The organism is Lysinibacillus sp. COL-1, assembly GCF_059814265.1.
Map to the genome: position 1 here is coordinate 2,590,089 of NZ_JCAWSJ010000004.1, position 115,343 is coordinate 2,705,431.

A 115,343-nucleotide genomic window follows, 5' to 3' on the forward strand; every position below is an offset into this window, starting at 1 on the left:
AGGAAGTTCACCAACTAAGGTAACATTTTTAAAACAATGAAAATGAAAAAGCTATAGTAATACCCTTGTTCTAAATCATATTGATTAACTACAACTAAAGTACTATAATTAATTTTAAAATAGAGATAATAAAAAGAAGGTGGTAAGTGTCTATGGGTCAACAGCAGAAAAATGGTAGAGTCAGAAAAGGAAGCTTAAAAAATCGTATTATTGGAATATCACTTTTACTGTTTATTTCGATTATCAGCATCAGTTCCTATTTAAATATTAAGACAGTTAAAGAAAATGTTTCAGATGCTTTATTAGAAAAGAGTATACAGCAGGTCGATGAAATTGCACGTCAAGTGGAGAATATTCTAGTTTCTAATTCTAATCCTACAGTGGAACTGCAAAATTTCGTTGAAAACAAAGTACAACAAAATGGAATTGCTTATGCAGTTGTCATTGATAAAAATGTTACGGCAATTGCCCATAGTGATAAGGAGAAAATAGGTAAAAACTATGAAGATGATTCCTACTCTGTAGATGGAGCGAAAAATGGGAAAACGATGACTAGTAGATTCTATGCGGATATTCAGAAAAGTTGGACGTTCGATATAATGGTACCGATTTATATAAATAATACGCTTTACGGATCTATGGATGTAGGTATTTTCGAGGGTGACATCACAAAAGTTACGAATGCCATTTTACTAAAGGAAATTATTACAGTTGCTGTTGGCTGTATTTTATTCATTATTTTAATGATTTTTATTTTAAATAAAATGTTCAAACCTTTACTGTTAGCAGTTGATAAATGCAATGACATGGGAAAAGGAGAATTCACTGAGTTAATCCCCCCAAAATATACAACTAGAAACGATGAAGTAGGTAAGCTTACATATGCTTTAAATGAGATGCAAAATCACTTTGTTGATTTACTTAATGAAATCAGTCTAACTTCGAATAAGGTTACTGCATCATCTGAAGAACTGCGAGATGCAACCAGTACTTCTTTAGAGTCTTCAAAGGATTTATCATCTGCTGTTGAAGACATTGCTAAGGGAGCTGTGGAACAAGCAAAAGATACCGAATACGGGACTGCAAGTATTGGAGAGCTAGGAGAATTAATTGAAAGTAATCAGGATCATTTAGAAAATCTGAATCTATTTGTCGATGAAGTAAGCCATATTAAAGATGAAAGCTTACTCATATTAAAAGAGCTTGTTGCTAAAACAGAAGAAAATAATAAGGCAGCAAAAGAAATTTATGACATCATTCTCACGACAAACGAAAGCTCTGGGAAAATTCAAAATGCAAGCCAGATGATAAGAACCATTTCGGAACAAACGAATTTATTAGCTTTAAATGCGGCTATTGAAGCATCTAGAGCTGGCGAAGCTGGAAAAGGGTTTGCAGTTGTTGCGGACGAAATACGAAAATTGGCGGAGCAATCAAATCAATTCACTAAGGAAATTGCCACTGTTATAGGAGACTTAACAGCAAAAACTGGACAAGCTGTTCAGACTATCCAAGAAGTGAATCATATTGTCAATTCTCAAGCTACAAGTGTTAATACTACGAATGGCAAGTTTGAAGATGTTGCAAACTCTATTGAAAAAATAAAAACGGTCATTGAGGAATTATATAACTTAGGCAATAATATGGGTGAAAAGAAGGACGAAGTAATAGATATTCTACAAAACTTATCTGCCATATCGGAAGAAAATGCAGCTGGTACGGAAGAAGCAGCCGCATATTTACAAAATCAAACAAACTCCATTTATGAAATTGCCAATTCCAGTGAAGAATTAGCAAAGTTAGCTAATAAAATGCAGGAAAATGTCTCAAAATTTACGATTCAAACAAACTCAACTCGATTGTAAGAACAAAGCCCAATTTCTCTATTTAATTACAGAGAAATTGGGCTTTTTAAACTAGGAATGTCTTACGTACACTATTTAGTTTTCAATGCTACTCGTCACACTAAAAACAAGAATTTTCGTTTATCTTAAAAAATAGTATTAGTGTACATTAACAGTATATGTTCCATTTTCATTATCAAATTTATAAATATATAAATAATACTTTCCTGGTTTTGCATTTAATTTTCCTTTTATAATACTTCCATCTTCCTGTCCATAGGAAGTGTAATTTTGCATATCAGACTCATGATAAAGTACCCATGTCATGCCAATTTGATTTTCATTTACGACAGAAATATCTATTTCTTTTGGAGACGTAACATCGAATTGATATATATCCGTATTATCATCATCAAGCAAGCTACCTTTTATTGGCATATTAAATGGCATTATAGTCGCTTCTTCGGGATGATTATTTGGTTCTATCTCTGTTTGCGCTCCATTCCGTACATTTACTGTATATGTCCCGTTTTCATTATCAAATTTATAAATATATAAATAATATTTTCCTGGTTTTGCATTCAATTTTCCTTTTATAATATTCCCATCTTCCTGCCCATAGGAAGTGTAATTTTGCATATCAGACTCATGATAAAGCACCCATGTCATGCCAATTTGATTTTCATTTACAACAGAAATATCTATTTCTTCTGGAGACGTAATATCGAATTGATATACATTCGTATCCTTATCAATCAAACTACCTTTTAGAGGCATATTAAATGGCATGATAGTCGCTTCTTCGGGATGATTATTCTCTGTCTGCTCCCCTCTCCGTACAGTTACAATTGTTTTAGCTTTACTTGCTACTCCCTTATCATTTTGCACTGTTAATATCACATTGTATGTTCCTTCATCTTCGTATACATGAATAGGGTTTGCCTCTTCACTTGTTTTTCCATCACCAAAATCCCAAAGATAAGAAACGATATCTCCATTGTGATCTTTTGAACCATCGCTTTTGAACTGGATTTTTTCATTTTTGATTCCAGTATATGGACCATTTATAGTTACAAAAGGCGCTTGATTTTCTCCCTCATCCGTCGCAATGCCATGGAAAACAACATCATATTCAAACTGGTTTGCCGCATTCACACGGTAGTTTACAAAATACGCTGTCGCTGTTTTATAGCCGCTCCATTCTTTTTGCGACAGTTGCTCCAATACTTGGTTCACTTGCTTACTCATCGTTTTCCAATCTTGAGATTCACCTTGTGTTTCACTACCTCTATACGTGCCTTCGAGTGTAAATGTATTAAAAAATTGAGATTTATGTTTTGTCATATTTCCATCTTTTAGGTTAGCAATATCGACAATTTCTTGCTCCACTTCGTCTAACGCTTTTGGTTGATGTTGCACTAAATAATCTTCTGATACTTGTGGTACCTCGTATTTTTCTTGATTATCAATCAATTGCTGCATATAGGCTTGGTATTCCGCATTTAGTTGTGGATCTTTACTTAAAGTGTCACGATACGCATCATAATTTTTCACATCGTTCGCTCGAATTAAATCTTGAATCCTATCAAATGTATCAAATTGGTGATTATACATATAAGACTGCAATGCAAATGAATAGTTATAAAAATCCCATGATCCATATTTTGCAAACATTGTTTGTTCAGCTGTATAGCGTTGTGATGGATCCTCCGATAATCCACTAATAATACTCTTACGTGGAACAATGTCATTTGTACGCGTTGATCCAGCGAAAAATTCTGCATTTCCTTCCTGGAACCATGTTAGTCGCTCGTTTTGGTACATATCACCTGTTCCGAATAAACCTGGAACCTCATACCTACCCTGTAAATAATGTGTATATTCATGACGGAACAACTCTTCTAAACTATAAATACTTTGCTCTGGCGTCCGTTCATATGTAAAGAACGTTCCATTCTCTTCAATATAAATACCACCATTATTTGTTTCATATCCATACAATTGACGGTTTAATCGATATTGATCTGGAGAGTTATAAATGACTACTGTTAAGACATCGTCAGCATTACCTGGTTCTAATGCTTTATCATTCCCAATTACACGATGATATTGTGCTTTTACTTCTTTTGCAGCCCAGTATAATCTTTGAATTTTGTCTTCTGTTACTTGATCTCCCGTTTTAAATACAATGGATCCATCATCAAATGTATATGTTTTCGGTAGATACTGCTCCTTTCCTTCTTCACGTACTTGCTGTAAATCTACTGTCTTTCCACTATAGTCTTTTCCACCATAATTTGTAGTAATTTGCTCTACTGCTACAAAATAAGCTTCACTTAAATATGGATACATTTGCATCGCTTGTGTAACAACTTCTAAACCTTTATTCGGATTACTATGGAAGCCTCCTAAACGCCCTGCATAATAAATGCCATTATTGATTAACCAACTATTGTTATCTGTCACATTATGTATAAGAGCAATTTTATTAACTTCATTTATGAAGCTATCAATTTTGCCATACCACATCGTCGTATTAGCTTCTTTACGAGTATCATATAAATACGACTGTAAGTCATAATCAATGCCATGTATTACATCGTATATAGCTTGTCCTTTTGACGACTCGTCTTCAAATGTAGAGAGATTTTCGTTATACTGCTTTAAAATCTTCGTAGCAAGTTGAACTGTTTCCGCATCACTAGAAGCATTACCTATTAATTTCCCATAGGCAGATACTACTTTATCTTGTTCAGCTGTACCTAGTTTAAAGTTCGGATTCTTAGCTATTTCTTTTAATGCTGGTAAACACTTATCTTGGAAACTTCTCTCGTTTAAATAACCTAGTTCGTTATTATAAAATGCTACATAAAAAGCCGAACGCAATAGCTCAACAAATGTTTCAATCCCCTTTGAATCATCTTTCGTAAAAGAACTTCCTCTTTTCCCCAATTCATTAATAATCACTTGCATGCGTTCTTCATTTTGATAGAAAGCTTTTGTTTCCTCACTGAATTGGAACAAGTCTGTTATTTGATACCACCGAATATTTCCTAGCGTATCAATTAGCTCACGATCGTTCATTTTATTAAGCTCTGCCATCGAGTACTTTTCCTGCAATTGCTTCGTATCAGCCTGTTCTATAATTGGAGCTGGATGTTGCGAAAAATCTCCAATTTCCAAACGTTCATCAAATGATAATGTTTCATCAGCCTTTGTAGAGTGTACAATTTCATCTTTCGACGTTTCTATGCCAATTGGTTTCATTTGTAATACATTATAGGGCGTTTTTTCTGCTGCTGATGCTTCTGCTTGTAACCCTCCTAACGACAGTGCCATTGTGCTAATCCCAATTAACACTTGATTGAATTTAAATTTTTTCTTCATAATAAGTCCTCCTATAGTACTACATTACTTATTTGGTAATATATTTATTATTTGGTACTATATTACCCATTTTAAAATAACATATTATGTAAAAATATCAATAGATAATGTTATATTTAGGAATTTTTTCTTTTATAATTTGAACACTAAGACACAATTAGACCATAGAACTTAGTACCTTCCATTTATATATGAGTATGGGGAAGCTAAACATTTCTTTAATAGACAAATCACCAGAAACTCATTCAACATCATATTTGGGAATCGTCTGTGGAGGAAGCCGAACATTTACGACATGAGAATGAAGGGATTAATACTTGGATGTTAGGCTGAAGAGAGGTTTTCTACTAGATAAATAAACGAAATCAATAGCAGTCTCTAGTTTTCATACTAAATTATCTTTGGGTGCTAATTGATCCATCAGTAGTGGAAATCAACAGCTTTACTTTATTTCACTGTAAAAGAAAAACTGAAGACAACATAAAGTTGTCTTCAGTCTATCAAGTTAATAGGCTATCCGCTTTGCTTCATAGGCAGCAATATGGTCTTCGTATTTAAAGGTTAAGGCGATTTCATCCCAGCCATTGAGTAACGTTTCCTTATAATACGGATCAATCGAGAATTGATACACTGTACCATCTTCACCCGTTACAGTTTGCTCTGCCAGATTTACTTCCATTGTGTACGGCTTTGCCAAACCTTTAGCCAGAATATTATCGCATTCGGCTTCTGTTAGCTTAATAGGTAAAATTCCATTTTTAAAGCAATTATTATGGAAGATATCTGCAAAGGAAGGTGCTATTACTACATTAAAACCATAATCTAAAATGGCCCATGGTGCATGCTCACGAGATGAGCCACAGCCGAAATTATCTTGTGCTACTAGAATTTTTGATGCTTTAAATTCAGGTTTATTTAATACGAAGTCTGTTACTTCATTGCCTTGCGCATCATAGCGCCAGTGATAAAATAAATACTGCCCAAAACCTGTGCGCTCAATGCGTTTTAGAAATTCCTTTGAAATAATTTGATCTGTATCGACATTTTTACGATCAAGTGGTGTGATGACACTATTGACGATATTAATTGGTTCCATTTTTACTCATCCCTTCCGTGTAAAGCAAGATTTACACAGTTTCCTTGACAAATTCACGCACATCAACAAAATGACCTGCAATCGCAGCGGCTGCTGCCATTGGTGGTGATACTAAATGTGTACGAGAACCCGCGCCCTGACGTCCTTCAAAGTTGCGGTTAGATGTAGAAGCACAGCGTTCACCAGCTGGTACGACATCATCATTCATGGCTAAACACATGGAGCAACCTGACTCCCGCCATTCAAAGCCAGCTTCCATAAAGATTTTATCCAAACCTTCTGCCTCCGCTTGCTTTTTCGTAGTATGTGACCCTGGCACAACGATCGCTGTGACCTTATCGTGCACCTTGCGTCCTTTGATGATATTAGCTGCCGCACGTAAATCACTAATTCGTGAATTTGTACAGGAGCCAATAAAGACATGCTGGATGTCAATGGATGTTAAGGATTGCCCTTCCTCTAAGCCCATATAAGCAAGCGCTTTTTGAAGTGCCGCCTTATCAGAGTCATCCTCGTAATCTGCCTGTGTAGGCACATATCCTGAAACACCCGTACCCATCGAGGGATTGGTACCCCATGTAATGATAGGTTCAATTTCTTCTGCTTGTATGATACGAACTGTATCGTACGTAGCATCCTCGTCTGAGGCAAGGCTTAGCCAATAAGCAGCTGCTTCCTCTAATTTTTCACCTTGGGGTGCATATTTGCGACCACGAATATAATCGACGGTTGTTTGGTCAGGTGAGATGAGCCCTGCTTTTGCTCCTGCCTCAATCGACATATTACAAATCGTCATACGTTCTTCCATTGATAATTTGTGGATTGCCTCTCCAGTGAACTCCACAATATGTCCTGTACCAACGCCAATGCCGAACTTCGCAATAATGGCTAAAATAATATCTTTAGCTGCTACGCCAACTTGTAGCTCCCCTTCAACACGAATTTCCATCGTCTTCGGCTTATTTTGCCATAATGTTTGCGTCGATAATACATGCTCTACCTCTGATGTACCAATCCCAAAAGCAATTGCCCCAAAGGCACCGTGAGTGGATGTATGTGAGTCACCGCAGACAATTGTTTTACCTGGCTGTGTTAGCCCTAGCTCAGGCCCGATAACATGTACAATGCCTTGGTCAGGGTGACCCATCCCTGCTAGCTCAACGCCAAATTCTTCAGCATTTTTAGCCAATGTTTCGATTTGATTGCGTGCAATGGGATCATGGATAGTCTGTAAATTTTTCGTTGGTACATTATGATCCATTGTCGCAAAGCTTAAATCAGGACGACGCACTTTACGTCCATTCAAACGTAGCCCTTCAAAAGCTTGCGGAGATGTTACTTCATGAATTAAATGAAGATCAATATATAACAGGTCCGGTTTGCCCTCTTCCTGATAAACTACATGTTTATCCCAAATCTTTTCAATTATATTTTTACCCATTGTCTTCACCTATTTCTTTAAATATATGTTGTCATAATGCTTTGTGAAACAAAGCTAGTATCAATTTCATTAATTACTTTATCTGTCCATTCATTTGTCGAAAGAATACGATTGCCGTCACGGGCTAGATCTGCTGTAAAGTAACCATCATCAAATACCGCACTAACAGCACGCTCAATTTCTGCTGCCTCTTCTGTTAAACCAAATGAATATTGTAGCATCATAGCGACAGAAAGAATGGTTGCTGCAGGGTTTGCGACTCCTTGCCCTGCAATTTCTGGTGCTGACCCATGTACTGGTTCATATAAGCCAAAATTATCGCCACGGATAGATGCTGATGGTAATACACCTAAAGAGCCAGTAATGACAGAAGCTTCATCGCTTAAAATATCACCGAACATATTTTCAGTGACTACAACATCATAGTGTCCTGGGTTTGTAATAAGTTTCATCGCCACAGAGTCTACTAGATTATGTTCTACGATCACATCTGGATAATCTTTTTTCTTAGCTTCTACGACTTCTCGCCATAAGCGACTTGTTTCAAGCACATTCGCCTTATCAACAGAGCATAATTTGCCGCCACGTAAACGTGCTAGCTCAAAGGCATTTTCAACAATACGTTCCACTTCTGCTTTTGAGTAGACCGTTGTATCAATTGCGCCATTTTCAGTACGCATACGTGGTTCCCCGAAGTATACGCCGCCTGTTAGTTCACGGACAATCATTAAATCAACGTTTTCAGCTACTTCACGTTTCAGTGGTGAAGCATCTAGTAAACTCGGGAACGCCTTTACTGGACGTAGATTTGCAAAAAGATCGAAGTGTTTGCGAATTCGCAATAACCCTTTTTCCGGGCGTAATTCAGGTGGATTCTGATCCCACTTTGGACCACCTACAGCACCTAATAAAATCGCATCACTATTTTCACACATCTCGATTGTTTCTTCTGGTAGTGGATTATTATGCTGGTCGATAGCAGCACCTCCAATTGTTGCATACCCCAAATGAAAAGTATGATTAAATCGTTTACCAATCACTTGTAATACACGTACAGCAGAAGCAACAACCTCAGGGCCAATCCCATCACCAGGAAGTACTGTAATTTTTCTCTCCATCATCAAAACACCTTTCTTTGTATAGCGCATTCGCTAATTTAGTAAAGACGCCCACCTACCATTAATTTAGGTGGGCGCATTCATTACGTCTACGCGTAATTTTTTGTGAATGGATACAATACGCCATATCATCATTGCATCCGACTTGTGAATGGTATGTCATACGATTCACTACCTTTAAAACCTATACAGGATGTGCTCCCGAAGGCCTGCTATTAAATGACGGTTAATGGCATTTAATAGCAGCTTCTAAACATCTTGAGAGGAGTTACGGCCGGTAGTCGATATATCCTCATAGTAAATTTTCAGCTGCGGTTAAGTAGATCTCAGCCAATTGTTCACCATTGTGAAGCGCAGTATCGAAAATATTAATTTTTCGCACTTGCCGCTACTTCTCGCACAACTTTTTCTTTCCCTTCGTTGATGAATGGCATCATAGCACGTAATTTCGCGCCAACTTCTTCGATTTGGTGGTTCGCACCAGCTTCCTTGAATTTTGTATATTCTGGACGACCATTTTCATTTTCTTGAATCCAACGACGTGCAAATGTGCCATCTTGGATATCTGTTAACACGTCTTTCATACGAGCCTTTACAGTTTCATCAATAATGCGTGGTCCTGCCACATAATCTCCCCACTCTGCTGTATCAGATACCGAGTAGCGCATTGTAGCCATACCACCTTCAAACATTAGGTCTACAATTAATTTAAGTTCATGTAGCGTTTCAAAGTAAGCTAGTTCTGGTTGGTAGCCAGCTTCTACTAACGTTTCGAAACCTGCTCTTACTAGCTGTGTTGCACCACCACAAAGTACTGCTTGTTCACCGAATAAATCTGTCTCTGTTTCTTCTTTGAATGTTGTTTCAAGTAAACCACCTCGCGCAGCACCAATTCCTTTCCCATAAGCAAGTGCTAAATCTTTTGCTTGCCCAGTAGCATCTTGATGGATAGCGAATAGACCTGGTACACCAGCACCTTCTTGGAATTGACGACGAACTAAATGTCCTGGTCCTTTTGGTGCTACTAAAAATACGTCAACATCTGCTGGTGGTGTAATTTGACCAAAATGGATATTGAAGCCGTGCGCAAACATCAGTGCTTTACCAGCTTGTAAATATGGTGCAATTTCTGCTTCATAAACGGCTTTTTGACGCTCATCTGGTAATAAAATTTGAATCACATCTGCTTCTTGTGCAGCCTCAGCCACAGTTTTCACGTCAATACCATCAGCTTTCGCAGCATCGAATGATCCACCTGGGCGAACCCCAACTACTACGTCAAAGCCTGATTCTTTAAGGTTTAGTGCATGTGCATGACCTTGTGAGCCGTAACCGATAATAGCGATTTTTTTTCCTTTTAATACGTCCTCGTTGATGTTTTGTTCATAGTACATTGTAGCCATAGTTTATTTCCTCCTAGAATTTGGTTTGGTTTTCATAGCTTTAGAGCAACTTGCTGTTTCAATAAAGCTATCAATTTTATATGCAAACTATTTTAAAATAGAGAGCTGTGGGTTTGAGATTTTTTGCGTTTCACGCACAGAGGCAGTGGCTCCTGTACGTGTCAGTTCTTTAATGCCATATGGTCGAATGAGTTCGATAAAGGCATCAATCTTTTCTGGGTGCCCTACTACTTGATACGTCACAACATTTTTGGCTGTATCAATAATTTGTGCACGAAATGGTTCAACAATCGAATTCATTTCCAAGCGTAGATTTGGTGGTGAAATAACCTTTACTAGCGCCAGCTCTCGCAGAACAATTGATTTGTCGGTAATATCATTGACTTTTAACACATCAATTTGCTTGGATAATTGTTTTACTAGCTGCTCGATTTTGCGTTCATCCTCAACATTGACAACAAAGGTCATCTTAGAAAAATTTGGTTGTTCAGTATGCCCTACTGTAATCGATTCAATATTGAACTGTCGCTTCATCAACAAACCTGTCAATCGGTTTAATACACCACTTTGGTTAATCACAGTTACAGTAATTACTCGTTTCAATTCTTTTTCACCCCAATCATTTCATGTAAGCCTTTGCCTGGTGCTACCATTGGGTAAACACATTCAAGCTGTTTCACTCGACAATCAATTAATACTGGCTCATCAGAAAGTAGTGCCTCACGGAAAATATTCTCCGCCTCATCGATTGTGTTAATACGATAGCCTTTAATATTATAGGCATCCGCTAATTTAACAAAATCTGGTTGGATTGGCATCAGCGACGATGAATAACGTTCTTCATAGAATGTTTGTTGCCATTGGCGCACCATTCCAAGACAACTATTATTCAAAATCACTATTTTTACTGGTAAGTTAAATTCCTGTAGAATAGATAGCTCCTGTGCCGTCATTTGGAATCCAGCATCTCCTACAATCGAAATAACTTTTTTGTCTGGCTTCGCAAACTGAGCCCCAATTGCGGCCGGGAAGCCGAAGCCCATCGTACCAAGTCCACCAGACGTTACCCATGCATGATCATTATTTAAATGGTAGTATTGTGCTGCCCACATTTGATGCTGCCCTACATCTGTCGTTACAATGGCATCACCCTCTGTAATCTTGTGCACTAATTGCAATGCCTCTTGTGGTAAGATTTCTTGCGTATTGGCATCTTTGCAATACCACAATGGGTATTCATTCGCATGATTATTTAAAAAGGCTAGCCAGTCTGCTGTATCAGGACCTTCGAAATCCTTTTTCAACAATGCCTTTAACGCCTCTTTTGCATCCGCAACAATCGGAATATCTGTCGGTACGTTTTTACCAATTTCAGCAGGGTCAATATCGATATGGATAATCGTTGCATTTGGTGCAAATGTGGCTAAATTTCCTGTTAAGCGATCATCAAAACGTGCACCGATATTGAGTAGTAAATCTGTTTTTGTGATGGCTGTATTCGCTGTAACCGTACCGTGCATTCCTGCCATTCCAAGGAATAAATCATGTTCCCCATGAATGGAGCCTAGCCCTAGCAATGTATTCGTTACGGGGATACGGTATTTTTCAGCAAAGGCCGTTAATTCCTCACGTGCGTCAGCAAAAAGAACACCTGCACCAGCTAAAATAACTGGATTTTTTGCCAAAGAAATTGCTTGGATCGCCTTTTGAATTTGTAAATAGTTTGGTTTATAGGTTGGTTGATAGCCTGGTAAATAAATTTCATCTGGTGCTTGTGGTGGATTCTCTACATCAAACAACATTTGTGAAACGTTTTTTGGAAAGTCCACAACCACTGGTCCCTTACGTCCAGTGCTTGCAATATGGAATGCTTCCTTCACAATACGTGGAATGTCATTGACATCCTGCACTTGGTAATTGTGCTTTGTGATTGGTGTCGTAATCCCCATGATATCAGCTTCTTGGAAAGCATCTGTTCCAATGACAGATGTAGCAACCTGACCTGTGAAGACAACTAATGGGATGGAATCAATCATGGCATCCGCAATACCTGTTACGAGGTTTGTTGCACCAGGTCCACTTGTGGCAATGACAACGCCTGTTTTACCTGAGACACGTGCATAGCCTTCAGCCGCGTGAATAGCCCCCTGTTCATGTCTTGTTAAAATATGGCGAATCGGATTTTTATACATCGCATCATAGATTTGTAATACGGCTCCACCTGGATAGCCAAAGATGATTTCAACACCTTGATCATGCAAAGCCTGCACTAAAACATCTGCACCGTCCTTCGCTTGATAGGTTTGTTCAGCCGTTGCTGTTGTTGCTAATTGTTCTTGTTCATTGATTGAAACATTCGCACTCATCAATTTATGCCTCCTTCATTTCTTTCAAAGTCATACATCAGTGTTCTAGATTAGTAAAGTGCCACTAGCTGGTAAGTCTACCTCTCTTCCTTTTCATTGAGAGTTTGCTCATTACGTCGTGAAAATAATAAAAAAGCCCTTTTCTCCACACGCAAAGAACTACCTTACGTAGGGATGAAAAAGACTTTCCATGGTACCACCCTTTTTTATAGCAAATAATTGCTACCTCGCGAATAAATGACTGCATTTATACACCTATGCAAAAAATTTCACATCCAATAGGGTGTCATAAAACATTTATTCATTAATAACGAGCACTTTCGACTATGCCCGGAGCTATCTAATGGTGTAAACACGTTTAATAGCCCACTCCGAGGGGATGTCGGATCTAGTTGTATCGCCGGCTTCCAGCACGACCGGCTCTCTGGTAGATACAAGGCTCTAGAACCTTTAACCTCATCAACGTTTTCATTTATCTAGTTGTTAAATTTTCATTACGCCACCAGTGGAAGCGTTCGTCACTAATTTTGAATATCTTGCTAACCAACCACGTTTGATTTTTGGCTCAAAGACTGGTAATTTTGCACGACGTTCAGCTAAAACTTCATCTGAAACTTGTACATTAATCGTACGATTTGGTAGATCAATTTCAATAATATCTCCGTTTTCTACTAAGGCGATTGGACCGCCTTCAGCAGCTTCTGGTGAAATATGACCAATTGAAATACCTCGAGATGCACCTGAGAAACGACCATCTGTAATTAATGCAACCTTTGTACCAAGACCACGACCTTGAATCGCAGATGTTGGTGCAAGCATTTCAGGCATCCCTGGGCCACCCTTAGGTCCTTCATAGCGAATGACGACTACATGGCCCTCTTTCACTATTCCATTATCAATATTTTCCTGCGCTGCTTCCTGGGAATCAAAGACGATTGCCTCTCCCTTGAATACTTTGATGGAAGGATCAACTGCACCTACTTTAATAACGGAGCCATCAGGTGCAATGTTACCAAATAACACCGATAACCCACCTACAGCACTATAGGGATTGTCTTTTGTTCGAATGACTTGATCATTCGTGATGTGATAATCTTTGACAAGCTCACCCATCGTTACACCTGCAACGGTTGGGCGATCTGGATGAATAGCTCCCGGAATGGATGTTAATTCATTAATAATGGCACTAACACCACCCGCTTTATTGATATCATCCATTGAAATATCGGATGCAGGCATAATTTTCGCTAAATAGGGTACTCGCTCTGCTACTTTATTAATATCTTCAATGTTGTAATCTATTTCTGCTTCATTGGCAATGGCTAATGTATGAAGAACAGTGTTTGTGGAGCCTCCCATTGCCATATCAAGAGCAAAAGCATCATCAATTGACTCTTTTGTAATAATGTCGCGTGGCTTAATGTCTTCCTTGACCATACGAATTAATTGTTTGGCTGCTTCTTTAATCAGCTTGTGACGCTCTTCAGAAGTGGCAACGATTGTACCATTCCCTGGTAGAGCAACACCGAGCATTTCCATTAAACAGTTCATCGAGTTGGCTGTAAACATCCCTGAGCATGAGCCACATGTTGGACATGCATTATTTTCAATATCTAACAACTCTTCAGATGACATCTTTCCTGATTTATGGGCTCCTACGCCTTCAAAAACAGAGGTTAAAGAAAGCTGCTTGCCTGAAGCAGAAGTACCAGCCTCCATTGGACCACCAGAAACAAAGATAGATGGTACGTTTGTGCGAACTGCTGCCATCAGCATCCCTGGTGTAATTTTGTCACAGTTTGGAATATAAAATACACCATCAAACCAATGTGCATTAATAACTGTCTCTGCTGAGTCTGCTATAATTTCACGACTTGGTAATGAATAACGCATACCAATATGCCCCATTGCAATACCATCATCGACACCAATTGTATTAAATTCGAATGGAATACCACCCGCTTCAATAATGGCTTCTTTCACTACATCAGCGAACGTACGTAAATGAACGTGACCTGGTATTATGTCGATATATGAGTTACAAACCCCAATAAATGGTTTGCCTAAATCTTTTGCTTTTACTTTGCCTGTTGCATATAAAAGACTTCGATGTGGCGCTCGATCTACGCCTACTTTAATCATGTCACTTCTCATTTTAAACGCCCCTCATTGCTATCCATACTATGTTCGTTGCTATAGACAAAATGTTCTGTCTTTTTAATTTTTGTTTATAGAGTAGCAGCCTACTAGATGGCTACTGCTGTAACGAACGTGTTAAATTGTTGTTATCATAGTACGAAAAAAAGGTCTCGTCAACAGTATTTTTTGAATTGTTCAAACAATTAAAAAAATCTGTCAAAATTGAAATCGTTTACATGCTGATTAAGCATCAGTTTTATCTCGCTTTGATAAAAATTTTGACATTTCGTTCAAATTTTAATTTTTCAATAATAACCAACAATGTAAGAGGCCATTGATTCCCATATTTTCGGACAAGTTGAATCATCTTATCTATAGAGATAACGCTTACAATAGAAACAATTTTTTTAAGTAGCCTGTAAAAAATACTTGATCGGGATCATATTGGTGTCGTATTTTTAAAAACTTTTCGATCTCTGGATACAGTTCGTAGACGGTTTGTGCTGTTAAATGGTGTTGTTTGCCCCAGTGAGGTCGGCCATCATATTTTTGCATCAAAGTATGAACCCATTTAAAATAAGGCTCTTCTGACATCCCTTTATACATATGAAAGGCTATAAAAGCAGACTCGCGCCCCTGTGTTGGACTTAAAAAGCCTGCTTCCCCTGCAGTTGTTCGACACTCTAATGGGAAATGAACATTAAAAATCCCTTTTTTAAAGGTTGTATGAATTTCCTCCAAGCATGCTTCAAATTGAGCGAGTGGAATGGCATATTCACTTTCTTGGAACTTCACACTACGAGGAGAAGGATAAATTTCATAGCTTATGCCCACTTTTTCACTTTTCACCACATTTGCGGCTGCTATTTTACTCATAGCACCACTTAACGCTGGTTTCCACTTACAAAGTTCTGACATTGCAAAGAAAGCACCATTTTCTACAATTTGGAGCTTTAACGTGTCTATTTTTTTATTCCATTCACTTTGATAGATGGGTGCTACAGCATTCATCCGTTTTACTTGAATCGTCTCACTACCAGGGAAATAAAACCATTCCACATGGCGATGTTGGCGAATATCCTCTGCGAATAGTGTGAGACCATTGCTCAAAGTTTCTCTTGCCCCAACATAATGCAAGCTATAAAGTGGCATGACTTTGATCGTTACTTTGACAAGGACACCAAGCATACCGAGCGATACGTGTAGTGCTTCAGATAAATCGTCCATTCCCCTCCTGTGCTCCTGATATGTGCCAGTGCCATCTACAAACCCCCATGTCATGACAGCAGACGACAGAGAACCAAGTGTAATCCCTGTACCATGTGTACCCGTTGATACTGCTCCTGCAATCGTTTGCTCCTGAATATCCCCCATATTGATTAAAGCAAAGCCGTGCTTCTCCAGCATTGGTCCAATTTCATATAGGTAGGTACCAGCCCATAATGTTGCCTCCTGCTTTTCCTCATTCACAGCGATTAATCCACGCATATTATGTAAGGAAATAGCGATATGCTCAGGCATAGCCACAGCGCTAAAAGAGTGAGCTGCCCCTGTGACCCGAATCGTTTTTCCCGCTTCACGTGCATGCTTGACAATGGTTGAAACTTCTTCAACCGATTGTGGTAAGTACATTTCACTCGGATAAGAAATAACATTCCCCGCCCAATTTGTCCACTTTTCACCATTACGCCATTTTTCTATAGAAAACATTGTCCATCCCCCCTATATGTTGTGTAAGGCCCCATATACTTGTCCTCTCGAATCCCATGGAGTACTTGAAAACGCTCACAAAGCTCCCCTGCTTTTGCATGTCTAAAATAGATCGTATCACCAATATTAATATGTTTTCCTTTGACCTTTATAGGCGTTTGTACTTCTCCTGCTCCTTCTAAGCTAAGGTATGCAAAATTGCTAGGTTCATAGAATACAGGTAAGCGATCCAATCCAATTGCTCCAGAAGCCGTATAACCACCACCATGACAAACAACAATATTTTTTTCAGGCTTTCTCGTTACACTCAAAGCAAATCCAGCTGCCTTTTCTAGCTGTAAATGTGTAAATTGATCGAACAATGCAGGTGCATAAAAAGCGGAGCCTACTGTAATTTCAGTCACTTCTTTCTGCTGATTGGTATATAACATGCTCCCTGAGCCTCCACCATTGACGAAGCGTAAGTTTGGAAAATACGCCTTGATATGGGCTATCGCTAAGCGACGAAATTGGGTTACTTGTTTTTTAGCTTGTACTTGCATTGCCTCAATCACTTTGCCTTTTAATGCATTCGCAGGACGATTGCCAACGCCTGCTATTTGAGCCTCATAGCCCATTGCACCTACAACCTCAATCGCTGACGTTTTTTGAATCTCTTGCAAAAAAGGTGTCAGCGTCTCAAGAGAATACAACGATGAACGTTTAGTCCCGAAATACAGTACTTTAAAATCATTCGAAACATTAATATCAATGCAAACCTGTACACGTACACCTATTTCTAGTCCCAGCTTCGCTAATAGTTGGATATGTTCTGGCCGATCCACCATAAAAGTAACGCTTTTCCCGTCTTTGACGAAATGTAGCAAGCGACGAATAGCTGCTTCCTCCATTACTGGATAGCCCAGTAATAAATCATCAAATTGCTGCTGTAGTAAAAAAATGGTCTCTGCCGCTGTGAATGTCATAAAGCCTACAACATTAGCAAGGTTTTTCTGAACATAACGAAGCACTTCAACAGAACGAATCGATTTTGTCGCAATACGAATTTGCTTGCCACCACAAGCCTCTTGCACAGTTCGTATATTTTTATCCAGCGCATCTAAGTCCAACCAAGCAAATGGTCTTTCCAAATCACTAAACGCTCGATCCAATCTTGTCGTCATTTAATCCCTCCTGTATATACTATGTATTTGATAATTTACAGAATAATTTTTTTATTCATGAGTCAAAATAAAAACAACCGTGCGCTTTTTATTCAATAAGTCGACACAGTTGTTTTAGAATGGGACAAACATTTCATTCACCTTTCTATTCAATTGGTTACGATGCGTATAAGAAATCGGCTGCAAGATTTAGCAGCACTAACAAATGCAGACCAGCAATCAGAAAACCTTGACGATTTAAACGTTTCATAACAGCCATATTCATATGCAACACGCTCCTTTTTTCTACATTATAATCCTTTTAAACAGAATTTTCAAACTATTAAAAGGTGAAAATTTAACCATTTTCCATTCATATAAATAAAAAATGAACAACCGTATAATTGATTGAAATTCTGCTTCAACAAAAAATGCATTTTTTCATGGATAAAAAGGTGGTTTTTGCAAATATTTAGTCAAACGGCTGATTTTGGAGCGTTCCATCTATTTTTGGTACGAATTGAATGCGTGAACATACTATAGAAGTAAGCGAAAATCGGTGTATGTACAATATAGAAGTAATTGTAGTTAATGTGGACATTTTCACAATCATTTATGCAGTTGGAGTTACGTTAGTGTGGGCATGATGAAAGAGCTGCATTCATTTGTCTACAGCCATTATGACAGCATGTAATAATTACTAAACAAAATCGCAGTGTTTAATCTACTCCATTCAGGGTATAACTAAGTAATCGCCATTATATCTTAATTTTAAGGAGATGAAAATAATGATTAGTTTCATTTGGTATTTAATCATCGGAGGAATTCTTGGATGGTTAGCTGGCGTAATTTTAGGTAAAGATGTACCTGGTGGCATCATCGGGAATATTATTGCAGGGATTGTTGGTTCTTGGATCGGTAGTATGGTTTTAGGGAACTGGGGTTGGAGAGTAAGTGATTTCTACGTGTTCCCAGCACTGATCGGTGCCGTTGTGTTGATCTTTATCGTCAGCCTTATTTTAAAAGGTATGCGTAAAGCAACTTAAATATGTAATAAAGAGCCATCCATGGTGATGGCTCTTTATTTTGCTTCATTTAGTAAAACGGTTGCTCGGAGTTCATCGTGATAATCATTATACAATTGGTAGTAATACAATACATTTTCCACATATTCCTCACTATGATTGTATTGATACACAGCTTTCTTAATATTACCTTTGGCAGCGCCGTATTTAGATAAATAATTAGCTGCACTAAATACCGCATCCTCAATATCATAGGGATCGGCTATACCATCCCCATTCGCGTCTACGCCATATCCTCCATATTTAGCAATTGTCTCTGGATTCATTAATTCAGCCTTCGTGATGTTTCCTTTTCCTAGTCCTGAACAAGTAGGATGCTGCCAGCCAACGAACGTGCACGGCATAAATTGCATATGCCCTTCTGCCCCGGCAGATGAAACCATTGATTTCACTGTAGAAAATCGCGTTTCAATTCGATGATGTGCAGCAAGCAATGTCCATGGCACACCATATTTCTCCTCCGCTGCTACATATACCGGAATGTATTTCTCTGGAATGTCCATATCGAAATGTTGTTGAATCTCCTCGATTGCCTTTTGCTGTGCAAGCTTTTCGAAAATCGGTAATGTTTGAAGTTCCTTCCACGCAAAAAATGTCAGGACATACACCGTTATCGCAACGGGAATCAATAATGCTATCATACCCAATTTTGTAGCGGGTGATAACATGGCTTTGTTGTTCTTTTTCTTTGTCATACGTCACACCTAATCTAGTATTCTTTTTCTATATTACCAAATTTTTCGTTATATGTAGTAAATCTTTTAATTTTTGTAAGATAGAAACTTCCAGTTGTAGGATGCTATTCATTTTCACTATAAAAGCAGTTGAAAGGTTTGCTAAAAATATAGTAAAATACAGATTGATTCATTATATTGGATAATAATAGGGAGGCATTTATTTTGTGGAAAGACTTTAAAGAATTTGCAATGAAAGGCAATATTGTCGATCTAGCAGTAGCAGTAGTCATCGGTGGTGCTTTCGGTAAAATTGTTACCTCCTTAGTTGAAAATATCATTATGCCATTAGTTGGTATTTTAACAGGTGGTGTTGATTTAACAAAGAGCTTTGTTTTTGGCTCTGGTGAAGCCCAAGTCAATTTAGGTGTATTTCTACAATCAATTATTGATTTTTTAATTATTGCATTTGCCATTTTTATGGCGCTCCGAATTATGACGAAGCTTACACGTAAAAAAGAAGAAGCAGTCGTTGAAGAGCCAGCTCCTGAATTAGATGCAAAAGAAGAGCTCCTCAAAGAAATTCGTGATTTACTCAAAAAAGAACAAGCCTAACATATGACACTAAAGGATCTGCCTCATTCGAATAAGGCAGATCCTTTGGTTTTGTATCCTTCTCTTTGGATGTTCTATCCGCTACTTTCCTTATTCTATCCACCAACTTTATGCGTATCCTTCTCTTTCTCTGCTCTAACCATCTCTTTCCGCGTTTTAACCGCTACTTTTCTTATTCTATCCATCAACTTTATCCGTATCCTTCTCTTTCTCTGCTCTATCCATCTCTTTCCGCGTTTTAACCGCTACTTTCCTTACTCTATCCACCAACTTTATGCGTATCCTTCTCTTTCTCTGCTCTAACCATCTCTTTCCGCGTTTTATCCGCTACTTTCCTTATTCTATCCATCAACTTTATGCGTATCCTTCTCTTTTTCTGCTCTAACCATCTCTTTCCGCGTTTTATCCACTACTTTCCTTACTCTATCCACCAGTTTTATGCGTATCCTTCTCTTCCTCTGCTCTATCCATCTCTTTCCGCGTTCTATCCGCTACTTTCCTTATTCTATCCACCAACTTTATGTATCCTCCACTTTCTCTGCTCTTTCCTGTTAACTTAACTAGGAGCACCCACACATTATTGCTCATAATTTAATAATCAATCTCCTACTATTCCTACGTGATTAACTATAAATAATCTAGCTAATTTTCAGAAAACACCCTTGTTCTTCTTTAGTATCCATGTTAAATTGGTAACAATTATTGAGAATACTAATAAATTGAAAGCGAAAATTGTCGCTTTTAATAATATTGGAGAAAAGAGTGACGTCATGACATTAAACAGAAGTATTGAAACAAAACTTGTACAACTAGGAAATTTAAGTGACCCCATAACAGGTGCTGTGAGCCCGCCGATCCATTTATCGACTGCTTATAAACATGCTGGAATTGGTGAATCTACTGGCTTTGACTATACACGTACAAAAAATCCTACACGTGCTCTTTTAGAAGAAGGGATTGCTGATTTAGAGGGTGGCGATATGGGCTTTGCCTGTAGTTCAGGGATGGCTGCTATTCAATTGGTGTTATCCTTATTTAAACCAGGCGATGAGTTAGTCGTGCCTGATGATTTATATGGCGGTACCTATAGACTATTTAACTTCTTCCAAGAAACCTATAATATCAAGCCTGTTTATTCAAAGTTTGAATCGGTTGAACAGGTGGAAGCATTAATAACTGAAAATACTCGTGCGTTATTCATTGAAACTCCAACAAATCCACTTATGCAGGAATTCGATTTACAAGTGTATGCAGAGTTAGCCCATAAGCATGGAGCCTGGTTAATTGTAGATAATACCTTCTATACACCATACTTCCAACGCCCTATCGCATTAGGGGCTGACATTGTCCTTCACTCTGCTACAAAATATATCGGTGGTCATAATGATGTTTTAGCTGGTTTAGTTGTGGCTAAAGGTAAGGAATTAGCTGAACGCATTGGCTTTATTCATAATGGCAGTGGTATGGTGCTAGGCGCTATGGATTCGTGGTTACTTATTCGCGGTTTAAAAACTTTACATCTTCGATTAAAACAGCATGATGCGAATGCAAAAGCCATTGCTGCTTATTTAGAGGAAGAAGCATTAGTGACTGATGTACTTTATACAGGAAAAGGTGGCATGCTGTCATTCCGCTTGCAAAAGCCTGAGTGGATTGACCCATTCCTTCGTAACTTAAAGTTAATTACTTTTGCTGAAAGTCTTGGCGGTGTGGAAAGCTTTATTACATATCCTGCCACACAAACACATGCAGATATGCCATATGAAGAGCGTGTTGAACGTGGCGTTTGTGATCGTTTACTTCGATTCTCTGTCGGTATTGAGGAAGCAGAAGATTTAATTGCAGACTTACAACAAGTATTCGATATCTTAAGAAAGGAGGCCTAATTTATGAAGCAACGTATTGAAACGAGCCTCATTCATGCAGGTGTTCGTGATGGCTATGGTAATAAAAAAGGGGCTGTCAATGTTCCCATGTATCTGTCCTCTACCTTCCATCAAGAAAGTATGGATGAGTTTGGAGAATATGATTATGCTCGCTCAGGCAACCCTACGAGAGATGCATTAGAAAAAGCTGTGGCAGAACTTGAAGGTGGTGTTCGCGCTCATGCCTTTTCTTCGGGCATTGCAGCGGTATCAGCAGCGTTAATGCTGTTATCCCAAGGGGACCATATCGTCATGACCGAGGATGTTTATGGTGGAACCTATCGTTTTGTGACAAAGGTGTTACCACGCTTTGGGATTTCCCATACATTTGTAGATTTCACGGATCTAGCAGCAGTAGAAGCAGCAATAACGCCAGCTACGAAGCTGCTTTATATGGAAACACCATCAAATCCGACATTAGGCATCACAGATATTCGTGGCGTGGTGGCACTAGCGAAACAACACCAATGTCTGACATTTTTAGATAATACCTTTATGACACCGTTATACCAACGTCCACTAGAACTTGGAGTTGATGTCGTCATTCATAGTGCAACTAAGTTCTTATCTGGTCATTCTGATATTATTGCTGGCTTAACAGTTACAGCAGATGACAAGCTAGGACAAGAGCTATACTTTATCCAAAATTCTTTTGGCAATATTTTAGGTGTGCAAGATTCTTTCACACTGCTACAAAATATCAAAACAACAGATGTGCGCTTTAGTCGCTCTGCTGAATCTGCACAAAAAATTGCAACATTTTTAACTACAAATCCACTGGTTGAACAAGTCTACTATCCTGGTCTTGCCTCACATCCAGGGTATGACATTCATCAACGTCAAAGTACCAGTGGTGGGGCTGTATTGTCTTTCCGTTTACCGAATTATGCAGCCGCAAAAGCATTAGTCGAAGCAATGACAATTCCTGTTTTCGCGGTCTCTCTTGGGGGTGTGGAATCAATTCTTTCTTACCCAGCAAAGATGAGTCATGCTGCTATGGAGCCTGAGGAGCGTGCAAAACGTGGCATCACAGATGGACTTTTACGATTCTCAGTGGGACTTGAGCATGTGGATGATTTAATTGCTGATTTTACACAAGCCTTAGAGATTGCGGCCAAGGCTTGATTGAACCAACCTGAAAGAGACCGTTGAAAAACCCTAACTATTTTACGAAACGCTCATTGCGTGTTTTGTTATAGTTAGGGTTTTCTATTTGTTAATAGCTAAAGTAGTCATGTCACCACATCTTTATAATCCTACGTTCAATTTTTCACCTTTCCTAACACACGGTATAAATAATCACCATGCCCCTTTGCTAGTAGCGCTTCTTGTTCAGCAGAAATCCAATAAAATGAAAAAATTAAATCCGCTTCGTTTAAGCCCGTTGGATGATGTTGCCATGAATCTTGTGTTTCATCGGATGTTAAATGATAAAAATAACGTTTCTGTAAAATACCTGATGGATGATTAAAATAGTCCTGTGCAATCAACGCCTGAACGACAAGTGTTGTTAGACCAGTCTCCTCCAACATTTCACGCTTCACAGCTTCTAAAGGTGTTTCGCCCTCTTCTACTGTACCTTTGGGCACTTGAATACCTGCACCGACTGAATTCTGTTCAAATACGAGCACTTGTAATTGTTCTTCATGCTCTCTCGTAATATAGCCAAATGCTTTTTCCACTACTCGCATGAAAGTGACCCCCCTTTTGACTAATTGAATGTTACAATAAAGATAAAAATTGGAATTTAAGGTAAAAAGTGTTGACATTTATTATACGACAGATGCTAGAAAATGACATTACATTTGTACAAGAAATTGCTAGAACAAGCTGGCACCATACATATGAAGAAATCATCCCTCGTGATATTCAAGATCGCTTTTTACAAATGGCGTATAGCAGTAACCGTTTAACACAGCGCCTCACTACTATCCTATTTTTAGTCGTAATCGTCGATGAATCGCTAGTAGGCTTTGCTAATTTCTCAAATGTTACACATGGTGAGGCAGAGCTGCTTGCCATTTACTTGCATCCTGATAGCCAGGGGAGTGGTATCGGTTCAGCTCTTTTACAGAGAGGGCTAAACATGCTCCCCAGCCTATCGTCATTATTTGTTTGTGTAGAAAAAGAAAATACAATTGGTATGCATTTTTATCAGGCAAAGGGGTTCGAAAAGCTAGTAGAATTCGATGAGTGTTTCGATGGTTATCCGCTTAAAACAGTGAAAATGGTGAAACAACATGAAAAAGGATACCGGTTGCTTTGACAACCGTTATCCCCCTTTGTTTTTAAAAGCATTGTAAGACAACCCATGTCTGATCAAAGCGGGTCTTTTGGCAATCATCCTCACGAATCCAAAAATACAATCTACCGCTATCTCCCCACATATATCCAAGCTCTTCTTCTGAATCAAGTTGAAGCAATAATCGCCAGTCTGTTGCCCCAACCTCTAATTCCCTTCGAAGGGGATCATTATAACCAGTTGAATCGCCACAATATAAGCCATTGGAGACAAGCTGACATTGCAAGTACATATCCCCTTGAATAGCATCTGGAAAACCGTCTATGCGATGAACGGCTCCATTTGCATCAGCTTCTTCCATCGATTCATATGCAAGGTCTCTCAAATTATCTGCTTCCTCTTCCGTTAGAGTTTCTTCTAAATCATCCCAAAATGGAGATTCCCAGGGCGGGAGTGTCCATTCATTTTTAAATTGCAGACTTGCACTGGCAATGTCGCCATGTTTGAGTAAGATAGCAGGTATTTCTATTCTTGTAAGGCTACTAACTGGTTCTGTGAAATAGAAAACATTGAAGCCATCATAGTCTTTCGGATCGTATCCCCATGGTTGCTCGACTGCATCATAGAAAAAGGACAATAATCCATCTGTAGGTAATAAATTGTTGGTATCGTAAGGTTTGATATCCTTTACATGTAGTTGGCAAAGGAAATACAACGGTCTCTTATCGTTCGTATATGGCCACACAAAATCTGTGGGAACATCCGGACAGCCACCTATTTTTGAATGGCCAATCGGAATTTCTTCATCAGTATTTTGCTTAGCTACCATACGTATAGAGCTTCTAGTATAAGCTGCTATTTGCTCAGCCTTATGTGCTAACCCATAGTCTTTCAACCATTTGTTCCATTTTTCTGTGTTGCTCAATGCCTTCCCCTCCTACCGTTACACACGTTTTTTATGTAAGATGTATATGCTCAGCTTGGATCACAAGTGCTGTCAAGCCTGTCGTACTACCAGATTCATGCGCCTGCCCTTGATGCCAAAGTACACCCTGTCCAGATTTTATGGTGATTTTTTACCATCTTCACCACGAACCCAGCCTTCGCCATGCATCACGATAAAAAGCTGAGGAACAGGGGCTTCATGCATACCAACTACCCCATCTGGCTCAATATAGATGAAACCGATATTCACTGGCTCTTCTGTTTTCATAATGTTCCGATAAAATGCATTGTTTGATTGATATTGATGAATTTGCTTCGCTAAATCTTGTGTATATGAGATGAATTGCATTTTTCTATGTTCCTTTCATGCTAGGCTAATTCTTCCTGTGCAAATGCTAGCAGTGTACCATCTTCTGATTTGCCATAAAAAGCAAAGGCATCATAGCCAATACTTTTTATCATCTCCCAATCTGCTGTTTCTCCGTTGAGTAGCTGTACATTGCCATGTTCACCTACCTCATAGTCTTCTGCTTCTTCGTCATAGTCAATATTATAGAAAAATGATAGGACAACTTCTGTTGTGGGCAAAAGATATTTCCGTAGTGGACGATGGATACGCTGCTCCTCCGTAAATTCATCACAAAATAGCGCATTATAGCCATGTAGGGTTGCATCAAATAGCAAAATTTCCTCCGCCGTTAAAGGGTCTTTTGCAACGATTCTAGCGGTTGCTCCAGTAATGAAAGGCAATGCCTCACCTTCGATTGTTAGTAAATCTCCATAGTACCAAATTTCAAACTGTTTATTCCCTGTGCTGGAACAAAGCTGTAACTGTGATTCAACTGCCTCTAGCTGTTGGACATTTTCTACATATGACTGTAAATAAGTTGGAATAGTAATATTCATAGCTTTCCTCCCCTTTTCTTCCTTATAACGTATTATAATACATTCCGCCTTCTATTTTTATCCATAAAAAAACCCAGAATTTTTTCTGGGCTTGATGACACTTACTTTTCTAACATGATTAAAACTGACGGGCCTTTGCTTCACTTCGCAAGAGGCGATTATGGAGAGTTATCTCCGTTTCACCATTTACTTGCGATTTGGATCGCTTAATCCTTGACCAGTTGCGGTGGATTTTTTGAGATTTTGGATCTAATTGTTCGAACCTACTCATTTTTCATCCTCCTCATCATTATAGATTTCATAAGTGAAATCTTCTTTATTATGACCAGCTAGGATGAATTTATACAAACGGCCATTCATCAGAAAATAGCTCTACTTTATTGCAAAATGAATGCAGCTTTTGCTTGCTTTTTATTTTTTCTCCAATAAAACTTTGACAATTTTCTCAAGTTGTAGGTCTAAAGAGTAAGGATCTTCCATGACAAACTCATCATCGAACTCACCATACATATAAACATTGCCATTTTTAACGGCAGGTGCTCCCTGCCAAATCGGACTATTCAAAATTTCTTCTGCATCTTCTTGCGAGTTGACATAGACAAATACATGATCGCCCAAATACTGTGGCAATACCTCTAATGAGATATTTTCAAAGCCCTCTTTCATGTTTAAAGCTTGCTCTGTTGGAGGTAATTTCAACATCTGATAAATGGTGTTACTACCATAATTCCCTCCCTCAGCAGCTAACACAAATAAACCTGTAGGGCTTAATTGCACGACTGATACCGTTTCACCTTCTTTAATGATGCCATCGATTTGTTTTCGAGCATCTTCTACCCTCTGTTCATAGTCTTCTATCCATAACTCAGCTTCCTGCTCTTTTCCAAATACCTCAGCAATTCTTCTAAATTTTTCTAATGGTCCAGCCGTCGAAAGCTCTTCCCAGTAAGGAATAAAAACAGTGGAGCCGATTTTTTCGTATTGTTCAATATTTTTCTCAATCGACCCAATGATTAAATCGGGCTCTAGCATAATGAGTTTTTCAGGATTCATTGGGAAGCCACCTAAATTCTCGATTTTAGCGAGCGTTTCTTGCGGAATCCCCGCTTTCTCAATCCAACCTTCCGTTAACATGCCTTCACGTACACCAACTGGAATAATTCCTAACTTTAAAAGCTGCCCCATATATTGATCAGCTGCTACACGCTGTGGCTGAGCTGGAATTTCTACATCACCTCTAGGCGTCGAAACAATTCTTGTCTTTCCTTCTTGTACAGCCTCTTGTCCATTCGCTTGTGATTCCACTTGATTTGTCGCAGATGATGAGGCTCCATTTGTATTTGAGCATGCTGCTAGCAGCAATGATAGGCACATAAACAACGTCATAGCCTTTACTTTCATATTTTTGTACTTCGACATTTCATTTACTCCCTTTCGTTGATAATGATTTTCAATTTCACCATCAATATAACACTCGAATTGTTTTGGGAGAATAGCATATCTTCTTTTCCAAAGTGGCAATTCTTCATCTTCCAGTTGCCGCTTTTGCCTCCATGCCACTTTAAATTGTGCTGGAGATACACCCTTGTATCGTTTAAAGCTTCGGCTCAAGGAATGACCGTCAGGATAACCGACATGCTCCGCAATTTCCTGCAACGTAGCATCTGTTTGCACGAGTAATGCCGCTGCTTTATTGACACGCATTTCACCTAAATAATGAATCGGGCTTGTATGCATTTTTTCTTTAAACAGTTTTGATAAATAACCAATGCTACAGCCTAACTCTTGCGCTATGATGTCTAGTGTTAGAGGCATATGCGCATGTTCCTCTATATAGCGAACTGCCTGCGCCACCATATCTGGCTTTACGGGATGAATTCCCTGTCCATGCATTTGCCGCAATAATTCATAGATAAATTGATAGAATAATGATTTTATATGTAAATTTTTCAGCTCTTTGTCATGGGCCTGTTGCCAAACTATCTTCATCTGCTCTGCTCTGTCAAGTAATGCAAGAGGATGAGCTGGCACAAAAGCATATTGATAGTGGAAAGGATTATGATTTTCCATCAAGGCTACCATTTCTTGGCGATGAGGTAACGGAAGTATTGCCTTATAGAAAATCATAAAGTATTCAAACTCTTTCTCCGCTACAATCTCTACATCCACCCCTTTTCCTGCATGCAGGACGTGAAACGGGTGTACCAGATGTCTGTTTTTATCCAGCCAGATTTGAGCATTCCCTCTTTTTGTATAGAGAAAGGCACTGGTCGGCAATCGATAGGGACCAAAATCCTCTCCCTGCTCCATCATTGTCAATCGTACATCCATAATTTTGATGTATGCGTGATTCCATAAAAGTATATGATCACTTAATTTCATCGAGCTCAAGCACTCCTTCTAGTTTAACCAATAGCATGTCTCTAGTTTAACAGAAATCCCACTAATTGATAATAATTCTCATAGATAAAATGCATTTCCTTCAAATGTAGCCAAACAAAATGGACTTGTCATTGCATTGACCAAGTCCATTTTATATCCTTCTTATTTTTTGAAACGATTGCCTGTGTTCACATAGATCATTAAAAAGATCGTCAATGCTACGAAAAGAACAAGTCCGATACTAAAAAATAACCACTGTGTATGAAAAAGTTCATTAAGAATCCATAAAAGCACACAAAAGCAGTAGCCATACATCATTTTCCCCATAAATCTCGCCAATGCTTGCTCATCATACTGCTTTTTTTCTTCTTCTGGCATCGTATTAAATCCTGCGATTAAAAACGCTCCTTTCCCTTGGGACAGCACAATGGCAAAGGTCAGAAATAGCAGCATGATAATTCCATATACAAAGATACTCATCGTTCATCATCCTACTCTTCATTAATAAATTGCTGAATCGCTGGTAGTAATTTTTCATGTAATGGCAATGAAGGGTCTGAATAGGTTGCTAAGTTTCCTGCACGATCTGCTGGAGCCTTTTTCAATACATGGTTCATACCCTCCATATAAAGTAGCTTCGCCTCTGGTTTGCCTTTCTTTAATGCCTCGGCATCGACTTCCTTTACTTGTAAATCCGTTGTTCCTTGTACGATTAATACACGGCTTTTTACTTTCTCCAACTCGTCAGCAGGATGGTACTTTAGCAAGGAAATCAGGAAAGGCTGAACAGATGGACGGAAGAGGGCTTGCAGCTCTGGCGAAGCAGTTGTCACCTGCTTGCCTTGCTTTAAAGCTGTCAAAATATCCGTTGATTCATTGTAAAGCTTCGGTGCTAACTGACCTTTTAATTGCTCTAAGAGTACTACGTCCAATGGTCTTCCAGCACCTGCGATAGAGACGAAGGACGCTACCCCTGTTTTTTGAGCTGCTAGCAAACCAATGAGTGAGCCTTCACTATGACCAATCACGTGTACACTTGTATAAGCTTTATCCGCCATCAATGTTTGTAGGATTTGTACTGCATCATCCACGTATTGATCAAACGTCCCATCTTCTTCCTTTGTTAAGAGCGCTTGATTATCACCAAGTCCTCGCTTATCATAGCGAACCGTCGTAATGCCCTCTTGTGCTAAACCTTCCGCCAGCATTTTTAAGCTATTATTTTTACCAGCTAGAGCGGAATTACCATCTTTATCAGTTGGCCCAGAGCCTGCTATAATGAGAGCCACAGGCGATGGCGACGTGCTCGCTTTTTGTAAAGCAACAGTTAAGTCTCCCTGTTGAACAGGAATTTTTAGTTTTTCATAGGTAACGGGCTGCTCTTTATAAGCCGTTAAAATTAGGGGGAAATTCTCACCATTTTGTTGAAATGTAGCCTCTATTTGTCCATTTTTTAATATGCCGTTTATCGCAATAACAGAGCCGTTCAAATGAATAGATACTTTCACATTGTCATCTGTATACTTGACACTTTGAAATGGAAAATTAGATAAACCTTGTGCTGGAACAGATAATGTACCACTATCCTTCTGTAAATCGACGATAATTGGCAGTGCTCCATTAGGCGTTTCAATATTTCCCTCCCATTTTCCGATAAACTGTTCATTCATTGCACTTTGCCCCTTTGTCTCTTGATTGTCCGCAGTGACCTCTTTTTGCCCACAGGCACTTAAAAGTAACAATGTGCAACATAACAATAACCATTTTTTCATCCAATCTTCCTCTCTATATGAAGATCACCAATAAAATTGGCAATAAGGTAATACCGATTATGATGTAGCTCCATTTATTCGCAAAATTGACAGTCCATCCGATTCCAAATTTTTTCGGCACTAATAAGGATGGATCGTTTTTGTTACAATAAAAAATCCCCCATTTCCAGTATTGATCATCTGCCGCAGCTGTTTCATTTGTATGTACCTCATCAAAACGTTCATTGCTTTTACTGAGCTTCCAAATTAATACTAGTAAGCCACCTAATGTAACGATATTAAAGACAAGAAAAAGGGGAAAAAAGTATGGGGCTGTTTGGTCATGTAAAATAACGGTTGTATAATGTAAAACAATAAATAGAATCGTCATACTAAAATTAATCGCTGCTAAATACCAGCTACCATATTTGCGTTGAGTCAGTTCCCGATGAACTGAGGCTTCTCTAGCCTGTGCACTCAATTGAATTTTGGCACTTTTCATCCCTTGGCCCATGATGAAAAAGCTAATTTGTATCGCTAATAATATCAGTGGCATACTGATGACGGAGAGCCTAGTTTTTTCAGTCCAACCATCCGCCTCCCCTGCACCATTCCAATGCGTGGCAAAAATTGCTGGAATGGTCTCATAATTCATGTACGTAAAAACAATCAATGCCAATGTCATGATGATAGGCAAACTAAAAAATAAGGGCGATAGTGTTTCATCTTTTTGGCGGATTGTTAAGTCTGTTACATGCACCGTTTTGATGTTTGTTTCCCATTGTTCCTGTCCCTTTAAATTTTTCGTTTTAACATGGTAACTCATGTAAAGACCAGATGATAGCAGGAGCATGACATACAAAAGGATAAAGGAGATTAAAGACGTTTTCTCCTCTTGCATAGGCGACAAAGAGAATCCGATTTGACCTAGTAAAAATAAGCCTGCAATTCCTCCGATAATTTGACTATAACGCTTCTTCCAAAGCTGTAATTGAGGATGCTTGACATAAGGTTCTGGTATGGAAACACCAAAAACATTCGTTTTTCTTGTTAAATGTGGTGTCATAGTTTCCAAAATACCGACAATGATAAAGATGCCTACTATTATAAGCATACTACCCCTACTTCCATTGTTTTAAAATTCGCTGGAACAAACTTGTTATTTGTTCTTTTTCAAGCCCACGTGCAAAAGCTTCCGCCATAATTGGCTTTAAAGCATTTTCCACTTTTTCAAGCTCTGTTTCTTCCAGCTCTCGCTTTTGCCCACCAATAATGACTGCTTTCGCTTTCGGTTTTAATTCGATTAACCCTTTTTCCTCGAGTTCATGGTAGCTCTTACTCACTGTGCTTACATTGATACCTAAATCCGTAGCCATCGCACGCACTGCTGGTAATGTATCACCATTTTTCAGTTCACCTTTTGCGATGAATTCAATTAATTGATTGGCTAATTGCTTATAAAGCTGCAATTCACTATTTGGATCTAACCGTATTTGCATATCGCTCCTCCAATCTGTATTGTTAATACCCAAACAGAATCTGTTATGTATAGAGTAATACAGATTTCTCAAAATGTCAAATGAAGGTAATGATGAAGGTGACTAACTCACCTATGTGAATGTCTTATATGATGTTTTACCTTTGAAAGGGGTGGAGTCTTGGCTTGGGTGAGTGCATTTTGCCTTCCTTATGAATTTTATTACCCTAGTAGGAGCGCCTTTCTCTCTGCTGCTCACCCTCAATTAGATTGTTAACAGTGAACCACAAAAAGGACCCAGAATAATTCTGGATCCATGGACACTTATTGCTTCTATTTGATTTTTTACTAGTAGGTTTACGCTTCAACTTAATCTACAGCGAAGCAGATTAATTCTGTTTCACCTTTAGGCTTAAGTTTTAAGAAGCTTCAACCTTAACCAGTTGTGGCGGACTTTCCTGAGATTCTTGGTCTTTGGGTGTTTGACTATTACTCATTCTGCATCCTCCCCATCATATTAGATTAATAAGTGTTTCCGAACTTATTATGAACCTTTGCCTGATTTTTTATTCATGCTTCAAATTTTTTCTGCAAAGACTTGCTGTGCAATGGTTAAGGCATTTTGCACTTTTGGAAAACCGATGTAGGGCACTAATTGTAACAGAGCCTCGACAATTTCTGTCTGTGTTAAGCCTGCATGGTATCCTCGTTGGATATGGGTTTTTGTTTGCGGCGCAGCACCTTGTGTGACAACTGCTGTTATCACGACAAGTGCTCGATTTTTGGCCTCCAATCCTGGTCGTGCATAGACATCACCATAAGCAAATTCAATAATCATTTTGCGTAAATCAGGTGCCACATCGGCTAATGGATCGGATGTAATCATCTGTGTTACTTCTTCCTCAGTCATATATTGTTTGATTGTGTCAAGCCCCTTTGTAAAACGTTCATTCATTTACTGGATTCCTCCCACCATTTTCTTATACAAAAACCCCAATTCCGCGTCTCCAGAATTGGGGATTGTCCTTCACGTATGTAAGGGTCTCTTTTTCACGTCACCCTCTGGCTTAGTTGAAAAAGGATATAGGTTTTCATAGTGCCTCACTGGACAGCTTTAATGAATATCTATGCAAAAGTCACAAGGACATGCACGCAACAATTAATGTTTTACAAGACAGGCTTTTGCTTTGTCAATTTGGATCTTCACTTGTTCGAAGCCGGTTCCACCTAAGGAATGACGGCGTCGAACAGCCGCTTCTGGCGCTAACACATCATAAATATCTGCTTCAATTAGTGCACTTTCCTGCTGCATTTCTTCCAGCGGTAAATTTAATAAGTAAATCCCCTTTTGAATACATGTGAAGACAAGCTTCCCTGTCACCTCATGTGCCTCACGGAATGGCATACCTTTTGTCGCAAGATAATCTGCTAGCTCTGTTGCATTTGAAAAATCAGCATGGACAGCTTGATGCAAACGTTCTGTATTGACGGTCATTGTACGAATCATGCCTTCAAAGATTTTCAGTGAACCAAGAATGGTATGTACAGTATCGAACATGCCTTCTTTATCCTCCTGCATATCTTTGTTATACGTTAAAGGTGTGCCCTTTAACACGGTTAATAAGCCCATTAGATTCCCGTAAACGCGCCCTGTTTTCCCACGAATGAGCTCTGCCATATCAGGGTTTTTCTTTTGTGGCATAATGGAAGAACCTGTAGAGAAGGCATCATCCAATTCAATAAATTTAAATTCATCTGTAGACCAAATAATAATTTCCTCAGCAAAGCGTGATAAATGCGCCATTAACAAGGATGCATTACTTAAAAATTCCACAATAAAATCACGATCACTCACAGCGTCCATAGAGTTGGCATATACCTCACTAAAGCCAAGTAATTCTGCGGATTTTAAGCGGTCGATTGGGAAAGTCGTTCCCGCCATAGCCCCTGCCCCTAATGGCAAAATATCAATGCGCTTGATGGATTCTGTAAAGCGTTGTTTATCACGCTCTAGCATCCAAAAGTACGCCATTAAATGATGCGCAAAGGATATTGGCTGGGCACGTTGTAAATGTGTATAACCAGGCGCAATCGTTTCAATATGTTCTTGAGCCTTCTCTACTAATGTTTGTTGAAACGTCACGATTAAATCAATTGCTTCCTGCACACGCTTTTTCAAGAAAAGATGCATATCCGTCGCGACCTGATCATTACGGCTACGACCTGTATGTAGCTTGCCACCAACAGGACCAATTAAATCAATCAGCATCTTTTCTAAATTTAAGTGTATATCTTCATTGGCAACGCTAAATTCAAGCTCACCTGCGATTGCCTTTTCTTTTAATTGGGCAAGACCACCTAGTATGGCCTCTACGTCAGCTACAGGTAAAATTCCTGTTGCACCAAGCATTGTGACATGTGCAACACTACCTTCAAGGTCCTCTAGCACAAGTTGCTGATCAAAGCCAATGGATGCCCCAAATTCGTCTACCCATGCTTCTGCTGATTTTTGGAAACGTCCACCCCAAAGTTTTGTCATGTCAGCTCACCTTTTCCTTTATTTCTTATTGAAAGGTGTAGTGAAAGCATAATGCCTTCCCACACCTCGCTTGTTAAATATTATTTTTTATTAACAGATGAGTTCACTACGGTTGGTAGACCCCATAACTCGATAAAGCCTACAGCGGAAGCGTGATTGAATTGATCTTCCTTCGAGTATGTTGCTAGCTTTTCATTGTATAGTGAATTTGGTGATTTACGTCCTTCTACAATCGCATGCCCCTTGAACAGTTTCACACGTACTGTACCATTTACATATTGTTGTGATTGCGCAAGGAATGCTTCAAGTGCATCACGTAATGGCGAGAACCATAACCCATCGTAAATTAATTCAGATAATTTTTTCTCAATCACTGGCTTGAAGTGTGCTAATTCTTTTACAAGTGTTAAATCTTCAAGCTCTTTATGCGCTGTTAACAGCACTTTTGCTCCTGGGATTTCATAAACCTCACGTGATTTAATACCAACGAGACGATTTTCTACATGGTCGATACGTCCTACACCATGCGCACCTGCTACTGCGTTTAATTCTTGAATTAAATCTGCTAGCTTCATTTCTTTTCCGTTTAATGCTACTGGTTTACCAGCTATAAACTCGATCTCCACATATTCTGCTTCATTTGGTGCATTTTCAACAGAAACAGTTAAGCCGTAAGCTTCCTCTGGTGGAGATACCCATGGATCTTCCATAATTCCTGCTTCATTGGCACGTCCCCATAAATTTTGGTCAATTGAAAATGGTGAATCCAATGTTGCTGGAATTGGTACATTATGTTTCATCGCATATTCAATTTCCTCGTCACGACTCCAGCCCCATTCACGTACTGGTGCTAATACTTCTAGATCAGGATTTAATGCTTTAATAGACACTTCAAAACGAACTTGGTCATTACCTTTTCCTGTGCAACCATGTGCAACGGCATCCGCACCGACCTGGTTCGCAATCTCTACTAATTTTTTTGAGATTAGTGGGCGAGAAAGTGCTGATACTAATGGATATTTTTGTTCATACCAAGTATGGGCTTGTAATGAAATTAATGCATAATTTTCAGCAAATTCATCCTTTGCATCTACCATATAAGATTCAATAGCTCCTACTTGAAGAGCTTTATTTTTTACGAATTCAAGGTCTTTCCCTTCACCAACGTCAAGGCATACCGCGATTACATCCCAACCCTGTTCTTTTAACCATGGAATTGCTACCGAAGTATCAAGTCCGCCTGAGTAAGCTAATACAACTTTTTTATTTGCCATTAAAAATGCGCCTCCATTGCTCTATCGATATGTATTTTTATACATTCATTTAAAAGTTTATACACGAATAGTATCATGTTATAAAAATAAATACAAGTGTATTTTTATAAATTCATAGACATTTATTTTACTAGTTAAGCGAACGTCAACCAATCCATCAAATCATTGGAGAAAGTATGAATATTTACTCGAATAAGCGTTTTTTCACTAAAGGCATAAATGTATACTATATAAATGTATCAATAAAAAAGAACCCCGTAGAAAACGGGATTTTTTTTTCACGATTTAATTGATTTTGTCTTGTACAATGCATTCTTTGGATTAATGATGATCAATAACAGGGCGGCTACTGAATATAAAATGGCATTATACATCATTAAATCAACGAGATGCCCGTTCACTAAACCAATAAAAAAATTAAAGAATTGGTGAATGATGATCGGGATGATTAAATTCTGATTGATGTTATAAAATCCTGCCATAATAATACTCGTCGCTATGATGGCTATCATAAAGAAGCCACTATATTGGAGTAAATCCATGCCCATAAAGCCAGTTGTAAGCCATATCGGTAAATGCCATAGCCCCCACCAAAACCCGATGATGATAGAGGCGACTAATGCGGAATACTTCTTTTGAAGCTCCAGCAGGGCAAAACCCCTCCATCCCAATTCTTCACCTAATGGTCCTGATAAAAGATTTCTAAAAAAGTAATAGCTCAGTATAACCCAAGAAGAGATTGTAAAAATAGAATCTGTTTGATAATTATTCATAACTAGACTCAAAATAATAATAAAAATGACCACTTGAATCGTCAGCACTGAAAAAATCACCGATCCGTTCAACCTATTCTTAAATTTTTGTTTCACAAAGTGTAGGAAGCTCTGCCCAGGATATATTTTTGGAAATAATATAGCGAAGGCAAAGGTTGATGACCATGCTGATAGACAGCGTATTACATCGAAAACCCATGTTGGAAACCCTAACAGCTTGACAGCTCCTACAAGACAAAAAAGCGGCCAAAAAATGACATTGGTTAAGACAATAAAACTCGCTACAGGTCTTTTTAGCTTCTTATTTCTATTCATGTTGATCCCCCATTTCATTGCACTGAACTTCAGCATAAACCTGGGGGTTGCTCACAGGTCAATCATCTATCTCTATTGGCACATACATTTCTAAAAAAATACGTTCCAGCCCTTCTTCATACGTAACTAGCAGTAGATTGATATACACAAGCCCTAACAGCTCATAGCCCATTTCCTCGGCTACTTTTCTCATACTGGCTTCCACTTGATCGTCCGTATTTTTACCACCTGTAGACCATCTACCATCTTCAATGATTGTATAAAGACATTTTGGATAGGCTCGAATTTCCCCAGCTATTGCCTTGTCATCATCTTCAACTTTTCTGGTAATTATAAATTGTTCTTCTAGTATCCCTTCATCATTAAACCGTATTACTCTTCTTAATGATGTAAGGACCACTGCTTTTTTAAAATTATCGGTGTTTTCTTTTAGAATGTCATATTCATCATAAGCTGTATAATGATCTATTTCTCCCATTATCTCTAGTGGTTTCATTTCTTTTATACTGTATGTTCCTAAACATTGCTTAATTTTTTCGCAATCTTCCTTGACCCTTTGTAACTTTTTTAATTGTCGTTTTTTATAGGCAATCTCCTCCAACATTCCCTGCTCTTTTTCTTCTAATAATGAGCGAATGCCCTCGATACTCTTGCCTCTTCTTAATTCCTGTATTATTTTGATTTCCAAATCAATTTCTCGATAAAAATTGACCGTTGTTAGGTCATAGATATCAAAATGGGTATAGCTTCTGTAGCCATTTCCTTTATTTTGCTGAGGCTTTACCAATCCCTTTTCTTCGTAAAATTTTATCGTATCTCTAGAAATGCCTAAAAATTTAGCAACTTGTCCAATAGTGTACATTGTATTCTCCTTTTTTAGCTTCATCTTCCCTACTATATCAACAATTTCAGGTAAATATGAAAAAAACTGTCGCCATACATAGGGAGCATGGCGACAGTCTGATTATTGCTATTTTTTATTGAAAAATGATTTGCCTAGAAATTCAATGGTTGCAGGTGCGAGTGCATATAATTTACTCGATAATCCCATGATCCTTGGTAAATTTACCTCACGAACTGGACGGTCAATTGTTTGAACTGTAGCTTGTGCCACTTCTTCTGCGGATAATAAAAATCTTCCTAAGGACTCTCTGTAGCCACCTGCATCATTTGCCTTATCTAAAAATGGTGTATCAATGGGACCTGGGTGGATGGCGGTTACTTTCACATTGTATGGAGCTAACTCCATACGAAGTCCATTCGTGAAACCGACAATGGCATGCTTGGTAGCAGCATAAACACTCGCTTTCGGTGTTGCTACCTTTCCTGCCTGTGACCCAATAAAAATTAGATGACCATGCTGTTGTGCCATCATTGCAGAAGCTAATCGTTTGGCAAGGTAAATCGGTACACTTACATTCAATTCAATCATTTGAGCAATATCCCCATCCTTTAAAGCGGGGGCTACAGCAAATTTCCCTACACCTGCTGAAAGAATCGCCACATCAATGGGTGGGAGCTGTGAACAAACATCATCGAGTGTATGTAAATTGGTTAAATCAGCTTGGATAACGTGAGCTCCTAAACGTTCTAGCACCTTTAGTGCAACAGCATTACGACCCGTGGCATAAACTGTATGCCCTTGAGCTACAAGTAATTCTGTCGTTTTTAAGCCTACACCACTTGTTGCACCTGTCACGAAGATCGTCTTTTTATATTTATTCATGTGTAAACCTACTTCCTTTGAAATAAATAGATACCTGCTTCGGTCTTCGTTGATTTAATATAATCATTGGCTTCTAAATAATCTAAATGCCCTAATGTTTTGGACAAGGTTAATCCTAGCTGATGCTGGAATATGGCTGGATACAAGCGTTTTGTTACTTGTACAACCGTTAATTGATCGTCACCTAGCAACTCATTAACTTTCAATGATTGCTGATGCTGGCGCTCTAATCGTTTATCAATTAAAGAAGGAATATCCTCTAAATCGGCCCCATGCCCTGTATGCATCATTTTGATGGGTAATTGGCGTAGAATTTCGAGTGATTCATTGTATTGCAGTAAGGATTTTGGACGTCCTAATGTACGATCTAATGGTGGCTCGATTAATGGATTGGGCGTTATTTTTTCGAGTAATAAATCGCCTCCAATAACATGATGCGTTTTTTCATCCCAGAAAATAAAATGGCTTTGTGCATGACCTAATGTTTCTATTGCCTTTAATCCCGGATGACCGGGCACTTCGTCTCCATCCACCAAAATTTGTGTCAATGGGCGCTCACCCACAAGCTCTAATTCACGACGAACATGTACACTTTTTGTAATATATTCTTGTGGTACCCCATGCTCTAATAAACGCTCACTGTAAAATTGCTCGTGATAGCTTAAAAACGCTTCATCATGACGAAGCCATTTATCATTATAGGCATGCCCCAAAATTTCTGCATGTGGAAAGGCATCGACCCAACCCGCATGGTCTGGATGATGATGGGTTAACACAACCTGTTCAATATCTCGCATGTCAAAGCCAGCTGCTCGAATTCCCCATTTCAAAGCATCATAGGCTTCCATCGTTTTTGGTCCAACATCAAAAATGCTGAGTGCATCGCCCTTTACAATAAATGCATTGACATCTCCTACTTCATAGGGTGTTGGAATTTCTATTTTGACTATAGACAAAGTTGTCTCCCCCTTTTTACGAGCTAGTGAATACTGATTCATTCTATTTTACAAGTTTTTTCTGTTTTCGTCATCCTCCTGTTGACAGTTTGCTAATTCCTCACTATAATTTTGAATAATCTAATTATTTTTGTGCGTTGAAGAAGCCGAGTACGTAACTGGTGAAGGTGTTAGAGAGTGTTACATTTGCTGAGAGTAACATCACCCGCTCCCATTACCGAACCTACTTCTGAGCAGTTATGCAAACATAACCGTTTCCCTTGCGATAAGAGGGCTAAGAGTTGTGCCAATAATTGGCAAACAAAGGTGGTACCGCGGAAACGAGAGCGTTTTCGTCCTTCGAGATAAGGACGAGAGCGCTTTTTTATTTTGAACTGGAGGTTTTGTTCATGAAAAAAATAGTATTTATCGGTGCAGGCTCAATGGCAGAAGCATTGATGCAGGGCTGGATAAAGCAAAAGGTGTTTACACCACAGGAAATCTACGTCACCAATCGCTCTGACAAAGAACGTTTACATTTCTTACACGAAACATATGGAGTCCAGTGCCTGTTTGATCAAGCCATTTATCAACAGGCAGATCTTATCATTTTAGCAATGAAGCCAAAGGATGCTGTTGCAGCTATGCGCGATTTAAAACCTAAAATTACAACGCACTCTGCCGTTCTGTCGATTCTAGCCGGTATTGCTATTGAGACGATTACTAAATTTTTAGGGAGTCGTCCAATTGCACGGGTGATGCCTAACACATCTGCCACAATCGGTATGTCAGCAAGTGGGATAGCATTCAATAATGAGGTGTCGGCGGCACAGCGTATTCTTTTCCTCCAGTTATTAGAGGCTGTCGGCTCCGTTATTGAAGTCGATGAGGATCAATTACACGCAGTTACAGCCCTTTCTGGTAGTGGTCCTGCGTATATTTATTATTTAATGGAAGCCTTTGAAAGAGTAGGAACAAAAGTTGGTCTTTCTAAAGATACTGTACGATTACTAATGACTCAAACACTGGCAGGTACTGCTGAAATGCTCAAGCAATCGGTAGATGAACCGGATGTTTTGCGGAAAAAAGTAACGAGCCCTGGCGGTACGACGGAGGCTGGTATTCAGGCACTAGAGCAATATCAATTTAATGAAGCCATCGAAGCATGTATTAAAGAAGCGGAAGCTCGATCTCGTTCACTTGCAAATGGTTAATATTATGTGCAAAATAGAGTGTATCACTAGGAATTAGGGGGCTTTATTTTGAGTAAATTATTCGAACCATATGCATTACAATCCATTTCCTTAAAAAATCGCATTGTTATGGCACCTATGTGCATGTATTCAGCGCAAGACGATGGCATGGTGACACCTTTTCATTTAGTCCATTATGCGACACGAGCAGCTGGTCAAGTTGGGTTAATCATCTTGGAAGCTACTGGTGTTGTGCCAGAAGGCCGCATCTCCAATAAGGATTTAGGCATTTGGGATGATGCACATATTGAAGGATTAAGTCAACTAGTTGAAGGGATGAAGGCTTACGGCGCTAAAACAGGCATCCAGCTTGCACATGCTGGTCGCAAAGCAACGGTGGATGGCGAAATTTTTGCTCCATCAGCTATTGCCTTTAGCTCAGACTATAAAACACCAATAGAAATGACAGAAGAGGACATTCTTTATGTAATAGAAGCGTTTAAACAAGCAGCTGTTCGTGCCACAAAGGCTGGCTTTGATGTGCTCGAGATTCATGGGGCACACGGCTATTTAATTAGCGAGTTTTTATCACCTGCGACAAATAAACGTCAAGATCAATACGGTGGTTCACAGGAAAACCGTTATCGTATCCTTCGTCAAGTTATCGATGCGATTCGCAGTGTGTGGGATGGGCCATTATTGGTACGTGTATCTGCAGAAGATTACGCTGAGGATGGCACAACAATGGAAGATTTTATTGTTTTTAGTCGCTGGATGAAATCTCAAGGTGTTGATTTGGTTGATGTATCAACAGGCGGTGTTGTACCAGCAGCTATTCATGTCTTTCCAGGCTATCAAGTATCGCATGCAGAGGCCATTAAGCATGGGGCAAACATCCCTACTGGCGCAGTTGGACTTATTACAACAGCTGTTCAAGCAGAAGAAATTCTCCAAAATAATCGCGCAGATTTAATTTTCTTAGCACGCGTTTTATTACGAGACCCTTATTGGCCACTTCATGCGGCTAAAGAATTAGGCGAAGAAGTGCAACCTCCCGTACAATACGTGCGCGGTTGGTAAATTGATTTGCAGTAAAAAAACAGCTTGTTATCCCGCAAGCTGTTTTTTCATTAGAAAAGTGGGTTTTGTTTTAATTCTTCATCAATAGCCTGCACCAATGTCTCTGCGTCCTCTGCTGTCACGACTTCTCCATTAACTAGCGCAAAAATACTTTGCTCACAGATTTCACAGTGAGATGTACAACCAGATTCCTCTATCTCAATATCATCCCGTTCTACTAATTCATCATACGCATCTGCCGCACCAAGTGATAAATTAGTGATACAAAACTCCACTCTATTTTTTAGCTGCTGTGGTTCTTTCTTTTTTTTAAATAGAGAAAATACCATGTTTATTGACCTCCTACTCTTTAAAAACGATCCTACCACAATTCGACAAAGTCTATGAAAACCCTTACACTGAACAGCATCATTTCAAAATCATTTTTGACCATCTTGTGAATTATAAATAATTTCTTGTTTGCAATAAATCTAATAATCCATCTGGTACTTGTGTAGATTCCTTATAAAAGAGGTATACGGGTACACTCGGTAATGGGAAATCTTCAAAAGGAACTATATTAAACCGTCCCTCCATCCGTTCTTTTCTCACAATCATACGAGGTAAAAACGACATCCCCAACCCATCCTTTATTAGCCTTTTTACCACATAAGATTGAGAAATGGATACTTGCTTCGTTAAAATATATGTTTCTCTTAATTTACGTAATAGCTCTCCCCAAATTGTTGGATGATGATGCGTAAATAAAGTATACGTTTGAAATAACTCCTCATAATCAATATAAGTGCCTGTTTCATCATCATAGGCATCTAGGGGGATTACTAACTCTACTGGACTATCAATCAGCAGCTCTTGATGCCAATGTCGATAACGTGTTGGTAATAATGAAATACCAATATGAGCTTGATCTTGATTGACTAAATCCTCTATTTTAGCTGAATCCTCTACTAAAATTGATATCTCAAGTGAAGGATTGTCATTGATAAATTGATAGATCACATGCGGCAGAATCGTTTCAACCATTAACGGGGTCATAGCCATAATGATTTTTTCTTGAATACCTTTACTTGCTAATCGAATACGTTCAATGCTTTGTTCCCACTGATTGACCATTTGCTGTGCCTCTACTTGAAAAAGCTTTCCAGCGTCTGTTAATTGCACACGATTTTTTTCGCGCTTAAATAATTGTACATGCAGAAATTCTTCTAACTGCTGAATATGAACCGTAATACTTGGTTGAGATAAATGAAGTTGTTCCGCTGCTGTACGAAAATTACAAGTCTGGGCTGCGACGATAAAAGATTGTAACCATTTATATTCCAAAATCTCACCTCAGTGATTAAAAATATTAATTAAATTTATTAAATATATTTAATTTACTAAATTATACAATAAGATTAGACTGATGATGAACTTGATTATGTATGTAAAAAGGAGAGAATCATATGCCGCACACTATATTAAGTCGTCAATTTCAGATGTTTGCTCAACAGGAATGTCAAGGCTCAAGCCCCCTTTATGAACATTTAGCTACTAAAATTGCCAATGATGAAGATTTGTTAGACATTGCCTCCTCAATCCCACAGGATCAGCCTGCGCCCAATTTATTGTTGGCAGCAGTTCATTATTTATTAGCTACATCCAATGATCCTTTGACCAATTATTATGCATCTTTAACACCCTCCCTCATCCAATACAGGAGGTGTTCCCTATTTTTAAAGCATTCGTACTATCACATACAAATGAATTAACGACATTGTTTCAAGAAAAGCTTGTACAAACAAATGAAATTCGACGTTGTGCCTATCTCTACCCAATGATGACTGAAATCTATGCCAAACATCAACAACCATTGGCTTTCATTGAAATAGGCGCAAGTGCAGGACTTCAGCTTGGTATGGATCACTACAATTATTGCTACAATCAACAATTATCCATTATCAATACGGAAAATGATTATATGTTATTCTCGGAAAATCGTGGTGAAACACTGCCTACCTCCCTTTCCCAATCTCCTATTGTTTGTCAAAGAATAGGGATCGATTTAAACCCAATTAATCTTGGAAATAAAGTGGAAAGTCAATGGCTTCAAGCGTTAATTTGGCCTGAACATCATGAACGTAGAATATTATTCCAACAGGCCCTCCCCATCATCAATCAATTAGATATTCAGTTAATAAAAGGGGATGCGATTCAACTGATTAAAAAGCTTAGTCGAATAATTGAGCAAGAGGCGATGTTAGTGATTTATCATACACATGTCGCAAATCAAATCCCCATTGAATTACGTCATAAATTAATAGAGCAATTAAAAGAAATTAGCATGGGGAGGCCTCTTTATCATTGCTATAACAATTTATTTGATACAAAACTTCATCAAGATTTTATAGATCAAGGTACTATCATATCCATACGTACAATGCCGCGTCCAGATGGGCATGCACGATGGTTTGAATGGTCAAATAGTTAGCTTAGACGCAAAAAGAAACGCTGTGTCAGACTACTTACACAGCGTTTCATCTAATAATCTTTAAAAATCATATTCTGCATCTTTTTTTGCCCGAATTTCTGCAAAGGCATCTGCTACCATGACTGTATCCTCTGCTAACCGTGCTAGACGGAAAAGGACATCATCGTTTACAATTTCTTTGCGTAAAAAATCCTTTTCTTCTATAAATACATAGGTCGGAACGATGTGTGCTTTCATATAAGCTAGTATCGGCTTTAGTTGCTGCTCCACCATTAAATAATGCTTGGATGTACCCGCTGTCACAATGACACTGATGACTTTATCGCGGAAGGCATTGACAGGTAAAAGGTCAAAGATATTTTTTAATGTCGCTGGAATCGATGCTTGGAATGTTGGCGTCCCAATAACAATTGCATCTGCAGCCATAATGGTTTCTGTCACATATTTTGTATCGCCTTCGTAGTCGAAGTAATTACGTCCATCACTAAAAACTAGTTGATAGTCAGCAAGATCCAGTAATGTTACTTCATGCTGTGGATATTTTTCTTGTAACATCTCAACTATTTTCTGTGTTGCTGTTCTTGTTTTAGAGCCGACAATAGAACCTGCAAGCGCGACAATTTTCATGATGAGCCACTCCTTATTTTGCTGTATATTTTTTCATCGCTGGAATAATATCCTGACCGATGATTTCAATATTTTTCATAATTTTATCGAATGGTACGCCACCAAAATCGATTTGTGCCATAAAGCGTTGCATGCCATATAGCTCGTACTGATAAAGTAGTTTTTCAATAATTTGCTCTTTACTGCCAACCATTAAAGCATCACGTGTATCTGGTGCTTGAGCAAATTGTTGCTTTGGATAACCTCCGCCACGAATGGCTTGGAAACCACCATTTAAATGTGGATACATGCCTTGCAATGCCTCTTTTGTTGTATCTGCTACATAAAACAAGCTTGTTGTGGCAATAGGTAATTCATTTGGGTCAAAACCTTTGCGTTCTGCCGCTTCTCGATAGGCATCAACAGATGGTTTAAAATTGATAGCAGGTCCACCTAATGTTGTAAGCATCATCGGAATTCCCATATATCCTGCTTTAATAGCGCTGGCAGGTGGACCACCAACTGCTCGCCAAATCGGTAAGGAGCCGTTTTTGGGCTGTGGTAAAATTTGTGCATGGTGAAGTGGTGCTCGAAATTGCCCTTCCCATGTCACCAGCTCCTCGTCATTGATTTTCATAAGTAGCTCTAATTTTTCCTCAAAAATTTCTTCATAGTCCTGTAAATCAATACCTAGCAATTGGTAAGCTCCTACACGTGAACCACGTCCCGCTACAATTTCCGCTCGACCATCTGATATTAAATCAATTGTGGCAAAATCCTCATAGATACGTACTGGATCTGAAACACTTAATACAGTTGCTGAGCTAGATAATTTAATATTGGACGTTGCCTGTGCAATAGCCCCTAACACGACTGTATGTGCCTGTGTTGTAAAGTACGATTGATGACTCTCACCAATACCGAATACATCAATGCCTGCTTGTTCAGCCAATTGACTAGCCTCTACTAGCTCTTTTAGTCGTTGCTGAGCAGAAATACGTTCGCCTGTTAATGGGTTTGGAATATGATCCCCTAAAGAGTACAGCCCAAATTCCAATCCTTTTGATTGATCGATACGATATTTTTCCATCATGTTTCATCTCTCCTTATTCTAGTGGTTCTAAAATGGCTTCAATTTCTGCACGTTTCTTTTCTAAAAAGGGTGGAAGGTCTAGCTCTTTTCCAAGATCTTCGACTGCTGAATCCACAGTAAACCCTGGACCTTCTGTCGCCATTTCAAATAAAATACCGTTGCGATCTCTGAAATAAAGACTTTGGAAATAATAACGATCGACGACACCTGTACTATCCAAACCTTGTGCCTTAATTTTCGTATCCCATTCCTGTAATTCCTCGACCGTTGCTACACGTAATGCAAGATGGTGAATACTGCCTTTACCAGGTTTCTCGCTTGGCCCTTCTAATTCTTTGACGACAATTTCTCCAAGCACTTCTCCTTCTATCGATTGCAGAATCGTTTCTTTGTCCGTTTCTGCAACAACTGTATAGTGAAATAAATCTTGTAGTAAATTCACGGTTCTTTGTAAATAGCGTACAGTGATTTCAACAGTCCCCATACCTAAAATACGATGTTCCCCCGGTATATCATTGTCATCCCATGCTTGCCATTGTGCAGGCGTATCATGCCCCTGATGATTTAACAGCACCATTCGTAATCCCTCATGATCTTCAAAAAACAAAGCCTCTTTGCCTGCATAAGTAGTGATATCGCTATGTTCTACCTCTAGCTGTTGAAAGCGTTCTTTCCAATATAGTAAGCTTTCGGAGCTAGGTACAAGTAAGCCAATACGAGTAATAGCATTCGTGCCCCGCACTGTACGTCCTGCAACGGGCATTTCAAAAAATGTTAATTCTGTACCAGCTGCTCCAGTTAAGTCACCATAAAATAAGTGATACATGGATGGTGAGTCTTGATTCACCGTTTTTTTCACACGTCGTAACCCTAAAATAGTTGTATAAAAATGATTATTCTGTTTGCCATTTTTCGTTAGCATGGATATATGATGGTGTCCATTTAATTTATTCATCCTACTGTTCCTCCTTTTTCACTTGACTAAGCAAGTGATGTTGTAAAAAAAATTACACGGGCGGCAATTTTTTTTCTCGGCTATGCTTTTCAAGCTTTGTCATCACTTTATATAAAGATTTTATTTCTTCATCTGATAATACTTCTTCAAAAAATGAGGATTGGAAGTGAAGTTGACTTGGTGTTGCTGCATCAATCATTTGCTCCCCTTTTGCCGTCAATGAGATAGCTTTGGTCTTCCAATTTTGTTTACGCTCGATTAGTCCCTCTTTTTCAAGTCGGGCAAGCATGCGAGACATGCCACCTTGTGTAACTGTTACTTTCTCTGCTAATTGAGATTGAGTGATCGGTGCATACGTTTGGATTTGGATTAACACATCGAATTGTGCCGTTGTTAAATCGAAACGCTTTAAAAATTCATTCGATAACTGGTTACTTTGCGTTGTAAAGCGCATCATACGAATCCATGTTAATGTGCCTAATGTATGATTTCTCATGACTTCATCCTCCCTTTAGTTATCACTTTACCACGCAAGTGATAACATTGCAAGAACAATATCTCGAATTTGAGATATTGTTTTACAGAGGAGAGTCCCTATATGATGCCAGGTGATGTAATCGGGTATAAATTTCCCTGAAAAGCAAAAGAAATCCTACCTGTTTCTTCTGAGACGACCATCACAAGTGCATCACTTACTTCACTTAATCCTAACGCTGCACGATGTCTTGTTCCTAATTTTTTTTCACCAGTCTGACGGTCTGATAATGGCAGTACATTCGCTGCCGATTCAATTTGATTTTGATTGACGAGTACCGCTCCATCATGTAATGGATTACCTGGAAAGAAAATGGATTCTAATAAGGAATGCGTTAAATCTGCCCCAATATGAATACCAGGCTGCATCAAATTCACTAACGAATCCTGTCGTTGGATGACAATTAAACCACCATGTCTTCTCAACGACATATTTTGCACACTATGTGATAATTCCGGATACTTTTCTGTAAACGGGGAAAGATAACAATTTAAATAAAACGTCGCGGCTTTCATTTCAATTGTCATAAATCTCTCTTTAATTTTCTCAAAATTGCCAAGGAGACAATTTGCATCTGTATCCATTTCTTGCACACTTTGCTGTAAGGACATAATCACTTGGAGAAGCTCATCTTTTAATGTTTCTTTCATTGGTGAAAAATCACAATTTATTGGATTCATAAAAAGCACCTCTCTTTTCTAAAATTGTGAAGCTTCTTCTTCCATTAGTTTCTCTCGATAAACTATTTTTATGCGTCAAGGAGATGGTGGCTATTTGGCATTTGGCTTCTTCATATATAAAGACAGTAGTAGTCCCACAGCACTTAAAATCGTTGTGACAATAAACGCTGTGCGAATGCCATTTAGCATAGCATCAGCAACACCCATTTCTTGCTGTAAAGTAGTTACCGTACTCATGATGGTTACAAGTAATGCCGTTACTAATGCACCACCGATCATACGCAATGTACTATTCATCGCTGTCGCATGTGCCATCAAATGGGTAGGTAAGGCATTCATGCCAGCGGTTGTCAGCGGCATCATAATCATTGAAATCCCAAAGGAAATCATCGTAAAGAGACATGCCAGTAGCCAAAGTTTTGTATGCATTGATAATGCTAGGAAAGCACCTGAACCAATTAAGATACTGGTGAACCCTACCAGTGCTAAGCCTTTTCCACCCACTTTATCGAAAATCTTCCCTGTCACTGGGGACAATATACCCATTACAAGCGCACCTATCAATAAAACCAGCCCTGTTTCGAGTGCCGACAGCTGCCGTACATTTTGAATATAAAATGTGATAAGTATTTGTGTACCAATCATGAGGGCATAAACTAAACTCGATAAAAAAGTTGTAATAGAGAACATGGCGGATTGAAATACACGAAATTCAAGCATTGGTTTAGGCAATTGAAGCTGACGTCTAATAAATAGAAACAGCGTAATTCCTCCTACCATTAATGATGCAAGTACTGGCATTGATTGAAATCCAACAGCTCCTGCGATGCTGAAACCATATAACAGGCCACCCCAACCTAAAGAAGAATAGACGATAGAAAGAGCATCTAGCTGCCCCTCTTTTTTTGTCGTGACATTTTTCATAAAAATCGTGGCCACAGTCAAAACAATAACTGAAACGGGTAAGACAGTAAAAAACAGATGTCGCCATGTAAAATGTTCTAAAATCCAGCCTGATAATGTTGGGCCTATTGCTGGTGCAAAACCTGTTACAAGGCCAGCTAGCCCCATAATGGAACCTCGCTTTTCTTTTGGATACATCGTTAATAAAATCGTTTGCATTAAGGGCATGATCACCCCTGCTCCAGCCGCTTGAATAACTCGAGCCATAAGTAAAACCGTAAAGGTTGGGGCAAAGGCGCCTAAAAATGTACCCATACTAAATAAAGTGAGAGCCACTATTAACAGTAATCGATTGGAAAAACGACCAATCAGAAAAGCTGTAATAGGTATGAGAATACCATTCGTTAATAAATATACTGTCGTGAGCCATTGTGCTAAATTAGCATCAATCTTGAAATCGTTCATAATTGGTGGCATAGCTATGAGTAATAATGTTTGATTGAGAATAGACACAAATGCTGCAGATAGTAGAATTGCTACTATGACATTTCTTTTTTCGTTCATGAAACTTCCCCCTAAATAGTATGTTAGTTAGTGATAACTAACATTTTACTTAAAAAATATATGCAAACTATGTGAGTGAACCATTAAACACAGACTCCACTCACAAAAGTAGCAACTAAATGTTGAATAAAAATTTCTTGTTGATCTTTTAGAAAATGTTGGTCCCATAGCGCATTGGAAACAAAAAAACCAAACAGACTCGTTAAAAAAACAATGGCTTGTCCGTTTGTATCTATTTCCTTCATCTTTCCTTGTTCAATTTGAGATTGAAAATAAACGGCCAGTAAGCTTAGTAATTGTTTAGTTTGGTTATCCGAAATTGTATCCATTAACCCTGGTAGCATACTTCTATCTTGTGTAGTAATGAGAAAAATTGGTTTATTTTTTTCCATAAAGGCTAGATATGTGTTAGCAATTTGCTTTAAATCATTCTCTAAGTTTCCGGATAAATCTTGTGCAAATAAATGTTCAAAGTATGGGATATATGAGTGGCTTTGCAGGACAGCATGAAGAATTCCTAGTTTTGTTTCAAAATGACGGAAGACAGTCATTTCACTAACACCAGCAGTGGCAGCAATATCTTTTACCGAAACATTCGAATAGCCCCTTTCTGTCATTAGACTTGTTGCTGCATCAAGAATTTTATCTTTTGTGCCTTTTTTCATTGTATACGCCTCCAAAATGTTAGTTATGACTAACAAAAATATAGATGATAGAGTCCAGTTTGTCAAAAAAATGTGTTGTTACTAGAATACATTCTAATAACAACACGGATGAGCTACATATGACCTGCCCGAATTTTCTTCACAATACTAAAAGTCGTGTAGGCAGCAGCAGGTGCTAATACGATAATAAAAATAATCCAAACGGTTAAATTATTTGTTGCTTTTAGCGTTTCATAATTCGAGATGACAAAAATAATTAATCCGAATAGTAATAAATAGCTCAGCACATTTGGAAAAATAACAATTAATCGCAATAGTGCTGGCGGCATCTTTTGTTGATTCAATTAAACCACACCCCTTTTTTCAATTATACGGGAAGTGAAGGATCGATTGTACTATATTTTTCCTTTTAAACGCTATATTTACCTGCAAATCGTTGGCGTTTTTCTACTGTTGTATTTAATTGGTTGATCAATGCAGTTATGCTTTTCATATTTTCCGCTTGATGTATAGCCTTCTGAGCAAATATCTTTCTCCTTGGCTAGTAACAAACATTCCATGAGTCGAACTGAAAATAGTGATAGTAAGAACTATATATAAAAAACATCTATTAGTTGCATGTCAATCAATAGATGTTTTTTAAATTAGTTTAGATTAATTTATTATTTTGCCAAGTAAAAATGGCTTGATCGGATGTCAGTAATGTTTGGGGGAAAATTGCCTGTGCTTCTGCCAAAAATTGCGGTAAATCCTGTGGAAGAAAACGGGCACTTAAATGATTTAAAAGCAAGTAGTCTGCGCCAGCTTGCTGTGCGACTTTTGCTGCTTCCACATTGGTAGCATGACCATAGCTGGCTGCTAAAGCAGTCAGTGTCCCATCAAAGGTCGCTTCATGTACAATGATGTCAGCATCCCTTGATAATTGAATGGCCTCTTCGCAATATTTCGTATCGCCCAAAATCGTCAGTGTGAAGCCCTTTTTTGAGGGGGCAACAACGTCTTTTGCTTGAATCACATGCCCATTTTCAAGCACAACATCGTAACCATTTTTTAATTGACCAAGCAAAGGGCCTTTAGGAACACCAAGTGCCTGTGCCTTGTCGATTAATAATTCACCAGGTAAATCCTTTTGTTCAATACGATACCCATAGCATGGTACAACATGGCGCAATTCCTGTGCATAAATTGTAAAATGATTATCCTCAAAAATAATCCCTTCTTGCACTTCTATAAAATACAGTGGATACGTTAAATGGGTTTTAGATAAGGCTAATGTTTGTTCAATCCATTGCTGTAAACCTGGGGGACCAAAGATCGTTAAAGGCTCATCCCCTCCTTGAAAGGAACGAGAGCTTAAAAACCCTGGCAATCCAAAAATATGGTCGCCATGTAAATGTGTAATAAAAATTTTTGTTACTTTACGTGGCTTTAACGATGTGTGTAGGATTTGATGTTGTGTAGCCTCCCCACAGTCAAATAGCCACATTTCGCTCACTTCATCTAATAACTTGATCATCAATGCACTCGTATTTCGCTCTTTTGAAGGCATGCCTGCGCCTGTCCCTAAAAAATGTAGTTGCACATATGCCACCTCACTTCTTGTTTCTATCGTTTTATTGTACCTTAACATACCCAATAAGAAAAACCCTTGGTGAACAGATTTCTCCAAAGGTTTCTCTTTTATTTTGGTTGCCATGAGACAAGGGCTGCATGAAAGTCATGACGATAATAATAGCGTCCCTCTTTTTCTTCAATAAAAGGTGAGAGAGCTTCTTCCACATGTGCTTGCTGGACATTTGCCGTTAAAATTTTTTTACTTTGCGTTGTAACAAGCTGTTCATAGCTTTCATATTCATAGACACGTTCCAAAGGGATAATTTGACAATCCGCATAAATATTCATCTCATACAGTAGATTTAAAAATTCTATATAATCTCTACGAGGAAACTTAATTTCATAGCCATACTTTTCATATAATCGCTCATAGTGAGGCTGAATAGGACCTGTCGTCATGCCAATGATGGCACGCTTTTTCGCAAGCTGATTCATATGGGATAAGGCGGCTTTAATTTCATACATCCGATAAAAACAATTCACGCCCAAAACGATATCATGTGGCTCAATTTCATCACTTTCTAGACTTTCCCATTTCGCATGAACATATGAAACATGCTCCTGATGAGGCATACACTGTTGTAAGTAATGCAGCATGCTTTCAGAGCTATCCACACAGGTTAGCTTGTCCACTCGCTCAGCCAATGGAAACGTATAATTACCCCATCCTGGCCCAATTTCTAATACAGAATGCTGTGGCTCAATACTTTTTTGAAGCTCCTGAAAAATGCGTTGGGCATAAGGATCAGTTTGTCCTATTTTTTTACGTGCAACGGATTGAGCCCAAAATTGCTCCTCTAACTGATCATTGACCATGCGCTCCGGCATCATTCCATGCCAGTCTTTCATGCCCTCCTGCCATAATGCCTCATAATTAATGGCTAATGGTCCTTTTCTTGTCATATAGATACCTCTAAAGATAAAATTTCATATATTTTTTTCATATCCAGATTTGCTCGAACATGGTCGGCTAACATATTATAGGCGTCCTCTCTTCGTTCTGCATCACTTTTTACATCATTCGGTAAAGCCATTAACCCTTTTTTCACTCGTATTTCATTGACAAGCTGACGAGTAAAGGTGCGATTATGGAACACGCCATGAAAATACGTACCAATCACTTGCTCATCATGACTCACTGCGCCATCTTCTCGACCATCCTCTAGCAGTAGAAAAGGTGATACTTCATCACGTAAAATTTTCGTACGTCCTAGATGTATTTCATAGCCCGTCAATGTATCCTGCCCTCTTGTTCCTGTCATTTGTACCGTTTTTTTAGTGCCTACAAAAATCGTTTCCATTGGCAATAGCCCAAGACCATTTGCAGCTTCACCATTTCCCTCCACTGCTTCAGGGTCTAGTAATGTTTCACCAAGCATTTGGAAACCACCGCAAATGCCAATAATTTTTGTGCCGCGCTCACGTAAATGGGTAATAGCTTGATCGAAGCCCTGTGCTTTTAACCAAGCTAAGTCATCCATTGTACTTTTTGTTCCTGGCAGTATAAGCAAATCCGGTGTGCCTAGCTCATGGACATTGCTAATTAAACGTACACCTACTTCTGGCTCATCGAAAAAGGGATCAATATCAGTGAAGTTTGAAATACGGGGTAAACGAATCATCGCTACATCGACAGTAAATTCGCCTGGTTTTGGCTTTTTAAAGCGTAATGACGATAATGCAAGGGAATCCTCTGCTTCAATATTGATATTGACATAAGGAATCACACCAAGCACCGGGATACCTGTTTCTCTCTCCACCCATTCAAGACCATCATCTAATAATTCACGCATGCCTCTAAATTTATTGATGATTAATCCCTTAACACGGGCGCGCTCATCATCATCTAGCAACGCCAGTGTACCAACAATCGAGGCAAAGACCCCACCACGATCTATATCAGCAACAAGCACTACCGCTGCATCTGCTAAATGTGCCATTCGCATATTAGCAATATCACGATCCTTTAAGTTAATTTCAGCTGGGCTACCTGCCCCCTCTAGGACAATGACATCATATGTATTTTGTAGCGTACGGACAGATTTTTCAACGATTGGCATTGCCTCTTGCACAAAATTATTGCGATAGCTTTTGGCATCCATATTTAAAAAATGCTTACCATGGACGATGACCTCAGACATCATATCTTGCTTCGGTTTCAGCAGAATAGGATTCATATCAGTCGTCGCAATAACACGGGCTGCCTCTGCCTGCACCCCTTGTGCACGGCCGATTTCGCCACCATCCTTCGTAACAAACGAATTAAGAGCCATATTTTGCGATTTAAACGGGACAACACTTAGTCCATCATCCGAAAATATACGACAAAGTGCCGTACAAATCATACTTTTTCCAACATCGGAAGCCGTTCCTTGAATCATAATCGATTTAGCTGGCATAGTCACTTTCCTCCGTCATTATTGGTGTAACGCAGTATATTGTATTAGAGCTGTGCGGGTTTGCCTTCATTTCGGGAGTATTCTCGGAGCAAGCACGAGTATTTCTCTCCGCTCCGCGAGTATTCTTTGGGCAAGCGCGAGTATTTCCCTTCGCTCCGCGAGTATTCTTTGGGCAAGCGCGAGTATTTCCCTTCGCTCCGCGAGTATTCTTTGGGCAAGCGCGAGTATTTCCCTTCGCTCCGCGAGTATTCTTTGGGCAAGCGCGAGTATTTCCCTTCGCTCCGCGAGTATTTCTCTCCACTCCGCGCGTATATTTTTCACCCAGCAATGGTGAAGGGCTTTAAAATTCTAGCCCTTTCACCGCTGGGATGCCTTCATCATAGTAATGCTTTGTTGCATCGATGGTTGACACTAAATCAGCCATTGCCGTTAAGGCAGGGTTCGCGCTTCGACCTGTGACCACCAAATGCATCGTCGATGGACGTTGCTGGATCGCCTCTATGACTTCTGTTAGTGGAAGGACATCATCGATAGGAAACTTGGTGATAGCCAATGCATTGTTTAGTTCATCTAGCACCAATAAATCAATACTGTCGTCTTGCAGGGCGGCCTTCGTTTTTTTCCATGCTTTAGCTAAGGCAGCACGATGCTCTTCAGGTGTCTTTGTCCATGTAAAGCCGATACCCATTTGCTCCATTTCCACACCTAACTTGCGAAGGGCAATTTGCTCACCGTACGTACGCTCAGGTGATTTAATAAACTGCATATAGCGCACATTTAAGCCACGGCCAACTGCACGTAATGTGACACCTAGAGACGCCGTTGTTTTGCCCTTTCCTTCACCTGTATATACTAAAAACAAGCCTTTTCTTGCCATGTGAGTAGCCCCCTTACAGCCATGTTGTCTTTTCTGCAAATGGTGTACGCTTTTTGTCGCTTTGCTCCTGCTCTTGTGGATAGCCAATAAATATCGTACCGACTACTTTTTGAGAGGCACTTGCACCAATAAATGCATGCATACGTGAATCATGCACGAGCCCAACACCACGTGTACGCCAAACAAAACCAAGACCTAGCTCATCTGCAGTGAGCCACATGGACATAATGGCACTACATACGGCAAAAACATTATCCTCTGTCGCATCCGTATCACCTTCGACAATGTCTGCAGTAACAACAATGGCTACAGGCGTTGTTTGCACAACCTTTAAAGAGCTTTCCACTAAGTTCGGCTTTGTGGGGAAACGCTCTTGTAAATAGGCACTCGCCATTTCTTCATAACGCTTCATTGCCTCATCTTGAATAACATAAAAATGCCAAGGCTCACGCATACGGTCATTCGGAGCATAGGTGGCTGCTTGTAAAATTTGCTCAATTTTTTCTTTCTCTACTGGTTGTGTTGTGTAATTTCGAATGGCTCTACGCTTTTTTAATGCTTCGATAACGGTCATGTTGCTTCCTCCTTGTGCTCTTCTAAGAAATGATTATGAAAAGGTTAATCCCTGCTCTTCAAACCATTGAATTTTCTCACGTACATTGACTACCTCTCCCACGACAATCATCGAAGGATTATGATACCCTTCACGTTCAATAATGGCCGCTATCTCATCTAGCTGTCCTGTAATCGTGCGTTGTTGAGCAGTTGTTCCCCACTCAATGACCGCTACTGGCGTTGTGGCCTGACGTCCGTTTTCAATTAATTTGCGAGCAATGTAGGCAATATTTCCAACACTCATGTAAAATGCGACGGTATCAATACCTGTAGCCAATGCTGGCCAATTCAAAAAATCCTGTCCTTTTTCTTCACGACCATGCCCCGTCACTAGGGCAAAGCTTGTTGCGAAGTCTCTATGTGTCACTGGAATCCCTGCATAAGCAGCTGCAGCAATGCCGGCTGTAATACCAGGAACGATTTCATAGGTTATGCCATGATTTTTTAATATTTCTGCTTCCTCAGCACCACGTCCAAATACAAATGGATCGCCACCCTTCAGACGTGTCACAACTTTACCCTCTTGTGCTTTTTCAACAAGTAAGGCATTAATTTCATCTTGAATAAGGTGGTGCTTGCCTGGAAGTTTACCGCAATAAACGAGCTCTGCATCCTTTTTTGCAAAGTCGAGCAATGTGGGATTCACAAGACGGTCATAGGCAATCACATCAGCCTTTTGAATACATTCCAGACCATACACAGTGATGAGCTTCGGATCCCCAGGACCTGCACCAACGATATATACTATTCCTTCCTTCATTGCTTCGCTCCCATCAAAAGTTGTTGTAAATAGGCTTCACGTCTATCAATCTCTCCATGACGTGTCCATTCCAGAATGCTTGGCTCTAGCAATGCTTGTAATGCCGCCCGTCTTTGCGGACCTTTGTCATACTTAGCAGCAATCATTAATCGTGCTTGCTGTAAAAAGCATACATAGTCATCATAAGCATCATCGAATTGGTCTTCTAAATCTGCTTTGATCTTGCGCGCTAGACTTGGGCTTGCTCCCGATGTCGAAACAGTTAACACCAATGGGCCACGACGAACAGTAGCAGGTGTAATGAAATCACTTTCACTTTGTCTATCCGTTCGATTGATTAATTGCCAATGCTGTGCCGCCTCTTGAACAGCTTCGTTTACAGCCGTCACATTCGTTGCAGCAATAATGAGAATGGCATCATCCAAATCACGTGGTTCAAATTCCTTCTGCTTCCAAGTAATTTGCCCCGAATCGGCAAGTGGCTGTAATGTATCATGTAGGGTTGGACTGACTATGACAATATGGGCCTTTGCGGGTAATAGAGAGGCTACCTTCTGCGTTGCCACATGTCCGCCACCTACAATCACTACGGTTTTATATTCTAGATTGATATGAATAGGAAAATAATTAGTCATCATTTTTCACCTTCTTACAAGCTGTTAACCAATTGTCAACTAGCTTTGGGTTTGATACAAAATGGAAATGTGTATAACCAGCCACCAAATTCCCTTGTTTATAGCCTTCTTGCTTTTTGCCAAAACGACCAATCGTCTCGTAGGCTGGTGTGTTGTGGGTACCACTATATTTAGAATAATGGAATTCATGGCCCTTCGCTTCTTGCTCCACACCGATTAAGAAATTATCTGCTGTGCCAAAAATTTCACGATAGCCTAGTGCTGCAAGCTTTGTCTGCATAGCCACTTCCCCTGGAATCACACCTACCATTTCATAGCGTTCACCCTGACTATTTGTAATAGCCTCTGTTAAATACATAAAGCCACCACATTCCGCTAATGTTGGCAGTCCTTTGGCAATAGCGTCTTGAATGGAGTCTTTCACGACTGTATGTGAAGCCAATGTCTCTGCGAATTCTTCAGGAAAGCCACCACCAATATAGAGGCCATCTGCTTCTGATGGTACAGGCTCATTGGCAAGTGGAGAGAAAAATTGTAATGTCGCGCCTTTCGCACGTAGCAAAGCTAAGTTTTCTTCATAATAAAAATTAAATGCTGCATCCCTTGCAACCGCTATACAAATATTTTGTGAAGGCTCCTCAGCAAATAAATGACCTGATTCATGTAGGATAGGGGCTTTTGTTAAGTCAAGTAATTGATCCAAGTCAATCGTTTCTGCCATAAGGTCACCTAGTTTATCAAAAAATGAATCTAGTTCTCCCCTTTCAATGGCGGGTACTAACCCTAAATGACGACTCGGAATATCGATGCCTTGTTCACGTTTTAAATAGCCGATGACAGGAATGCCACATTCTTGTTCAATAGCCGCCTTGGCGATTTCATAATGACCGACACTGCCCACTTGGTTCGCAATAACGCCAACGATCCTCGGTTTATCTGACAAAACTTGAAAGCCTCTTACAACAGCTGCTACACTACGCGCCATACTTGCACAATTAACAATTAAAATAACAGGGCTCTCTGTCACTACACTAATATCTGCGGCAGAGCCAGCATCTGATAAAGGACTTTTGCCATCATAGAAGCCCATCACACCTTCAATAATGGACACATCCGCATCCATACTTGCGCGTGCCACAATATCACGTACTGCTTCATGGGAGAACATCCAGCTATCAATATTGCGTGATACTCTACCTGTTACAGCCGTATGATACGTTGGATCGATATAATCAGGGCCACATTTAAAGCCCTGCACTACTTTTCCTTTATTTTGTAGTGCTTTCATCAGTCCAATGGTGAAAGTAGTTTTGCCTACCCCACTACCCGTACCAGCTAGTACAAAACGATTTGTTTGCATGGACTTCCTCCTTAAAATAGGTATCTCGCAACTGAAATCGTAGCATTTCCCGATTTCTTCTTTTCTAATAGGAGTGACTTGACCTGTGCATAACGCATAGCCGCTGGTTCACTCACACCATAGGCACCTGTATATTTAAAGACTGTTTCAGAAGGGGAAGGAAATTCGATTTGATTTAATTCCGCCGGGGTATAAGTGACGAACTCCCAATCATATTTCTTGGTAATGTCTAAAAAACATTGCTCATCTTTTTTTAAATCAATCGTGCATAATGCCTTCACACTTTTTTTCGAAAGCTTTAGCTCTGCCAAGGTTTCATCAATCACTTGTTCAATTTCTTCCACAGATGTCCCACGATTACAGCCCATACCGAGCACAATAGATTTTGGTCGATAAATAACACCGTTTTCTAGAAGAATCTCTTCCTCTTGTTCTATGATTCGATCCGTTATTAATAGCGTGGCATGAGGTTTAGCCTCGATGGCTGCCTGTGTGGATGGATAGATTTTAATTTGCTCTGGCATGGCGGTATCACGCATCCACCAATCGCGCTCACCCGTTTCCTGCACAATGGCCACATGCTCCTCATTTACAACGGAAGCACTCACTGGTGTCAATTTGTCGGCACTATCCCATACCCACCCAAAACGGGCTCCAAATAAGTCAACAGGAATCGTCTTTTGCACATCAGAAGCTGTTGTAATAATTGGATTTGCACCAAGTGCCGCTGCCACCTCATGCGTTAGCTCATTGGCACCGCCAAGATGCCCTGATAATACGCTAATGACATTGTCGCCTCGATCATCAATTACGACAACGCCAGGGTCTGTCTTTTTATCCTTTAAAATGGGCGCAATCATGCGTACGACCGCACCGAGCGAAATGATTAAAATCAACCCTTTATATTGTTTAAATAGCGTTGGCAATAACAAGCGCACGGTACCTGTAAATAATTGAATATGCTTTTCTGCTTCATCGCCTTGCTCAAATTTACTCATATAATATAAATCACTCGCTGCAAAGGTTTGCTGCAGGCGACGTCCAATTTGAACACCATGCTTCGTAATGGCGACAACCGCATAAGGATTGCGTTGATCAACCTCTGGTAATACACCTTCCTGTAACTCAATCACTTGTCTTCACACCTTTTCTAAAGCCATGTGTAAAGGTTGCATCATATAACTTCGAACGATATTGATCCTTATCATGAATGTTCGGGTCTAATGCCCAACCAGCTAGAATCATTGCATGCTTACGAATACCATTTACACGCATTGCTTCATCTAATTCGATTAAAGTCGTACGCACGATCTTTTGATCTGGCCATGAAGCGCGTTGAATAACTGCTACTGGTGTATCATCAGCCCAACCAGCACTTTGTAATTCTTTAACAATTTTTTTTGTAAGTGTTGCACTAAGGAATAAAGCAATTGTACAATGATGGCTCGCCAAGTCACGCAGCTTTTCAAATTCTGGGACAGGTGTACGTCCTTCTGCACGTGTTAAAATGAGGGTTTGTGTTAAATCAGGAATTGTGAGCTCTGCACCAATTGCCGCTGCTGATGCAAAAACAGAGCTAACCCCTGGAATCACTTCATACCCAATGCCTTCCTTTTTCAATAGAGCCACTTGCTCCATGATGGCACCATACATCGCTGGATCACCTGTATGCATACGAGCTACTGTTTTCCCAGCATTAACACGCTCTACCATAACGGCCACCATTTCCTCTAAATGCATGCCAGCAGTTCGAATGACCTCTGCATCAGGTTTTGCTTTCGCAATAAGCTCTTCACTCACTAATGAATCTGTGTACATGACAACGTCCGCTGTTTGCAGCATATGTAAACCTTTAACTGTAATTAAATCTGGATCACCTGGGCCAGCGCCAACTATATAGATTTTCTTCATTATTTACGCACCACCATTAATGTTAGATATTCTAATTCCACACCATCTAATTCACGAACATCCCAAATAACTTCTTCATCAGAAGTGACCTTCGTCACGACAGATGCTTTATCTAATAAATCTAGATCACGTAGCACCTCTAGCATTAAATCGATCACCTTTGCCACTTTAATAAAGACAACGGCATCATGATTTTCAATGGCTTCACGCATTGCTTCATAATCATCATGGGCAGGAATAATGGCCACTCGGTCATCGCCATCAGCTAAAGCAATCCCTAATCGAGACGCGGAGCCATTGAACGAAGAAATCCCTGGCACCGTACGGATTTCTACATCTGGATGCATGTCCTGCATCAACTTCATCATATGAATAAACGTACTATATAGTAACGGATCTCCCTCTGTTACAAAGGCTACATCCTTACCAGCTTGTAGTTTTTCGTAGACAAGTTCTACTGATTTTGTCCATTCACGTTCAAGGACAGCCTCATCTTTGGTCATAGGGAATACAAGGCCAAGCATATCTTTTTCGTCTGGATTAATATAAACATCGACAATGCGATGGGCATAGCTTTTACTACCTCTTAGCTTTTTTGGATAGGCAATAACAGGTGATTCCTGAATCACACGAAACGCCTTGACTGTAATTAATTCTGGATCGCCAGGACCAACGCCCAAGCCGTATAATACACCTAGATTACTCATTATTTTCTTCCTTTCGATAAGCCGAAATAATATAAATTGGATTTAATGGTACAAAGCGTGTCATATCTAAAATAGGTTTGCTGCGCGCAAGCTGTGCCTGTAAAATATCAACCGCAAAGCCACAAGCCTTAAACGCTTCCACCGCTTTATATAAATTTTCAATGGTCGCTGCATTTAAGACAATGCGACCGTTTGGCTTCAAACGACTACAGCATAACTGTAGTAACTCCACCATTTCGCCACCCGTACCACCAATGAAAATGGCATTAGGATCTGGGAAGCTGTCTAATCCCTCTGGTGCTTTACTATGAATCGCTGTGATATCAACACGGAACTTTTGCTGATTTTGAAGACAGTTGTCTAAATCAGGTGCATTTTTCTCTACAGCAAATACTTGACCCTCTGACGCAAGTTTTCCTGCCTCAATCGCCATAGAACCCGTACAAGTACCAATATCCCAAATAATGCTATTCTGTTGAAGCTGCATGGCCTGTAAGCTTAAAACACGTATTTCCTTTTTCGTGATCAGTCCTTTATCTGGCTTGCGTTGTGAAAACTCTTCATCATCAATCCCAAGCGTGTAACGTTTCGGTTCCATTATTTGTTGTAAAATCACGACATTTAATGGCGAATAATGAGCGCTTTCCATTTCATCTAACGAATACCAGCCACATTTTTCGTTTTCGCCCTGTAAATTTTCTGCAACAAACGCTCGGTATTCTGTCATACCAAAATGCTTTAAATAACGAGCGAGCGCATTGGGGCTATTATCAGCATCCGTTAAAAGCGCTACTTTCTTTTTCCCATCGATACGCTGTGCCAAGCCTTTCATTGGTCGGCCATGAATACTTGTGACATAGGCATCCTGCCAGCTTTCTCCCATCTTCGCAAAGGCCAGCTGAACAGAACTCATATATGGATAAACCTCAATATCTAGCTTTTTAGCGAGATAGCCCCCAATGCCATAAAATAATGGGTCGCCAGTGGCAAGGATTACCGTATTTCTTGTTTCCTCAGATAATCTTTCAACAAGTGCTGAAAGTCCCCCTTTAATGCTGATTTTTTCACCCGTAAAGTTCGGGAAAAAATCCAGTACTCGCTCACCACCAACAAGTACCTCACAGTCTTCAATCCACTCGAGGTATTGGGGAAATAAGCTTGCTAATCCGTTATCCCCGATCCCAATCAATTTCATCGATCGATGCAATGTCATCAGCCCTTCCTAATAATTGTCCCTGCATCGAATAAATCGATGTGGAAAGTGTTAAACCACCTTTTATATGATGGATAGAGGAATAACAGCACGCCTCACATAACTGATGAAAGAATGCATCATAGCCCTTCTCCATCATGATTTCGCCTACTTGTGACGCTGTGTTTGCCTCACGTACTTGCGCTATTGTTTCTCCATCTGCTCCTGTATCCTCTGCAAGTTGTGCTAAAAAGTTAAAATCGATTGGTGCACTTTTGGAATGAACCATCATGACACCTTGTGCCACCTTAGAAAATTTCCCCATCATACCGACAAGAGAAACTTGTTTGATACCGAGTCGCTTACAATGTTTTAAAGTAAAGCCGACAAAGTCACCCATTTCAATAAAAGACTCTTCTGGTAAATCGGGGTATTGTTTCATCGCAAATTTTTCGCTGCGACCGCCTGTCGTTACCACTAAATGCTCACAACCAGCTTCTTTAGCTACACTAATGGCTTGTACAATACTTGCCATATACGCAGAACTCGAAAAAGGCACGACGGTTCCCCTTGTGCCTAAAATTGAGATGCCTCCAAGTATACCAAGTCGTCCATTTAACGTTTTTTTAGCGATTTCTTCTCCTTTAGGTACGGAAATCACTACGTTCACGCCTCGTGTAATGTGAAATTCGTCTAATACCCCTTGAACCGTGCTATGAATCATTTTACGTGGTACAGGATTAATGGCTGCCTCGCCAACAGGCACTGGTAAGCCAGGCTTTGTAACACGCCCGACCCCAATCCCTCCATCTAAATGAATTCCAGGTGTATCAGCCCAGCTCACTGTGCCAACAATAAGCGCCTGATGGGTCGCATCAGGATCATCACCAGCATCCTTAATCGTTTCACAGCTGACAGCATTTTCTTCAAATATGCATTTTTCAATTGTAAAGGTTGCATCCCGACCAATCGGTAAATGAATGGTACTCGTCTCCTGCTCTTCCTTTGTAATCAGAGCGAGCAATGCAGCCTTTGTTACCGCAGTTGCACAGGCTCCCGTTGTATAACCGTGACGCATGTCCTTGGGATCCTTTTTTGGCTTCCGCTCCATTATTTTTTCGCCTGTTCATCCGCTAATAGTGAGATGGCATTTAACGCGGCAACCGTCACTGTACTACCGCCTTTACGACCAACATTGGTAATGTACGGAATCCCTTCGAGTTTTAACAGTTCTTCTTTTGACTCGGCTGCTGACACGAAACCGACAGGCATACCGATAATTAAATCTGGTTTTGCTAAGCCTTCTTTAATTAAACGAATCAATTCTAGTAAGGCAGTTGGCGCATTACCAATTGCATAAATCCCACCTTCATGTAATTTTGTAGCCTTTTGCATGGAAATGATGGCACGAGTTGTATTTTGTTTTTTCGCTTCTACTGCGACATCTTCATCCGCTATATAACAATGTAAATCGCCACCATGCTTTTGGAAACGTTTTTTACCAGAGCCACTTTCAATCATTTGAACATCTGCAATGACATGTCGTCCGGCAAGAATGGACTTAATCCCCGCTTCAATTGCATCAGGTGTAATGATGACACTGCGACCTAGCTCAAAATCCGCCGAAGCATGGATAATACGGCGCACAATCTTCCACTCGTCCTCTGAAAAATCATGATCGCCCATTTCCTCTGCAATAATCGAGAAACTATAATCGTAAATTTTATCTGGGTCTACCGTTAATGGTTTGAAATCTGTTTTAAAATCCATGGATAATGCCTCCTAAAGTGTATGTTGTACAGCCTGTAATATTTCTTCAAATGTTGAATATTGTTGGCCATATTGAATGGTTGGTCTTGCAATAAGAATCGTTTCAATATGACAGGCAAGAGCTGCCTCAAGCTTCTCATCAACTGAGCCAACTTTACCGCTTTCTTTGGTGATCATCAAAGTTACTCCATATTGACGAAACAATGCTTCATTTAATTCCTTTGAAAACGGACCTTGAATAGCTACAATATCTCGTTGTGCCACACCAAGTGCCTCACATTTTTCCATATTGTCCAGTCGTGGAAGCATGCGAGCAATTACTCTCGTATTTTCTAAGCCTTGTAAAACCTTTGTAAAAGTAGCAAGTGTTTTGCTGCCTGTTGTCAGCATGATGACACCTCGCTTTTTTGCCGCTAATTGGGCAGCCTCCTCATAATCCTTCACTATCGTAATGAGAGGATGCGCATAGTGTTCATGGGCACGCTCATAGCGAATATAAGGAACTTGTGCCTGTTCGGCCGCTGCCATTGCATTTTTAGAAGCTTCCTCAGCAAATGGATGAGAGGCATCAACCACCATTTGATAGCCTTGCTCTGTTATGATGGCTGCCATTTCCTCAGCTGTCAGTCGACCTATTAAATGTGGTAGGCCAACGTCAGCAAGACTAGAGGCTGCCGAATCAGTCACGACGGTAGCTGTTACCGCATGTCCTGCGCTTTGCAGGGCAAGGGCTAGATCCCTTGCATCACTCGTCCCTGCTAACATGAAAATCATTTTACTGGCTCCTCTTCATGGTGGTGGTCATGGTCGTGATGGTGGTCGTGTCCATGATCGTGATCATGATGATGGTGATGATGGGCATGTCCATGAACTGCCGCATAGGCACGATAATTTTCTAAATCTTGCATGCCTGTAGATGTACCATTTATCGCTTGTTCAATACGCTCTAATAGAACATTTTGTAAACGTTCATGGTAGCCAAAATAATTGGCAATTTGAACAGTACAATCTGGATATTGTTCATTAAACTTCACACACATATCATTCATACGTTCCATTAAAATACCTGTGAATAAAAAGTATGGGAGCATGATGATTTTTTTCGCACCTAATTTAACACAGCGTTCAATACCTTCTTCAACACGTGGATCTGTTACGCCCATAAATGCACTTTCCACATATTTAACAGGTAATTTTTCCCATAAAAGTCGTGTAATTTTATAAAAATCACCATTTGCAGATGGATCACTGCCACCTCGTGCAATCAATAAAATGGCTGTATCTTGTTGCTCTTGTTCTGAATGAAAACCAATTTCCGCTAGACGATCTTGTAAAATCGTAAATATTTCATCATGAATGCCAATGGTTTGACCATAGGTAAATGTAATGTTCGGATAATGCTCACGCGCATGCTCGATCTCTGCTGGAATATGCAGCTTTGAATGGCCTGCATGAAGTAAAATAATCGGAATTACATGAACCTCTGTAGCCCCTTTCTTCACACAATTCGTAATGCCTTCTTCGATGTTCGGTGAAGCAAATTCTAGGAAACATGTTTCCACTAAAAATTGTGCATCAATACGCGGTGTCATTTGTTCAATAAATGTACGTACCTCATCATTTCCTGCTGCTAAACGGCTCCCATGGCCGACAAATAAAATAGCTTTCATCTCTTTTCTCCTCACTAGTCGCCGCACGGAGCTGGCTCTACTTTTATTTTGGAAGACATATCTTGATACGTAAAATGCAATATCTTTTTCACACGTTTAAAATATTTAAATAAACGTTCATTTGGGTGAGCATTTGCTTTATATTCTTCAATAATATCTGTAATTAGTGGAATCAGTTGTTCAGGCTCCAACCCTTCTACAACAGGCTGTGCTGCATGGGCCGTACGACCAACTGGCTTCGCCCCAATAAAGACATCAAATTTACTTTTGCGATAGACAATACCAATATCATCAAATACAGCCCTGTAACAGGCCATACCACAGCCGTTAAAACCGATATTTAATGTTTTCGGCAAAGACATTCCACCTAATTTTTGTTGTATTTCTTCTGCATAGGGAATCGAATCGGCCTTTTCACCATAGCAAAAATCACAAGCCTTCAAGGATAGCACATCACCAATCGGCGCTAATAAAAAGCCTACTTCCTGTAATTTCTCCGTGATACGTTCAGGGGCAGTCGTTGGGATTTTCAAATGGATTTGATGGTCTGGTGTATATTCCATCGTCCCCTCTTCCCCAACGACCTCTGCTAACGTCATCATTTGCTGAGGTGTGAAAAACTTATTCACCACTCCTGGGCTTACAGCTAATTCAAAAATGGATTCTATTTTTTGCTGTACAAGTTTCGGCGTTACTTTGACTGCACTTGTTCCTTTCACCATTGCGAGTGCCGCTGTAGCCATTTCAAGTGCTGTTTTTTTTGGCTTTGGCGTAGCGGCTACACTGGGTTTATTAAAACGCCCTGCATTAGGATCTGCTGTAAAGTCTTGTCGTGCAGTCCCTGTCTCTTGGTTCATTGCCCAAGGTTCATTTTCTTCACGTAAACGTTGATGTGGACGTAAGGGTTGTTTTTCTTCACCCAATGTATATTTACGTTGATAGCCACGTGGTGTAATCATTTTATTGTCATAGAAAAATGTCGACGAATTACCAATAATGACTGTCGTCAGCATTCCAATGTCATGCTCCAGCATTTCGGCTAATGTTGTCATCGTCACTTCTTGACGATCGCGGTAAGCACTTTTCACAAGTCCTACTGGTGTGTCAGGCGAACGATATTCTAAGAGAATGCGCTGTGCTTCGACAATTTGTCTTGTTCGGCGACCGCTTTTTGGGTTGTATAAAGCGATTACAAAATCCGCCATAGCGGCTGCCTCGACGCGCTTGGCAATTAAATTCCATGGTGTTAGATGGTCACTTAAACTAATCGTACAGGCATCATGCATAATCGGGGCACCAAGTAAGCTAGCACATGAATTGATGGCAGAAATACCAGGGACAATTTCTACCTCAATCCCCGTTGCTTCTGTCCAGCCTAGCTCAATCAATACCTCATACACTAATCCCGCCATACCATAGACACCCGCATCACCACTTGAAATGACTGAGACAATGCTTCCAGCCTCTGCTTGGCGCACCGCTTCCTGCGCACGGGACACCTCTTCGGTCATTCCAGTACTGACAATCGACTTCGCACTGACTAAATCTTGAATCAACTCCACGTAGGTTTTGTAGCCTATGATCATATCACTTTGTTGTAATGCCTCTACCGCCCGTGTCGTAATATGCTTAAAGTCTCCAGGTCCAAAGCCCACTACGAAAATTTTTCCTTTTTGCGCCATGTTGTTACCCCTCTTTCACCTTTTCGATCCCTTTAATGGCTGTCGTTTGTGCTGTACGCTGTAATGTACCTTCACGAAGTGTAAAGACATGTTCGTTGTATAAGGATTCATGATGTAAATCTTGTACAAGTGTTCTAGCATGCTCTGTTGATGGTACACGATACCAATTCCCTTGCGGATAGGCGATGACCACACAAGCATCCTTGCATCGTCCATTACAGCGCGTTCTTGTTGTATGTATCTCTTGATCAAGTGCTTGCTGTTGTATTTCTTCTCGAATAGCTAGGGTAATTTCCTCCCCACCTTTGTTCATGCAGCTACTACCATTACAAATAAAGAGATGTGTTTTCATCCCCTCTAAATTCCATGTTGTCATCTTCTGTCTCCCCTCATTTGCTTTCTGGAAAAAGAAAAACCTTTACTCTAATTACGAAGAGTAAAGGTTTTGTAGAAGCCAAATAAAAACGAATAAAATAAAATACAGGTACTCGCTCTTGCTTCAACTTCTCCCTCCGAAAAGTTTGCATGCACAATCAAATAAGCAGGTTTCCTGACTTAAGCTTCATTTTACTATCGCACCTTCCCAAGTTTGCACCAGTGGCTTTGCGATTTCATCAGCTATTACAGTAGCGGGGGCTGTATTGGATTTTCACCAATTTCCCTATTATCTCGAGTTATTCGAGCACTTATCGACGTTTTATATGAAATTTATTATCTTCTTTATAGAATAGAAAACTGTCTCTATCATATCTCATTATTTTAAAATTTCAATATTTCTATAAAAATTTATGACAATTTTATCAATTTTGTGTGTAGACCGGGTATAAAAATTATAATATCTCCTTATTTATGACAATTCAGTAGTTATCAGAATCTTCTCTATTGACCTTCAATTGAAAATATTTTTTAAAAAAATATAGCATATTTATGGAAAATCATGTTACACTTTGTCGTGAAATCTCACAACTTAATGTTTTTTCGGTGTAAAATACTTATCATTTTGCTTAAAAGGGAAGCCGGTTTGAGTCCGGCGCGGTCCCGCCACTGTATTAGGGAGCTTTATAGAACATGTCACTGTCCAACGGATGGGAAGACCTATAAAGTGTTGAACTAGAGCCAGGAGACCTGCCGAAAAATATGTGATCGTTTCAGCCTACGAGGATAGGTGTGCGGCTTAGCAGATGAGAATGTTATTTGCTTTTTTAGCTATGCACTTTTCCAACAACGGAGAAGTGCTTTTTTATTTACGCACGCTACATTCTAAAAATCTATTAGTAAGGAGGAAAGCTTTTGAAATTTTCATGGTGGAAACTTAGTTATTTTTTATTGGCCTTTTTACTCGTGCCAAAACGTGCCTTTGCCATGCATATCATGGAAGGTTTTTTACCAATCGAATGGGCTATTTTTTGGTGGGTCATCTCTATCCCATTTATTATTCTAGGATTGCGCTCCATTCGCAAAACAATTGAAGAAAACCCTGAAACCAAAATGCTTTTAGGTCTTTCAGGAGCCTTTGCTTTTGTGCTGTCGGCGTTAAAAATCCCTTCGGTTACAGGTAGTTGCTCCCACCCAACTGGTGTTGGACTTGGAACGGTTTTATTCGGACCTCTCGCTATGAGTGTCATCGGAACGATTGTTTTATTATTCCAATCTTTATTATTAGCACATGGTGGGATTACCACTTTAGGAGCGAACGCCTTCTCTATGGCGATTGTAGGCCCATTTATTGCTTACTTTGTCTTTAAAGGGGCTCAAAAAATAGGGTTGTCATTTTCACTAGCTGTTTTTTTTGCTGCGATGCTTGGTGACTTAGGTACATATGTTGTGACTTCTGTACAGTTAGCATTAGCCTTCCCTTCAGAGGTTGGCGGCTTTATGGCATCGTTTACAAAGTTCGCAGGTATTTTTGCCTTAACTCAAATTCCGTTAGCGGTGAGTGAAGGAATTTTAACGGTCATTGTGATGAATTTCTTGAAAAAGTACAATGTCAGCGAATTAAAAATGTTGCGTGTTTTCTCAACAAAGGAGGCACATTAGTAGATGAAACGAAATTTATTACTATTAGCGATTGTTGTGCTGTTAGCTATCATCCCATTGTTTATACAAAAAGGTGCAGAATTTGGTGGTGCTGATGGAGAGGCAGAAGCAGCCATTGGCGAAATCAATGCAGAATATGAACCGTGGTTTGAAAGCTTATGGGAGCCACCAAGTGGTGAAATTGAAAGCTTATTATTCGTGCTACAGGCAGCTATTGGAGCTGGTTTTATTGGCTACTTCATCGGCTATATGCGCGGCAAGCATAAAGAAGGTTAACCCGTTATGTTACTCATTGATAAGTATGCGTATCTTAATAAGCTAGCGTCCGTTCATCCGCTAGAAAAAATGATATTTTCAATTGGTCTACTTCTCGTTACGCTCATCATGAGAGATGAACGACTTTCACTCATTACATTTTTTGTAATGAGTGCTTTTATCATTTTAGGTGCAAAAATTCCGCTTACCTACTATGTTAAGTTATTATTGCTACCTGGATTTTTCTTACTAACAAGTCTTGTATCCATCTTGCTGTCAATCACACCAGCAACTCATGTATTACCTGCCCATCTGTGGTCTTTTACGTGGATGAATTGGACAATTTTCATCGGAAAAGCAAGTGCCCTGTCCGCCCAACAATTGTTCTTTATTGTCCTTGGCAGTAGTAGTTGTTTATACTTTTTAATTTTGACCACATCCGTACAAGGGATTTGCTATGTGCTCCGACAATGGCGGCTGCCCTCTTTATTGGTTGAGCTTATTGAACTAACCTATCGTTTTATTTTTATATTTTTAGAAAGCATGTACAGAATACATCTTGCCCAGCAAGCGCGTCTTGGCTATCATTCTCCAATGCAATGGCTACGCTCCGTATCCATGCTTATTGTGGCGCTATTTGCTGAAATGTTTCAGCGTAGTCGTGAGCTTAATAATGCCATGCAGTCACGGGGTGGCGAAGCCGTCTACTGGCAAGAGATGGGCTCCTATAGCAAGAAAAATTGGCTAGGCATAGCGACACTATTCCTATTCCTCATTGTATATGGAGGGTACTTCTCATGACAGCATTCTATTTTGAACTAAACCGCTTGTCCTATGCCTATGCAGATGGTACGAAGGCATTGTCAGACATTACTTTACACATTCCAAAAGGAAAAAAAATTGCCATCCTTGGTCATAATGGCGCTGGAAAATCAACATTGTTTCAGCATCTTAATGGTATTTTACAACCGTCAGCTGGGACGATTGTTTTTGATGGCAACGAGCTTCAATATAGTCGAAAAGCTTTAAAGGCACTTCGCCAGCAAGTTGGCATTGTTTTTCAAGATGCGGATCATCAACTTTTTTCAGGTACTGTCAAGCAAGATATCGCATTTGGACCACTAAATCTTGGCTGGTCTACCGAAAAAATCGAAGAAAAAATAGCATGGGCTGTTGCGCAAACGGAAATAGGCGATTTACTCGAAAAACCTATTCACTTTCTAAGCGTAGGTCAGAAAAAGCGTGTGGCGATGGCAGGTGTTTTAGCGATGGAGCCCTCTGTCCTCTTATTAGATGAGCCAACAGCAGGCCTTGACAATTATTATGCTACCCAAGTTCTACAGTACCTAGGTAAATTAGAAGACGGCGAAAGAACCATTTTACTTGCTACCCATGACATTCCCCTTGCTTATGAATGGGCGGATCAAATCATTGTCATGGAGGCAGGGAATATCATTTATAACGGAGACCCGATCGAGTTGTTTTATGAAGAAGAATTGCTGCAACTTGCACATCTCGAACGTCCATGGGTTTTTGATATGTTCATGACATTACAAAAAAAGAAGCTATTGCAGGAAAACATTACACCCCCCCGCTCCAAGTATGAATTACAACAATTAATAGAACAATTGTAGACAAAAGTCATCGAGAAATTCTCTCTCGATGGCTTTATCATTTTTTATTTTCTTTCATATTCAAAAATTAGTAAACTACTACGAAATCAAAAGATTCGATTTATGTTAGCGATACGTCAAATTCGTTGCGATGTCTTTGATGGTTTGGCATGCCAAAAACATATTGGATAAACGTAAAAGAACGAAGCGTGCAATACTTGGAAGTCCATCAGCTGAATAGAGGCTTTCTACTAATTAGTTGTAAAACAAAAAACTTTAGACAATTCGAAGGAAAAAATAGTGAAAAATTTTCCTCCTTTACGAAACTTTTCTAATCTTTATCCGTATTAATAGAGTCGAGACTTAATTTATAACACCAAGGAGAGATAACAATTGAAAAGTTTGTTTAAAAAATCAGTCGCTATTGTAGCATCCGCTACACTAATGGTTCCAGCTGCTTCTGCCTTTGCTGAAGTACCTCAGCATAAAGCCAAGAATGTACTGGCAAGTAGTATGAAACAAACAGAGCAGAATGAAGAAAAATGGATGAGTAAGGATAAAATTGTTATCAAGCATTCAGGACTTGATAAAAATGTACATAAAAACATTGGCTCCAAAGTCATCCGCTCCATTCCTTCATTAGGCTATGATGTGGTACAACTGAATAAAGGCGTATCAATAGAAAAAGCAGTTGCTTACTATCTAAAGCAAGATGGCATTACAAGTGTATCTCCTAGCTATGTGTATCGCTCTTTTCAAACAGAAGTCGATCCAAAGAAACAAGAGATGTATCATTTAAACCTACTGCAAATGGATAAGGCACTAGAATTAGCGGGTGAGCATGATGTGACAGTCGCTGTCATTGATTCTGGTGTAGATTTTAAACACCCCGATCTAAAATCTCAAGTACTCCCACCCTATAATGCAGCAGCACCAGCGAATACTACTTATCCAGGTGATCACGGAACACATGTAGCTGGTATTATCGCCGCAGCTAAAGATAATGGCATAGGCGGACACGGTGTGAATCCGAAAGCGAAGCTACTACCCATTGACGTATTTAATGGCAAAGAAGGTGCAAATGATTTCATTATTGCACAAGGCATTTTGTATGCTATTGAACAGGGTGTTGACGTCATTAATATGAGTCTAGGAGGCTACGGGGAATCTCCACTGATGAAAGAAGCCGTTCAGAAAGCCGTTGACAGTGGTATTACAATTGTGGCAGCCGCGGGCAATGAATCAACAGATGAATACTCCTTCCCTGCTTCTTATGAGGGTGTTATTAGTGTAGGTTCAACGAATGAGCGCAACAAACTATCAAGCTATTCAAATTACGGACCGTCCGTTGATGTTGTTGCACCAGGTGAAGAAATTTATAGTACCGTTCATGATGACAAAAAAGGATCATCCTTCGTCAAATTCAGTGGTACATCCATGGCATCACCTGTAGTGGCAGGCGTCGCCTCTCTTCTTAAATCAAAATATCCACATTTAAAGCCGCATGAAATAGAGGCAATTTTGGAAATGACGGCACAAGATTTAGGAGCGAAAGGCTATGATCTTACCTACGGTCATGGACTAATCGATCCAGTCAAAGCATTGCAATTCGATTTAAATAAACTACCTAAACACTATTCAGAGTCGAAAGAAGAACGCATACAAAACGCTAAAGTTCTTGCTAAAAATACGTTAAATATCGAACACGGCGCTTTCGAGCAGCAAGATGAAAAGAAATGGTATAAAGTCGATTTAGACGAAAATGAATATGCTCAGCTAACATTAAAAGGTGCAAACAAATATGATTATGCCTTTGATTTATATTTCTACCCAAATAATCATAAGGGTGAAGTAGAGCCGATTCATGTCAATGATGTTCGCGTAGGAAAAAAAGAAGGTTATTTATTTAAAGCAGATCAAAAAGGGACGCTTTTAATTGCTGTCAAAGATCATAATGGTAGCTATAGCTTAAAAGGCAAATCTACTTACACGTTTACAGCACAAACGACGAAGAGCTTGCCAATTGATACATTAGATAAATCTACTATGGCGCCGATAAATAAGTTCCCTTATAGTACGGCAGGCAAAAACTATACCCTTCTGTCAAAAGATCAACAACGAGATCAAGATTATTTCACATTCTCTGTAAAAGAACCAACGACATTACAATTCGACCTGTCGGGTATTCCAGGTGTCACAGCCTCTATGGAGCTTTATCTTAAGGATGACTTTCAGCCGATACCACCAGAAGAAGCTGAGCAAGCTAAAATTGATGACAGCGAGGAAGAACAAGCCTATCCTATGCAAACAGCAAATGGTACAGCGAAAGGTGAAGCAGTTAGCATGATTATCGATGCTGTACCGGATCAGGAATATGTTTTAAGTGTCTCTAATGACAGTAATAGTGAGTTTTCTATGGAAATGTTCTTTAGTGGTGGTATTGAAAAAGAAGAAACGGTTAGTGAATCGATGATTCCTTACACATTAAAAGGTGAAGTGGTTACCCTTCCACCAGACGAAGATGGGCTACCGCTAAATGAAGCCATGTTAGAAGAAGGAATGCCAGAGGGACAATTACCGATTACACCAAGTAAAACTAAAAAACGCAATGAAATTGACAGCCTAATGGGTATGCTAATGAATCCAACGGCGTCAGGGAATATAGAAAATGTTGAGCCGATTATAAAACAGGCTATACGTTTTGAAATTGGTGAAAATAAGAAAGCTTATTTCCAAACAGACTATGATGAGGATTATTTCTTATTTAAAACGAAGGAAGATGCCCTTTATAGTTTCAGCTTTATCAAAGGGATGAACCAAAAGCCTGCTGGTACCGTATTTGAATATGATGAGGAAGCAAAGGAATTAATCCCTGTTTCTTCCTTAACAAATGACCTTGGATTACTAGCACTACTGCTTGGTTCGACTGGAAATGAAAATGATGCAAAGGTCATCCCATTGAAAAAGGATAAAACCTATGTGGTCGCTGTTGTCAATGCTGGAGAACGATCTGCTGAACCTTATACGTTGAAAACAAAAAAAATCGGTGATATTCCAGCAGATTACAATCCAGACAATCATGAGGAAGCAAAAGCGCTGAAAGTTCAGCCAGGTACGACTTATAAAGACCATCTTATTTATCAAGATGATGTAGATTATTACTACTATAAGCAAGAAGGCAATGATGAAGTGATGAGTCTGCTTCTTTCTTCTACCCCATTTACAAATGAACAATTAGCTCAACTACCAAAAGAGCTTCAAAAAGAGTTAAAATTTGCTGGCTCTATTATAGAAGATACGAACGGCAATAAGAAAATTGATCCGAAAGAAATGGAAACAGAAATTCCATTTGGACTAAGCGATAATATTCTTGAATTATTACTTGGAATGGGTGGAACAACAGATGTAAATACATCCTTCAAAGCAAAAAAAGACCGCGGTTATTTTATCCTTGTCAACAGCATGGGTCTTGGTCAAGTGTCTGTACAACCGTATACTTTAACGATGTTCAACCATCAGCAAGCAGATGAAGATGCAGATTCTGAATTAGTGAATGGTGTACCAACAAAACCATCTGCCCTGACAAAAAAAGATGATAAATGGGTTGCAACTCAATATTTAAATGCAGGTATTCCTTTCGGTGATAAGGACTATTTTGAGTTTAATAATGTCCAAAAACGCGATGTCGTTTTTTCACTTCAAACGGAAAAAGCATTAGATGGTGTGATCCGAGTGATTGATGCGAACGGAAAAACCGTTAAAACCTTCGATCTTTACGGAGCTGGCGATACTGAAGTTGGTACAGTTGAACTACAAGCTGGTAAATACTATATTGAAGTCAGTGAGTATTATGGCAAAGCAAGCACACAACCATATACACTTGAAATTAAATAAGTAACATCAAGCAACATCCCCTAGATACTATTTGCTATCTAGGGGATGTTTTGATAAAAAAAAGCATCTTCATCCGAAGACGAGATGCTGGCAAGTTCCACCTACATAAAATATTTCACATAATTACAATATTCATCTTGCTTCATATGAAGCTTTTCATAGAGTTTACGTGCATTTACATTATCAGCCGCCGTTTGCAGTGTGACATAGCGAGCACCTTGCTGCTCACAATATCGAAAAACCTTTTCCATCAATGCCTTGCCCACCCCTAGGCCTCTAGCATCTTCTGTTACATAAATATCATTTAAAATATAGGCACATTGTAAAGCGATGGATGAAAATGTTGGATACAATTGTGTAAATCCAATCATCTTGCCATCTACCAATGCTACAAAAATGACAGACTCTTTTAAAGCCAATCGTAATTGTAAAAATGCCTTGGCGCTGCTTACATCTGGCTCGATCCCATAAAATTGACGATATTCATCAAACAGTTTTGATAAATCTTCTAGTTCATGCATTGTCGCTTGTCGTATTTCCATTCCTGTCTCCCCTTGTGTCTTCCCATGATTGTCTAACATGATGAATCTAGTTTTTATTATATAGGAAATAATGGTATAAAGAAAAGAATAGTCTTCAAAATCGAGAGAGGATTGTTTATTCACTTAAATATTCAGCAACCCTTTTCACAATATGGCACCAATTTAATTCCTTTCGAGCAAATGCTTGAAGCTGTACACAAGTATCGGCCAGCAATGATTCCTGTGTGGCAACTTGCTGCAATGTCCGACCAATCCCCTCCCAATCATGTGTCGGATGAATTGTACCGAAGCGTTGTTGCATTGTAATATCAGCAGCCCCATCAACATCAGTAGTCACGATATAGCAGCCATTTTTAGCAGCCTCTGCAAAAACATGGGCATAGCATTCTACTACAGATGTTAAACAAAAAATTTTAGCCTTACGGTACTCTTCTTCTAATTGCACCTTATCATAAATAGGCCCTACCATCGTTACTTGAGCGGCAGTTGGATGGCCATCTAGCAACTGCCTTAGCTCCTCTTGATAGGAGGCAGACATCGGTCCTACTAAACGAAGCTCCCAGTCTGGAAGCTGGGCAGCTAGAAAGGCTTTGACTGTCAAAATCGTTTGCTTCTCTGGTGCATCTAAGCGCCCCACTGCTAAAATTCTATTTTCCTTGTCATGAAAGGACACAGGTGCTGTGGGAAAATGCTCATAAAAGCCATTGGGGATATGTTTAATCGCTAATTGCGAATACACTTGAATAGCGGTTTGAATGGACACACATTCGGAGGATAGCAGATCACATAATTGCAGTAGCTCTAAAAAGTATGGATAGGATTTTAATCGATGTAACCAAAATCGATTTACATCTAACTTCATATAAATTTTTCCTTGCGGATTATAATGCTTATAGGTTTTCAAAATGGCTAAATAAGATGGATACGGTCCTATGGCAAAGGCAATGTCAATGTCCTTTGCATGCTTGGCTAAATAAGCATTCATATTCGCCACATAATCCTTCTCAAATGGTATGGACTCAAATTTTACAGTTGGAAAGGCCTGTTGAAGAAGGGCTTCATTCATCTCTGTTGTCACAATACTTACTTCATAGCCTAATTCCTCCCCTAGCAAAATAGGCACGAGACACAAATCTTTGAAAATATGTGCATCAGACAGTTTATAAGATTCCACGCTACAAATAAATGCGATCCTTTTTGACATTGTATCCCTCTTTCTAAAAAAGCGCTCTAGCTAGTTTATGACCCTTCCTGCTAAACGTGCATACCTTAGTAAATTTTTGCCCCTATCCTGCTTGTTCTCTAGTAAACAGAAATCGTATACAGAAAAGCGTCTCTCTTAAAAACTTCCTAAAACAAGCAATTGCCTACAATAGCTCTATGTCCACGCATATTGTATTAAAGAATCTGCTCAGTCACATAGAAGAGCTCTACTACTAGATAAAGAATGGAGGGATAAAATGAAGATAAGTTTTTTATCACCTGCGTTTAATAGCGAAGAATGGATCTTAACAATGCTTGACAGTATTCCTAAAGAATATGCCTATGAAATTATCATTGTGGATGATGGTTCTACTGACAATACATTAGCCATTTTACAGGACTACCAAAAAAACTGTGCAGCTTTAAAAATCATCGTGCATCCAACGAACCTTGGGGCTAGTGTTGCTTATAATCGCTGCATTGCAGAGGCGACAGGAGACTATATAGCCATCATCGATAGCGATGACCACTACTTGCCAGCTATTCGCAATGTATTAGCACAAGTGGATGGCACATTTGATGTTTACTATTACAACATGATCATTAAAAATGGCTTCGCCTTTATTAAAGATGAATCGAATCGCTATTCCTTACCCGGACAATTTAAAATCATTCGAAGAAGTTTAATTGGGGATGCAAAATTTACAATACGCAAAGATATAGCAGGAGATTGGGATTTTAATTGTGCCCTCATGGATAAAAATCCGACAAGTAAATATACAAACGAATTTGCTTACTGGTACAACTATCCTAGAGAAAACTCAGAATGTGATCTACACCAAAGAGGATTGAAATAAAAGCATGCAGGAGGTGTAATGAACCATACAATGTTTACAAATAAAATATTACTGATTACGGGAGGCACTGGCTCTTTTGGTAACGCTGTACTAAAGCGATTCCTCAATACGGATATTAAGGAAATTCGTATTTTTTCAAGGGATGAAAAAAAGCAAGATGATATGCGCAAGCTCTATCAGCATAGTAAAATCAAATTTTATATCGGAGATGTCCGTGATATTCAAAGCATCCATACCGCTATGTATAATGTGGACTATGTGTTCCATGCCGCTGCTCTTAAGCAAGTTCCCTCCTGCGAATTTTTCCCTTTAGAAGCTGTGAAAACTAATATTTTAGGAACCGATCATGTCCTAACAGCTGCCATTCAGGCTGGTGTCAAGAAAATGATCTGCCTCTCTACAGATAAAGCAGCCTACCCTGTCAATGCCATGGGAATATCCAAAGCGATGATGGAAAAAACGTTTATCGCTAAATCCCGAATGGTTGATCCTCATCATACGCTCATTTGTGGCACTAGATATGGCAATGTTATGGCTTCACGGGGCTCTGTCATTCCCTTATTTATTGAACAAATAAAAGCTGGAAAGCCGTTAACGATTACAGATCCAAACATGACACGTTTTATGATGACTCTTGATGAGGCCGTTGAATTAGTATTGTACGCTTTCTCACATGCACAAAATGGAGATATTATGGTACAAAAATCTCCCGCAGCAACAATAGCCAATTTAGCTCAAGCATTACTTGAGATTTTTCAGGCAAACAATGCCATCCAAATTATTGGGACACGGCATGGGGAAAAAATGTATGAGGTATTATGTACAAAAGAAGAATCGGCAAAAGCCGTTGATATGGGCAATTTTTATCGAATCCCTGCAGATAATCGGGATTTAAATTATGGAAAATACCTCGATGAGGGCTCTCCTAAAATTACATTAACCGATGAATATAACTCCAACAATACACAACAATTAAGTGTGGCTGACATCAAAGAAAAATTATTGACATTACCGCTTATTCAAGAAGAGCTTCTTTATTGGACTGGAGGAACGCCATGAAATTCTTAGTGCTCGGCGCTACTGGCATGGCTGGCCATACCATTGCCATCTATTTATGTGAACAAGGGCATGATGTGACAACTTACGCTAGAACCCCTTTCCCATTTGGGAACCATATAATGGGCGATGTGATGGACGCTATATTTTTACGGTCGTTGTTAGTAGATCATGATTTTGATGTCGTCATTAATTGTATTGGTGTCTTAAACGAAGCTTGTACGGTATATCCTGCACAAAGCATTTGGCTGAATAGTTATTTACCGCATGCCATTGTCTCTCTCCTAGAAAACCGACAAACTAAGCTGATTCATCTAAGTACTGATTGCGTATTTTCAGGGAAAAATGCCCCCTACTATGAAACTAGCATAGGAGACGGTGAAACTTTTTATGATCGCACAAAAGGCTTGGGGGAGATTGAGCACAACAAGCATTTAACATTTCGTAACTCGATTATTGGCCCTGATTTAAAAAACGATGGCATCGGACTATTCAATTGGTTTATGCAACAAAAAGGTCCCATTCACGGTTATACGGGGGCTATTTGGACTGGAGTAACTACACTTACATTAGCAAAAGCCATTGAACGGGCTGTCCAAGAAGATTTAACAGGACTCTATCATCTCGTCAATACTACGAATATTTCAAAATACGACTTACTTCAACTATTGAATAAACACTTTATGGACAGCAACATAAAAATTCTTCCTCATCGGCTCGTTAATGTCAATAAAACATTAATGAATACTAGAAATGACTTCTCCTTTGTTGTCCCTGGCTATGAGGAAATGATTGTAGAGATGAAGGACTGGATGTTACAGCATAAAGATTTATATCCTCATTATTTTCAAGCTTAAATACACTTTTCCTGTCAACTCCATTATGAGTTTGAATATTCATAATGGAGCCCCCCTATTGAATCACTGTCCCCTCAGGTAGTTGACCATTCTTAATCCAATTTTCTACAAAATGGTTGAAAAATGCAGGTTGGGCTAATGATACTCCATGACCAATGTTGTGCAATATGACACCATGACTATTTGGATGACTTTGAACAAGGGCTTTAGCTGATTTTTTCATAATGCTTTTCTCTTTATCTCCTACCGTTATTAAAATTTTCCCTTGGGCTTTATGAAAATCATGCGGGATGGAAAACAACATATTTTCTCTCAAAATTTGAATCAATGTCTCTACTTTCATCGTAGCACTCTCTTGATAATAGCGTTCAAAATCAAGATCATTGATGTATAGGGCTTTAGCTTGAAGTTTCGCAAATGTTTTATTTTTTATAAGTGGAAATGTCAGCCGAATGAACGGTTGAAGCATCCATTCCATAGCTGGAGAAGGTATTACAAGTGCACTATTGATAATGGTAAAATCGATTAAACTAGGCTTTATACTTAGCATTTGAATAGCGATTTGTGCTCCTAAAGAGAATCCAATCAGTATGACGGGCTTTCCAGTCGCCTTTTCTTCTAGAAGCTGGAGAAGCTCTCTGGCACTCTGCTCAATGGAGAATACATCTTGTGACAACAGCTCTGGAACAACACAGTGATAATTTGAAAAATGCTGAACTTGTTGTTCCCACATCCAGCCACCGACTCCACCTCCATGAATAAACAGCATTAGAGGATTATGGACATCTCCATATGTTTTGTATCGCATGTATACACCTGCCTTCATTTTCAATCATGGTCATCTAAAAAATCCTTACTAAAGCTTGTTTGTGATTGATAGGATGAACGTTTCCCTAAATCTACACCACGTTTTATAATCCCCTTCCCAAAACGTCCCTCAATTTCATCCACGATTTTGAGAATAGGTTCATCTTTTACATGTTCTTGAAAATCAAATATCGATAATTGTTGCGAGTAATCCTTACGATCCACTACATTAGAAACCGTCACGCCTAAAAGTCTTACTGGAGACTCATCCCAATGCTTATCAAACAAGGCACAAGCAATGTCATAGATATCTTCAAAACGATAAAGAACATTAGACATTGTTTTTGATCGTGTGTGATTATGCCAACTTGCATCCCGTATTTGAATACTTACAGTGGAGCCCGCTAACCGTTTTGCCTCAAGTCGTTCAACCACCTTTTTACACAGACCTTCTATTGTTTTATGTAGTGCACGGACATCTGTTACATCTTCAGGTAAAGTTGTTGAATTTCCTACGCTTTTCGTATCAAAAACCGCTTCAGGATCGACCATACGTTGATCCACCCCATTAGCTCTTGCCCGCAGTCGCACACCATTCTTTCCTAAAATTTGCTTCATCCTAAACTCTTCCGTTTTCGCCAAATCACCAATCGTAAATATGCCATGTACATTTAATTTTTTGGCCGTACTAGCTCCAATTCCATGCATATCAACAACCTCTCGATGCCAAAGCTGCTGTTCAATATCCCGTATTCGTAGTACGGTAATTCCCAACGGTTTCTTCATATCAGAAGCTGTTTTTGCTAAAAATTTATTTGGTGCAATACCGATAGAGCAAGGTAAATCAAGCTCAGCTAAAATGCGCTCTTGTATTTCCTGGGCAATACTTAATGCATGTTGCTCCTTACTTAACGCTGTCACATCCATATAGCCCTCATCAATCGAAACAGGCTCCACTAAAGGAGTGTAGCTACGAAGAATGGTAAACATTTCTTTGGATGCTTGACGATATTTTTTAAAATCTGGAGGCAATAACAATAGTTCAGGACATTTACGCTTCGCTTCATGGACAGTCATTGTTGTATAAATGCCAAGCGCTCTTGCTTCATAGGAACAGGTTACTAAAATGCCACGTCGCTCTTTTGGGTTGCCCGCAATGGCGATTGGCTTCCCTTTTAAGCTTGGATCATGTGCTTGCTCTACCGAAGCATAGAAACTATTCATATCCACATGAAAAATAACACGCCCTTTATGCGTCATGTCCATCACCTCTTCTCTCTCTTAGCTTTATTATACGCTTGATGACCTTTAGTCAACAAATGCATAATCACCATTACTTTCTAGCAGATCCTTTAAAATAATTAAAGCTTGCTCCAGTTGAGCTTCTGGCGCTGCAATCGCTAAACGTACGGCATTCACTGGCTTTGTATTGCCTACAGCAAAACGTTCCGCTGCATAGACTTGTACGCCGGCTTTGGAGGCTAGCAATTCAAATTGAACTCCCGTAAATTTATCAGGCAAGTATAACCACCTAAAAATACATTCCTCCTCCCCTAAAATGTCGTAATCGCCTAAATATTTATTAACAAGCGCATTTTGCTGCTTCGCATATGCTCGGTGCTTTTCTAAAATCGTTTGTGCCACGCCTTCATGAATCAATCTTGCTGCTAGTTCCAGCATGAGCGGTGACACTGAAATATTGATATTATAGAGCGTTTCCATTATTTTTTTCCTTAATGCTGAAGGTGTCACAAGGAAAGATAAGCGTAAACCTGGCGAGAGCGTCTTGGACAGGCTAGCGATATAAATAACCTTATCGGGTGCAAAAGAAGCAATGGGTGCAAGTGGCTGTTCTTTAAGAAAGCTATAAATCGCATCCTCAATCACAAGCAAATCCTTCTGCCTAGCCACTTCAGCAATCATTTTTCGTGTCTCCACCGACATCGTATGTGTCGTTGGATTATGAAAATCAGGGATCACATAGATTCCTTTAATATGCTCATTTTTACAGGCATATAGCAATCCTTCTCTGGTCATTTCTCCTTGACATTGTTGAATAGCTACAAGTTGTATACCTAACATATTGGCTGCTGTTTTAATACCAGCATAAGTAATGGGATCTGTCCCAATACGGTCGCCTGGCTGAAATAAAGCTGCCAGTGTGCCCACAATGGCATTTTGTCCCCCTGCACCGAGCAAAATAGGCTGATCTGTTTGAAAATTCACCAATTCGAATAGCTTCATCACGGCTTCATTTTGCCAAGCATTGCCCTCAGGCCGACCATACTGAAATAGCTTGCTAAAACTAGGCTCGTTCAACATCTTTTTCATAAAGCGTGCAATATCATCATTGACCAGGTTGTCTGGTAAAACAGAACCCATTTCAATCATAGGTGTTGCATGATTGGCTGGCAGTAACATTTTATTGCTAGCCGCATCTGTGGAAACAAATGTCCCGCTGCCAATCGAGGCATAAATGAATCCTTTTTGTCCACACAGCTTAAAAGCTCGTGTAATGGTGCTTAAATTCACATCTAAAAAATCAGCTAATTCGCGTTGTGGAGGAAGTTTCGTTCCTGGCATTAGCTTTCCATCTTTTATGTCTTGTTCCAGTTGGTGCGCAATAGCTATATATAATGGGGCAGAAATATTGCGAATATCTGGCTTCCAACTCATTGGATACTCGTCAAATGAATTAATAGGCATTCACTAAGCCCTTCTTTCTCTTAATTTGCATACAATAGTTTAATTGTCTTGCATACAATGATAATATTGTATGCACACCATGACAATGATATAATTTTTAAAAAATCAGAAAAAAAGGACCGATCATTATGCAATATTCTGAAAGAATCTTAAAAACACCATCCTCATTTATTCGAAATATTTTGAAAGTAACAGATGCAGAGGATGTTATTTCCTTTGCAGGCGGACTTCCAAATCCCATTTCTTTCCCTATTGATGCGTTAAGAGCATCCGTAGATCATGCTATTACGGAAAATGGTAGCCGACTATTTCAATATTCTTCCACACAAGGTTATGCACCATTACGTGAGTACATTGCCGCAAAGTACCAACGCCTGCATGGGCTTGATGTACAAGCTGAAGATGTCTTTATTACAACAGGCTCACAGCAAGCTCTTGAACTGATTAGTAAAGTACTCATCAATAAAGGCGATGGCATTATCATCGAAGAGCCTGGATACTTAGGAGCCATTCAAGCCTTTACATTAAGTGAGCCTACTTTCTATGGGGTAACACTTGAAAACGATGGTCTTAACTTAGAAGAGTTAGAACGTGCGCTACAACAACCAAATGTAAAATTCATTTATACGGTGCCTAACTTCCAAAACCCAACAGGGCTCACATACTCGAAAGAAAAGCGTGAGCAAATTTGCGAAATAGTGGCAAAATACGATGTTGCTTTAATTGAGGATGATCCATATGGAGAGTTACGTTTCCAAGGAGAGCCGCTTCCATATATCGGTGCTGGAAAATTAGATAATAGTATTTTACTAGGTTCTTTCTCTAAAACGGTCACACCTGGTATGCGACTTGGTTTTATCATTACAAAAAATAAAGAGCTTTTACAGCATATTGAAACAGCTAAGCAAGCGTCTGATCTGCATACAAATATTTTCTCGCAATATATCATCTACGATTATTTAGCAAGTAATGACTATTCGGAACATGTCAAAAAAATTATTACATTATATAAAAATCAATCCGAAGCGATGCTTGATGCGATGCAAGAGTTTTTCCCTGCCCATGTAGAATATACAAAACCTGAGGGAGGCATGTTCATCTGGGCAACAATGAAGGATGGTACATCAGCCCTTGATGTATTCCAGAAAGCGATGGAACAAAAGGTTGCCTTTGTGCCTGGAGATCCATTCTATACATCTAAAACGAATGTCAATACAATGCGTCTCAACTATACAAATGCAACACCTGAAGTCATCCGAGAGGGGATTAAACGTTTAGCAAGTATTTTATAAAAATAGCAACCGTATAAACGCTTTTCATAAACGCTTATACGGTTTTTTGTTGTTCATAAAAAACAGCCCTCTATCAGGAGAGGGCTGTCTCAAAAGCAATTTATTTTGTATATGTTAACACTGCATTTTTCTTGAATTTTGCTAAAGCTTCTGTTGCCTCATTTTTGTTTGTATACTCAAAAATTCGGACATCCTTTTTATCAAATACTGTAATAACCCACATATGAAAAGCTCCCTTCTCCCATTATTTTTGTAATATAACAACCACCAAAATTTGTGAGACTACTTATCAACTGTTTTATAACAATTCCTTACTTGATTCTTATTTTACGCTGTTTTTTTCAAAAAGAAAGCTTTATGTGAAGTTCTTCACAAACTGTTCAATTTCAAAACGCTTTCATTGAACAATTTGTGAAAACCTTTCTTTTATAGGTATAAAAACAGCTAGTGATATCAGATCTATCCATCATTTTTTTATTTCTATCCACTGTTTTTTTGATGTTTATCCACCACTTTTTGATTTCTATCCACCTAAAGCAAAAAACCGCACAGAAGTACGGTTTTGCTGTAGTAGTAGATTTTTCTTTCATAAGCTTAACAAAATGCTTTTTCTTGCTGTTGCGTTAATTCAATCTCGAAGCCTAAATCCTCCAACATACGATAATCACTATTTGCTTCTTGACCAGCTGTTGTTAAATAATCCCCTACAAAAATACTATTGGCTGCATAGAGACCAAGTGGCTGAAGTGAGCCTAGATTGATTTCTCGCCCTCCAGAAATGCGAATTTCCTTTGTCGGATTGATGTAACGGAATAATGCTAAAACCTTTAAACAGTAGCGAGGATTTAATTCCTTTGTTCCTTCCAGCTTTGTACCATCTATTGCGTTCAAAAAGTTTACAGGAATAGAATCAGCATCTAATTGATGAAGGGCACGTGCAATCTGGACAACATCCTCCTTCGTTTCCTTCATCCCAATAATGGCACCAGAGCAAGGTGAAATTCCATGCTTTTTCACTATCTCCACCGTATTAACACGATCCTCATACGTGTGGGAGGTTGTGATGAAGGCATGATGGCGCTCTGATGTATTTAAATTATGATTGTAGCGATCCACTCCAGCTTCCTTTAATTGCTGTGCTTGCTCTTCTTTTAATAAGCCTAGACAGGCACAAACTTTCAAGCCATACTTTTCTTTAATTTCCGCCACAGCCTCGCTCACTACATTGACATCCTTACGTGTTGGCCCTCGACCACTTGCAACAATACAATACGTCCCAATTTTATTGTCAAACGCTCGTTTAGCACCAGCCAAAATTTCCTCTTTTGTAATAAAAGGATATTTTTCAATAGGAGCGGTTGATTTAGAAGATTGAGAGCAATAGCCACAATCCTCAGGACAATAGCCACTTTTGGCATTCATAATCATATTCAATTTTACTTTTTTACCGTAATAATGCTTCCGAATGACAAAAGCACCGTCCATTAGCTGTAATAGCTCATCATCCTCACTATTTAAGAGAGCAAGTGCCTCCTCATTGCTAATGATCTTGCCAGCAATTACTTCTTGTGCTAATTGGTAATAATTCATCCTATCTTCTCCCCCTCCACGTGTGAAATGTTCACAGTTCTTGCCGAATGAAATACTTTATACATTCTTTCTGCCAATAGGGCTGATGTTATTGCTAAGCAAACATCAGCGATAATACTACTGAAAAAGCCGATGACAAAAACATGTGACCAGCTTGATTTCATATCTAACCAGAAATTTAATGCTATATATAAATAAGGAATAGCCACCATATAAATAATGATAAGTCCTATAATCGTTGCTCCAATAAAATGCTTTTTCGTTGGGTTCTCTATTCTTTCAATGATGAACCCAATGACATAGGCAGCTAGCGCAAAGCCAATTAGATAACCAAATGTTGGCTGTAGGACATACGTAAAGCCACCGCCCTGTGTAAAAACAGGTAAGCCTACTAAGCCCACACCGATATAGACAAGCTGACTATAAAAACCATTCCGACTACCCAACAAACACCCTGCTAAAAATACAACAACAATTTGTAATGTAAACGGTACAACAGGCAATGGAATTTTAATAAACGCCCCAATCGCTGTTAGTGCTGCAAACATGGCGATCATGACAAGTGCTAATGTCTGATGTCGCTTAACCAACCTTAGCCCCCCTATCTTGGAAAAACTGTTCGATCGTTTCTTTCGTTGTTTGAATCATGAAGGACATTTCTTCTTCAGAAATAATATAGGGTGGCATAAAATATAAAACATTGCCAAGAGGTCTGATGAGTAGACCTTTTGCTAAAGCTCGCTGATAAATGTGATAGCCGATCCGTTCCTCACTAGCGAATGGTTCCTTTGTCTGTCGATTGGCGACAAGTTCAATAGCTCCCACTAAACCAACTTGTCGATACTCCCCCACATACGGAATATCATGAAAGGCTGCCATGGCTAATTCCCGCATTTGTTGTCCTTTGTGCTGAATCATCTCCATCACTTGCTCCTCTTCAAATATTGTTAATACTTCAAGTGCAACACGACAGGCCAAGGTATTGCCTGAGTAACTATGTGAATGTAAAAATGCCTTCATCGTTCCATAGTCGTCATAAAAAGCGTTATAGATTTGATCGGTTGTTAAGACAACAGATAACGGTAAATAACCGCCTGTTAATCCCTTTGATAAACACATAAAATCTGGGGTGATGTCCGCCTGCTCACAGGCAAATAACGTACCTGTCCGACCAAAACCGACAGCAATCTCATCCGCGATGAAATGGACCTCATAGTGTGAACATAATGCTCGCAAGCGCTGCAAATAGATAGGTGGATACATTTTCATACCTGCTGCGGCCTGAATAAGCGGTTCAATAATAACGGCCGTAATTTCCTCATGATGTGCTTGAAGCTGTTCCTCTACAAATTGACTACATGGCGCTTGGCAGCTTGTTGGCTCTTCCTGAAATGGGCAACGGAAGCAATCTGGCCCTTTGGCACGAACAGTATCTAATAAAAGAGGTTGATATACTTCATTGTATAGCCCTACCCCTCCTACCGATAAAGCACCAATGGTTTCCCCATGATAGGCATCTGTCAAAGCGAGGAAGCGCTGTTTCGCTGGTTTTCCTGTCTGCATATGGTATTGAAAGCTCATTTTCAATGCCACCTCAATAGCAGACGAGCCATTATCTGCAAAAAAGACTTTATGTAATTCTTGAGGTGCTAAAGCTGCTAATTTTTCAGCTAAATTTATGGCTGGTTCATGTGTGAAATTAGCGAAAATTGTATGCTCTAATGTAAATGCTTGCTCACTTAAAGCTTGGCTAATTCGCGGATTGGCATGTCCAAATAAATTAACCCACCAAGAGGATACAGCATCCAAATAACGATGATTATGTTCATCATAAAGCCACACACCTTGCCCTTTTTTTATGACGATTGGCGGAAATGCTTCGTAATCCTTCATCTGTGAGCACGGATGCCAAACATGTCGTAAATCTCTTGCCTGCAAGTCAGTTAATGCTTGATTCATAGTGAAAGAGCCTTTCAAACAAAGTAGTGTGTGTCATGGCATAATCCATTAGCTGTGACTTGTCCTTCAGCTGTGGAATAATGGCATAAGGTATAGGATAGTACTGTAAAATTGTTTGTATATTGTCTTGTTCTATACTGCTACCCGTGTCTCCATTAAAGACAATGCCAAGAATATCAATTTGACGAGCGCGCAATGCCTCCATCGTTAACAATGTGTGATTGATCGTCCCAAGTGATGTCCTTGTGACCAACACGACTGGCAGCTTGCTACTGACAATAACATCAAGCAGAGTCGTACCATTTGGGGCAGTGAAAGGAACAAAGAGCCCACCAGCCCCCTCGCATATCACGATATCGTAAGCATCTTGTAAAAATTGAATTTGCTGTAATAGCTCTTTGACATCAATTGACTGTCCCTCTAGCTTGGCAGCATAATGCGGTGATGCCGCTTCCTTCAATGAATAGCTATTAATATGCTCTTGTTGCAGCTTTTGTAAAGAATGCTTTTCATACATAGCTGTATCATGATAATAGCCATGCCCATTTTCGTATACCTCACCTGTTTGCACGGGCTTATAGGGTGTGACTTGCAAACCCTGCCTTTGCAAATGACACATCAACATAGTAGTGACCATCGTTTTACCAACATCCGTATCTGTGCCTACAACCCAAAAATGTCGCATTGTTAACCTCCCCCTCTTTGTGTTAACTAATAACAATATAAAAGTTAACACATTTAATTTCATTTTGTAAATGCCTATTTGCATTTTCTAAGAAACTCGTTTTAAAAAAGGGAATTTTGCGATAATTTATGTAAAACTAAATCATTACCTCCTAAATCCTACTCGAGGCTACTTATTCATAAAATAAAAAGGATTGAAAATAACGCTGATATTGAAAGGAGTTTCATCTCATCTTGTAGTATTACACTGTATGGGGGTGGTTGTATGTTTGGCATTTTTAAAGAATCCGAGAAGATCATCGATACATATGAACAAGTGCATTCAATTTTAAAATCTTTACTGACCTATGAACTAAAAGAATTACCGACCCGTTATGAATTTTGGTATCGTGTGGCGATACGTCTTGAGGAGTTTCGCACATTACAGGTGGAGCATCGAACTAAGATTTCGATGACCTCATCTGTTGGACGCTTTCATCAAACACAATATGAGACCATCACACAAAAGTTAGCAAAGTTTGAGCGATTAGCTGATATCTATAAGCTATTTTGTATCGAAGAAGAACGAGCAGGATTAAATCATCGCCTTTATTTTCATCAAGAAGCTATTGCTGCTCTCTATGAGCACATACAACATAAGGAGCTTTACACATATTGTGACGATGTTCAACAGCAATTTTGGGAGGCCGTCCGTGATGACATGCTAAATGCAATCGCACACCTCGATTCATGATGTTGGAGGAGGCTGGGACAAAAAGAAAAAATGTTAGACCAAGATACAATCGGTCTGACATTTTTTTGATTTAGGAAGAAATATTTAACTCAATGAGGCGAAAAAACTATTATCTATTTTCGCTATTTTTCAAAATAATGGAGTTCTGTCCCAGCCTCTTGCTGTTTATTAGCCATAAACAGTCCTCCCTGATTGCTTTGCTCTATAGGATATTGCAGTGTTAAAATGACACAAGCGCTAAACCTTCTCTTTCCCATCCGAGATAAAAGTTGGTATATTTTATAATAGGAAGGAGATTTAGTGATATGGTGAACGAGAAGATTTTAATAGTAGAAGATGACATAGATATTATGGAAGTTTTATCGCTAACGCTAGTGAATGCTAACTATACAGTATTAAAGGCACCCTCCCTATCCACTGGTTGGCATCTCGTTGGCACGCAACAACCCGATTTAATCTTGTTAGATGTTAATTTACCGGATGGTACAGGCTTTGAGCTAGCCAAAAAAATCCGAGAAGTATCGGATGCCATTATCATCTTTGTGACCGTCAATCATTTAATTGAACAAAAGCTTGAAGGCTTTGAGGTTGGGGCAGACGATTATATAACAAAGCCATTTATTCCGAAAGAATTATTGGCACGTGTTCAAGCCAATTTAAAAAGAAGAATCCCATCTAAGCAAAATCATGTTGTACATATTGATAATTTATCTATTCATTTTGACGAAAAAAACGTCTATAAAGATGGTCAGCTTCTAAACTTGTTCACAAAGGAAAAACTGCTCCTCTTTTTTCTAATGGAGCATGCAAATCAAGTGATTAGTGTTGACCAGCTCATTGACCATGTTTGGGGCTATGACGGTGTCACCGATTTGAAAACTGTCTCTGTCCATATTAGTACCCTTCGGCGCAAAATTGAAGATGTCCCCTCTAAACCAAAATGGATTCAAACGGTGAGAGGATTTGGCTATCAATTCGTCTATAAAAGAGAGTGATGAGCATTAAGATAAGGCTCATCACTCTTGTTAACTATTTACCAATACTTTCGCTAATGGTAATGTAAAGCTAAATATGCTTCCTTCATTTTCAATGCTTTCAACAAAAATTTCGCCATTATGCTGGTGCACAATTTGCTTACAAATGGCTAATCCGATCCCATGTGAATCGGATGCATGGATATGGGTAGCTCGATAATAGCTATCAAAGATAAAAGGTAAATCCCTCTCAGCAATACCAACACCACTATCGGCTATCGAACAAATCAAATGCTTGTCCTCCACATGCATGGACAATTGAATACCACCACTTGATGTATATTTCATCGCATTAGTCATCATATTTTCAATCACCTGGTTGATTCTTGTCTCATCAATCAGTAGCTGTGCTTCCTGATGACCATAAAAGTGAGCACTATAGGTTAATCCTGACCGTTTGATGTCATCCTTATATCGATTTGCCATTTGTTGATATAATTCCTTTGCCTTTACCTCTGTATAAGAAAATTCTGCTCTACCCGCTTCTAGATTCGCTAAATCAAACAAGTCTTGAATTAAGCTGTTTAATGATAGTAGCCTTTCCTTACTTCTTAGTAAGTATTTCTCTTTAGCCGCTTCCTCCACGATAACGCCCTCAAGCATCAATTCTATATATCCTAAAGTAGAGGTTAGTGGGGAACGTAGCTCATGAGAAATACTATGCAAAAGTTTTTTGCGTTCCAGTTCATTTTTTTCTAAACGTTCATTCATTTTTTTCAAGTGCCGATTGGTTTCATCCAATTCCTTTGTACGTAGCTGTACTCGCTTTTCTAAATCCCCATATATTTTGGCATTTTCAAAAGATACGGCAATTTGAGCAGCTATGACTTTCAGAAGCTGGACATGAGATGGATGGAAGGCATTTGTCAGCAACGTATTCTCAAAATATAAAATCGAAATAATTTCATTTTGATGAACAATCGGTAAGCAAAGAATAGATTTCGCCGTTGAATAAGATAAAAGAGGATGCTGTGTCTTTTGAGCATTTTGAATAATCACATGTTCTTTGCTTTTAAGAACATAGCGTATAATAGACTGCATATTCGCACTAAAGTCCTCTATTTTTTGTTGCTCATACAGCGTAAAGGCATTTTCCGCAGCTTCTGCCTTTGCCAACACCAGTAGTTGCTGCTGCTGTTTATGAATAAAGTAACCACTATCTGCTCCCACATGCTTTAACAGGGAAAACAATATGTTATGCAGGAGATCCTCCATGCGAATGGCTGTTGCAAAAGATTGGGTCGTCTCAAATACAGTCATCATATCAAACGTAAGTGATTGTCTACGCTGACTTTCTGGTTGGCGATTTACTTGATAATCACTTTCCCATCTTCTAGCAATCGTTTCGGCTCCCCATGCTTGCATGCTTTGAATACCATTTAATATATAGTGTCTTGCTGTTTTCATTTGCTGTTTGGCGCGATAATAGTCTGCTGCTCGTTCATAAGCAAGTGCCACATCTTGGATAAAGCCATTCATTTTTGCTAATTGTATAGCTCGGTCATAATAGAGCTCAGCATCTTTTTCTTTGTTGTTGGAACGGTAATTTTCTGCCATTAATAAGATATAGAGATGCTCGTAATTGGCAGGAGAATAACTGGCCCATTTTTTAAATTTTTTTATGCTTTGCTGTATGTCAGATAGATATAAGCGTCGCTCTTGTGCTTCACCATTGAGGCGCTGCAGAAAATGAAATTGCCACATAGCCCGATAAAAATAATAAACGGTAGAAATCGGTAATGTATAGGTTTCTTTACTTAATTCCTTTAAGTCTATCAAAATCGCTTTTCCTTGCTTTTCATCGCCTAATAAAAAGGACATTTGTAAACGTACTGAATAATGCATGATTTTAATAGCAGGTTGATCCTGTATCGTAAAGGAGTACCCCCAATGTACAGGATGATGTGGATCGTGCAGAGCATTCATCCATCCTCCCATTTCAGCTAAAAAATCAATCGATAAAGTACTTGCATGTATGGAAAATTCATCTTGTTGTCGCCTAATTTCCTGCTGTAAATCTTGAATGGAAGCCCCCTGAATAAGTCGAATAGCGACAATAAAACAAGAGGCTGAGGATACTAAATGATATAAGCCGAGCTCTTGGCTTTTTTGTTGAGCCTCGTTAATATATTGAATGCTGGCTTCATACGGCTCTGTCCAATGGCTGATAAACACCCCATACACATAATAAGTATGTCCTTTGATATAAATACTCTCTTGCGTATCGGCAACGGTGATGGCCAGTTTTCCAAAGCGAGCAGCTTCTTTTATATTGCCAAATCCCGCATTTAAAAGCATGGCATAATTAATCAATACCATGGCACTTTTCGGTGTCGTACCATACTTCAACTGTAGGCGCATGCCTTTCATTAAAAGAATGCCCGTTAAGTTAGGATTTAACAGGAAAGCACTTGCCGTCATATTAATAATTAAATGAATTAATAGATCAATTTCCTTACTATTTGTTGCAGATTGTTGCAATAAATCCTGGTCAGACATATGTCGCAATGCTAATTTTAATAATAGATATTCTTTGAGAAGCTGTGATTTTTTAGGAGCTGCCGTAATTTTCAAATTTGCAACTTGTAACCCCGCCAAGCCTGCTTCTAGACCAATACTAGGATTATCAGATTCAATATATAATATCGTTTTTAAATTATTAATCATCAGCTTTTCTAACACTGTCTCTGAATGCTGCAAAGCTTCTGTTAAATGTATTTCAGAGCGTTCATAGTGCCCTGCAATATATTCACATTCTCCTAAGTTCGCATATAATTTAACAGACAGTTCTCTCCTAGTTATCCAATGATCCGGTGTTAATAGTTCTTTACTAGTTGTAAAAAATTTAAGCGCATTATCAAACAACCCTATTCTTTTAGCCTCTATTCCTAGTTGATAATTCCAGAGAGCCAACTTCTGTTTTTCTTCCCTCGTCAATAATTGCCGGCTGTAATTAAAATGCATAACCATTTCGTTTAAACGATCATGGTCTGCAATCGTTGGAGAATTCTCAGTTAGTAATTGGCCAATTTGATAATGCAGCTTGATGCGCTTTTGTAACGGAATTTCTTGATAGGCTACTTGCTGAATACGATCATGGACAAATTGGAATTTTGTCGAAAATGTATGCAAAATTCCTTCATGTTCAAATGTACTCGCCCATTTATAATGTGCATCTAACGGAATAATAAAACCATTTTCCACAAGTGTTTCTAAATATTTCAATAATGTTTGAGCAGGTAGGGAGACAAGCTTTAAGACATCACTAAATTCAAAACGCTGACCAAAACATGCGACAAGTCGTAAAATAGCATGGACATCGGTCGTTAAATTAGCCATTCTATTCTCAATGAAAGCAAGTAGCTCGTTATTTAAACGAGATAAATTGAATTTCTGACGATTAAACTGCCACTCTTTTGTTGTCGTATTAAAATAAATCGTGTTATCTTGCTGGAGTGAACGGTACGCTTCTTTTACAAAGAGTGGATTCCCTTTGGTCAAATTAAATAATTGTTTAGCAATGACCTGTATCGTTTGCGGCTGAGCATTGAAAGATGCCTCAAGCCATTGCTGCACATGTTGTTCCTGAAGAAGGGGTAAAGGAATATGGTGACAATTGGAAAAAACAGTGGTTCTTTGCTCACTTTTTTCCTCTGTGCTGTCCTCATTCACTCGGAATGTCCCAATCATCATAAAGTACCCCGCTCGTTGCTGCTCATAAATTTGTGCCATAATTTCAAGCGTACTCTGATTGGCCCAGTGCAAATCATCAACAAACCATACAACCGGTTTCTTTTGTATTGCAAATGTTAATAAAATTTTTTGAATCGAAATAAACGTATAGGAATGGAGCTGTTTTGTATTTTGACGAACCTCCTTTTGAAAGCCTACTTCTTCCTTCACAAACCATTTGAGTTCAGGTAATAAATGAATAAGCTCATCTGTCACAACTAATTTGACTTCCTGGAATAATTTTTTCCATAATTGTACAGATTTTTCACCTTCCATATAAACCAATTTCAATAAATTTCTTAACGGATGAACCACAATGGTATAGTCATTTTCTAATTGTAATTGCTCATACTTCGTTGCAATAAAATAGCCCTTTGCCGCCGCAATTTCACCCTTCAGCTCTTGTACTAGCTTGGATTTTCCATATCCTGCTTGCCCTGAAATAGTGACCATTTTTTTATCACCTTTTGTGACCTGATAAAAGTGAGAGGAAAGCTCTGCAAATTGCTCTTCTCTGCCGTAAAGCTTAGTAGACAATCCCGAATTCAACTGTAAATCCTGTTGACCTAGTGGGAAGTCGTCAAGTGATTTATTTGCCGTAAGTCTATGTTGGATAAAGAGCAAATCCTCTTTCAAACCCATTGCACTTTGATAACGATCAACCGGATTTTTAGCTAAAAGCTTGTCAATAATCTTCCAAAGGAGAGGATGACAACTATTTTGAAGGTTCATCAAGGATTCTGGCTTTTTGGTTAAGATTTCGTAAATTAAATCTACAGCATCCTTTGCTTGAAAAGGTAATTGACCGCCCAATATTTCGTAAAAAATCATACCAAGTGCATATAAATCCGTACGATAATCCACATCTAAATGAAGTCTGCCCGTCTGTTCAGGTGCATAATAAGGTAACTGATCCCGTCTTTCATAGGGATTTTCAATTACAACTGGCGATTCTGCATCATATTTCGAACTAAACTCGGAGCTTAATAATTTTATTTTGAACGAATTTGGATTGATTAATATTTGATCAGGATGAAGGTGCAAATAAAGTAAATTACTTTGTTGCATTTTAATACAAATATTCACAAGCTCAATCGCTATTAGTAGAAATTGATGTAAAGAAATAAGGTTATTTCCGAGTTGCTTTAGGGGCACACCATTAAAATTTTCATAGATAATCGCATATTGTTTATCTATATAATCCATAGCAATCGGCTTCAATAGCCAAGGATTTTGCTCATTGGAAAACAAGGTAAATTCATATTGCAGTTTGGCTCTTGTCTCAGCAGAATTTTGATGAATACTTTTTACGAGTACCAGATTGTTAAATTTCTTCATATACATTCTTTGTAAGTGCCAATCTTGATTAGACTGCAAAAGGATACAATCATTCACAAACGAACCCCCTCTTCTATCTAGTTATACTACCTTCATTTGTTAATTAGAATTCCAACGAAACTAAATCACTATTTATACATTTATGCCAAAAATCGAGGTTGTTTTTCAAGCACATTAAAATGAGGTATACAAGAATGTAAATCTTTAAGATACATCCAGAAATTGTATATTAGTGTATAAGCTTATTATACTATTTTTCTATTGAAGGTTCTTCACCTTTTATTCAATACTCAGAAAATTTCACAAAGCTCTATCTAGTTTGGACACGACCTTTACATTCCCTTTCCTCCTACTTTTGTATATGAAATACTATAAAAAACGAAGGTTAAAATTTGGTTAAATAATATTATTATTTTTACAGGCTATACATAAGCCATCTTTATAGAATGGAACATCTTACTTTTACAGACTTACTTTGAGCGATTCATAAAACGGGTGCACGCATATTAGGAGCACCCGTTTTAGGATAGTTATTTTGTTATTCCTTGTTCAAGCATTTGTCTAAACTCTTGTACTTGATCAGCCTTGATGGCTACTTGATTATAGCGCTTTTTTATTCCTAGCATAAATGTCACTTCTACAGGCTCTTTCATTTTCAAAATGAATTGTGGGTAGGCTTCAGCAAAATCACGGGCTATAAAATCAATCGTATCTTTTGATAATTTTCCTTCTAGCTGCTCCTTATCTTCCACGATTGCTGCAATTTGAGCAAATGGAATGGCAGTTCGTTTCATTAGTCCAAGAGATAAATACAATGTATCATTTGTTACGTAAACAGGATTTAAACGAATGGCCTGCATATCCGCTAAAAAGAAAATCACTGAATACATATTAAAAAGGAGCAAAACAATGGAAAGTACTATTGATTTTTCGTGTAGCCACCAGTGAATACCAATCGTTTCAATGGCAATGCCATGAATAATCATGAGCTGAAAAGCGATGTAGCTCGAATTTTTATGTAAAGTTAAGCCCTGACGTTCTTGTCTTTTCCAACTTGCAAAACCATAATATAGCACTAGCATATCCGCACAAATCATCTGAATGATAGGATGCTTGGGTACATGATTTTCTACAGCTTTTGAAAATGAAAAGAGATCTGGCAATGAACTCCTACGCACTTCCATCAGGATTTGGGGCAAATAGCGCACGAGTGTTGCTAGTACGACAATTTCTAATAAAATAATAACTGATTCCATCACAAAACCTGCCCATGTCACAGCCACAAATGGCTGAAGATGCTCCATGGGAATCATAAAGCGTGCGGCAATACAGCCTGATGCGGCTAATAAAATGGCGTGCTTGAACGAAAACCTTCCTTTATAAAGCATCCATAATACGGGCATCACCACAATAAAGTCGATCAATGACCCCATGACAACCCCATTCGTTTCGATTGGTAAAATGGATACACCCAATCCAGTGTTATAGAGTGTATAATTGCTGGCTAACACGATTAATAACAAGCCTAGCCATATATTTTGCTTACTTTTTAAAACCATCCTTCCCTATCCCCCTCCTTATTGCTAATTTTACTTTATTTCAAATGGTTAATTTTGTATATATTTTGAGTATAAAAGATGATCTTTTTCCAAACATGTTCAATTATTTTTCACACTTAGAAACTTTTTACGGTAAACATGTGGCGAGTAGCCAGTGTATTCTTTAAATTTTTCGATATAGTAACTGACCGTACTAAAACCTGTATCACCAGCTATTTCGGTTATAGATAGCTCACCATTCCGCAATAATTCTATGCTTTTGCGCAGTCGGTATTGTAATAAATAGCTAAACGGCGTCATACCCACTATTTTCTTAAAAAAGCGACTGCATTCGGCGCGACTTATATAGACATGACTTGCTAAATCTTCTAACGTTACTTTTTGTTGATAATGTGCATGTAAAAAATCCAACATTACTTTTGCTCGTTCATGCTGTACGATGGAGGATTGATCCATCATTTCTTCTGTCAGCAAGGATTGAGTTAGCATCGATTCCCAAATGAATAGGAGCTCTCTCCAAAACTTTAATTCAAAAAATACGTCTTGTTCCCGCATCAATGCTGCAATCGATGCTATTTTCTGTGCTAACTCCCCCGTCAGCTTGACATAAGGCACTCGATTTTTTGTGATATAAGGCTCAACATATTTTGGGGCAAAGATACTGCCCTCATGACCAGCTATCAGCATTGGGTCCACATTGACACAATAAATCAAAGCTTGTTCAATTTCATAAGGCTTCGCTTCATGCAATACCGAGGCATTGATAAAGAGCCCCTCCCCTTGTTCTAAAATAAATGCATCTCCCCCTACTCGATACTGAGCTCGTCCACTTTTTAAATAAACAAATTGAATTTCCTTATGCCAATGGAGTGGTAGGAAATCCAACCTCTCTAATTGCATGACCGTTTCATACAAGGCAACGGGAAATTCTTTTGTCCCGTGCAGCGTTAATTCTTGTAAATCCTTTGCTATTTTAATATGCGTCAACGGCATCCTTAACACCTCAATATATTGATATTTTTATACGATTAAATCGATATTTATTTGCAATTCTCTCCTTTATAATCACCTTATATTGATAGTTTAGGAGATGTGAACAAATGAATCAAATCATCCAAAGAAATCGTACTATGGGCTTCCTTCTTGTTATATTAGGGGCAAGTTTTTGGGGAATAGGTGGGACCGTTGCCCAAAGGTTATTCCAACAAGACGATATAGAAGTGGGCTGGCTTGTATCTAGTCGGCTACTTTTGGCTGGCCTACTGCTACTAGCTATTTATAAAATAACCTACCGTCATGACTCAATTTTTGCCATATGGCGCACGAAACAGAATGCTTTTAAACAAATTTTATTTAGTTTACTCGGCATGCTCGCTGTCCAATATACCTATATGATGTCTATCGCGATTGGTAATTCTGCAGTAGCCACCTTATTACAATATTTAGCACCGCTGTTTATCATGGCTTATTTTTTACTAACGAGGCAAAATCCATTGACAAAACAAGATGGGATTGCCGTCACACTTACACTTGTAGGAACATTTTTATTATTAACAAATGGCTCCGTTTCAACCTTATCAGTTCCTTTTATGGCTGTGCTGTGGGGCGTGTTATCAGGGCTTTCAGTTGCCTTTTATACTCTCTATGCGATTCCACTTTTGCAGCAATTTCATTCATTACTAGTTGTTGGCTGGTCAATGATTATCGGTGGGGCAGTAATGAGTATTTTCCATCCACCTTGGGCGATTGATGTATCAAATTGGACCTTTTCCACTGTTGCTTATTTTCTCTTTATCATTATTTTTGGCACAATGCTCGCTTTTTGGTTTTATATTGCTAGTTTGCACTATCTCTCCCCTAAGGAGTCAAGCTTACTAGGAAGCCTTGAACCATTAATGGCTGTTATTACGAGTGTCTGGTGGTTAAAAATTACCTTTGGGGGCTATCAGTTTATAGGCACATTACTCATTCTTCTTATGATTTTATACCTCACAGTCTTTCAGAAAAAACAGGTTGAAGCGTAACTTATTCAAAATGTCCCGAAAACAATAGTAAATACCTCCTAAAACAGGACTAGTAATATATAAATTTATACATAAAATTTACATATTTCATCTATCTTTTTTCCTGATTTGTCTACTATACTGAATTTAATAGCAGACAAAAGGAGGTATTTTTATGGATAAAAAAGTTATTTTTTTCGAGGTTGAGGGTGGCACAGATAAAGGACCCGACGGCTATCGCCCAGACACCCTACCGATGGTGGATGCCCTAAAGGAACGTGGGCAAGATGCAGAGGTGCTATTTTTTGATGTCACAAAAAAACAGCAAATCTTTGACTATGTGAAGGAACATGGTGTTGCCTATGTATCGCGTATAAACCCTGGTAACTTACAGCATGAGGAAGCGTATTTTACCATGCTACGAGAGCTGTGCCAGGCTGGAATTATCGGAATGCCACATCCTGATGCGATGATTAGCTACGGCTCGAAAGACGCTCTATCAAAGCTTACATCAACGAATTTAGTACCTGATGATACATATGCCTACTACACTATAGAAGCATTCAAAAAGCAATTCCCTATCTCCTTAGCTTCGACAGAACGTGTTCTGAAGCAAAATCGTGGTTCAACTGGTGAAGGTATTTGGCGTGTACAATTGGTGAATCCGCTTGCCAAGGGCATCACTGAAGTGCCACTTAATGCACAAATCAAATGTACAGAAGCGAAAGATAATCATGTTGAATATTGGCAGCTTGGCGAGTTCATGACATTTTGTAAGCAGTATATTACAGGGATGAATGGTATGTTAATCGATATGCGATTTCTTCCGCGAATTACAGAAGGTGAAATTCGCTTATTCATGTTAAGAAACCGTCCTATTTATGTAGTACATAAAAAACCGGCAGATACTGAGGATGCCTTTAGCGCCACACTTTTCTCAGGTGCCCAATATCGCTATGACCAGCCTGCAGATTGGCAAGAGCTCGTACAAAATTTTTTAGCACAACTCCCACAAGTGACGAACCTATTAGGCAATTATGATTTACCATTGATTTGGACGGCTGACTTTATGTTAGATACGAATGAGGCTGGAGAAGATGGTTATATTTTAGGTGAAATGAATTGCTCCTGTGTGGGCTTTACTTCAGAACTATCGCTAGCGCATGAAGTAGCGGAAGAAATTATCGCCTGTATCCATGAGCATCAAGCAGCACTGATGGTACCATAAAAAAAGTGCGATCTAGAAGATCGCACTTTTCATATATATATCTTAATTGCTTGAATAAATTCATATATAAAATAACCAGCAAAACCAATCAATAAGAATCCTGCAACAATTGTAAATGTCTTAATCATCTTACGGTTCATAGCTTTTCGAGTGACTGACACAATGGTCAGCAAACCGATGTCGTGGAGTAAAATACCGCTAAGAACGCCAGCAGCAATAATTAAAAAGTTTGTCGGCTGTCCTTGTCCATAAGATTTAGCTAGCACTACACCAAATACATTGACCCAAAATACAAGATTACCAGGCGAAATTGCGACCAATAAGCCATTAAAATAAGAGGCAAAAAACGATTTGGTTACTTTTTCTCCTGCTAATGTAATATCATGGTCTGCATTCTTGATAGAATCATAGCCTAACAAGAATAAAAAGCCTGCTCCAATAATCCACATAGGAAGTTGGACCATCGGCATAGCCAAAATAGAGGCTAGTCCCATGTATAAAGCAAAAACTAATACAATGTCAATGGTCATGCCACCAAGCCCTACAGCCCAGCCATGCATAAAACCATTTTTGAGTCCTTGCTTTGTCATTTCTACAGTAATAGCTCCTACAGGCATGGCAATGGCAAGTCCTACCAATACATACGCTACATATAAACTCAAAAAAACACTTCTTTCATGTAATCGATAAGCTTCATACGTCCGTTTATCTTTTTATGATAGCATAAATATACTTAAAATCAAATAATTATTAATACTTTGCTAGACAGTTTTTAATCGTTATAGCATTTGCTTTTTCCATTGTGTTAACAGATCACGTGACTTTACAAGATCCATTTTCAATGCAACTTGCTTAGCGCTACACCGTTTTTCAGCTTTGTTCCACGCCTCTTCTAAGGCAGGTAAATAGCTTAAATTTTTCGTCGCTGCTACTAGCTGTAAAAAAATATTGCCTTGAATATAGTGCCAACGTGGATTCATCCCATCTAGTAGAATAGCTTCTTCAATTAATCGTAATGCCAGATAGGGGCTGCCCTCCTGACGATTCAAAAACTGGGCAAAAGCTCCCCAATAGAGCGCCTTATTGGGCTGCAATTTGATTGCCTCTGCATACTGTGCTGTTGCCTTGTCTCGTTCTTCAGCAAGAACAAAGTATTCCGCCATTGTATAATAAGCATTCGCCTGTGCTTCAATAGACCCTGCTAATAATTCATCGATTACTTTTCCAAATTGCTCATCATCCTGACTCCCAATATAAGCCGTGAGAACATCTCGTTCTGGATAAGAACCATCTGTGCGTTCTACACTTTGTTTCACCTTTTCATCAGTGGGGTGAGGCATACTCGCATACCCGTTCGCCTCTAGCATGGCCACATGCTGTTGGATGAATTGATAGGCCTCCTCTTCAACCACTGCATGATTCATTATTATTCTTTTAGCCAGTTGATAGCTTTCCTTTACCTGTCCACTCAAAAATAAGTCATTAACTTGTTGAACTTGCTCATCCAGTTGTTTTACCACCATTTAAATCCTCCACTTCACAAAAGACAAATCTTATAGCTAGTGTACCATCTTCGCAATAGAAGCAAAAGACAACTTGTCCTAATCTTTCTACAATTCTTTTAATTTAAACGCTTTTACATGCTGTTTAAGTGTATGAGCCATATGATTTGTTTCATTAGAACCTTGTGCTACCTCATCAATACTTGCTGTTGTTTGCTGTGCTGCTACCGTAATCATATTCATCGTTTCTTCTATATCTCTAATGGATTCTGTTAATTGTTGAATCATTTGAACAATACGAGCTGATTTTTCATTTTCAGCGGTCATAGCATGAGAAAGCATAATCATTTCTTCTACCGTTGTGGCTACTGCTGTGGAAATATTGCCTAAAGATTGCGCGGTTAAACGCACTGTCTCTGTGCCTTTTTCGATATATTGCGTATTATCATTCGTAGATGTCATCACTTGCTGAACATGTTTCATAATGTCTTGAATTAGCTGTTCGACTTGTAAAACCTCTTGATTGGACTGCTCGGCAAGCTTGCGTACTTCCTCAGCAACAATGGCAAAACCCTTCCCATGCTCCCCTGCTCTAGCCGCCTCGATGGAAGCATTCAAAGCTAGTAAATTCGTTTGGGAGGCTATAGTAGCAATAGAGGTAGTAATCGTTTGTATTTTGGTTGCTGATGTGACCAAGTTTTCGACTGTTTGTCGAACTTCACCTGAACCGTTATGAATCAATGCCATATCATTACTTATATCCTTTGCTAGTCGCTCACCCTCTGTTGCTAATTTCATCGTTTGTCGAGCATTCTCAGCACTGTCATTGGCATTGTGCTGTATCATTTGAAGGTCCTCTGCTAAAGATGTCAGAACATCTGTCGCATTTTCAGCATGATGCATCCCTTCCGTCACAGCACTTGTGACCTCTTCGATATTGTTCGCAACACCTTGAATCGTATTACTCATATCGTGCAACGTGGAAGCGGTTTCATCTGAGTTATTAGCTAAAGTATTAGAAGTGGAGCGCATCGTCATAATCATATTTTGCAAATTAGCGGTCATTCGATTTAAGGTATTTGCTAAATCCTCTACTTCATCCTTACTATGAATTTTTGTTTCAGGTACAGCTAAATTCCCATTCGCAATTTCTTTAGCCTGCTGAATTAGCACACTAATCGGTTTCACTTTTCGACGAATTAAAAAGCCTGTAATGATCGAAGCAATAAGCATAGGGAAAATACTTATTAAGATACCATTTCGCACGACATCCCACGTTCGTTCTTTTACGATATTGGCATCAAAATCGATGACACTAATTGCAATGATTTCTTTACTAGAATCATGGTCTTTAAAAATAGGTGCATAGCCTGATAAGCGATCCATACCAGCAAAATTATAGGGCTGTGAGTATGTTGGATGCTTATGTGTCAGCAACATATCAATGGCTTCTTTATCTAAATAAAATGAATCGCCAGGTGCGAGACCTTCCTCAGCTAAATGTTCATCCAGCGCTAATAATGTGCCATCGAGTGCTAAAATATATTGCGTTTGAAAAATGTCCTTATGGCCCGTTGTCCAGTTTAAATCATGTCCAATACGCGCCTGTGCATCTTGATCGCCCTGAATGGCCTTGTCCATTAATGCTGGATCAATTAAACCTGTTGTGATATTGGCACAGCCATAGGCCTCCACGCCAGCAGCATCATATAGTTTATTGTAAGCAGTTATGTATGTAGCGAACGACGTAATCCCTAGCATCACCACTAAAATACCAGCAATAATCGTCCCAAGTTGAAAAGTTAATGAATTGCGTAATTTCACCATTCATCCTCTCCCCTTTCTAATAATCATCTATGAATATTCCCTATTATTCCTCAATCATACTACAAAAAGATGTATTTAAAAAGCATCTTTAATATTACTAATATAATAAAAGCGATGGATAAAAGTTCTGAATTATGCGATAATTGAAGCGAACTCTCTTCATCATGGAGCATTACCTTATCATCTAATAGGAGGGCTTGCTATGAATAAACGCTTTCATTTTATATCGCTTGTTACAGGAAATTTGTTAACGATAGGAGCTATTTTTATTTATGCTATGCAAAGTCAAGTGCATGTAGCCCTCAGTACGTATGCTCTTGTGATGGGGTTTTTAAGTACATTACTTGTGGTTTTCTTTTATATATGGGGAGAAGAAAAACAACAGATACCCAATCGCTTTTTGAAATAATTAGCATAAAATTAGCCTGTTTTGACACACTAAAACGATTGAAAGCAGTTGATTTTATTATGCTGTACATCCCTTTTTACCTTATAGGGTGAAAGGGATTTTTTATGTACAGCTCAAAAGGATAAAGCACATGAAATTCTATGATGAGAGGCTAGATTAGTTTGAACAACTTCATCTAACAAAATCTACAAATGAGCTCAATAAATTAGTTTTTTTCATACACAATTAGCTACTTTCTCGAGGTATTCCCCTCTGATTACGTCTAATTATTGTAGTAAAATAAAAATTTTTGTAGAAATTTTTAAAACAATGATTGAGTAGTATATCAATTTTCTGTATAATCAGCTTGTTTGACAATACTTTATATGAACTTGGGGGTAGACAATTGGGTAAAGCATTGATTATCGGAGCTGGCGGAGTTGCCAGTGTTGTGGTACACAAGTGTGTTCAAAATTCGGACGTATTTGAGGAAATTTGTATCGCAAGTAGAACTGTTTCAAAATGTGACGCTCTAAAAGAAAAACTAGACGGCGGAAAAACAAAAATTCATACTGCACAGGTAGACGCGGATAATACAGAAGAGGTTATTGAGCTTATTAAAGCTTTCGGACCGGATGTTGTGATTAACGTGGCATTACCTTATCAGGACTTAACGATTATGGATGCTTGCTTAGCGACAGGTGTGCACTATGTGGATACTGCAAACTACGAGCCACCTGAAACGGCAAAATTTGAATATAAATGGCAATGGGCTTATAAAGAGAAGTTTGAAAAAGCTGGCTTAACTGCATTACTTGGTAGCGGTTTTGATCCAGGTGTAACAGGCGTTTTCACAGCTCATGCTCAAAAACATGAATTTGATGAAATTCACTATATTGATATCGTGGATGCGAATGCGGGAGATCATGGCTACCATTTCGCAACAAACTTCAACCCAGAAATTAACATTCGTGAAATTACAGCGAATGGTCGTTACTGGAAAGAAGGCAAGTGGGTTGAAACAGCACCACTTGAGAAAAAAGAAGTGTATAACCTTCCAGAAATCGGACCAAAAGATATTTATCTTCTATACCATGAAGAGCTTGAATCACTTGCAAAAAATATCAAAGGTTTAAAACAAATCCGCTTCTGGATGACGTTCTCTGAAAAATACTTAACACACTTAAAAGTATTAGAAAACGTTGGTATGACATCTATTGAACCAATCGAATTTGAAGGTCAAATGATTCAACCAATCCACTTCCTTAAAGCGGTATTGCCAGATCCAGCTTCTCTTGGACCACGTACAAAAGGTAAAACAAATATCGGTTGTATCATCCGCGGTCTAAAAGATGGGCAAGAAAAAACGTATTATGTCTACAACGTATGTGACCATGAAGAGTGCTATAACGAGGTGGGTTCTCAAGCGATTTCTTACACAACAGGTGTACCAGCTATGATCGGTGCTATGCTTGTGATGAATGGCGAATGGCGTAAACCAGGTGTTTGGAATGTAGAAGACTTCAATCCAGATCCATTCATGGATGCACTAAATAAATGGGGTCTACCATGGCAAGAAAGTCATAACCCAGAATTACTTGACCTTGATTTAGATGCAAAGGAATTAAGCCGATGAAACCAATTGATTTTTCAAAAGTTCCATCCCCTTCTTATGTAGTGGATGAGCGATTATTAACAAAAAATCTTGAGCTTTTAAAATCAATTCAAGATCGTACAGGCTGCCGCATTTTACTAGCCCTAAAAGGCTTTTCCATGCATTCAACATTCCCATTAGTTGGGGAATATTTAGCAGGTATTACTGCTAGCTCCTTGCATGAAGCACGTCTAGGCTATGAAAAAATGGGCAAGGAAGTACACGTCTATGCTCCTGCTTATATTGAGCATGAAATGGACGAGCTTCTAGGCTATGTGGATCACATCGTGTTTAACTCATTTAACCAATGGGCTCAGTTCAAAGAGAAAGTAAAATCTGCTGGAAAAACAATTGAATGTGGTATTCGTGTGAATCCTGAGTACTCTGAAATTGAAACAGCACTTTACGATCCTTGCTACACGAACTCTCGCCTTGGTACAACTTTGGCTAACTTCGATAAATCACAGCTTGACGGCATTGATGGCTTACATTTCCATGCGATGTGTGAACAAAATTCCGACACGTTAGAACGTATTATTGAAGTAGTAGAAGAAAAATTTGGTGATGTGTTACATCAAATGAAATGGTTAAACTTCGGTGGTGGCCACCATATTACGCGTGCAGATTATGATGTCGAAAAACTTGTTAACATCATTAACTATATTCAAGAAAAATACAACCTGCTTGTTTACTTAGAACCAGGCGAAGCGGTAGCACTTAATACAGGCTATTTAGTCGCTACAGTACTTGATATTCAAAAAAATGGCATGGACCTTGCTATTTTAGATACGTCAGCAACATGTCATATGCCTGATGTACTTGAAATGCCGTACCGTCCAATGATTATCGGTTCTGGTCAAGCAAATGAATTCGCGCATACGTATCGCTTAGGCGGACTTACATGTCTTGCTGGTGATGTAATTGGTGATTATTCATTTGATCAACCATTAAAACCAGGCGATCGTCTTGTCTTTACAGATATGGCTCATTATTCTATGGTTAAAAACCATATGTTTAATGGTGTCAACTTACCTTCTATCGTTTCTTATAACGATGAAGAAGGCAGTAAAGTCATTCGTAAATTTAAATTTGAAGACTACAGTGGTCGACTGTCTTAATAACAAACGAAAAGCCCTTCCCAGTTTGCTGGAAGGGCTTTTTATTATGACCATATTGTCAACCTATGAAAAAAGACGATGTCCATAAACATTTGGTGAGACGAGAGGTTGATAGCCGTTCCGCCATGTTGCAAAGGTGTCTTTTCTTTATCTTATGCCTTTATTTAAATGTGAAGGGATTAGTCACAACAAGGCTACTTGAGTCCCGTGGAATAGCTAGCCCCTAGGTTTTGCTCTGTGCGAAAGCAATGCGTCAGCGACAAGCCTTTTCGCCGTACACAAAATCCTAGTGATTGTGTTGTTTTTTCAACACTAAGAAAACTTAGAGTGCCTATGCCTCCACGTTTTCTTTTTCATTTTCAAGCATTTTGTGTAAATAATCGATAATCTCACGAATGCCATCTAATGAATTGACCAATATTTTTGGATCGACATAAGTAATCATACGGTTCTCAAGATTAGCTACAGCCGTAAAGTAGCGTGTTTTACTGTAATTAACAAGGCCCAATTGTTGAAGTACTGAATCATCAAAATCAAGAATTTCTCGAGCTTCTGTCACCAGTAATCCATAATTAACCACGTCTGTATTTAAAACAATTATACGAGCAGTTGCTGTATTAGATGAGCGGTTGTACAATATTCGTTCAAAATCAAGAACAGGTACAAGCTCACCACGAATTCTTGTAAAGCCTAAAAGATAATTAGGTAAATGAGGGATAGGTGTTACATGCTCTAATTTTTCAATTGAAATTGCTTGCTCCACAGGCACTGCGTATTCCTCTGTCCCACAAGCAAAAACGACTGCTTTGACACTTTCCATGCGGTCACATCCTTCTATTTGACTGTTAGTTTTTCGCCGATTCTTTGACGATTTCTACAAGTAAATCTGCTAATTTTTCTAATTCTTCTACTGGTATTTTTTCATTTGTTGTATGAATGTCTTCATAGCCAACTGATAGATTAACGGTAGGAATGCCAAAGCCTGCAATCACATTCGCATCCGAGCCGCCACCTGAAATACCTAATGTTGGTGTACGATCAATATTGCGTGCAGCTGCGATGGCTACTTGAACTACTTTATCTGTTTCTGTTACACGGAATCCTGGATACATCAGCTTCACTCCTACTTCAGCACGTGCGCCTAGTGAAGCCGAAACTTGCTCAAAAGTTTCCTTCATATGCTTTGTTTGTGCATCTAATTTAGCTTGGTCAATAGAGCGCGCTTCTGCTAAAATTGTCACTTCATCACAAACAATATTCGTCGCTTGTCCACCCTCAAAACGTCCAATATTTGCAGTCGTTTCTTCATCTAAACGACCTAGCTTCATTTGAGCGATACATTTTGATGCCACTGTAATAGCGGAAATACCCTTTTCAGGAGCCACCCCTGCATGTGCCGTTTTGCCAATAATCTTCGCAAAAATTTTCGCTTGGAATGGTGCTGCAGTCACGATGCCTCCCACTTTCCCATCACTGTCTACTGCAAAGCCATATTTCGCCTTAATCATGGTTGGATCTAGCTCTTTTGCTCCAACAAGCCCACTTTCTTCACCAGCCGTAATAATAAATTCAATATCTCCATGTGCAATATTTTGCTCTTTTAAACATTTTACCATCTCTAAAAGTGCTGCTAGACCAGCCTTATCGTCAGCACCTAAAATCGTCGTGCCATCTGATACGATATAACCATCTTCACGTAGAGAAGGTTTAATACCTTTCCCTGGAACAACTGTATCCATATGAGACGTAAAGTAAATTGGCTCCACATCTAATGTGCCTTTTAATGTAGCAATAATATTACCTGCTCCATGTCCATTACGCGTATGAGCATCGTCTTGGATAACTGTAAAACCAAGTGCAGTTAATTTTTCTACAAGAATTGGTGCAATTACTTGTTCATGTTTTGTTTCTGAATCAATTTGAACGAGCTCAAAAAACTCTTCTACTAAACGACTTGTCATGTTGTAAAACTCCCTTAGTTTACGTGTTTTGCCACGTTATAGTATATGTACTATTTTAGCACAAGGTCAGAAGAGTTGAAATCATTGAACAATCCTACCAAACTAAAAAGTCTGAGAAAAATTCTCAGACTTTCCCATATTGTTGAAAAAAGGTGATGCCAATAGCAGAAAAAGAACCTTTAGCAAGGCGAGGGGTTGATTTCCGTTCCGCCAGCGTCCTTTCCAGGGGGCGTCCGTTGAGCCGCTTCACTCACTGCGTTTCGCTCCAGAGTCTCACCTATGACGCTAAATCCCCTAGGAGTGACGCTGGCGCCACTCCAATCAACCATGTGCAAAAGTGTCTTTTCCTTAGCCCATTATTTGTCTTATTAGAGAAAGGATAGGTTCCTATTTTCAATGTGGAGAAGTGATGTGTGACAACACCCCTCCATAAAGAGTAGTGAATACCTTCTCTTTAATTGAAAACCTTTACTAATAAAAAAATATTTTTATAGATTGGAGTGGAGGGCTACTTGACTCCCGTGGGATAGCGAGACAGGCGAGCCTCTAAACGGAGCGGTAGCGAAGGAAGCGGCCTGGTACTCGCTCACAGGAAAGCAAGCAGCCTGCAACGGAAATCCACTTTCATCTTTCACAAAAGTTCTGTGGTAGTTTTATTTTCCAAAACTATGAAAAATTCTCAGACTTTCCTTAGGCATTGACAATAGCCTCTTTTTCTTTTTCTATAGCTTGTAGGTAGTTATTTGCTTTATTTTGTTTATCCTGTAAGCGCCAAATGGTATTATGTACATCGTCCTGAACCCGTGAAACTTGTTCTCTTGCTGTTGAAATTTTAGAATGGACAGACCATGCAGAAAAAATATCATCAAAGAAGTAGTCAGCAAACTTCACAAACCCATCTGTTTCTACATGCAGCGATTTCGTTGACATCTCATGAACATCCAATAATTCATTATGAAAACGTTGCAACGCGATTTGAGCCCGATGTAAATAGTTTTCTGACTGATCGAGTGCATCATGCTTTAAGTGAGTGGCAATCAGCCCGCCACCAAAGAAAGTATCCCAGGAGGAATAGCCACTAGCCGAATGAAGAGAGGCTGCTGCTTGCCCTAGCTTTGTTAGAGCTACTTCCCCCGCTTCCTCAGCCTCTTGAATTTCTGTTATGAGTTGCTTTGTTACCATTTCCTCATGTGCTAAATGCTCTAGCTTCTTTGCCTGAGCAACATCATGAAGCTGTAAGTACTTTTTCTTTTTCGCATAGATTTGTTGAAGTTCTTGTTGTAACGCCATTTCATCAAATTGAGCTAGCTTATTGGTTACTTGAACACTATCTTCTGTTAAATCCGCTTGCATTTTCTTCGCTTCACTAATCTTTAATTCAAGAACTGCTGCTTTATCAATTTTTTCAGCGCGTAGTTCATCTTGTTGTCCAGTCCACGTACGAATCATATTCATAAATGAGAAGCCATCCAATTTATCAAGTTTTGATCGAATTTGGTTGAGGGCTGTCGTATGTTTGTCTATTTCCTGTTGTGTATAGTGAATCTGCTTATGCAATAATTCGCTTTGCTCGTTTAATCTTAATGCCTTTCTTAGTTGTGCATGAATCTTTTCTTGCTCTGTTTGCAATTGCTTCCATTCCATTCATCTCAACTCCTCTTACTATATCAGTACGGATGGCAAGAAAAAATGTTTCACTTTTTAGCAATGAAAAACCTAGCAACTCATTAGCTACTAGGCTTGTACTCATTTTATAGAGGAATATTCCCGTGCTTTTTCTCAGGACGTGTTTCGTGTTTATTTGAAAGCATATCCAGTCCTTGAATCAGCTTCATACGTGTATCTCGTGGATCGATTACATCGTCTACCATGCCGCGAGATGCTGCCACATACGGGTTGGCGAATTTTTCTTTATATTCTTCAATTTTTGCTGCACGTGTTGCTTCTGGGTCATCTGATTTCGCAATTTCACGGGCAAAGATGATGTTCGCTGCGCCAGCAGCACCCATAACAGCAATTTCAGCATTTGGCCATGCAAATACAAGGTCAGCACCGATTGATTTAGAGTTTAAAGCAACGTAAGCGCCTCCATAAGCTTTACGTAAAATCACTGTAATTTTTGGTACTGTAGCTTCTGAATACGCATAAAGAATCTTTGCACCGTGTCGAATAATACCGCCATGCTCTTGTTTAACGCCTGGGAAGAAGCCAGATACGTCTTCAAATGTGATAATTGGGATATTGTACGCATCACAAGTACGGATGAAACGAGCTGCTTTATCAGAAGAATCAATATCTAATCCACCAGCAAGTACTTTTGGTTGGTTACAAACAAGCCCTACTGATTCACCAGCAATACGTGCAAAACCAACTACTACGTTCTTCGCAAACTCTGCATGTACTTCCATGAATGAACCTTCATCCACTACCTGCTCAACTACTTTGCGAACATCATATGGACGTGTTGTTTCGATTGGCACTGTATCCACGATTTCTGGACGGTAGTCATCCCCTTCAGGTCGAGCTTGTCGAGGTGCCTTTTCTTTATTGTTTTGTGGTAAATAGCTTAATAGTTTTTTAATTTCTTCAATTGCCTCTTCTTCAGATGGCGCACGGAAATGAGCATTCCCACTTACCGCATTATTTACTTTTGAACCACCTAAATCTTCAGCAGAGATTTTCTCACCTGTTACAGTTTCGATGACTTTAGGTCCTGTTATGAACATTTGAGATGTTTTATCCACCATTAAGATAAAGTCTGTGATAGCTGGCGAATAAACCGCTCCACCAGCACAAGGTCCCATAATAACAGAAATTTGCGGAATCACGCCTGAATAAATCGCATTGCGGTAGAAAATATGACCGTAGCCATCTAGAGACAGAACACCTTCTTGGATACGTGCACCACCTGAATCATTAATACCGATAAATGGTGTACCGTTTTTAGCAGCTAGATCCATCACTGTCGCCATTTTTTTGGCATGCATTTCACCAAGCGCCCCACCAAACACTGTGAAATCTTGGGAGAATAAGTATACTGGACGTCCGTTAATTTTACCGAAACCAGTAACTACACCATCACCAGGGCCTTCCATTTTATCCATCCCAAAGTCTACTGTACGGTGAGTAATAAATGGGTTGATTTCGAAAAATGTCCCTTCATCTAGTAGCAAATCAATACGCTCACGAGCTGTTAATTTCCCTTTTTCATGCTGTTTTTCGATGCGCTCATAGCCACCACCAAGTTCAATTACAGTCTTACGGTCATACAAGTCATTGATTTTGTCGAACATATCCATAATGATCACTTATCCCCTTTTCCACTTTTATCACATAATTCATATAACACCCCGAATGAGGATTTAGGATGCATAAATGCAACCTCTGCACCTCCAGCACCAGGTCCTGGCTCTTCCGATAATAGACGTACACCCTTTTCACGAAGCTCTGCCATACGCTCACGAATTCCTGTTACACCGAAGGCAACATGGTGAATTCCCTCTCCACGTTTTTCAATAAATCCATAAATGGCACTTTTATCACTCATTGGTTCTAATAGCTCTAATTTCACGTTACCTGCGTCGATAAATGCCACACGAACCTGTTGAGATTCTACTTCTTCTACTTTCATCAACTTTAAGCCTAAAGTTTCTGTATAATATGTAATGCGTTCATCAAGATCGCGCACTGCAATCCCAATATGGTCTACTTTCTCCATGGTGACATCTCCTTCTGTTATGGTACATACTCTATTTTACAGATTTTTTTGTCAAAACTCTACTACTTGAGAAATTTTTCAGATTTGCTAAACTATTTATAAGAAAAGAAGGAGCGAACGAGCATATGAGTAATAAAAAATTTCAAAAAATCGTTGTTTATAGCATGATCGCGATTATGCTAATCTCATCTCTAGCATTCGGATTATCCATGTTAGTTTAAGGCAAAGCCCGAGGCGTCCACGTTACTGTGGGCGCTCTTTTTTAGCCTTTAAGCCCTTAAATGACTGCTTTATTTCTAAATACCTGTCCATCTCCTCGATAAACTGATAGAGAGCGGCTTGAGCGATAAATTGTTCATGGTTTTGCGGTAAAGGCAGCTGAGAAAAATCACGTTTTACATATTCTAATTTTTCTCGATAATGACTTGCCGTATTCCCCGAATGAACATGCTCACCGAGGTCTTGTAAAAAATCTGCCACAATTTCAGCCTCTTGTACTATAACAGGTAGTGTCGTCACTTTTGGCAATACTCGTTCGATAATTTCTAGCTGCTGCTCACGCATATCAAAATACACATAGTAATCATTTTTTAGTCTCATAAAATGGTTTTCAACATCTTTAAACGCCAATGATTTTGCCTCTTCTAGCGTTCGGATTGCTTCAATGATTTCATGTCCATTCCATAGCGTGTCTCCTTGACGTAAATAGGTGGCAATTTCTAAAAAAATCTTGCTGTATAGCTCCTCAATTTTAACTCTGTAGTAATTTAATTCCTTTTGTATGTCTGGCATATACATATTAATGGCAATCCCTGTGCCATAACCGATTGCCATCAACGCTAATTCATTATAAACAAGTGCTAATGAAAAACCTTCAGCAGCATAAATATGCATTATAATTACAACACTAGAAATAAATCCATCTGCTACCTTTAATGATACAATGGTTGGAATGAATAACAGGAGCATGCCTGCTAATGTAAGCGGATGATAAGTAAAAAATTCAAAGCTTACAAAGGCAAAAAGCATTGCCACAATACTCGCGACCAATCGTGTATAAGCTGCATGAATAGATTTTTTTTTCGTTGGCTGCACACATAATATGGTTAGAATACCAGCAGATGCATACGAGGCTAAATCAAAATACTGAGCAATGGCAATAGCGATGGCCGCACCAATTGCTGTTTTTAAAGTTCGATAGCCGATTGAAAATTTCTTCAGGCCGACTGCCTCCTATCGTTTAGTACTCTTCACTCTTTTAGCTAATTATTTAGCCAATATTACAAAAATTTTAGTAATAATGAAACTATCTATACATGATGATAGTAGGAAGCCTACATAGATTCTGTGATCTATGAGGCTTTTCTACTTCATTTGAATTCATTTTTGTTATGCAAGAATAGAATTAAAGCTCATCACAATATTCTTCAAAGTTTGCTTGTAAGTTGGTCACAACGGACATTGGGTCATGCCCTTCAATTTCATAGCGACCAACTTCTGCAACTACTTGTCCATCTTTTAATAGAACGAAAGATGGTGAAGAAGGTAGGTGATCTTCTCCAAAATGATAACGTGCCGCTGCAGTCGCTTCTTTATCTTGCCCTGCAAACACTGTAACTAAATGATCGGGACGTTTATCGTAATGAACACATTGTGCCGCTGCTGGACGAGCGATACCGCCCGCACAACCACATACTGAGTTCACCATTACTAATGTTGTACCTGGGCGAGTAAACGCCTCTTCAACAGCTTCTGGTGTTTGTAGTTGTTCGTAACCCGCTGCCTCAATTTCAGCACGTGCTGTTTTTAAAATTTCCTGCATAAATAAATCGTAATCCATATTCATATAGCGATAGCTCCTTTCAAGTTCGCGTCCATTCAGCATGATTGCCTATAAAAATTTTTTGACGCTCATCCATCTCTTATCATAGCAGTTTGCAACGAATTTGTGCACCTACTTGCTCATCACAATTCAGTTGAATACTAAGATTCGTTTACTTGTCTTCCTGCTCTTCGTTAAATAAACGATCGACACCTTGTGTGACAGTCAGTTGTCCACTTAAAATTTGACGTTCAAGTAGCAGTACCTGTGCTTTACGCTGTGGATTCCCATAAAATTGATCAATTAAATGGTCGGTAATCATCGATTGAAACCACTCTTTTGTTTGTTGTTGTCGACGAGTAGCCCAATAGTGATTGGCTTCAACAATTTGCTTGAAATCTCCAATTGTCTCCCAAACCTTATCAAGTCCCCGTTTTTCTAATGAACTAACAGGCATTGCTGTAGACATCCAACCGAGTGTAGCGGGCTGTAAAAAATGCAAAATTTGCTTATACTCTGCAACCGTTTTTTTGGCTAAACGAATATTATCGCCATCTGCTTTATGCACGACAATGGCATCCGCTAATTCCATGATGCCTTTTTTCATGCCCTGCAATTCATCTCCTGCCCCTGTTAACACAAGGAGTAGAAAGAAATCAACCATCCCACGGACGTAGGTTTCGCTTTGCCCTACACCAACCGTTTCAATTAAAATCACATCATAGCCTGCCGCCTCACAAACTAACATTGTTTCACGGGTCTTTTTGTGAACACCCCCAAGGGTACCTGCCGATGGAGATGGGCGAACAAATGCAGTAGGCTTCTTAACGAGCTCTTCCATGCGTGTTTTATCGCCAAGAATACTCCCACCTGATAAGGAAGAACTTGGATCAATCGCAAGAACAGCTACTCGTTTTCCCATATCACAAAGCATTGTTCCGAAAGCCTCAATGAATGAACTTTTTCCCGCTCCTGGAACTCCGGTAATGCCAATTCGAATACTATTTCCTGTATGCGGAAGAAGCTCCTGTAATAATTCTTGTGCTTGCACTTTATGAGTAGCGTTGGCACTTTCAATGAGGGTAATGGCTTTTGATAAATGTGTGCGAGAGCCCACACGTACTTGTTGAGCAAGCTCTCCTACATTCATATTGTCTGCCTTTTTCTTTCGGAATTTTTTAGGTGTGCCATACTGCATACCGTCGTGAGTTGCCTCGACTCCGTCCAT

General features: G+C 39.2%; 107 protein-coding genes and 2 riboswitches (1 of these 109 only partly in view). Of the genes, 27 read left to right on the forward strand and 80 right to left on the reverse strand.

The genetic code is table 11. The features are described from left to right. The first annotated feature begins 152 nt into the window (after nt 1-152). Complete coding sequence (locus AC6BKE_RS21155) at nt 153-1,865, forward strand: methyl-accepting chemotaxis protein (protein WP_499857942.1); 1,713 nt, start codon at nt 153-155, stop codon at nt 1,863-1,865. A gap of 138 nt (nt 1,866-2,003) precedes the next feature. Here the strand turns inward: AC6BKE_RS21155 and AC6BKE_RS21160 are convergent, their stop codons facing one another. The 10 genes from AC6BKE_RS21160 to AC6BKE_RS21205 form a co-directional block, all read right to left on the reverse strand. Further along, nucleotides 2,004-5,231, reverse strand: a complete 3,228-nt coding sequence (locus AC6BKE_RS21160; RefSeq protein WP_499857944.1) for a collagenase — start codon at nt 5,229-5,231, stop codon at nt 2,004-2,006. Nucleotides 5,232-5,736: 505 nt separating this feature from the next. Then, nucleotides 5,737-6,327 (reverse strand): 3-isopropylmalate dehydratase small subunit, encoded by a 591-nt coding sequence (gene leuD / locus AC6BKE_RS21165; RefSeq protein ID WP_058844543.1) that lies wholly within the window; start codon nt 6,325-6,327, stop codon nt 5,737-5,739. Between the two features lie 31 nt (nt 6,328-6,358). Beyond that, the gene (gene leuC / locus AC6BKE_RS21170) at nt 6,359-7,768 is read right to left on the reverse strand and encodes a 3-isopropylmalate dehydratase large subunit (protein WP_058844542.1); all 1,410 of its coding nucleotides are present in this window, start codon (nt 7,766-7,768) and stop codon (nt 6,359-6,361) included. Between the two features lie 17 nt (nt 7,769-7,785). Next, a complete protein-coding gene (leuB, locus tag AC6BKE_RS21175) occupies nt 7,786-8,886 on the reverse strand; it encodes a 3-isopropylmalate dehydrogenase (RefSeq protein WP_036123302.1) in 1,101 nt (366 codons plus the stop codon). Nucleotides 8,887-9,254: 368 nt separating this feature from the next. Further along, entirely contained in the window at nt 9,255-10,289 is a 1,035-nt protein-coding gene (gene ilvC, locus AC6BKE_RS21180; RefSeq protein ID WP_036123296.1) for a ketol-acid reductoisomerase, read from the reverse strand. A gap of 87 nt (nt 10,290-10,376) precedes the next feature. Next, a complete protein-coding gene (gene ilvN / locus AC6BKE_RS21185; protein ID WP_036123293.1) occupies nt 10,377-10,892 on the reverse strand; it encodes an acetolactate synthase small subunit in 516 nt (171 codons plus the stop codon). Continuing rightward, nucleotides 10,889-12,655 (reverse strand): biosynthetic-type acetolactate synthase large subunit, encoded by a 1,767-nt coding sequence (gene ilvB / locus AC6BKE_RS21190; protein WP_058844541.1) that lies wholly within the window; start codon nt 12,653-12,655, stop codon nt 10,889-10,891. The genes ilvN and ilvB overlap by 4 nt, the downstream gene beginning before the upstream one ends. Nucleotides 12,656-13,138: 483 nt before the next feature. After that, nucleotides 13,139-14,809 (reverse strand): dihydroxy-acid dehydratase, encoded by a 1,671-nt coding sequence (ilvD, locus tag AC6BKE_RS21195; RefSeq protein ID WP_036123280.1) that lies wholly within the window; start codon nt 14,807-14,809, stop codon nt 13,139-13,141. A 372-nt stretch (nt 14,810-15,181) separates the two neighbouring features. Continuing rightward, entirely contained in the window at nt 15,182-16,504 is a 1,323-nt protein-coding gene (locus AC6BKE_RS21200; RefSeq protein ID WP_342543964.1) for a D-arabinono-1,4-lactone oxidase, read from the reverse strand. Further along, nucleotides 16,492-17,667: an amino acid deaminase/aldolase gene (locus tag AC6BKE_RS21205; RefSeq protein ID WP_036123274.1), complete on the reverse strand. Its 1,176-nt coding sequence runs from the start codon at nt 17,665-17,667 to the stop codon at nt 16,492-16,494. The genes AC6BKE_RS21200 and AC6BKE_RS21205 overlap by 13 nt, the downstream gene beginning before the upstream one ends. Before the next feature lie 767 nt (nt 17,668-18,434). Here AC6BKE_RS21205 and AC6BKE_RS21210 point away from each other — a divergent pair. Continuing rightward, the gene (locus tag AC6BKE_RS21210; protein WP_036123271.1) at nt 18,435-18,692 is read left to right on the forward strand and encodes a GlsB/YeaQ/YmgE family stress response membrane protein; all 258 of its coding nucleotides are present in this window, start codon (nt 18,435-18,437) and stop codon (nt 18,690-18,692) included. 35 nt (nt 18,693-18,727) lie between these two features. On the opposite strand, the gene AC6BKE_RS21215 is transcribed toward AC6BKE_RS21210, so the two are convergent. Further along, complete coding sequence (locus AC6BKE_RS21215; RefSeq protein WP_330493248.1) at nt 18,728-19,426, reverse strand: lytic transglycosylase domain-containing protein; 699 nt, start codon at nt 19,424-19,426, stop codon at nt 18,728-18,730. Nucleotides 19,427-19,630: 204 nt separating this feature from the next. Between AC6BKE_RS21215 and mscL the strand changes: the two genes are divergently transcribed. From mscL to AC6BKE_RS21230, 3 genes are all read left to right on the forward strand, one after another. Further along, nucleotides 19,631-20,020 carry a large conductance mechanosensitive channel protein MscL gene (gene mscL, locus AC6BKE_RS21220; protein ID WP_036123266.1) on the forward strand — a complete coding sequence of 130 codons (390 nt, stop codon included), beginning with the start codon at nt 19,631-19,633 and terminating at the stop codon, nt 20,018-20,020. 770 nt (nt 20,021-20,790) lie between these two features. Next, nucleotides 20,791-21,906 carry a methionine biosynthesis PLP-dependent protein gene (locus AC6BKE_RS21225; RefSeq protein ID WP_499857950.1) on the forward strand — a complete coding sequence of 372 codons (1,116 nt, stop codon included), beginning with the start codon at nt 20,791-20,793 and terminating at the stop codon, nt 21,904-21,906. Nucleotides 21,907-21,909: 3 nt separating this feature from the next. Beyond that, nucleotides 21,910-23,070, forward strand: coding sequence for an aminotransferase class I/II-fold pyridoxal phosphate-dependent enzyme (locus tag AC6BKE_RS21230; protein WP_499857952.1), 1,161 nt, complete (start codon nt 21,910-21,912; stop codon nt 23,068-23,070). 137 nt (nt 23,071-23,207) lie between these two features. Here AC6BKE_RS21230 and AC6BKE_RS21235 read toward each other — a convergent pair whose 3' ends face one another. Beyond that, nucleotides 23,208-23,636, reverse strand: a complete 429-nt coding sequence (locus AC6BKE_RS21235; RefSeq protein WP_499857953.1) for an NUDIX hydrolase — start codon at nt 23,634-23,636, stop codon at nt 23,208-23,210. A 68-nt stretch (nt 23,637-23,704) separates the two neighbouring features. Here AC6BKE_RS21235 and AC6BKE_RS21240 point away from each other — a divergent pair, with 68 nt between their 5' ends. Then, nucleotides 23,705-24,211, forward strand: coding sequence for a GNAT family N-acetyltransferase (locus AC6BKE_RS21240; protein ID WP_499857955.1), 507 nt, complete (start codon nt 23,705-23,707; stop codon nt 24,209-24,211). A 22-nt stretch (nt 24,212-24,233) separates the two neighbouring features. On the opposite strand, the gene AC6BKE_RS21245 is transcribed toward AC6BKE_RS21240, so the two are convergent. The 16 genes from AC6BKE_RS21245 to AC6BKE_RS21320 form a co-directional block, all read right to left on the reverse strand. Then, the gene (locus tag AC6BKE_RS21245) at nt 24,234-25,112 is read right to left on the reverse strand and encodes a YwqG family protein (protein ID WP_499857957.1); all 879 of its coding nucleotides are present in this window, start codon (nt 25,110-25,112) and stop codon (nt 24,234-24,236) included. A 138-nt stretch (nt 25,113-25,250) separates the two neighbouring features. Further along, on the reverse strand, nt 25,251-25,481 hold the full coding sequence (locus AC6BKE_RS21250) for a hypothetical protein (RefSeq protein WP_499857959.1): 231 nt from the start codon (nt 25,479-25,481) through the stop codon (nt 25,251-25,253). Between the two features lie 20 nt (nt 25,482-25,501). Beyond that, nucleotides 25,502-26,038, reverse strand: a complete 537-nt coding sequence (locus AC6BKE_RS21255; protein ID WP_499857961.1) for a hypothetical protein — start codon at nt 26,036-26,038, stop codon at nt 25,502-25,504. A gap of 118 nt (nt 26,039-26,156) precedes the next feature. Further along, the gene (locus tag AC6BKE_RS21260) at nt 26,157-26,309 is read right to left on the reverse strand and encodes a YpzG family protein (RefSeq protein WP_004231380.1); all 153 of its coding nucleotides are present in this window, start codon (nt 26,307-26,309) and stop codon (nt 26,157-26,159) included. Nucleotides 26,310-26,449: 140 nt separating this feature from the next. Beyond that, entirely contained in the window at nt 26,450-28,420 is a 1,971-nt protein-coding gene (locus tag AC6BKE_RS21265; protein ID WP_499857962.1) for an AraC family transcriptional regulator, read from the reverse strand. A gap of 162 nt (nt 28,421-28,582) precedes the next feature. Continuing rightward, nucleotides 28,583-28,900 (reverse strand): DUF3784 domain-containing protein, encoded by a 318-nt coding sequence (locus tag AC6BKE_RS21270; protein ID WP_036120141.1) that lies wholly within the window; start codon nt 28,898-28,900, stop codon nt 28,583-28,585. A gap of 11 nt (nt 28,901-28,911) precedes the next feature. Beyond that, nucleotides 28,912-30,192: an alpha/beta hydrolase gene (locus AC6BKE_RS21275; protein WP_499857964.1), complete on the reverse strand. Its 1,281-nt coding sequence runs from the start codon at nt 30,190-30,192 to the stop codon at nt 28,912-28,914. Between the two features lie 13 nt (nt 30,193-30,205). Further along, a complete protein-coding gene (locus tag AC6BKE_RS21280; protein WP_338651407.1) occupies nt 30,206-31,285 on the reverse strand; it encodes a DUF1648 domain-containing protein in 1,080 nt (359 codons plus the stop codon). A 7-nt stretch (nt 31,286-31,292) separates the two neighbouring features. Further along, nucleotides 31,293-31,670, reverse strand: a complete 378-nt coding sequence (locus AC6BKE_RS21285; RefSeq protein WP_499857965.1) for a GntR family transcriptional regulator — start codon at nt 31,668-31,670, stop codon at nt 31,293-31,295. A 555-nt stretch (nt 31,671-32,225) separates the two neighbouring features. Beyond that, nucleotides 32,226-32,603 (reverse strand): carboxymuconolactone decarboxylase family protein, encoded by a 378-nt coding sequence (locus AC6BKE_RS21290; protein ID WP_036120128.1) that lies wholly within the window; start codon nt 32,601-32,603, stop codon nt 32,226-32,228. A gap of 204 nt (nt 32,604-32,807) precedes the next feature. After that, nucleotides 32,808-34,187 (reverse strand): argininosuccinate lyase, encoded by a 1,380-nt coding sequence (gene argH / locus AC6BKE_RS21295; RefSeq protein ID WP_340811437.1) that lies wholly within the window; start codon nt 34,185-34,187, stop codon nt 32,808-32,810. Nucleotides 34,188-34,267: 80 nt separating this feature from the next. Beyond that, nucleotides 34,268-35,461 carry an argininosuccinate synthase gene (locus AC6BKE_RS21300; protein WP_058844532.1) on the reverse strand — a complete coding sequence of 398 codons (1,194 nt, stop codon included), beginning with the start codon at nt 35,459-35,461 and terminating at the stop codon, nt 34,268-34,270. Between the two features lie 278 nt (nt 35,462-35,739). After that, complete coding sequence (locus AC6BKE_RS21305) at nt 35,740-36,549, reverse strand: CPBP family intramembrane glutamic endopeptidase (protein WP_499857966.1); 810 nt, start codon at nt 36,547-36,549, stop codon at nt 35,740-35,742. Between the two features lie 58 nt (nt 36,550-36,607). Further along, nucleotides 36,608-37,411, reverse strand: a complete 804-nt coding sequence (locus tag AC6BKE_RS21310; RefSeq protein ID WP_499857967.1) for a MerR family transcriptional regulator — start codon at nt 37,409-37,411, stop codon at nt 36,608-36,610. Nucleotides 37,412-37,519: 108 nt separating this feature from the next. Next, nucleotides 37,520-38,275, reverse strand: a complete 756-nt coding sequence (locus AC6BKE_RS21315) for an SDR family NAD(P)-dependent oxidoreductase (RefSeq protein ID WP_036120113.1) — start codon at nt 38,273-38,275, stop codon at nt 37,520-37,522. An 8-nt stretch (nt 38,276-38,283) separates the two neighbouring features. After that, nucleotides 38,284-39,273 (reverse strand): MBL fold metallo-hydrolase, encoded by a 990-nt coding sequence (locus AC6BKE_RS21320; protein ID WP_170829910.1) that lies wholly within the window; start codon nt 39,271-39,273, stop codon nt 38,284-38,286. A gap of 347 nt (nt 39,274-39,620) precedes the next feature. Here AC6BKE_RS21320 and proC point away from each other — a divergent pair, with 347 nt between their 5' ends. Continuing rightward, nucleotides 39,621-40,424, forward strand: a complete 804-nt coding sequence (gene proC, locus AC6BKE_RS21325) for a pyrroline-5-carboxylate reductase (RefSeq protein WP_499857972.1) — start codon at nt 39,621-39,623, stop codon at nt 40,422-40,424. A gap of 48 nt (nt 40,425-40,472) precedes the next feature. Next, nucleotides 40,473-41,483 carry an NADPH dehydrogenase NamA gene (gene namA, locus AC6BKE_RS21330; protein ID WP_340809179.1) on the forward strand — a complete coding sequence of 337 codons (1,011 nt, stop codon included), beginning with the start codon at nt 40,473-40,475 and terminating at the stop codon, nt 41,481-41,483. A 50-nt stretch (nt 41,484-41,533) separates the two neighbouring features. Here namA and AC6BKE_RS21335 read toward each other — a convergent pair whose 3' ends face one another. Both AC6BKE_RS21335 and AC6BKE_RS21340 read right to left on the reverse strand, forming a co-directional pair. After that, complete coding sequence (locus AC6BKE_RS21335) at nt 41,534-41,812, reverse strand: DUF1450 domain-containing protein (RefSeq protein WP_141903656.1); 279 nt, start codon at nt 41,810-41,812, stop codon at nt 41,534-41,536. Nucleotides 41,813-41,924: 112 nt separating this feature from the next. Next, on the reverse strand, nt 41,925-42,806 hold the full coding sequence (locus AC6BKE_RS21340; RefSeq protein WP_499857973.1) for a LysR family transcriptional regulator: 882 nt from the start codon (nt 42,804-42,806) through the stop codon (nt 41,925-41,927). 122 nt (nt 42,807-42,928) lie between these two features. Between AC6BKE_RS21340 and AC6BKE_RS21345 the strand changes: the two genes are divergently transcribed. Together AC6BKE_RS21345 and AC6BKE_RS21350 are read left to right on the forward strand one after the other, a co-directional pair. Next, nucleotides 42,929-43,234 (forward strand): DUF2332 family protein, encoded by a 306-nt coding sequence (locus AC6BKE_RS21345; RefSeq protein ID WP_499857974.1) that lies wholly within the window; start codon nt 42,929-42,931, stop codon nt 43,232-43,234. Nucleotides 43,235-43,239: 5 nt separating this feature from the next. Beyond that, nucleotides 43,240-43,953 carry a DUF2332 family protein gene (locus tag AC6BKE_RS21350; protein WP_499857975.1) on the forward strand — a complete coding sequence of 238 codons (714 nt, stop codon included), beginning with the start codon at nt 43,240-43,242 and terminating at the stop codon, nt 43,951-43,953. A 60-nt stretch (nt 43,954-44,013) separates the two neighbouring features. Here AC6BKE_RS21350 and AC6BKE_RS21355 read toward each other — a convergent pair whose 3' ends face one another. The 26 genes from AC6BKE_RS21355 to AC6BKE_RS21480 all read right to left on the reverse strand — a co-directional run bounded on the left by AC6BKE_RS21355 (nt 44,014) and on the right by AC6BKE_RS21480 (nt 67,522). Continuing rightward, nucleotides 44,014-44,580, reverse strand: coding sequence for an NADPH-dependent FMN reductase (locus tag AC6BKE_RS21355; RefSeq protein WP_058844525.1), 567 nt, complete (start codon nt 44,578-44,580; stop codon nt 44,014-44,016). Between the two features lie 13 nt (nt 44,581-44,593). Beyond that, nucleotides 44,594-45,649 carry an LLM class flavin-dependent oxidoreductase gene (locus tag AC6BKE_RS21360; protein WP_499858334.1) on the reverse strand — a complete coding sequence of 352 codons (1,056 nt, stop codon included), beginning with the start codon at nt 45,647-45,649 and terminating at the stop codon, nt 44,594-44,596. A gap of 16 nt (nt 45,650-45,665) precedes the next feature. Next, nucleotides 45,666-46,607: a ring-cleaving dioxygenase gene (locus AC6BKE_RS21365; protein WP_499857976.1), complete on the reverse strand. Its 942-nt coding sequence runs from the start codon at nt 46,605-46,607 to the stop codon at nt 45,666-45,668. A gap of 52 nt (nt 46,608-46,659) precedes the next feature. Beyond that, nucleotides 46,660-47,103 (reverse strand): MarR family winged helix-turn-helix transcriptional regulator, encoded by a 444-nt coding sequence (locus AC6BKE_RS21370; RefSeq protein WP_036120090.1) that lies wholly within the window; start codon nt 47,101-47,103, stop codon nt 46,660-46,662. Between the two features lie 98 nt (nt 47,104-47,201). Then, nucleotides 47,202-47,822, reverse strand: coding sequence for a sporulation-specific diadenylate cyclase CdaS (cdaS, locus tag AC6BKE_RS21375; protein ID WP_036120087.1), 621 nt, complete (start codon nt 47,820-47,822; stop codon nt 47,202-47,204). Nucleotides 47,823-47,912: 90 nt separating this feature from the next. Next, nucleotides 47,913-49,289 carry an MDR family MFS transporter gene (locus tag AC6BKE_RS21380; protein ID WP_499857978.1) on the reverse strand — a complete coding sequence of 459 codons (1,377 nt, stop codon included), beginning with the start codon at nt 49,287-49,289 and terminating at the stop codon, nt 47,913-47,915. Nucleotides 49,290-49,372: 83 nt separating this feature from the next. Beyond that, on the reverse strand, nt 49,373-49,954 hold the full coding sequence (locus AC6BKE_RS21385; protein WP_036120081.1) for a TetR/AcrR family transcriptional regulator: 582 nt from the start codon (nt 49,952-49,954) through the stop codon (nt 49,373-49,375). 113 nt (nt 49,955-50,067) lie between these two features. Next, nucleotides 50,068-50,298: a hypothetical protein gene (locus AC6BKE_RS21390; RefSeq protein ID WP_036120078.1), complete on the reverse strand. Its 231-nt coding sequence runs from the start codon at nt 50,296-50,298 to the stop codon at nt 50,068-50,070. Nucleotides 50,299-50,603: 305 nt separating this feature from the next. Continuing rightward, entirely contained in the window at nt 50,604-51,536 is a 933-nt protein-coding gene (gene rnz, locus AC6BKE_RS21395; RefSeq protein WP_499857981.1) for a ribonuclease Z, read from the reverse strand. Between the two features lie 98 nt (nt 51,537-51,634). Continuing rightward, nucleotides 51,635-52,471, reverse strand: a complete 837-nt coding sequence (locus AC6BKE_RS21400; RefSeq protein WP_499857984.1) for a class I SAM-dependent methyltransferase — start codon at nt 52,469-52,471, stop codon at nt 51,635-51,637. Further along, nucleotides 52,468-53,967, reverse strand: coding sequence for a cobyric acid synthase (locus AC6BKE_RS21405; RefSeq protein WP_499857986.1), 1,500 nt, complete (start codon nt 53,965-53,967; stop codon nt 52,468-52,470). The genes AC6BKE_RS21400 and AC6BKE_RS21405 overlap by 4 nt, the downstream gene beginning before the upstream one ends. Before the next feature lie 340 nt (nt 53,968-54,307). After that, entirely contained in the window at nt 54,308-54,844 is a 537-nt protein-coding gene (locus AC6BKE_RS21410; protein ID WP_058844520.1) for a cob(I)yrinic acid a,c-diamide adenosyltransferase, read from the reverse strand. Nucleotides 54,845-54,857: 13 nt separating this feature from the next. Beyond that, nucleotides 54,858-55,418 (reverse strand): nitroreductase family protein, encoded by a 561-nt coding sequence (locus tag AC6BKE_RS21415; RefSeq protein WP_036120059.1) that lies wholly within the window; start codon nt 55,416-55,418, stop codon nt 54,858-54,860. A gap of 33 nt (nt 55,419-55,451) precedes the next feature. Next, nucleotides 55,452-56,219 carry a uroporphyrinogen-III C-methyltransferase gene (gene cobA, locus AC6BKE_RS21420; RefSeq protein ID WP_036120058.1) on the reverse strand — a complete coding sequence of 256 codons (768 nt, stop codon included), beginning with the start codon at nt 56,217-56,219 and terminating at the stop codon, nt 55,452-55,454. After that, nucleotides 56,216-56,854, reverse strand: coding sequence for a precorrin-2 dehydrogenase/sirohydrochlorin ferrochelatase family protein (locus AC6BKE_RS21425; protein ID WP_058844589.1), 639 nt, complete (start codon nt 56,852-56,854; stop codon nt 56,216-56,218). Before AC6BKE_RS21425 ends, cobA begins: the two co-directional genes overlap by 4 nt. Continuing rightward, nucleotides 56,847-58,214, reverse strand: a complete 1,368-nt coding sequence (locus AC6BKE_RS21430; RefSeq protein WP_499857988.1) for a cobyrinic acid a,c-diamide synthase CobB — start codon at nt 58,212-58,214, stop codon at nt 56,847-56,849. Before AC6BKE_RS21430 ends, AC6BKE_RS21425 begins: the two co-directional genes overlap by 8 nt. Nucleotides 58,215-58,225: 11 nt before the next feature. After that, entirely contained in the window at nt 58,226-59,347 is a 1,122-nt protein-coding gene (locus AC6BKE_RS21435; protein ID WP_340809187.1) for a cobalt-precorrin 5A hydrolase, read from the reverse strand. Continuing rightward, nucleotides 59,340-60,125, reverse strand: coding sequence for a precorrin-4 C(11)-methyltransferase (gene cobM / locus AC6BKE_RS21440; RefSeq protein ID WP_036120052.1), 786 nt, complete (start codon nt 60,123-60,125; stop codon nt 59,340-59,342). The genes AC6BKE_RS21435 and cobM overlap by 8 nt, the downstream gene beginning before the upstream one ends. Then, on the reverse strand, nt 60,125-60,832 hold the full coding sequence (gene cobI, locus AC6BKE_RS21445) for a precorrin-2 C(20)-methyltransferase (protein ID WP_036120046.1): 708 nt from the start codon (nt 60,830-60,832) through the stop codon (nt 60,125-60,127). Before cobI ends, cobM begins: the two co-directional genes overlap by 1 nt. Next, a complete protein-coding gene (gene cbiE / locus AC6BKE_RS21450) occupies nt 60,825-62,045 on the reverse strand; it encodes a precorrin-6y C5,15-methyltransferase (decarboxylating) subunit CbiE (protein ID WP_499857990.1) in 1,221 nt (406 codons plus the stop codon). Before cbiE ends, cobI begins: the two co-directional genes overlap by 8 nt. Continuing rightward, nucleotides 62,002-63,135, reverse strand: a complete 1,134-nt coding sequence (locus AC6BKE_RS21455; protein ID WP_499857992.1) for a cobalt-precorrin-5B (C(1))-methyltransferase — start codon at nt 63,133-63,135, stop codon at nt 62,002-62,004. Before AC6BKE_RS21455 ends, cbiE begins: the two co-directional genes overlap by 44 nt. Next, nucleotides 63,135-63,794 carry a precorrin-8X methylmutase gene (locus tag AC6BKE_RS21460; RefSeq protein ID WP_036120037.1) on the reverse strand — a complete coding sequence of 220 codons (660 nt, stop codon included), beginning with the start codon at nt 63,792-63,794 and terminating at the stop codon, nt 63,135-63,137. The genes AC6BKE_RS21455 and AC6BKE_RS21460 overlap by 1 nt, the downstream gene beginning before the upstream one ends. A gap of 12 nt (nt 63,795-63,806) precedes the next feature. Further along, complete coding sequence (gene cobK, locus AC6BKE_RS21465) at nt 63,807-64,568, reverse strand: precorrin-6A reductase (protein ID WP_089934737.1); 762 nt, start codon at nt 64,566-64,568, stop codon at nt 63,807-63,809. Next, nucleotides 64,565-65,464 (reverse strand): sirohydrochlorin chelatase, encoded by a 900-nt coding sequence (locus AC6BKE_RS21470; RefSeq protein ID WP_342543982.1) that lies wholly within the window; start codon nt 65,462-65,464, stop codon nt 64,565-64,567. The genes cobK and AC6BKE_RS21470 overlap by 4 nt, the downstream gene beginning before the upstream one ends. 14 nt (nt 65,465-65,478) lie before the next feature. Then, nucleotides 65,479-67,146 carry a precorrin-3B C(17)-methyltransferase gene (cobJ, locus tag AC6BKE_RS21475; RefSeq protein ID WP_058844512.1) on the reverse strand — a complete coding sequence of 556 codons (1,668 nt, stop codon included), beginning with the start codon at nt 67,144-67,146 and terminating at the stop codon, nt 65,479-65,481. 4 nt (nt 67,147-67,150) lie between these two features. After that, nucleotides 67,151-67,522 (reverse strand): (2Fe-2S) ferredoxin domain-containing protein, encoded by a 372-nt coding sequence (locus AC6BKE_RS21480; protein ID WP_036120017.1) that lies wholly within the window; start codon nt 67,520-67,522, stop codon nt 67,151-67,153. Nucleotides 67,523-67,669: 147 nt separating this feature from the next. Next, a riboswitch (cobalamin riboswitch) is annotated at nt 67,670-67,851 on the reverse strand. Between the two features lie 257 nt (nt 67,852-68,108). Continuing rightward, nucleotides 68,109-68,293: riboswitch (cobalamin riboswitch) on the forward strand. 143 nt (nt 68,294-68,436) lie between these two features. Between AC6BKE_RS21480 and AC6BKE_RS21485 the strand changes: the two genes are divergently transcribed. From AC6BKE_RS21485 to AC6BKE_RS21505, 5 genes are all read left to right on the forward strand, one after another. Next, nucleotides 68,437-69,183, forward strand: a complete 747-nt coding sequence (locus tag AC6BKE_RS21485) for an energy-coupling factor ABC transporter permease (RefSeq protein WP_036120014.1) — start codon at nt 68,437-68,439, stop codon at nt 69,181-69,183. 3 nt (nt 69,184-69,186) lie between these two features. Next, a complete protein-coding gene (locus AC6BKE_RS21490) occupies nt 69,187-69,459 on the forward strand; it encodes an energy-coupling factor ABC transporter substrate-binding protein (RefSeq protein WP_058844510.1) in 273 nt (90 codons plus the stop codon). Nucleotides 69,460-69,465: 6 nt separating this feature from the next. Further along, nucleotides 69,466-70,239 (forward strand): cobalt ECF transporter T component CbiQ, encoded by a 774-nt coding sequence (gene cbiQ, locus AC6BKE_RS21495; protein WP_036120002.1) that lies wholly within the window; start codon nt 69,466-69,468, stop codon nt 70,237-70,239. Continuing rightward, nucleotides 70,236-71,072, forward strand: a complete 837-nt coding sequence (locus AC6BKE_RS21500) for an energy-coupling factor ABC transporter ATP-binding protein (protein WP_499857995.1) — start codon at nt 70,236-70,238, stop codon at nt 71,070-71,072. Before cbiQ ends, AC6BKE_RS21500 begins: the two co-directional genes overlap by 4 nt. Nucleotides 71,073-71,444: 372 nt before the next feature. Further along, on the forward strand, nt 71,445-74,945 hold the full coding sequence (locus AC6BKE_RS21505; RefSeq protein WP_058844509.1) for a S8 family peptidase: 3,501 nt from the start codon (nt 71,445-71,447) through the stop codon (nt 74,943-74,945). A 101-nt stretch (nt 74,946-75,046) separates the two neighbouring features. Here the strand turns inward: AC6BKE_RS21505 and AC6BKE_RS21510 are convergent, their stop codons facing one another. After that, nucleotides 75,047-75,487, reverse strand: coding sequence for a GNAT family N-acetyltransferase (locus AC6BKE_RS21510; protein WP_089934726.1), 441 nt, complete (start codon nt 75,485-75,487; stop codon nt 75,047-75,049). Nucleotides 75,488-75,602: 115 nt separating this feature from the next. Further along, nucleotides 75,603-76,691: a glycosyltransferase family 4 protein gene (locus AC6BKE_RS21515; RefSeq protein WP_499857996.1), complete on the reverse strand. Its 1,089-nt coding sequence runs from the start codon at nt 76,689-76,691 to the stop codon at nt 75,603-75,605. Nucleotides 76,692-76,947: 256 nt separating this feature from the next. Here AC6BKE_RS21515 and AC6BKE_RS21520 point away from each other — a divergent pair, with 256 nt between their 5' ends. The 3 genes from AC6BKE_RS21520 to AC6BKE_RS21530 are packed head-to-tail and all read left to right on the forward strand — an operon-like array spanning nt 76,948 to nt 79,460. Then, a complete protein-coding gene (locus AC6BKE_RS21520; RefSeq protein WP_036119976.1) occupies nt 76,948-77,547 on the forward strand; it encodes a glycosyltransferase family 2 protein in 600 nt (199 codons plus the stop codon). A gap of 30 nt (nt 77,548-77,577) precedes the next feature. Then, on the forward strand, nt 77,578-78,606 hold the full coding sequence (locus AC6BKE_RS21525) for a polysaccharide biosynthesis protein (protein ID WP_058844588.1): 1,029 nt from the start codon (nt 77,578-77,580) through the stop codon (nt 78,604-78,606). Continuing rightward, entirely contained in the window at nt 78,603-79,460 is an 858-nt protein-coding gene (locus tag AC6BKE_RS21530) for an SDR family oxidoreductase (protein WP_499857997.1), read from the forward strand. The genes AC6BKE_RS21525 and AC6BKE_RS21530 overlap by 4 nt, the downstream gene beginning before the upstream one ends. A 55-nt stretch (nt 79,461-79,515) precedes the next feature. On the opposite strand, the gene AC6BKE_RS21535 is transcribed toward AC6BKE_RS21530, so the two are convergent. The 3 genes from AC6BKE_RS21535 to AC6BKE_RS21545 are packed head-to-tail and all read right to left on the reverse strand — an operon-like array spanning nt 79,516 to nt 82,973. Continuing rightward, entirely contained in the window at nt 79,516-80,268 is a 753-nt protein-coding gene (locus AC6BKE_RS21535; RefSeq protein ID WP_499857999.1) for an alpha/beta fold hydrolase, read from the reverse strand. Nucleotides 80,269-80,288: 20 nt separating this feature from the next. Further along, the gene (locus AC6BKE_RS21540; protein WP_249645926.1) at nt 80,289-81,527 is read right to left on the reverse strand and encodes a DNA polymerase IV; all 1,239 of its coding nucleotides are present in this window, start codon (nt 81,525-81,527) and stop codon (nt 80,289-80,291) included. A 48-nt stretch (nt 81,528-81,575) separates the two neighbouring features. Beyond that, nucleotides 81,576-82,973, reverse strand: a complete 1,398-nt coding sequence (locus AC6BKE_RS21545; protein ID WP_058844506.1) for an aminotransferase-like domain-containing protein — start codon at nt 82,971-82,973, stop codon at nt 81,576-81,578. A gap of 128 nt (nt 82,974-83,101) precedes the next feature. Between AC6BKE_RS21545 and AC6BKE_RS21550 the strand changes: the two genes are divergently transcribed. Beyond that, nucleotides 83,102-84,265 (forward strand): aminotransferase-like domain-containing protein, encoded by a 1,164-nt coding sequence (locus AC6BKE_RS21550; RefSeq protein ID WP_499858002.1) that lies wholly within the window; start codon nt 83,102-83,104, stop codon nt 84,263-84,265. 100 nt (nt 84,266-84,365) lie between these two features. On the opposite strand, the gene AC6BKE_RS21555 is transcribed toward AC6BKE_RS21550, so the two are convergent. The 5 genes from AC6BKE_RS21555 to bioD all read right to left on the reverse strand — a co-directional run bounded on the left by AC6BKE_RS21555 (nt 84,366) and on the right by bioD (nt 88,499). Continuing rightward, the gene (locus tag AC6BKE_RS21555; RefSeq protein WP_255358819.1) at nt 84,366-84,488 is read right to left on the reverse strand and encodes a hypothetical protein; all 123 of its coding nucleotides are present in this window, start codon (nt 84,486-84,488) and stop codon (nt 84,366-84,368) included. A gap of 371 nt (nt 84,489-84,859) precedes the next feature. After that, nucleotides 84,860-85,855, reverse strand: a complete 996-nt coding sequence (gene bioB, locus AC6BKE_RS21560) for a biotin synthase BioB (RefSeq protein ID WP_340809195.1) — start codon at nt 85,853-85,855, stop codon at nt 84,860-84,862. Beyond that, nucleotides 85,852-86,412 carry a biotin transporter BioY gene (locus tag AC6BKE_RS21565; RefSeq protein WP_369802783.1) on the reverse strand — a complete coding sequence of 187 codons (561 nt, stop codon included), beginning with the start codon at nt 86,410-86,412 and terminating at the stop codon, nt 85,852-85,854. The genes bioB and AC6BKE_RS21565 overlap by 4 nt, the downstream gene beginning before the upstream one ends. Before the next feature lie 25 nt (nt 86,413-86,437). Continuing rightward, complete coding sequence (gene bioA, locus AC6BKE_RS21570; protein WP_340809196.1) at nt 86,438-87,814, reverse strand: adenosylmethionine--8-amino-7-oxononanoate transaminase; 1,377 nt, start codon at nt 87,812-87,814, stop codon at nt 86,438-86,440. After that, the gene (bioD, locus tag AC6BKE_RS21575) at nt 87,795-88,499 is read right to left on the reverse strand and encodes a dethiobiotin synthase (protein ID WP_249645928.1); all 705 of its coding nucleotides are present in this window, start codon (nt 88,497-88,499) and stop codon (nt 87,795-87,797) included. Before bioD ends, bioA begins: the two co-directional genes overlap by 20 nt. A 264-nt stretch (nt 88,500-88,763) precedes the next feature. Between bioD and AC6BKE_RS21580 the strand changes: the two genes are divergently transcribed. Both AC6BKE_RS21580 and AC6BKE_RS21585 read left to right on the forward strand, forming a co-directional pair. Further along, nucleotides 88,764-89,231, forward strand: coding sequence for a hypothetical protein (locus AC6BKE_RS21580; RefSeq protein ID WP_338651428.1), 468 nt, complete (start codon nt 88,764-88,766; stop codon nt 89,229-89,231). Between the two features lie 305 nt (nt 89,232-89,536). Continuing rightward, nucleotides 89,537-90,226, forward strand: coding sequence for a response regulator transcription factor (locus tag AC6BKE_RS21585; RefSeq protein ID WP_036119936.1), 690 nt, complete (start codon nt 89,537-89,539; stop codon nt 90,224-90,226). A gap of 30 nt (nt 90,227-90,256) precedes the next feature. On the opposite strand, the gene AC6BKE_RS21590 is transcribed toward AC6BKE_RS21585, so the two are convergent. The 3 genes from AC6BKE_RS21590 to AC6BKE_RS21600 all read right to left on the reverse strand — a co-directional run bounded on the left by AC6BKE_RS21590 (nt 90,257) and on the right by AC6BKE_RS21600 (nt 97,887). Continuing rightward, a complete protein-coding gene (locus tag AC6BKE_RS21590; RefSeq protein ID WP_499858005.1) occupies nt 90,257-95,392 on the reverse strand; it encodes an ATP-binding protein in 5,136 nt (1,711 codons plus the stop codon). Between the two features lie 473 nt (nt 95,393-95,865). Next, nucleotides 95,866-96,894: a hypothetical protein gene (locus AC6BKE_RS21595; RefSeq protein ID WP_036119931.1), complete on the reverse strand. Its 1,029-nt coding sequence runs from the start codon at nt 96,892-96,894 to the stop codon at nt 95,866-95,868. Between the two features lie 99 nt (nt 96,895-96,993). Continuing rightward, on the reverse strand, nt 96,994-97,887 hold the full coding sequence (locus tag AC6BKE_RS21600; RefSeq protein ID WP_036119929.1) for an AraC family transcriptional regulator: 894 nt from the start codon (nt 97,885-97,887) through the stop codon (nt 96,994-96,996). A 107-nt stretch (nt 97,888-97,994) separates the two neighbouring features. Between AC6BKE_RS21600 and AC6BKE_RS21605 the strand changes: the two genes are divergently transcribed. Both AC6BKE_RS21605 and AC6BKE_RS21610 read left to right on the forward strand, forming a co-directional pair. Further along, nucleotides 97,995-98,918 carry a DMT family transporter gene (locus AC6BKE_RS21605; RefSeq protein ID WP_340809201.1) on the forward strand — a complete coding sequence of 308 codons (924 nt, stop codon included), beginning with the start codon at nt 97,995-97,997 and terminating at the stop codon, nt 98,916-98,918. 154 nt (nt 98,919-99,072) lie between these two features. Continuing rightward, nucleotides 99,073-100,125 carry a Cj0069 family protein gene (locus AC6BKE_RS21610; RefSeq protein ID WP_036119923.1) on the forward strand — a complete coding sequence of 351 codons (1,053 nt, stop codon included), beginning with the start codon at nt 99,073-99,075 and terminating at the stop codon, nt 100,123-100,125. 29 nt (nt 100,126-100,154) lie between these two features. On the opposite strand, the gene AC6BKE_RS21615 is transcribed toward AC6BKE_RS21610, so the two are convergent. The 3 genes from AC6BKE_RS21615 to AC6BKE_RS21625 all read right to left on the reverse strand — a co-directional run bounded on the left by AC6BKE_RS21615 (nt 100,155) and on the right by AC6BKE_RS21625 (nt 103,454). Further along, the gene (locus AC6BKE_RS21615; RefSeq protein WP_036119920.1) at nt 100,155-100,787 is read right to left on the reverse strand and encodes a LysE family translocator; all 633 of its coding nucleotides are present in this window, start codon (nt 100,785-100,787) and stop codon (nt 100,155-100,157) included. Nucleotides 100,788-100,904: 117 nt separating this feature from the next. After that, entirely contained in the window at nt 100,905-101,648 is a 744-nt protein-coding gene (locus AC6BKE_RS21620; RefSeq protein ID WP_036119916.1) for a tetratricopeptide repeat protein, read from the reverse strand. 87 nt (nt 101,649-101,735) lie between these two features. Beyond that, nucleotides 101,736-103,454 (reverse strand): methyl-accepting chemotaxis protein, encoded by a 1,719-nt coding sequence (locus tag AC6BKE_RS21625; protein ID WP_499858008.1) that lies wholly within the window; start codon nt 103,452-103,454, stop codon nt 101,736-101,738. Nucleotides 103,455-103,656: 202 nt separating this feature from the next. Here AC6BKE_RS21625 and AC6BKE_RS21630 point away from each other — a divergent pair, with 202 nt between their 5' ends. The 3 genes from AC6BKE_RS21630 (at nt 103,657) to nspC (ending at nt 106,614) form a co-directional block, all read left to right on the forward strand. After that, nucleotides 103,657-103,863, forward strand: a complete 207-nt coding sequence (locus tag AC6BKE_RS21630; RefSeq protein ID WP_036119912.1) for a hypothetical protein — start codon at nt 103,657-103,659, stop codon at nt 103,861-103,863. A 385-nt stretch (nt 103,864-104,248) separates the two neighbouring features. Beyond that, the gene (locus AC6BKE_RS21635; RefSeq protein WP_036119909.1) at nt 104,249-105,478 is read left to right on the forward strand and encodes a saccharopine dehydrogenase family protein; all 1,230 of its coding nucleotides are present in this window, start codon (nt 104,249-104,251) and stop codon (nt 105,476-105,478) included. Beyond that, on the forward strand, nt 105,475-106,614 hold the full coding sequence (gene nspC, locus AC6BKE_RS21640; RefSeq protein WP_499858011.1) for a carboxynorspermidine decarboxylase: 1,140 nt from the start codon (nt 105,475-105,477) through the stop codon (nt 106,612-106,614). The genes AC6BKE_RS21635 and nspC overlap by 4 nt, the downstream gene beginning before the upstream one ends. A gap of 331 nt (nt 106,615-106,945) precedes the next feature. Here nspC and AC6BKE_RS21645 read toward each other — a convergent pair whose 3' ends face one another. From AC6BKE_RS21645 to mce, 5 genes are all read right to left on the reverse strand, one after another. Continuing rightward, entirely contained in the window at nt 106,946-107,434 is a 489-nt protein-coding gene (locus AC6BKE_RS21645) for a chemotaxis protein CheW (RefSeq protein ID WP_036119903.1), read from the reverse strand. A 25-nt stretch (nt 107,435-107,459) separates the two neighbouring features. Continuing rightward, nucleotides 107,460-108,575, reverse strand: a complete 1,116-nt coding sequence (locus AC6BKE_RS21650) for a M20/M25/M40 family metallo-hydrolase (protein ID WP_036119901.1) — start codon at nt 108,573-108,575, stop codon at nt 107,460-107,462. Nucleotides 108,576-109,265: 690 nt separating this feature from the next. After that, on the reverse strand, nt 109,266-110,219 hold the full coding sequence (locus AC6BKE_RS21655) for a hypothetical protein (protein ID WP_499858013.1): 954 nt from the start codon (nt 110,217-110,219) through the stop codon (nt 109,266-109,268). A 107-nt stretch (nt 110,220-110,326) separates the two neighbouring features. Beyond that, the gene (locus tag AC6BKE_RS21660) at nt 110,327-111,874 is read right to left on the reverse strand and encodes an acyl-CoA carboxylase subunit beta (protein ID WP_036122848.1); all 1,548 of its coding nucleotides are present in this window, start codon (nt 111,872-111,874) and stop codon (nt 110,327-110,329) included. Between the two features lie 5 nt (nt 111,875-111,879). After that, on the reverse strand, nt 111,880-112,293 hold the full coding sequence (mce, locus tag AC6BKE_RS21665; protein WP_141903613.1) for a methylmalonyl-CoA epimerase: 414 nt from the start codon (nt 112,291-112,293) through the stop codon (nt 111,880-111,882). A 125-nt stretch (nt 112,294-112,418) separates the two neighbouring features. Here mce and prli42 point away from each other — a divergent pair, with 125 nt between their 5' ends. After that, the gene (prli42, locus tag AC6BKE_RS21670) at nt 112,419-112,514 is read left to right on the forward strand and encodes a stressosome-associated protein Prli42 (RefSeq protein WP_155273190.1); all 96 of its coding nucleotides are present in this window, start codon (nt 112,419-112,421) and stop codon (nt 112,512-112,514) included. A 22-nt stretch (nt 112,515-112,536) separates the two neighbouring features. Here the strand turns inward: prli42 and AC6BKE_RS21675 are convergent, their stop codons facing one another. From AC6BKE_RS21675 to meaB, 3 genes are all read right to left on the reverse strand, one after another. Beyond that, a complete protein-coding gene (locus tag AC6BKE_RS21675; RefSeq protein WP_340812705.1) occupies nt 112,537-113,514 on the reverse strand; it encodes an aromatic acid exporter family protein in 978 nt (325 codons plus the stop codon). Between the two features lie 184 nt (nt 113,515-113,698). Then, nucleotides 113,699-114,139 carry a BrxA/BrxB family bacilliredoxin gene (locus AC6BKE_RS21680; RefSeq protein ID WP_036122837.1) on the reverse strand — a complete coding sequence of 147 codons (441 nt, stop codon included), beginning with the start codon at nt 114,137-114,139 and terminating at the stop codon, nt 113,699-113,701. A gap of 148 nt (nt 114,140-114,287) precedes the next feature. Further along, a protein-coding gene (gene meaB / locus AC6BKE_RS21685) for a methylmalonyl Co-A mutase-associated GTPase MeaB (RefSeq protein WP_499858016.1) crosses the window boundary here: on the reverse strand, nt 114,288-115,343 show its 3' portion. It continues 42 nt past the right edge of the window; the window shows 1,056 of its 1,098 coding nt (coding positions 43-1,098); its start codon lies off the right edge, out of view — the gene reads right to left on this strand; it ends in the stop codon at nt 114,288-114,290.

Bases quoted from the DNA above. Each gene is read 5' to 3' on its own strand.
- AC6BKE_RS21155 (WP_499857942.1), top strand. From the start codon at position 153: ATGGGTCAACAGCAGAAAAATGGTAGAGTCAGAAAAGGAAGCTTAAAA.
- AC6BKE_RS21160 (WP_499857944.1), bottom strand. From the start codon at position 5,231: ATGAAGAAAAAATTTAAATTCAATCAAGTGTTAATTGGGATTAGCACA.
- leuD (WP_058844543.1), bottom strand. From the start codon at position 6,327: ATGGAACCAATTAATATCGTCAATAGTGTCATCACACCACTTGATCGT.
- leuC (WP_058844542.1), bottom strand. From the start codon at position 7,768: ATGGGTAAAAATATAATTGAAAAGATTTGGGATAAACATGTAGTTTAT.
- leuB (WP_036123302.1), bottom strand. From the start codon at position 8,886: ATGGAGAGAAAAATTACAGTACTTCCTGGTGATGGGATTGGCCCTGAG.
- ilvC (WP_036123296.1), bottom strand. From the start codon at position 10,289: ATGGCTACAATGTACTATGAACAAAACATCAACGAGGACGTATTAAAA.
- ilvB (WP_058844541.1), bottom strand. From the start codon at position 12,655: ATGAGTGCGAATGTTTCAATCAATGAACAAGAACAATTAGCAACAACA.
- ilvD (WP_036123280.1), bottom strand. From the start codon at position 14,809: ATGAGAAGTGACATGATTAAAGTAGGCGTAGATCGAGCGCCACATCGA.
- AC6BKE_RS21200 (WP_342543964.1), bottom strand. From the start codon at position 16,504: ATGTTTTCTATAGAAAAATGGCGTAATGGTGAAAAGTGGACAAATTGG.
- AC6BKE_RS21205 (WP_036123274.1), bottom strand. From the start codon at position 17,667: ATGACGACAAGATTGGATCGAGCGTTTAGTGATTTGGAAAGACCATTT.
- AC6BKE_RS21210 (WP_036123271.1), top strand. From the start codon at position 18,435: ATGATTAGTTTCATTTGGTATTTAATCATCGGAGGAATTCTTGGATGG.
- AC6BKE_RS21215 (WP_330493248.1), bottom strand. From the start codon at position 19,426: ATGACAAAGAAAAAGAACAACAAAGCCATGTTATCACCCGCTACAAAA.
- AC6BKE_RS21225 (WP_499857950.1), top strand. From the start codon at position 20,791: ATGACATTAAACAGAAGTATTGAAACAAAACTTGTACAACTAGGAAAT.
- AC6BKE_RS21230 (WP_499857952.1), top strand. From the start codon at position 21,910: ATGAAGCAACGTATTGAAACGAGCCTCATTCATGCAGGTGTTCGTGAT.
- AC6BKE_RS21235 (WP_499857953.1), bottom strand. From the start codon at position 23,636: ATGCGAGTAGTGGAAAAAGCATTTGGCTATATTACGAGAGAGCATGAA.
- AC6BKE_RS21250 (WP_499857959.1), bottom strand. From the start codon at position 25,481: ATGCAATTCATCTCATATACACAAGATTTAGCGAAGCAAATTCATCAA.
- AC6BKE_RS21255 (WP_499857961.1), bottom strand. From the start codon at position 26,038: ATGAATATTACTATTCCAACTTATTTACAGTCATATGTAGAAAATGTC.
- AC6BKE_RS21260 (WP_004231380.1), bottom strand. From the start codon at position 26,309: ATGAGTAGGTTCGAACAATTAGATCCAAAATCTCAAAAAATCCACCGC.
- AC6BKE_RS21265 (WP_499857962.1), bottom strand. From the start codon at position 28,420: ATGAAATTAAGTGATCATATACTTTTATGGAATCACGCATACATCAAA.
- AC6BKE_RS21270 (WP_036120141.1), bottom strand. From the start codon at position 28,900: ATGAGTATCTTTGTATATGGAATTATCATGCTGCTATTTCTGACCTTT.
- AC6BKE_RS21275 (WP_499857964.1), bottom strand. From the start codon at position 30,192: ATGAAAAAATGGTTATTGTTATGTTGCACATTGTTACTTTTAAGTGCC.
- AC6BKE_RS21280 (WP_338651407.1), bottom strand. From the start codon at position 31,285: ATGCTTATAATAGTAGGCATCTTTATCATTGTCGGTATTTTGGAAACT.
- AC6BKE_RS21285 (WP_499857965.1), bottom strand. From the start codon at position 31,670: ATGCAAATACGGTTAGATCCAAATAGTGAATTGCAGCTTTATAAGCAA.
- AC6BKE_RS21290 (WP_036120128.1), bottom strand. From the start codon at position 32,603: ATGAATGAACGTTTTACAAAGGGGCTTGACACAATCAAACAATATATG.
- argH (WP_340811437.1), bottom strand. From the start codon at position 34,187: ATGACAAAACTTTGGGGTGGACGTTTCCAAAAATCAGCAGAAGCATGG.
- AC6BKE_RS21300 (WP_058844532.1), bottom strand. From the start codon at position 35,461: ATGGCAAATAAAAAAGTTGTATTAGCTTACTCAGGCGGACTTGATACT.
- AC6BKE_RS21305 (WP_499857966.1), bottom strand. From the start codon at position 36,549: ATGAATAGAAATAAGAAGCTAAAAAGACCTGTAGCGAGTTTTATTGTC.
- AC6BKE_RS21310 (WP_499857967.1), bottom strand. From the start codon at position 37,411: ATGTACACTATTGGACAAGTTGCTAAATTTTTAGGCATTTCTAGAGAT.
- AC6BKE_RS21315 (WP_036120113.1), bottom strand. From the start codon at position 38,275: ATGAATAAATATAAAAAGACGATCTTCGTGACAGGTGCAACAAGTGGT.
- AC6BKE_RS21320 (WP_170829910.1), bottom strand. From the start codon at position 39,273: ATGAATCAGTATTCACTAGCTCGTAAAAAGGGGGAGACAACTTTGTCT.
- proC (WP_499857972.1), top strand. From the start codon at position 39,621: ATGAAAAAAATAGTATTTATCGGTGCAGGCTCAATGGCAGAAGCATTG.
- AC6BKE_RS21335 (WP_141903656.1), bottom strand. From the start codon at position 41,812: ATGGTATTTTCTCTATTTAAAAAAAAGAAAGAACCACAGCAGCTAAAA.
- AC6BKE_RS21345 (WP_499857974.1), top strand. From the start codon at position 42,929: ATGCCGCACACTATATTAAGTCGTCAATTTCAGATGTTTGCTCAACAG.
- AC6BKE_RS21355 (WP_058844525.1), bottom strand. From the start codon at position 44,580: ATGAAAATTGTCGCGCTTGCAGGTTCTATTGTCGGCTCTAAAACAAGA.
- AC6BKE_RS21360 (WP_499858334.1), bottom strand. From the start codon at position 45,649: ATGGAAAAATATCGTATCGATCAATCAAAAGGATTGGAATTTGGGCTG.
- AC6BKE_RS21365 (WP_499857976.1), bottom strand. From the start codon at position 46,607: ATGAATAAATTAAATGGACACCATCATATATCCATGCTAACGAAAAAT.
- AC6BKE_RS21370 (WP_036120090.1), bottom strand. From the start codon at position 47,103: ATGAGAAATCATACATTAGGCACATTAACATGGATTCGTATGATGCGC.
- cdaS (WP_036120087.1), bottom strand. From the start codon at position 47,822: ATGAATCCAATAAATTGTGATTTTTCACCAATGAAAGAAACATTAAAA.
- AC6BKE_RS21380 (WP_499857978.1), bottom strand. From the start codon at position 49,289: ATGAACGAAAAAAGAAATGTCATAGTAGCAATTCTACTATCTGCAGCA.
- AC6BKE_RS21385 (WP_036120081.1), bottom strand. From the start codon at position 49,954: ATGAAAAAAGGCACAAAAGATAAAATTCTTGATGCAGCAACAAGTCTA.
- AC6BKE_RS21400 (WP_499857984.1), bottom strand. From the start codon at position 52,471: ATGACAAGAAAAGGACCATTAGCCATTAATTATGAGGCATTATGGCAG.
- AC6BKE_RS21405 (WP_499857986.1), bottom strand. From the start codon at position 53,967: ATGCCAGCTAAATCGATTATGATTCAAGGAACGGCTTCCGATGTTGGA.
- AC6BKE_RS21410 (WP_058844520.1), bottom strand. From the start codon at position 54,844: ATGGCAAGAAAAGGCTTGTTTTTAGTATATACAGGTGAAGGAAAGGGC.
- AC6BKE_RS21415 (WP_036120059.1), bottom strand. From the start codon at position 55,418: ATGACCGTTATCGAAGCATTAAAAAAGCGTAGAGCCATTCGAAATTAC.
- cobA (WP_036120058.1), bottom strand. From the start codon at position 56,219: ATGAAGGAAGGAATAGTATATATCGTTGGTGCAGGTCCTGGGGATCCG.
- AC6BKE_RS21425 (WP_058844589.1), bottom strand. From the start codon at position 56,854: ATGACTAATTATTTTCCTATTCATATCAATCTAGAATATAAAACCGTA.
- AC6BKE_RS21430 (WP_499857988.1), bottom strand. From the start codon at position 58,214: ATGCAAACAAATCGTTTTGTACTAGCTGGTACGGGTAGTGGGGTAGGC.
- cobM (WP_036120052.1), bottom strand. From the start codon at position 60,125: ATGAAGAAAATCTATATAGTTGGCGCTGGCCCAGGTGATCCAGATTTA.
- cobI (WP_036120046.1), bottom strand. From the start codon at position 60,832: ATGAGTAATCTAGGTGTATTATACGGCTTGGGCGTTGGTCCTGGCGAT.
- cbiE (WP_499857990.1), bottom strand. From the start codon at position 62,045: ATGACATTGCATCGATCGATGAAATTGATTGGGATCGGGGATAACGGA.
- AC6BKE_RS21455 (WP_499857992.1), bottom strand. From the start codon at position 63,135: ATGGAGCGGAAGCCAAAAAAGGATCCCAAGGACATGCGTCACGGTTAT.
- AC6BKE_RS21460 (WP_036120037.1), bottom strand. From the start codon at position 63,794: ATGGATTTTAAAACAGATTTCAAACCATTAACGGTAGACCCAGATAAA.
- cobK (WP_089934737.1), bottom strand. From the start codon at position 64,568: ATGATTTTCATGTTAGCAGGGACGAGTGATGCAAGGGATCTAGCCCTT.
- AC6BKE_RS21470 (WP_342543982.1), bottom strand. From the start codon at position 65,464: ATGAAAGCTATTTTATTTGTCGGCCATGGGAGCCGTTTAGCAGCAGGA.
- cobJ (WP_058844512.1), bottom strand. From the start codon at position 67,146: ATGGCGCAAAAAGGAAAAATTTTCGTAGTGGGCTTTGGACCTGGAGAC.
- AC6BKE_RS21480 (WP_036120017.1), bottom strand. From the start codon at position 67,522: ATGACAACATGGAATTTAGAGGGGATGAAAACACATCTCTTTATTTGT.
- AC6BKE_RS21490 (WP_058844510.1), top strand. From the start codon at position 69,187: ATGAAACGAAATTTATTACTATTAGCGATTGTTGTGCTGTTAGCTATC.
- cbiQ (WP_036120002.1), top strand. From the start codon at position 69,466: ATGTTACTCATTGATAAGTATGCGTATCTTAATAAGCTAGCGTCCGTT.
- AC6BKE_RS21500 (WP_499857995.1), top strand. From the start codon at position 70,236: ATGACAGCATTCTATTTTGAACTAAACCGCTTGTCCTATGCCTATGCA.
- AC6BKE_RS21510 (WP_089934726.1), bottom strand. From the start codon at position 75,487: ATGGAAATACGACAAGCGACAATGCATGAACTAGAAGATTTATCAAAA.
- AC6BKE_RS21515 (WP_499857996.1), bottom strand. From the start codon at position 76,691: ATGTCAAAAAGGATCGCATTTATTTGTAGCGTGGAATCTTATAAACTG.
- AC6BKE_RS21520 (WP_036119976.1), top strand. From the start codon at position 76,948: ATGAAGATAAGTTTTTTATCACCTGCGTTTAATAGCGAAGAATGGATC.
- AC6BKE_RS21525 (WP_058844588.1), top strand. From the start codon at position 77,578: ATGTTTACAAATAAAATATTACTGATTACGGGAGGCACTGGCTCTTTT.
- AC6BKE_RS21530 (WP_499857997.1), top strand. From the start codon at position 78,603: ATGAAATTCTTAGTGCTCGGCGCTACTGGCATGGCTGGCCATACCATT.
- AC6BKE_RS21535 (WP_499857999.1), bottom strand. From the start codon at position 80,268: ATGCGATACAAAACATATGGAGATGTCCATAATCCTCTAATGCTGTTT.
- AC6BKE_RS21540 (WP_249645926.1), bottom strand. From the start codon at position 81,527: ATGACGCATAAAGGGCGTGTTATTTTTCATGTGGATATGAATAGTTTC.
- AC6BKE_RS21545 (WP_058844506.1), bottom strand. From the start codon at position 82,973: ATGCCTATTAATTCATTTGACGAGTATCCAATGAGTTGGAAGCCAGAT.
- AC6BKE_RS21550 (WP_499858002.1), top strand. From the start codon at position 83,102: ATGCAATATTCTGAAAGAATCTTAAAAACACCATCCTCATTTATTCGA.
- AC6BKE_RS21555 (WP_255358819.1), bottom strand. From the start codon at position 84,488: ATGTGGGTTATTACAGTATTTGATAAAAAGGATGTCCGAATTTTTGAG.
- bioB (WP_340809195.1), bottom strand. From the start codon at position 85,855: ATGAATTATTACCAATTAGCACAAGAAGTAATTGCTGGCAAGATCATT.
- AC6BKE_RS21565 (WP_369802783.1), bottom strand. From the start codon at position 86,412: ATGATCGCCATGTTTGCAGCACTAACAGCGATTGGGGCGTTTATTAAA.
- bioA (WP_340809196.1), bottom strand. From the start codon at position 87,814: ATGAATCAAGCATTAACTGACTTGCAGGCAAGAGATTTACGACATGTT.
- bioD (WP_249645928.1), bottom strand. From the start codon at position 88,499: ATGCGACATTTTTGGGTTGTAGGCACAGATACGGATGTTGGTAAAACG.
- AC6BKE_RS21580 (WP_338651428.1), top strand. From the start codon at position 88,764: ATGTTTGGCATTTTTAAAGAATCCGAGAAGATCATCGATACATATGAA.
- AC6BKE_RS21585 (WP_036119936.1), top strand. From the start codon at position 89,537: ATGGTGAACGAGAAGATTTTAATAGTAGAAGATGACATAGATATTATG.
- AC6BKE_RS21595 (WP_036119931.1), bottom strand. From the start codon at position 96,894: ATGGTTTTAAAAAGTAAGCAAAATATATGGCTAGGCTTGTTATTAATC.
- AC6BKE_RS21600 (WP_036119929.1), bottom strand. From the start codon at position 97,887: ATGCCGTTGACGCATATTAAAATAGCAAAGGATTTACAAGAATTAACG.
- AC6BKE_RS21605 (WP_340809201.1), top strand. From the start codon at position 97,995: ATGAATCAAATCATCCAAAGAAATCGTACTATGGGCTTCCTTCTTGTT.
- AC6BKE_RS21610 (WP_036119923.1), top strand. From the start codon at position 99,073: ATGGATAAAAAAGTTATTTTTTTCGAGGTTGAGGGTGGCACAGATAAA.
- AC6BKE_RS21620 (WP_036119916.1), bottom strand. From the start codon at position 101,648: ATGGTGGTAAAACAACTGGATGAGCAAGTTCAACAAGTTAATGACTTA.
- AC6BKE_RS21625 (WP_499858008.1), bottom strand. From the start codon at position 103,454: ATGGTGAAATTACGCAATTCATTAACTTTTCAACTTGGGACGATTATT.
- AC6BKE_RS21630 (WP_036119912.1), top strand. From the start codon at position 103,657: ATGAATAAACGCTTTCATTTTATATCGCTTGTTACAGGAAATTTGTTA.
- nspC (WP_499858011.1), top strand. From the start codon at position 105,475: ATGAAACCAATTGATTTTTCAAAAGTTCCATCCCCTTCTTATGTAGTG.
- AC6BKE_RS21645 (WP_036119903.1), bottom strand. From the start codon at position 107,434: ATGGAAAGTGTCAAAGCAGTCGTTTTTGCTTGTGGGACAGAGGAATAC.
- AC6BKE_RS21650 (WP_036119901.1), bottom strand. From the start codon at position 108,575: ATGACAAGTCGTTTAGTAGAAGAGTTTTTTGAGCTCGTTCAAATTGAT.
- AC6BKE_RS21655 (WP_499858013.1), bottom strand. From the start codon at position 110,219: ATGGAATGGAAGCAATTGCAAACAGAGCAAGAAAAGATTCATGCACAA.
- AC6BKE_RS21660 (WP_036122848.1), bottom strand. From the start codon at position 111,874: ATGGATATGTTCGACAAAATCAATGACTTGTATGACCGTAAGACTGTA.
- mce (WP_141903613.1), bottom strand. From the start codon at position 112,293: ATGGAGAAAGTAGACCATATTGGGATTGCAGTGCGCGATCTTGATGAA.
- prli42 (WP_155273190.1), top strand. From the start codon at position 112,419: ATGAGTAATAAAAAATTTCAAAAAATCGTTGTTTATAGCATGATCGCG.
- AC6BKE_RS21680 (WP_036122837.1), bottom strand. From the start codon at position 114,139: ATGAATATGGATTACGATTTATTTATGCAGGAAATTTTAAAAACAGCA.